The sequence below is a fragment of the Streptomyces sp. NPDC040589 genome (genome assembly GCF_055594445.1).
Genome location: NZ_JBVIWP010000003.1, coordinates 712363 through 826765, shown reverse-complemented (window position 1 = coordinate 826765; position 114403 = coordinate 712363). Strand labels below are relative to the sequence as shown.

Below are 114403 nucleotides of genomic sequence, written 5' to 3'. Positions count from 1 at the left end.
CCGGGCCCACTACCTGCGCTGGGACGGCACGGCCTGGGTGAGCGAGCGGGGGCCGGTGGCCACGACCCCCGTCGTGATGAACTCGCTGGTGTCCGTGCCGGGTTCGGGCGGCTACTGGGCGGTCGGCACGACCTCCACCTCACCGTCCTCGTCCGCCCTGCCCCGCATCGAACGCTGACCCGCCCTGCTGTCTACGCCAGCCGGATCACGTTCCAGGACAGCGGCTCCAGGACGGCGCTCAGCGTGCCGTCCTGGAGAGCCGTGCCGTCGACGGAGTGGGGGGTGACCCGCTCGGGGTCGTCGAGGGTGTTGCGGGCGTCGGGGTCGGCGTCCGCGAGGGCGCTGTGCTCGACGACCGACGACAGGCCGAGACCGCTCAGGGCGACCTCGAGCGGCAGCGCCTCGGTGCGGCCGCGGTTGACGGCGAACACGGTGACCGTGCCGTCGTCGGCGCGTACGGCGGTGGCGTGCAGCAGGTCGGCCTCGCCGTACTTCTTCGTCTCGTACGTCGGTGAGTCGACGCGGACGTCGAGGACCTGGCCGCGGCCGTACCGGCTCGCCTGCGCGAACGGGAAGAACGTGGTCTGCCGCCAGGCCGGGCCGCCCGGCTCGGTCATGATCGGCGCGATGACGTTGACGAGCTGGGCGAGGCAGGCGACCGTGACACGGTCGGCGTGGCGGAGCAGGGCGATGAGGAGCGAGCCGAAGACGACGGCGTCCATGACGCTGTAGTTGTCCTCCAGGAGGCGGGGGGCCTGCGCCCAGTCCCGCGCGCCGGAGTTCTCGATCTCGTGCCATTCCGAGATGTACCAGACGTTCCACTCGTCGAAGGAGAGGTTGATCTTCTTCTTCGACTTCAGCTTCGCGCCGATGTGGTCGGCGGTGGCGACCACGTTCTCGATGAAGGACTCCATGTCGACGGCGGAGGCCAGGAAGGAGTCGAGGTCGCCGTTCTCGGGCTGGTAGTAGGCGTGCAGGGAGATGTGGTCGACGAGGTCGTACGTCTCCTCCAGGACCGTCGCCTCCCAGGCGGCGAAGGTCGGCATGGACTGGCTGGAGGATCCGCAGGCGACGAGCTCGACGCCCGGGTCGATCTGGCGCATGGCGCGGGCGGTCTCGGCGGCGATCCGGCCGTACTCCTGGGCGGTCTTGTGGCCGGTCTGCCAGGGGCCGTCCATCTCGTTGCCCAGGCACCACAGTTTGATGCCGAAGGGGTCCTTGTCGCCGTGCGCGGCACGGAGGTCGGACAGGGCCGTGCCGGCGGGGTGGTTGGCGTACTCCTGGAGTTCGAGGGCCTCGGCGACGCCCCGGGTGCCGAGGTTGAGGGCCATCATGGGCTCCGCCTGGGGGCCGATCTTCTTAAGGAAGGCGATGTACTCGGAGAGGCCGAAGCGGTTGGTCTCGGTGGAGCACCAGGCGAGGTCGAGGCGGCGGGGGCGGTCCTCGGCGGGGCCGACCGAGTCTTCCCACTTGTAGCCGGAGACGAAGTTGCCGCCGGGGTAGCGGATGGCGGTGACGCCGAGTTCCTTCACGAGGTCCAGGACGTCCTGGCGGAGGCCGGCTTCGTCGGCTGTGGGGTGGTCGGGTTCGAAGATGCCGGTGTAGACGCAGCGGCCGAGGTGTTCTACGAAGCTGCCGAAGAGGCGGGGGTTTACCTCGCCGACCGTGAAGGCGGGGTCGAGGGTGAAGCGGGCCTTTTGCATTTTCGCCTTTCGGGGTGGGTGGTTCTGTTGTGTGGCGGCTGCGGGCTTGTGGGGGTTGTTCGCGCAGTTCCCCGCGCCCCTGAAAAGGGGCGATTGTCTACTGGCCTGCCAAGCCCGTGTGCGCGACGCCCGCCACTATCTGGCGTTGGAAGAACACGAAGACGATGATCAGCGGCAGGCCCGCCATCAGGCCGCCGGCCATGAGTTGGGCCCATTGGATGCCGTAGGAGTTCATGACGGTCGCGATGCCGTTCGGCATGGTCATCAGGTCGGGGTTGTTGGTCACCATGTAGGGCCAGAGGAAGTTGTTCCAGGAGGCGATGAAGGTGAAGATGCCGACCGCCGCGAGGGACGGGCGGGAGAGCGGGAGGACGATGGTGAAGAAGACCCGCCAGCGGCCCGCGCCGTCGATGAACGCGGCCTCCTCCAGTTCGCGCGGGATGCCCTGGAAGAACTTGTAGAGGATGTAGACCATCGCGGCGGGTGCGCACTGCGGCAGGATCATGCCCCAGTAGGTGTCCACCATGCCCATCTGCTGGACGGTGGTGAACAGCGGCACGCCGAGCACCGCCGGCGAGATCATCAGACCCGCCATGACCAGCCCCATCAGGGCGTTCTTGCCGCGGAACTCGGTGCGGGCGAAGCCGTATCCGGCGAGGGCGCTCACCAACAGGACGACGGACGTCACGCAGACCGAGACGACCAGGGAGTTCACGAACCAGTTGGTGATGTTGCCGGTCTCGAAGAGGGCCTTCCAGGCCTGGCCCGTCCAGTCCTCGGGGAGCCAGTGCGGGGGGACCTCCACCGCCTCGGTCTCCGACTTGAGCGAGGTGAACAGGCCCCAGGCGAAGGGGGCCAGGAAGACGGCGGAGACGGCGGTGCCGAGGAGCGTGAGCACGATCTGGCTGGGTGTCCACGGCTTGCGGGGGTGCGCGGCTGTACTCATCGGGCGGCCTCCTCACGGCCTCGCAGCAGCCACATCCGGGCGAGGGCGACGGCCGCGATGATCACGAAGAAGATGACGGAGATGGCGGAGGCGTAGCCCACGCGGTAGCTGGTGAAGCCCTCTTCGAGGGTGTACTGGACGAAGGTGCGGGTCGATCCCTCGGGGCCCGGGAGGAAGTCCATCATCACGACGGCCTGGTCGAAGACCTGGAGGGAGGCCAGGATCTGCAGGGCGATGACGAGCCCGGTGATGTTGCGCAGCATCGGCAGGGTGATGTGGACCATGCGGTGCCAAGCGTTCGCGCCGTCCAGCCTGGCGGCTTCGTAGAGGTGGCCGGGGATGCCCTGGAGCGCGGCGAGGTAGAGCAGGAAGCTGAAGCCGACCGTCCACCACAGGGTCTGGATGACGATGGCGAGCATCGCGTAGGACTTGTCGGTCAGCCAGGGCGTCTCGATGCCGAAGACGTGGTTGATCATTCCGGTGCCGGGGTTGAACAGCCACTGCCAGAGGTTGGCGGCGACGGTGGACGGCAGCAGGAACGGGGCGAAGAAGCACAGCCGCCACAGCCATTTGCCGCGTTCGATGTGGTGGGCGAGCATCGCGAGGAGGAAGGCGAGGACCGTGATGCAGGGGACGACCAGGAGCGTGAAGTACGCGCTGTGGCCGAGGGAGTCCCACATCAGCGGGTCCTCGAGTGCCTCGCGGTAGTTGTCGAGTCCGATGAAGCTCGCGCCTTCGCCGGAGATGTTGGCGTCGGTGAAGCTGAGCCAGACGCCGCGCAGCAGCGGCCAGATCACGAACAGGGCGAAGAGCGCGAGGAACGGGGCGACGAACCAGCCGCCGTGCTGGAAGCCCTGGCCGCGGCGGAGGCGGGCGCTGTCGGCGGCGGTCTTCACGCGTGCGGGTGCGGCGATGCTCTGGGCGCTGGTCGCACTCATGCGGCCGCACCTCCCTCTGCGGCGGTGTGGCCGTCCATGGGGTTCTTCATGGCGAGCAGTTGGGTGAGCGCGCTGTTCATCCGGCGGGCGGCGGTCCCGGGCTCGGCGGAGCCCACCGTGGCGGAGACGACGATCGGGCCGACGCGCTGGGCGAGGATGCCGGTGGAGCCCGCGAACCAGACCTTCGGTTCGGTGGCCTGGTGGTCCATGGCCGACACGTACTCGTTCTGCGGGTCGAGCTCCTTGTACGCGGTCGTGGACAGGGTCGGTGTGTAGGCGGGGATGTGGCCGCCCGCCGCCCACTGCTGAGCGTGCCGGACGACGTAGGCGGCGAGGCGGTGGGCGGACTCGTTCGTCGGGCCGCCGCGGTCGGACTGGTGCGGCAGGACGAAGGCGTGCGACTCGGCGTGGGTGGCCTGCTTGCCGAAGACGGGCGGCAGCGGGGTCGCGCCGTAGTCGAGCTTCGCCCCGGAGTAGACCGGGACCGACCAGTTGCCCTCCCAGGCGAAGGGAGCGCCGTTGACGAACTGTTCGGCGCCGACGGAGCCCATGCCCGGATCGGCGTAGCCGTCGGCGGTGTGGCGGCGCAGGAACTCCAGGACCTGGGTGGCCTTGTCGGTGTCGAAGGTGACCTCGGTGTGGGCGGCGTTGAACCAGGTGCCGCCGAGCTGGGTGTAGAAGGCGACGAAGAACCACCACTGGAAGTTCTGGTCGTTGGCCCACAGGCCGATGGTCTGGAGGCCCTTCTTGGTGGCCTTCCGGGCCTCCTTGAGGACGTCGAACCACTCGTCGGGGGAGGTGACCGGCACGATCCGCCCGTCGTCGCCGAGCAGGCCCGCCTTCTTCAGCACGTCCTTGCGGTAGAAGCAGAGCTGGACGTGGATGTCGAGCGGGAGGGCGTAGAGCTTGCCGTCGATGACGGCGCGCTTCCACAGCGCGGGGTTGAAGTCCTCCTCCCGTACGCCGTACTCGGCGAGCAGGCCGACGTCCCAGGGGTCCAGGAAGCGGCCGGGCGAGAAGCCGGTGACCCGGCCGAGGTGCATGACGCCGAGGTCGGGTGCGCGGTTGCCCGCGGCGGCCATGGCGAGCTTGGTGTAGAAGGGGCTGCCCCACTGGAGCGTGGAGTCCTTCACCGCGATGTCCGGGTTGTCCTTACGGAAGGCGTCCAGCATGGCGATCATGTTGGAGCCGTCGCCGCCGCTGAAGAGGTTCCAGTACCGGACGCGGGTGTTCGCGCCGGAGGCGAGGGCGTCGGCTCCGGTGCCGCCCGCGGCGAAGCCGAAGCTGCCCGCGACCAGGAGTCCTCCGAGTCCGCCCAGCAGCTGTCTGCGGTTCAGGTCAGGTCGTCCCATGCCCTGCCTTTACTGTCGGTGTGCCCTAACTGTCGGTATACTCGTTCGGTATTTCGAAAGTTGCTCGTCACTTCGAACGGGACCGTAAGTTCGAAGCGCTTGCGCGTCAATGGTCCGGCCGGACTTTGGACACGACGTTCCGTGCAAGAACGGTCGTTCTCCGTTGAACAACGGGCGTCGGATCGCATGACGTGGACACTTTCGGGCGCGTAGTCTCGGACCCGCTGCCAAGCCGTCGGCCGGCGGTGAGAAGGGGGAGCGATGGACATCGCGGGCGCGCGGATGAGGGCCGCCCGAGTCACTGCCGCGTTCAGGCGCTCGCGACGTGGCTCCGCCATGCGCGACCTGGCCGCCGGGCTCGCCGCCGGGGTACGGGCGAGAGAGCAGTCCCCCACCGACGTACGGTCGTTGTGCCGGGCGCTGTGCGAGGAGATGAGCGCGCGGCGCGGAGGGCGTCCCGTCGAGCTGCGTTTCGAGCGCTTTCCCGACGAGATCGAAGTGACCGGACTGTGGGTCGAGTTCCAGGACTTCGACCTCGTCATCGTCGAGGAGCGGGCCGAGGCGGTGCAGCAACTGGTCATACTGGGACACGAGTTGTGGCATCTGCACGCGGGGCACGACCACCACCATGTCGCCGGCACGGCGGCGGTGCGGGCCCTGGACCGCGAGCCCGGCTGGAAGTCCCTGGCGCTGACGGTGGCCGCCCGCGACGGCTCGCGCGAGCGGGACGAGGCCGAGGCCGACGCGTTCGGGCACCGGCTGGCGGCGGCGTTCCGCTCCTTCGCGGACGGTCCCCCGCGCGATGCGGACGCCGCTCTCGATCCGGTGCGGCGGTCGATGGGCTACCGGGGACGCGGAGGCGGCGCGCGATGACGAACGCCCGGGACGTCCTCGACGGCTTCTCCGTCTCCTTCTGGCTGCCGATCGGGGCGCTGACCGTCGCCCTGGTCATCAAGCTGCCCAGCCTGCTGAAGATGTGGCGGGATCCGATGCTGCGCGCGGTCGGCGGGCTGCTGCTGTTCGCCTGCGCCGTGTTCGTCTTCGCCTCCCCGGCCGTCATCGGCTGGACCAACCGCGTCACCGGCGTGCCGAACATCGCGGCGCCGCTGGTGTACTCGCTGCTCACCGCGTTGTGCGCGTCCTGGCTGCTGCTGATCGTCGCCTGGCGCAACGGCCTGTCCGACCGCTCGGCCTCGACGCGCCGCGCCGCCCGGTGGGTGGTGTTCGCCTACGCGGGTGTGGTCGTCGCCCTGTGGGTGCTCTTCTGGCTCGCGGACGTCCCCGTCGAGCGCCGCCAGGACCTGGACACGTACTACGCCAACACGCCCTTCATGCGCGAGGAGATCCTGCTCTACCTCCTCGCGCACACCGTGGCCTGCTCGATCACGGCCCGGCTGATCTGGAACTGGGTCCGCACCGACGGCCTGGACGCCTGGCTGCGCTGGGGCCTGAGGTTCCTCGGCGTCGGCTACGCGACGAACCTGCTCTTCGACGCCGCCAAACTCACCGCCGTCATAGCCCGGTTGACCGGCAACGATCTGGACTGGCTGAGCACCTACCTGGCCCCCTCGGCCGCCTGTCTGTCGGCGACCATGGTCGCGATCGGCTTCATCATTCCGCACGGCGGCCAGTACCTGCACGAACGCTGGCGCATCCGGCTCGCCCACCGGCGGCTGCGCCCCCTCTACCTGCTGCTGCGCACCGTCAACGGCGGCGGCACCCCCTTCGCCCCGCGCGCCACCGGCGAACTGCGCCTGATCCGCCGCGAGACGTACATCCGCGACGTGCTCCTCCAGCTCTCCCGGCACCTCGACGAGGAGCTGCGGGAACGGTCGTACGACGCGGCCCTGGGTCTCGGCTTCGAGCCCGGCCGGGCGAAGGCGCTGGCCGCAGCCGTCATGATCCTGGACGCCGTCGCCGCCCGGGAACGGGCCCCGCGGAGCGACAGCACCGCCTCCCCCTCCGGCCCCGACACCACCTACCTGTTGCAGGAGATCCAGGCCGTGTCCCGAGCCCTGCGCCACCGCGACCACATCGAGGCGGTACGCTCGCGCGCGGCCGCCCCCGGGAGAGAGAACGCCCGCGCATGACTGACAGCTCCACCCCCGCCAGAACCGCCGTCGTCCTGGGGGGATCCCACTCCGGCATGCTCGCGGCACGCGCGCTGGCCGATGTCGCCGACCGGGTCGTCGTCGTGGACCGCGACGCGCTGCCCGCCGCTCCCGGACCCCGCAAAGGACTGCCGCAGGCACGGCACGCCCACATGCTCTGGTCGGGCGGGGTGCGGGCCATGGAGGAACTGCTGCCCGGGATCACCGGGGCGCTCAGGGAGGCCGGGGCGAATCGGCGGCCGGTCACCACGGACATCGTCGCCCTGGGCACCCGGGGCTGGTTCCGGCGCTGGCCCGAGTCCCACCATGTGATCCTGGCCGGCCGGGACCTGCTGGACGCGACGGTCCGCGCGCGGGTCCTGGCCGACGAGCGGATCGAGGTCGTCGAGCGCGCGGAGGCGGTGGGCCTGACCGGCACGGGCGCCGCGGTCACGGGCGTACGGATCCGGCCCCACGACGGACCCGAGCGGACGCTCGAAGCGGACCTGGTCGTCGACGCCTCGGGCCGCGGCTCCCAGGCCGCGCACTGGCTGACCGCGCTCGGGCTGCCCGCCGTCGAGCGACGCGAGGTGGACGCGGGCCTGGCCTACGCCAGCCGTCTCTACCTCGCCCCCGCCGCGGCCCGCGACGGCTTCCCGGTCGTCAACGTCCAGCCCGACCGGCGGGACGGCGGGCCCGGCCGGGCCGGCTTCCTGCTGCCCATCGAGGAGGGCCGGTGGATCGTCACCCTGTGCGGCACGCGCGGCGGCCGGCCGTCTCGGGAGAACGACGACTTCGTCCGCTTCGCCCGTGAGGACCTGCGGCACCCGCTCATCGGCGACCTGCTCGAACAGGCCGAGCCGCTGTCCGACGTGTCCTTCACCCGCACCACCGTCAACCGCCGGCACTTCTACGAGCGGATGCCGGCCTGGCCCGGGAACTTCGCCGTCCTCGGCGATGCGCTCGCCGCGTTCAACCCGGTCTACGGGCACGGCCTGGCGGTCGCCGCGCAGAGCGCTCTGCTGCTGCGGGACACGGTACGGCGGCACGGCTGGGCCACGCCCGGGCTGGCCCGGCGGATCCAGAAGGCCGCCTCCCGCCCGGTCGGCGCGGCCTGGGACCTGGCCATCGGCCAGGACGTGTTCTACCCGGGCGCGACGGAACAGGGCCCCACCCTCCGGGACCGGCTCGTGACGGCGTACGTGGACCGGCTGATGTACACGGCCACGGGCAACGGGCGGATCGCCCGCCGGGTGACCGATGTGACGTCGCTGGAGCGGGGGGCGGGGGTGCTGCTGACTCCGTCGGTGGTGGCGGCGGCGGCGGTGGGGCCGCTCAAGCCGTCGCTGAGCGGGCCGCCGCTGACGGCCACGGAGCGGAAAGCGGCCGGGCTGGAGCCCTAGGACCTGTCGTTTGGATCACGCCGCAGACGCGGGGCCTGGCACGCGCATCTGCCGCGTTGTCGTCACTCGCCGATGCTCCGCATCGACTCCCTCCTCCGCCTTGCAACTGCACGCACCAGGCCCCGCTCACCGGCGCTAACAAGGTGCCGCCGATTCCCTGCGACCTGATCCAAACGACAGGCCCTAGCGCTCCAGCGGGACTAGCCGGCGAACGCGGGCTGTGCCACGCCCTTGCCCGCCCCCGGCACCACGAACACCGACCCCGCGAGGGCGGGCGGCTCCGTCAGTCCCACCCGAGCGGTCGTGATGTACAGGTCGCTCAGCCCGGCGCCGCCGAACGCACACGCCGTCACCAGGGGCACCGGCAGTTCGATCACCCGGTCCAGCTCACCGTCGGGTGTGTAGCGCCGTACGGCCGAGCCCTGCCAGAGGGCGACCCACACACACCCGTCGGCATCCACGGTCAGCCCGTCGGGGAAGCCCGCGCCGTCCTCGATCCCGGCGAGGGTCCGGCGGCCGGACACCCGCCCGTCCGCGTAGTCGAAGACGTCGACCCGCCGGGTCGGGGAGTCGATGTAGTACATGAGCCGCCCGTCGGGGCTCCACCCGGTGCCGTTGCTGACGGCCACGTCGTCCAGGACGACGTCGACGGTGCCGTCACCGCCGACGCGGGACAGCGTGCCGCCGCCCGGGGCCTCGTCGTAGCGCATGGTGCCCGCCCACAACGCGCCGTCGGGCGCGACGGCGGCGTCGTTGGCACGGCGGCCGGGAACCGGCTCGTGGTGCAGCCAGCGGAACCCGCCGTCGCAGTCGCCGTCGGGATCGAGAAGGCCGACCCCGTCACGCAGGTTCAGGACCAGTCCACCCCCGGCGCGCGGCTTGACCGCGCCCACGTGCTGTTCGGTGCGGCGGACCGTGCGACGCCCGGTGGCCGGGTCGTAGGTGTGCACCCGGGAGCCGAGGATGTCGATCCAGATCAGCCGGCCGGCCGCAGCGTCCCAGGTCGGCCCCTCGCCGAGCTCGGCCTCGGCCCGTACGGCGACCTCGTACGGCTTCGTCGTCATGCCATGCTCCGGTGGCCGAGGTGCTCGGACAGCTCGGCGGCGCCCTTCGCGGCGAGCTGCTCCAGCTCGGCGCGGCGCTCCTCGCTCCAGCGGATCATGGGCACGGAGATCGACAGGGCGGCGACGACCTGGCCGGTGCGGTCGCGGACCGGCGCGGCCACGCAGCTCACGTCCGGGTTGGACTCACGGCTCTCCACGGCGAGGCCCCGCTCGCGGATCTCGGTCAGGGCCTCGCGCAGGGCGGCCGGGTCGGTGATGCTGTTGGGGGTCATCGCGACCAGCGCGGCGTTGTCGGGGATCCGCGTGGCGAGTTCGTGCTCGGGAAGGGAGGCCAGCAGCATCTTGCCGACGGAGGTGCAGTGGGCGGGCAGCCGTCGGCCGGCCGCCGACACCATCCGCACGGCGTGCGTGGAGTCCACCTTGGCGATGTAGATGACGTCCGTGTCCTCGAGGATCGCCACGTGTACCGTCTCGTCGCAGGTCTCGGCGACGGACCGGGCGACCAGCTGCCCCTCGGCGGCGAGGTCGAGCTGCTCGGCGTAACGGGCACCGAGCTGGTACGGGCGTACGCCGAGCCGGTAGCGTCCCGGCTGGCCGGGCACCGGGACGATGTACTTCCGGGCGGCGAGCGTGGTCACCAGCTCGTGCACGGTGGTACGCGGCAGCTGCAGCTTGCGCACGATGTCGGGGGCGGAGAGCGTACCGTCCCCGTCGAGGAAGAGCTCGAGAATGTCGAGAGCCCGGGTCACGGCTGGTACGAGTCGTCCCACGACCGGCCCCTCCCTTTGTGTCTCAGGCGCCTGTGTTCGAGATTTCAACAGGCGATCGGCATGACGAACACAGGCTAGCCATAGAGGTTTGGCCGGGCAATGGGCAGACGAGACGGAGGCCCAGCGGGCGGAAACCCACGAGCACCCCACGAGCACGTTGCGTGCACATTAAAGTGCCGCATGTGCGGCACGTCACAGGTGTCGCAGAGGTGGGGGGATTTCTGTGCGTGACATGACCATGGGCTCGAACGTGTCTCTGTCGGCCCTGAGCGAGAACGTGAGCTCCGCGATCATCAGCCTGGGCTGGTCCAGCCCGACCGGGGAGGGCGACGCCGATGTGTCCGTCCTGCTGCTGGACGCCGGCGGCAAGGTACGCAGCGACGCCGACTTCTACTTCTACAACAACCCGGTGGCGGCCGACGGCAGTGTGCAGCTCCTCGGCAAGGAGCCGACGGGGGACGGCAGCGAGGACCGGATCAGCTTCGATCTGACGGCGGTCCCGGCCGATGTGGAGCGGATCGTCGTGGCCGCGAGCCGCTACGAGGGGGCACGCTTCGGGGAGCTGGACGATCTGAAGGTGACGCTGGCCGACGCGGTGGGCGAGAGCCTCCTCCGGTTCGTCATCGAGGACGCCGGCGAGGTGAGCGCGATCATCTTCGGCGAGCTGTACCGGCGGGCGGAGGAGTGGAAGTTCCGGGCCGTCGGGCAGGGCTACGAGAGCGGGCTGGCGGGGCTGGCCACCGACTTCGGCGTGGATGTCGACGACGACGAGTCGGGTTCCGAGACAGCGGCGGCCCCGGATGAGCCCGCCGTACCGGCCGCGGCAGCCGTCCCCGAGACGGGACCGCCGGCGATGCTGGAAGCCGTCCCGGCACCGCGCGGGCCTGCCGACGAGGAGGAAACCGCGTCGAAGAGGCGGCCGGCCCGGCCCCGGACCGCGAAGAAGAAGGTCACGCCGCCCAGGGCGCCCGTGAAGAGCCTGGCGGAGAACGAGTCCTGGAAGCAGGCCCGGCTCTTCCCGGTGTCGGCGCTCAAGAGCGACCGCGACCGGGAAACGCGGGCCACCTCGGTGCTCTTGTCGGTGATGACCCAGGTGCCCCGGTTCGGCAGGCGGGTCACCGCTCCCTTTGGCGCGCCGTCCGGCCGCATGGAGACCTACACCGAGGTCTCCCTGCCGCACGGTGACACGCCCCGGCGCCCCGACGGAGTGATCCGCGTCGAACGCGCCGGCAAGCTCTGGACGGCACTCGTCGAGACCAAGACCAACGGCAACCCCCTCAGGTCCGACCAGGTGCAGGCCTACATGGACATCGCGGCCCGGCGGGGCTACGAGGCCGTGATCACGCTGTCCAACGACGTCGCGCTGGAGGGCAGCCCGCTGGTCGACGTCAAGATCGACCGGCGGCGCAAGCACCAGGTGGCGCTCTGGCACCTGTCCTGGGCCGAAGTGGCCCACCAGGCACAGATGCTGATCCGGCACGAGGGCGTCGGCAACGCGGCCCGCACCTGGCTGCTCCAGGACCTCCTGCACTACCTCCAGCACGAGAACTCCGGCTGCCACGGCTTCCAGAACATGGGCGCGGCGTGGGTGCCCGTGCGTAACGGGATCAGCGACGAGACCCTCTGCCAGGGCGACCCGCGCGCCCTGGAGGTGGTGGAGAGCTGGGAGCGGCTCATCCGTCAGGTGTGCCTGCGGCTCGGCGGCGAACTCGGGCAGAAGGTGCTGCCCGCCCAGCGCACCAGGCGCGGCACCGATCCCGGGGCCCGTCGCGCTCGCCTCGCCGACCAACTCTGCCTGGAGGGCAGGCTCCAGGCGGAACTGCGCGTCGAGGGGGCACCCGGCCTGCTCACCCTCAGCGCGGATCTGCGGACCGCCAAGCTGCGCACGTCCGTGGAGATTCCCGCACCCGAGCAGGGCTACCCCCTGACCTGGGCCAAGCGCCTGGTCCGCCGGCTCGCCGAGGCACCGGCGGACCTGCATGTGGAGACCCTGGTGGAGGGCGAGACCGGCGGCCCCCGGGGCACGCTGGAGCGGCTGCGCCCCGAACCGGCCGACCTGCTCCCCAAGGACAACGCCACGCGGATCACCGGCTTCCGCCTGTCCCTCTTCAAGGGCATGGGCAGCGGCCGGGGCAGCGCCGAGTCCGGCTTCATCCGCAGTGTCGACGACGCCGTGCAGCGGTTCTACTCCTCGGTGGTGGTCCACCTGGACGCTCCGGCATCCGGGCGTACGGCGGCGAAGGAGCGGGCCGCAGTGTGACAGCCGGGCGGCGGTGGGCATGGACCGGGTGCGCCGGCCGGAGGGCTCACCGTCGCCCGCGCATCGCCCCCAACTGCCCGCGCAGCCGCTGGGCCCGCAGTACCAGTTCCAGTTCGAAGCGGCGGTCGGGGTCGTCGATCTCGTCGCCCCACAGTTCCCGGATCTGGCGCAGGCGGTAGCGGACCGTCTGGGGGTGGACGCCCAGGCGGGTCGCGACCTCCGGGGCTCCGCCCCTGGTCTCCAGCCAGGCGAGGAGCGTTTCCGCGAGGCGGCGGCCGTGGGTGGGACCGCAGTGGGTCAGGGGGGCGAGGCATCGCAGGGCCAGGTCGTCGATGAGTTCCTCCGGCTGGAGGAGGACCAGCGCCTCGGTGTGCTCGGTGCAGTAGAGGACCTCGCCCATGGGGAGCAGCTCGCGTTCCATCAGACGTACCGCGGCCTCGGCCCAGCGCAGCGACTTCGCCGCGTCGGCGAGCGGTACGGGCGGGCCGATCGCGCCGGACCAGCCGGCCAGGGCCCGGTGCAGCAATTCGGGGCGGCCTGCCGCGCCCGGGTCGGGCACGACCATGCGGGGCTGCTCGTACTCCATGTCGAGCAGGACGCCCTGGCCGACCGCGGGGGCCATCGCCTCGCGGGCCGGGCGGAGCAGCACACCCACCGCGACCTTCGCCGGTAAGGGCCAGCCGATCCGGGCGGCCCGTTCGGTGAGGGCCTCGGCGGGGTCGCCGCGGTGGTGCTCGGCAAGGAGCAGTTCCATCAATCGGCGCTGCAGGCGCAGGCGTTCACCGGCCTGGCGGGCCGCCGCCTCGGCGTAGCCGCGTACGGACTGGTCGACGAGGCCGTCCAGGTACTCGTAGCCCGCGTCGACGAGTTCGTACATCGCCGGGGGCGGGATCTCCACGCGCTGGCCGATGTCGGCGAAGCGACGCCAGGCCAGGCGTACGCCCATGCGGTAGATGGCCTGGAGGGAGTCGAGCGAGCGGCCGTTCAGGCCCTCGCCGCGGCCGAAGTCCTGGAAGACGCCGGGCGGGACGGTGGGCCGGCCCTCCGAGTGTTCCAGGTGCTGCACGAAGACCTCGATGGCGCGGCGGATGCCGACCAGGGCCATGGGCTCGCCGGAGTCGTCGAGGACGACGGGCAGATGCGGGTACTCGCGCTGTATCTCGCAGAGGATCTCCTCGGCGAGCGCGGGCGCCTCGGCCATGGCGATCGCCGCGAACCGGCGCACCTGCAAGCGCGGTACGTCGTGCCAGGCCGAGCGTGCGGTGACGGTTCCGGTGCGGGCGGCTGTCACCGTCAACTCCCCTGGTCCGCTTGCTCGTACGTGATCAGGGGTGTGTTCGGCTGGTCGGGTGTGGCCTGGAGCAGCGCGACCACGCCCAGCGCGGCGCCCACGGCAAGGGCGGCGGCGAGCGCGACGGTCAGCGCGGCAGCGAGCAGTCTCGACATCGCAGGGTCAGCCTCTCTGTCCGGATTCGTCCGGAGATCATCCGGAGGTCGCCCCACCCGGGCACCCCGTCCCTGCCTGTCGCGCCCAGTCTCGACAAGCATTGACACCCCGTCAAGAGCGGCCTACGGTTCCCGGCCCAACCGCATGCGCGCGCTTCGTCGCCGCGCCGGTCTTCTCGTACGTCGAGCCGTCCCAAGCCACTGGAGTGCCCGGATGCGCCGTACAACCTCTCCGTTTTCCCTGGTCCTGCTGGGTCTCGGCACGTTCCTGCTGGTGCTGGCGCCCCTGCTCGCCTGGTATGTGCAGCCGCGTGCCGCGGTGAATCCGATCGACATCGACACGACCGCCGTCTACACCGGCCGGGGCAGCGTCTTCGACACTGACCGGATCGAGACGGTTTCCGGCCGGAAGATCACCGTCACCCAGCGGGTGCGGGGCAATGTCGAGGACAGCGAACGCAGCGGCAGGGCCGTCTGGGACGTGATCACCACGGTCGACACGGACAAGTCGCTGCCGGCCGCCGATCCGCACGACGCGCTGGACTACACGCCGCACCGCTGGGTGATGGACCGGAAGACCACCCGGCCCGTGCACTGCTGCGGGGAGAAGCCGTACATCGAGGGCGAGGCCTATCTGAAGTTCCCCTTCGACGTGCAGAAACGCTCGTACCAGTGGTGGGACAACACCCTCGGCGACACGGTCGTCCTGCGCTACCGGGGCACCGAGAAGGTCCAGGGCTACACGGGCTACAAGTTCACCGGCTCGGTGCCCCCGACCAGGACCGGCACGCGCATGGTGCCCGGCAGCATCGTCGACCAGCCGGGCCGGCCGCAGGTGCTCGCCGAGGAGTGGTACTCCAACCACGGGTTCGAGCTGGTCGTCGACCAGGCCACCGGCCGCGTGATCTACGCGCAGACCGGGCCGAAGCGGACGCTGCGGGCTCCGGGCGGGAAGAAGGACGCGGCGGTGCTGCTGGACAGCCGGAAGGTCTCCTTCACGACGGCGACACAGAAGGAAGCGGTGCGGCAGGCGAAGCGGGACAGTGGTCAACTGCGGCTGGTGGGCGAGACGTTGCCGATCGGGGCGGCCCTGACCGGTTTTGTGCTCGCGGTGATGGGTGGTGTTCTCGTGGCGCGTGGGCGGAAGGAGCCGGAGCAGCCCGTTCCGTCCGAAACGCCTGATACACCCCAGCCCACCCTCACGATGTGATGTGACGTCAGCTCTAACAAAGCCCGAAATTGTCACGCCGGTGAGTAGCCGTGGCGATCGTCCGGGCGAAAACTGTCCAACCCCACCCGAGCACATCCCGTCCACACTCCCCTCCCAGGAAGATCTCAGGCCCCCCACAGGCCGACCTCTTCAAGACTCCCCTTCCAAGACTCCCGTTCGGAACGAACCCCCCACGTTTTCCCACGTTGAGTTCCGCACCCCGAGACGAGTTGGAGCACCCATGCCCCAGCACGTACCGTCCCCGCTGCGTGCCGCGTCCCAGGGCGCGCGGCGACCCCTTCCGGCGCTCCCCCCACATCCGCGCCGGATCGTCTTCCTCGCCCACCGTGATCTGGACAACCCCTCGGCCGGCGGCTCCGAGCTGCTGGTCGACAAGCTCGCCGACGGGCTGACCCGGCTGGGCCACCAGGTGACCCTGCTGTGCGGAGGCCCCGCTGCCTTCCGCGACTACCGGGTCGTGTCGGCGGGCGGCCCGTACGGGCACTATCTGCGCGCCCGTTCCGCCTTCGCCCGCCAGATCGGCGACTGCGATCTGCTGGTCGAGGTGTGCAACGGCATGCCGTATCTGGCGCCCCTGTGGCATCGCGGTCCCACGCTGTGTCTGGTCAACCACGTCCATACCGACCTGTGGAAGATGCGCTTCGGCGGGCCGCTGGCCCCGGCGGCGCGGATCGGCCGAAGACTCGAACACTGGGCGCTGACCGGCGCGCAGCAGGGCAGCCTGATGGTCGCCGTGTCCTCCTCGACGGCCCACGCGCTGCGGGCGATCGGGGTCGAGCGGGACCGGATCCGGGTCGTGCACAACGGGGTCGAGGAGCCGGGGCCCAGAGCCGAGCGCTCGCCCGAGCCGTTGTTCGTCGCCGTCGGGCGGCTCGTCGAGTACAAGCGGATCGATCTGCTGCTGCGGTTGTGGGAGCGGGTGCGGCCGGTGACCGGCGGGCGGTTGGTGATCGTCGGGGACGGGCCGGAGCGTGAACGGCTGGAGCGGCTCGCCGGGCCCGGTGTGGAGTTCACCGGGTACGTCTCCGAGGCCGAGAAGCACCGGCTGCTGTGTGCGGCCTGGTTGTTGCTGCATCCCTCCGCCGTGGAGGGGTGGGGCCTCGTCGTCACGGAGGCCGCGGCCCGGGAGACCCCGAGTGTGGCCTTCGATGTGCCCGGGCTCAAGGACTCCGTCGTGGACGGTGAGACCGGGGTGCTCGCGCGGGGTGAGTCCTCGTTCGCCGCGGCCTGGTGTGCGCTTGCCCTGGGCGGGCGGGAGCGGGAGTTGATGGGGAAGGCGGCTCGGGATCGGGCCGCGCAGTTTCGGTGGGATCGGACTGTGCGGCAGTTTCGGGTTGTTGCCGCGGAGGCGGTGCGGGGCTGGGGGCCGTGAGGCGGCTTGCGGTCCGTCGTGGCTGGTCGCGCAGTTCCCCGCGCCCCTTGGCTACGTTGAGGGACCCCTCGTTTCGAAGATCTCTTGCCCTGTTTCGCGCGTTCCTCCACGAGCAGGACGATCCCGAGGGCTGCTACTCGTTGCTCGCCCGGGACGCCGTCGATCAGGTCGAGGCGTACGACGGGCCCGTTGCCGGGCGTACCGTCCTGGACATAGGCGGGGGCAGCGGGTACTTCACCGAGGAGTTCCGGCGGCGGGGTGCCCATGCCTATCTGTTCGAGCCGGACATGGCCGAGGTGGGCGAGAAGCCGCCCGACGGCACGGTGGTCGCCGACGGATACCTGCTGCCCCTCCGGGACGGCATCGCGGACGTCACCTTCTCCTCCAACGTGCTGGAGCACGTGGCCGATCCGGAGACCTTTCTCAGTGAGCTGGCCCGGGTGACGCGCCCGGGCGGGCTGATCTATGTGTCGTTCACCAACTGGCTGTCGCCGTGGGGCGGGCACGAGTGGGCCCCGTGGCACTACCTCGGTGCCGAGCGGGCCCGGGCCCGCTATCGGCGGCGGACCGGCAGGCCCGCCAAGCACACGCTCGGCGAGAACCTGTTCGCGGTGCACATCGGCTCCACCCTGCGGCAGGTGCGTGCCCGCGACGACGTCACGGTCGTCTCGGCGCGCTCCCGCTACTGGCCCTTCCTCGCGGAGACCGTCGTCAAGGCGCCCGGGATCCGCGAGTTCGCCACCTGGAACCTCCTCCTCATTCTGCGGCGGTGTCCTACTTGACTTCTCCCCCCTCGTGAACGAGGGGAATTCCTACGGCTCGCGCCGTGGGGTTTCCTGCTTCACCGCCGACTGCCCGCCCGGAGTTCTCCGTTGAGGTCTTACACCGGCTCCACAGACAGACACCGCCAGCCCGGCGGCCAAAAGGTTGTTCGCTGCGTTCACGTCCCGGTCATGGGCCGTGCCGCAACTGCCACACGTCCAGGTGCGGACGTTCAGCGGCATCTCCGGCTGGAGGGTGCCGCAGTGGGAGCACAGCTTGGAGGAGGGGAAGAAGCGGTCCACCGCGATCACGTCCCGCCCGTACCAGCCGGCCTTGTACTCCAGCATTCTCCGGAACTGCGACCACGCGGCATCACTGATCGCGCGGGCCAGGCTCCGGTTCTTGACCATGGTCCGCACCGTCAGGTCCTCGATCACGAGCGTTTGGTTCTCACGCACGAGTCGAGTGGTCAGCTTGTGCAGCACATCACGCCTGCGGTCGGCGATCCGGGCATGAATCTTCGCCACCTTCCGGCGGGCCTTGCGCCGGTTGGCGCCATCACCCCTGGCCTTGCGGGACAGCTCCCGCTGGGCCCTGGCCAGGCGCTCGCGGTCGCGGCGTTCGTGCCGGGGGTTGGCGATCTTCTCCCCGGTCGAGAGGGTCAGCAGGTGATCCAGACCGACGTCGATGCCGACCGCCGCTGGGGTGGCCGGGAGCGGCGTGACCGTCGGGTCCTCGCACAGCAGGGAGACGAACCAGCGTCCGGCGCTGTCCCGGCTCACGGTCACCGTGCTCGGCGATGCCCCGTGGGGCAGGGGACGCGAGAAGACGATGTCCAGCGGATCGGCCATCTTCGCCAGCGTCAGCCGGCCGTCTCGGAACCGGAAGGCGGAGGAGGTGTACTCCGCACTCGCCCGCGACTTCTTTCTCGCCTTGAAGCGCGGATACCTGGCACGTTTGGCGAAGAAGTTCGCGAAGGCCATCTGCAGGTGCCGCAGCGCCTGCTGCAGGGGAACGCAGGACACCTCGTTCAGGTAGGCCAGTTCCTCGGTCTTCTTCCATGCGGTCAGCATGGCCGAGGTCTGGTTGTAGTTGACCCGTTCCTGGCGCGCCCAGGCCTCGGTGCGGGCGGCGAGCGCCATGTTGTAGACCTTGCGCACGCATCCGAAGGTGCGCGACAGCTCGGCTGCCTGCGCGTCGGTCGGATAGAAGCGGTACTTGAAAGCCCGCTTCACCTGAGTGGCCATGACTCACAAATCATCACAACTTGTGGCCACACGGTAGCAGTTGGTGACGGGCGCCGAGCCGCCCGGAGCGCGAATCAGCTTTCCCTGCCCTGCCCCGCAGGAGTCCGTTTCCTCCCTCGCCTCAAGGCAGGGGTATCCACGGAGGAGTCCAGATGACAACCACGGTCCAGGCTCCTCCCCCGGCAGCCGTTCCCACCACCGCGATCGCGGCGGGTCCCCCCGAGGGCCCGCGGTCGCGACGCTGGCTGCTGGGATTCTGGGCCGTGGTGTTCGTGTTGTTCCTGGTGGTGCAGCCCGGGCGGCAGACCTTCGACACCAAGCTGGGCGTCACCGTCGATCCGGGGCAGTTCCTCGCCGATCTGGGCCAGTTGTGGCACGACCGGGCCGGGTTCGGCGGGATCCAGGACCAGTACGTCGGCTATCTGTGGCCGATGCTGCCGTTCTACTGGCTGTGCGACCTCGTGCGGCTGCCGGTGTGGCTGGCCGAGCGGCTGTGGCTGTCGCTGATCGTGTCCGTCGCCTTCTGGGGTGCGTTGCGGCTGGCCGAGCGGCTGCGGGTGGGCAGTGGCACCTCCCGGCTGCTGGGGGCCGTGGCGTACGCGCTGTGGCCGGTGTTCACGACCGTCGTCGGGTCGACGTCGGCCGCCGCGCTGCCCGGCGCGTTCCTGCCGTGGGTGCTGCTGCCGCTGACCAACGAGCGGTACGCCGCCCGGGTCGCCGCGCTGCGCTCGGCGCTGCTCGTGCCGTTCATGGGCGGGGTGAACGCCTCGGCGACCCTGGCCTCACTGCTGCCGGTCGGGCTCTATCTGCTGTCCCGGCCGTCCGGGCCCCGGCAGCGCAAGCTGATCGCCTGGTGGACCCCGGCCGTGATCGTCGTGACGGCCTGGTGGTGGGTGCCGCTGCTGCTGCTCGGGGTCTACGGCGAGAACTTCCTGCCGTACATCGAGACCGCGCGGACCACGACGGACACCATGTCGGCGACCGAGGCGCTGCGCGGCGCCGGGAACTGGGTCGCCTATCTGCACTTCGGTGAGGCGTGGCTGCCCGCGGGGTGGGCCGTGGCCTCGTCGGTCGTCGTGATCGTGTGCTCGGCCCTGGCGGCCGGGCTGGGGCTCGCCGGACTCGCCCGGCGGGACCTGCCCGAGCGCCGGTGGCTCGTGCTGACGGTGCTCGTGGCGGCGCTGGTGCTGCTCGCCGGGTACGGCGGGGCGTTCGGGGCGCCGTTCCACGGGGTGGTGCAGGGCTGGCTGGACGGGTGGCTGTCGCCGTTCCGGAACATCTACAAGTTCCAGGCGGGGATGGCGCTGGCGCTCGTGCTGGGCCTGGTCCACCTGGTGGGTGTGGCCGCCGAGCCGCGCGGGGCCCGCCCGGTGCGCGGCCGGCGCCTCGCCCCGCTGGTCGCCGCGGTGCTGGTCCTGCCGGGGCTGCTGCTGCCGTACCTCAACGGCTCGATCCTCAACCCGGGTTCCTTCCAGAAGCTCCCCACCTACTGGCAGGCCACGGCCGACTGGCTGGAGAAGTACTCCCCCGACTCCCGTGCCCTGGTCGTCCCGGCGACCGCGCACGGCATGTACACCTGGGGCTCCCCCATCGACCAGCCGCTCGACGTGCTCGCCGAGTCGCGCTGGGCACAGCGCGACTACGTTCCCTTCGGCACGCCCGGCAACCGGCGCGCGATGGACGCCGTCGAGCAGGCGCTGCTGACGGGAGGCGAAGTCCCCGGTCTCGCCGACTACTTGAGCCGGGCGGGGCTGTACTACGTCGTCGTACGGAACGATCTCGATCCCGATCAGATCGGCGCGGTGCCGACCGCGACGGTCAAGCGGACGCTGGAGCAGTCCGGGTACGAGCGGGTGACGGGGCTCGGTCCTGTGATGACCGGCGGGCGGATCGCGCAGGACGCGCCGCTCCAGGTCGAGGGGCTGTACGCGCGGCAGCGGGCGGTGGAGATCTACCGGCCGGCCGACGCGGACGTGCTCCGGCCCGGGCAGGCCGGGCTCACCCCGGTCTCCGACACGGCCGTGGTGTCCGGCGGCCCGGAGGCGCTGCTGCCGCTGGCGTCCCGGCTGCGCGGGCGGGCGGCCGTCCTGACCGGCGACAACCATCCCGGGCTCGGCACCCCCGCCGTGCAGGTGGTGGGCGACGGGATGCGGCGCGCCGACACCCGGTTCGGCCTGGTCAACGCCGGTACGTCGTACACGTACACGCGGGACGAGCGCAACGCGCCCGACGCCCAGCAGGACCCGGGCGAAAAGCCGCGCCAGATCCTGCCCGCCGAGGGCACCGACCACCAGACCGTGGCCGAACTGCGCGGCGCCCACTCGGTGACGGCGTCCTCGTACGGCAACTGGCTCTTCCACCTGCCGCAGTACGACCCGGTGAACGCCTTCGACGGCAACCCGGACACCGCGTGGGCGGAGGGCGCGCCGGACACGCCGGACGGGCAGTGGCTGCGCGTCGGCTTCACCGGCCCCTACGACATGCCGTCCTCCTTCAAGGTCACGCCGTTGCCGCAGGAGAGCGTGCGGGCGGCGGCGACGAAGGTACGGGTGGAGACCGAGAAGGGCTCGAAGACGAGCTTCCTCCAGCCGAACGGCAAGACGCAGCGGATCAAGGCGCCCGAGGGCGCGAGCCGGTGGATGAAGCTGACGATCGTGGACTCGGTGGAGCGCCGGGCCGGTCTGACGGGCGCGGGCTTCTCCGAGATCGACCTGCCGGACATCCAGGTGACCCGGCTGCTGAAGCTGCCGACAGACGCGGACAACGCCACCGCGCCCGCCACCATGGTCTCCCTGCACCGCGCCTCCGACCCGACGGGCCTGTCCGCGACCGGCACGGAGGCCGGCCTGCACCGCCGCTTCACGACACCGGCCGCCGGAACCTACGAGGTGAAGGCGAACGCGGTGCCGGTGCCGGGCGAGGAACTCGACCGGCTGCTCTACGAGGTCGCACCCGAACAGCAGACCCGGATCGTCGCCACCGCCGACTCCACGGCGAGCCTCGGCGCGGGCCTGACGGCACGCAACCTCACCGACGGCGACCTGACGACGTCCTGGATCGCCGGCGACCGGCCGACGATCCACCTGAGCTGGGAGGGCAAGCAGCCGGTCGGCGAACTCGTCCTGGCCCCCGCGGGCGGCCTGTCCACCCGTGCCTCCCAGGTGCACATCAGCTCACCCGACGGCGCGACGATCGCCGGAGTCGACGAGAACGGCTGGGTCCGCTTCCCGCCGATCACCACGGACCGGCTCGACATCACGGTCACCGAGACCGCCCCGCTGACCCTGCACAACCCGGTCGCCAACGAGGACCTGCGCCTGCCGGTGGGCCTGACGGAGGCGTACATCCCGGCCCTCGACCAGTACCGCACCCCGCGGCCGGACGGCACCCGGAAGTTCTCGCTGCCGTGCGGGAAAGGCCCGGACGTGGCGCTGGACGGCGAGCTGTACCGGACCAGCGTGAAGGGGACGGTGCGGGATCTGGTGGAGCGGCGGGGCGTGGCGGTGACGCTCTGCCAGGAGGGCCGGGGCGACGCGGAGGTGCGGCTCCCCGCCGGTGAACACCGGCTGGAGGGCGGTGACGCGGGCCCGCTCGCGCTCACGGACGTGACGCTGACCCGCGGGACGGTCCCGGAGGCCGCGGCGGCCGGGCGTGAGCTGGGGGTCCGGGACTGGCTGGGCGACCGGCGCGAGCTGACGGTCGGCTCGGGCGCGGCCTCGTACGTGACGACGTACGAGAACTTCAACGACGGCTGGAAGGCCACCCTCAACGGCAAGGAGCTGACCCCGGTACGGCTGGACGGCTGGCAGCAGGGCTGGCGGATCCCGGCCGGGGCGGGCGGCGCGGTCAAGCTGTCGTACGAACCGGCCACCACGTACGACGCCGGGCTGATCGGCAGCGGCGCCGGTATCGCGGTGCTGCTGGGCCTCGCCCTGTGGCGCCGCCGCGCCCCCAACCCCGACGCGCCGCAGCCGGTTCCGCCGCTGCCCGGGCTGTGGCTCGGCACGGTGGCGCTGACGCTGGTCGGAGCGGTGATCGCGGGCTGGCTCGCGCTGCTGGTCCCGGCACTGGCGCTGCTGGCCTCGCGGCGGCACGCCCTGTTGGTGCCGATCGCGTTCGTCGCGCTGGCGGGAGCGGGGGTCGCTGCCGCGATCGGGGCCGGGGAACCGGTGGGGTCGGGTACGGGCGCGTTCGGACACGTGGCCCAACTGCTGGCTTTGATCGGCTTGTTCGCGGGCCTGGTGAGCCTGCGCGAGCCCGACCCGGAGAGGACCGAGCCCGCATGACCCCTCCGACCCGCATCCCGTTCCCGGTGGTGGACGAGGTGTCCCGGCACTGCCTCCAGGAGGAGGAACCGGAAACGGTCCACATCGAGGTCCACCTCCCGGGCCCGCTGGAACCCGCCCGCCTGCGCAAGGCCTTCACGGAGGCCCTGCACCGGCATCCCCGGATCCTGATGCGGGAGGCAGGGGGGCCGTGGTTCCGCCGCCGCTACGAATGGGAGCTGACGGGCGAACCGGACACGGAGGTGGTGACCTTCACGCCCGCGGGCCCGAGGGCGTTGCGGGACGCCAGAACCCGGGCTCTGGCAGAGGCACCATCCCTGTCGATGTCCCCACCGATCCGACTCGAAGCCGTGGCCTTAGCTGCGGGCATGCGTGCCGCTAGGGGCGGCACGGGTGGGCGCAGCAACACCCCGCCACGCCGGGCTGCGCACCCACCCGACCCCAGCCCCAACGCCGGCACCGTCCTCGTCCTCACCATCAACCACACCGCCCTCGACGGCCCAGCCTGCCTCCGCATACTCGCCACCGCAGCGGAGCTCTACGGCGGCAGAGACAACAACCCCGCCGCACCCCCGACCCGCCCCGCAGCACCACCTCAACAAGCCCCGGACACCCCGACCACCTGGTCACCCCCCGCCCGGGTAGCGCAAGGCACCCCCGACCCCTCCCCCGGCAACGGCATGCTCGTCACCGAACTCCCCCTCCCGCACCGCCCCAAGGGCTCCCCCTACACCGTCAACGACCAGCTCATGGTCACCACGGCCCTGACCATCGCCCACTGGAACAGGGAACACGGCGCCCGCCCCCGCCCTCTGCGCATCACCATGCCCGTGGACGACCGCCCCCGTGACGCGACGATGCCCATCGGCAACGGCACCCGCCTGGTCGAAGTACCTTTCGCACCAGGGGAGTTGAAGGCCGAGATGCCCACCCTGCTCCGCCGCACAGCGGAGCGCACCCGCGCGCTGAAAGCCCTGTCCCGCCCTCAACTGGGCCACGGGGCCGCGCTCCTCACCACCCCCTGGGCCCCGGTCGCCGCCCGTGCCGCCCTCACCCGCGGCCTGCGCAGGGCCGCCGCGCCCTGGACGTCGACGACCCTGCTCAGCAACATCGGCCGTATCCCGTACCCGCTGGACTTCGGCGAGGAGGCGGGCCGCGCGCACGCGGTCTGGTTCTCGGCCCCGGCCCGGATGCCGCGCGGCCTGACCGTCACCACCGCCTCCACCGCCGGCCGCCTCCACCTCGCCCTGCGCTGGTCCCGGGCCCTGCTCAGCCACGGCGACGGCGCCCACCTCCGCGACCTCTTCGAGCACTATCTGCACACCACGGAGGTCGCCCCATGACACCGACAACGACCACCACCGGACGACGCCCGCCCCGCGACCTGCGCGACTTCTACGAGAACCCCGCCGTGCCCGTCGCCTCCGGCACCCCGCGCAGCCTCCGCCAGGCCCGCATGCTGGCCCGGGCCCTCGGACCGGCCACCGAACGCCCCCGCACGGTCCTCGACATCGGCTGCGGCGACGGCACCGCCGCCGCCACCGCAGCGCCCCTCCTGCCCGGCCACCGTGTCATCGGCGTCGACTGGTCCCAGGACGCCCTCAGACGCGCCCGCACCCGCATCCCGTACGCGGTCCGCGGCGAACTCACCGGCGGTGGGCTGCCGTTCGCCTCCGAGTCGGCCGACGCGGCGCTGTTCAGCGAGGTGATCGAGCACCTCGTCGATCCGGACGCCGCGCTCGACGAGATCCGCAGGATCCTGCGACCCGGCGGGCATCTGATGCTGTCCACCCCGAACCTGGCCGCCTGGTACAACCGCGCCCTGCTGCTCGCCGGCGTCCAGCCGGTCTTCTCGGAGGTCAGCCTGCGCGGCATCCACGGCCGCCCGGGGAAAGAGGTCGTGGGACACCTGCGCCTCTACACCGCCCGCGCGCTCAGGGAGTTCGTCGCCGCGTCCGGATTCACGGTCGTACGGCTCGAAGGGGCTCCCTTCCACGGCGTACCGCGCCCGCTGCGGCCGCTGGACCGGCTGGCCTGTGCCCGGCCGCGGCTGGCGTCGATCCTGCTGCTGCACGCCAGGAGGACGTAGCCCATGTGGTGGGGAGTGGCCGCGGCCCTGCTGGCGAACGTCCTGTACAGCACCGGATTCGTCCTGGAGAAGCGCGCGCTCGCCGCCCTGCCGGAAGTGACGATCCGGCAGCCCGCCCGGCTGCTGCGCCTGGTGCTCGGCAGCCCGCTGTGGATCGGCGGTTCGCTCTCGCTCGCGGCCGGGTTCGCCGCCCAGCTCGCCGTGTACCGGACGCTGCCGATCGCCGCCGCGCAGGGCATCTTCGTCTCCGGCCTGGTGCTGCTGGTGCTGCTGTCGGCCCGGCTGCTCGGCGAGGAGACGACCGGCCGGGAGCGGTACGCCCTCGGCGCGATCCTGCTCGCGCTGCTGATGGTGGTGCTGTCCCTGCGCGAGGGCTCGGACTCCGTCAGCCAGGACGCGCCCTACCCGCTGATCCTGCTGGTGTGCGTGCCGTCGCTGGCGGCCGGGGTGTGGCTGTACGGCTCCGCCGAGCGGCGCGCCCGCAACCGGCACCGGCGCCCGACGACCGGCGTCGAGTACGGCGTGGCGGTGGGCCTGCTGTACGGCGTCAGCTCGCTGGCCATCAAGGGGGTGTCGAGTCGTCTGACGACCAGCGGGATCGGCGGCGCCGTCCTGGATCTGCTGGCCTCCCCGTATCCGTATCTGCTGCTGTTCACCGGCGTGTTCGGCCTGGTGATGTCGCAGGCGGCGCTGCAACGCTGCCGGGCCTCGCTGATCGTGCCGGTGTGCACGACCGTGACCTGCCTGTTCACGGCGGTGCTCGGCACGCTGTCGTTCGGCGAGGCACTGCCGGACGATCCGCTGCGGCTCGCGTTGCGGGTGGCGGGCACGACCCTGGCCGTCGCCGTGCTGCTGACCATGCCCAAACACGACTCCGCTCCCCAGGAGCCCGCCCCAGCCAAGGAGTTGGCATCCCCATGAAGCCCGACGACCCGCTGCTGAAGATCCTTGCGTGCCCGCTCGACAAGGGCCCGCTGCATCTGCTGGCCGAGGAGGCCGAGCAGGAGGAGGCCCTGTACAACCCGCGGCTGCGCCGCCGCTATCCGATCCTCGACGGCATTCCGCAGCTGCTGCCGTCCTCGGGCGAGCAGGTGCCGGACGACGAGCACGAGGAACTCCTCAAGAGGATGTCGCCGTGACCAGCCTGGCCGCCCGTGTCGCTCCCCTTCTGCCCACTCGGCTGGTGGCCGCGACGGCCCGGGCGCTCTATCCCCGGTTCGAACCGGAGCTGGCCCGGCTCGCCGAGCTGTGCCCGCCCGGGTGCCGTACGGCGGTGGACGTCGGCGGCTGGTACGGCCCCTGGACGCACCGCCTGTCCGGCCGCGCCGAGCAGGTGGTGACGATCGAGCCGGTGCCGCATCTGGCCCGGCTGCTGGCCGCCGCCGTCCCGCCGAACGTACGGGTGATCCGTGCGGCGGCCTCGGACCGCCCGGGCCTCGCCCGCCTGTGGCTGCCGTCGGACGACTCGGGCGACCGGGGCGTGTCCTCGCTGGTCCGCCGTGACATCCACGGCCGGGCGCTGGACGTCCCCTGCGTCACGCTGGACGATCTGGGGCTGCGCGACGTCGGCTTCATCAAGATCGACGTGGACGGCAACGAGCCGGCGGTCCTGCGCGGGGCGACGGGTCTGCTGGCCCGCGACCGCCCGGCCCTGTTCGTGGAGCTGGAGTCCCGCATCCAGCCGATCGCCCCGGTGGTGACCTATCTGACCCTGCTGGGCTACGACGGCTGGGTGCTGCCGGGCGACACCTGGGTGCCGCTGGCCGAGTTCCCGCTGGAGGACCACCAGGCCGGCGCCTCCTATGTCGTCTCCCACGGCCTGCTCCGCCGCGTCCTGCCCTCCCCCCTGCTCAGGGGCCCGCGCTACGTCAACTCGGTGCTGTTCCTGCCCGACGGCCGCCGCCCCGGCACGGCCCCGGTGGGCGACGATGGTTCCCATGCCTTCCGGAAAGCGCCCCGCTAGCCCCTTCACCCCGCTCGATTTCCAGCTGGTGCTGCTGCGCCGCATGGCCGACCACAATCCCGGCCCGGTGGAGGACGCCCGGCACCAGCTGGGAGTCTCCCTCGCGGACATGCGCGAGGCGAACAGGCGCTGGCAGGCGATGATCCGCTCCCCGCGCCCGGCCTTGTCCCGCTATCGCTCGGTCCTCGGCGCCCCGGAGTCCCGTACGCCCCGCCGCATCGGCGACCTCGACTGCGAGGCCTGGATGTGGCCCGTCCCGCTCTGGCCCGGCCTGCGCTTCGAGGTCCTGACCGCCCCGAACGGCGCCGTGTGGAACGAGTGGCTGGTCCGTGCGCCGGGCGCCGAGGGCCCCGAGCTGCGCACCCTCGACGATCTCGCCCCCTGGTCCTGCACGGTGGACGAGGCGGCCCGCGCCTTCGCCCCGGCCCGTCCCCTGGAGGGCACGGCACCGACCCGGTGGGGGCTGGCGTTCGCCGCGCCGGACGCGGCGGGGGTACGGCGGGAGGCCGTCGCGGAGTTCACCTGGGGGCTGCTGCAGCGGGTGGCCGTCACCGGCCGTCAGGGCTGAGGGGCTCCGACCCCGGGGCCGCGCCCTTCGCGGGCACGCACCGCCACGCGAGGAACGCGGCGGACAGATAGGCCAGCGCGCCGATGAACATGCTGGTGCGGATCCCGGTGCCGTAGTCGCCGGCCGAGGCGAGCAGGCTGCCGCCGAGTGCCACGCCCGTGGCGCTGCCGACCTGACGGGTGGTGTTGAACAGGGCGGAGGCGGCCCCCGAGTACGCCTCGGGGGCGGCGCCCATCACGGTGGCGGTCGAGCCGGTGAGGGCGAAGGACGTACCGAAACCCGCGGCCATCATCGGGAGCACCAGCAGCGCGTAGGCGGGGTCGGCACCCGCCGCGGCCCAGCCGGCCAGCCCGAGCGCGGCCAGGAGCATGCCCGAGACCACCAGCGGACGATCGCCGGTACGGCGGGACAGCCGGCCGGACAGGACGGAGGCGAACATGGTCATCGCCACCGCCGGGAACAGCGCGAGCCCGGTGCCGAGGGCGCTGAAGCCCCGCTGGTGCTGGAACTCCAGACTGGCGGTGAACACCATGCCGTAGAAACCGAAGTTGAACAGCAGGCCGATGACCGCCCCGCCGCTCATGGCACGGGAGCGCAGCAGGCCGAGGGGCAGCACCGGGGAGCGGGCCAGCCGCTCGCGCAGCGCGAAGGCCGCGGCGGCCAGTACGGCCAGGCCCAGCCCGGCGAGCACGGCAGGGTCGGACCAGCCGCGCCGTCCGGCCTCGTTGAGCGCCGCCGTCAGCAGGGCCACCGCCGCCACGACCGCGCACTGCGCCGGCCAGTCCAGGGGCCGGTCGGAGCGCCGGGGCGAGCGGTCGACGTGCCGCAGCGTCAGCGCCAGACAGGCCGCGCCGACCGGCAGGTTGATGAGGAACACCCAGCGCCAGCCCACCGTGGCGACGAGGAGCCCGCCCAGCAGCGGCCCGGCGGAGGCCGCGATGCCCGCCATGGAGCCCCACAGCCCGAAGGCCCGCGAGCGTACGGCCTTCTCGGGATAGGCCTGCTGGAGCAGCGCCAGGGAACCGGGCACGATCAGCGCCGCCCCGAGCCCCTCCACCAGCCGGGCCACCACCAGGAACGGGGCGTTCGGCGCCAGCGCGCACGCGGCCGAGGACACGGTGAACACCGCCACGCCCGTGCAGAACACCCGCCGGTTGCCCAGCCGGTCCCCCAGCGCACCGCCCGTCAGCAGGAACCCGGCGAAGACCAGGGTGTATCCGTCGGTGATCCACTGGATGCCGGTCAGCGAGGCCGACAGCTCCCGCCCGATCACCGGCACGGCGACGTTGATGACCGTCACATCCAGGATCACCATGAAGTACCCGGCACACACCGCCAGCAGCGGTGCCCAGGACCGTCGCTCGGAGGGCATGGCCCTACCAGTACACCAAAAGCCTCACCGAGGGATGTATGCCCCACGCGTCGCGATCAGTCGACGGCGGAGAGAACCGCCTCCACCACCCTCGGCACGGAATCCGGGTGCAGAAACAGGAACAGATTCGGCTCGATCAGCTCCAGTTCCATCACGCACGGCTCCCCGTCCGGCCCGGTGACGAGGTCCACGCGCGCGTACAGCAGCTCCTGATCACCGGGCACGGCGGCCAGGGCCCGCTCGGCGACGGCCCGTTCGGCGGGGGTCGGCTCCCAGGGCTGGAGATCCGGGTGGGCGATCTTGTCGGCGTCGTACGGGGTGCCCGGCGCGAGGACGGCGCCCTTGCGGCTGGCGTGCAGCAGACGTCCGCCGTAGAACTGCAGGGCCCGCTCGCCGTGTGTGTCGATGCTGGTCAGATAGGGCTGGAGCATGACGGTGAAGCCCTCGGCGTGCATCCGCTCGACCTGGCGCAGGGCGGCGTCCCGCTCACCGGCCGGGTAGCGGGCGGCGTACCGGGCGCCGGCGCCGGAGGTGGGCTTTACGACGTACTCGTGGTCGTCGGGCAGGTCGACGGGGTCGCCGGGCGCGAAGTAGCGGGTGGGCACGGCCGGCACCCCGGCCTCCGCGAGGCGGCCCAGGTACCTCTTGTCGGCGTTCCACCGCACGATGTCCACCGGGTTGGCGAGCCGCGTGGCCTTCCCGCACCGCTCGGCCCACGCCGTGAACTCCTCGGCCCGCCAGCTGTAGTCCCAGGTGGACCGTATGACGACGAGGTCGAACCCGGCCCAGTCGACGTCGGGGTCGTCCCAGAAAACGACGGCGGTCCCGGCCCCGGCCTCCCGCAGCGCGTCCGCCAGCACCGGCAGGTCCCGGTCCTTGCTCACCTCGCCGCCGGGGTCATAGGTGACGAGCGCGATGCGCGGGGTGCGAGCCACGGCGACTCCATTCTCGTACGAATGTCTCGCACGAACGATCGAAACCCGGTCCGGCGCAGGCTAACAATCCTCGACGGAACCGCGACACCCTGTTTGACCTTCACCTTTGGGGAAGCCCCAGCATCGGTGGCGGAACCGACGAGCGTGACGAGCGCGAGGAAGGCGGGGGCGCATGGACATGCTGACGATCGGCGCGTTCGCGAAGGCGTGCCGGCTCTCGCCGAAGGCACTGCGCCTGTACGACGAGCTGGACCTGCTGCGGCCCGCCCGGGTGGACCCGGACACCGGATACCGCTACTACGCGGTGGCCCAGCTGGAGCAGGCCCGGCTGGTGGCGTGGCTGCGGCGGCTGGGCATGCCGCTGGCCGAGATCCGCCAGGTCGGCCGGCTGTGCGCGCTCGACTCGACGGCCGCCGCCCGCGAGATCCGCGCCTACTGGGCACGGGTCGAGGCGGAGACGGCGGTACGGCGGGACCTCGCCGCGTTCCTGGTCGATCACCTGACGACGGACTCGCGAGAGCCAGGAAAGGACACCGCCATGCTGGAACTGCGTTACTCCGCCCACTCGGACACCGGACGCGTCCGCCCCGCCAACCAGGACACCGCCTACGCGGGCACCCGGCTGCTCGCCGTCGCCGACGGCTTCGGACCGGCGGGCGCGCCCGCGAGCAGCGCCGCCGTGGAGGCACTGCGCTACCTGGACACGGACGAGATCCCGGCGGGCGGCGTTCTCAACCTCCTGGAGGACGCGGTACGGGGCGCGGCCCAGGCCGTCCAGGACGTGGCCGACGGCGCCGACGACGGCACGACCCTGACCGCCCTGCTGTGGACGGGCTCGCGGCTGGCCCTGGTGCACATCGGCGACTCCCGCGCCTATCTGCTGCGCGACGGCGAACTGTTCCTCATCACCCACGACCACACCGTCGTCCAGTCGATGATCGACGAGGGACGTCTGACCGCCGAGGAGGCCGTCTCCCATCCAGAGCGCGCCTTCCTCCTGAAGGCCCTGACGGGAGGCGGCGCCACGGTGGTCCCGGACCTCCGCCTGCACGACGCCCACCCGGGCGACCGCTACCTGCTGTGCTCCGACGGCCTGTCGGGCGTGATCCCCGAGGACCGCATACACGACCTGCTCACCTCGCGGATCACCCCGGACGAGACGGTCAAGGCCCTGGTCGGCGCGGCGAACAAGGCCGGCGGCCCGGACAACGTCAGCTGTGTGGTGGCGGACGTGGTGGAGCGGGCGGCCGCCTGACCCCGGGCCGCTACTCCTCTTCCCCCGGCTCCCAGTCCAGCAGCCGCACCTTCGCCACCGTACGGACATGGCGGCGCATGGCCGTGGCCGCCTGGCGGGGCTGTTCCGCGGCGATCGCGTCGAGGATGGCCTGGTGCTGGGAGAGGGAGCGGGACGGGCGGCCGGGCTGGCGCAGCGACTCGGTGCGGCTCTCGGCGATCTGCTCGGCGATGGAGCGCATGAACTCGGCGAGCAGACTGCTGTGGGCCGCCGCCGTCACGGCCGCGTGGAACAGGCGGTCGCCCTCCACGCCGTGACCGTCCGCCTCGATCTCCTCCGCCATGTGCGCGAGCGCCGAGCGCATCGCCGCCAGGTCGTCCTCCGTGCGCCGCTCGGCGGCCAGTTCGGCGAGCTTCGTCTCCAGCGCCTCCCGGGCCTCCAGGACATCCGGGAGGCGCCTGCGGCGTTCGACCATCCGCTCGACGGGCTCGGTGTCGAGACTGTCCCGCACGAGGTACGTACCGCCCCCGTGCCGGGCCTCCACCAGGCCCTGGACCTCCAGAACCACGATCGCCTGCTTCACCGAGGCCCGGCTGACCCCGAGCCGCTGGGCGAGATCACGCTCGGGCGGCAGCCGGTCGCCGGCGCGCAGCCCGCCCTCGGCGACGTACTGGCGCAGCCGCTCCAGCACCTGTTCGTAGAGGCGCTGTTTCGTCATGGGGCGCAGGGCGTCGGTCACGGAGTCCCCCTCTCGCCCGGAGCGTAACACCGGCCTGCCTGGTGGCCGAGTGGCTGAACCAATTCTCGCGCGACCCCTTGACGGGCGCCCGGACCGCACCCACTCTTTCAGCCAACGCACCTCAAGTGGTTCAGCCACTCGGCCACTCCCAGGTGCTCCCAGCCGCTCCGGGGCCCAACGACGGGAGCCCGTATGTCCCCCGAACTCATCTCGATCCTCGTCCTCGTCGTGGTGTTCGTCATCGCCACCACCCGTTCCGTCAACATGGGCGCGCTCGCCTTCACCGCGGCCTTCGGGGTCGGCGGGCTCGTCGCCGGCCTCGACGCGGACGGCATCTTCGCCGGCTTCCCCGGTGACCTGTTCGTCGTCCTGGTCGGCGTCACGTACCTCTTCGCGATCGCCCGCGCCAACGGCACCACCGACTGGCTGGTGCACGCCGCCGTCCGGCTCGTGCGGGGGCGGGTGGCGCTCATCCCCTGGGTGATGTTCGCGCTGACCGGCGCGCTCACGGCGATCGGCGCGGTCAGCCCGGCCGCGGTCGCGATCGTCGCCCCGATCGCACTGAGCTTCGCCACGCGCTACAGGATCAGCCCGCTGCTGATGGGCGCGATGGTCGTCCACGGCGCCCAGGCCGGCGGCTTCTCCCCGATCAGCATCTACGGCTCGATCGTCAACGGCATCGTCGAACGCGAGAAGCTCCCCGGCAACGAACTCGTCCTCTTCTTGGCGTCCCTCGCCGCCAACCTGGTCATCGCCGGTGTGGTGTTCGTCCTCTTCGGGGGGCTGAAGCTGTGGGCGCAGGGGGCGGTGGACGAGCGCGGCGAGGACAGCCCGGAGGACGCCGGTGGCACCGGCGCGGGAGGCGCCCGCAAGCCGGAGGCGTCCCCCGGCGGTACCGCGACCGCCACTGGCGTGACCACCCGGCCCGGCACCGAAGCGGTCGCCGACTCCACACGCCTCACCCCGTCCCGCACAGCCACCCTCACCTCCCTCCTGGCCCTGGTCGTCGCCGTCCTGGTCTTCGACCTCGACGCGGGCCTCACCGCCATCACCCTCGCCGTCATCCTGAGCACCGCCTGGCCGGAGGACAGCCGCAAGGCCACCGGCCAGATCGCCTGGCCCACCGTCCTCCTCATCTGCGGCGTACTGACCTACGTAGGCGTCCTGGACGAAATGGGCACCATCACCTGGGCCGGCGAGGGCGTAGGCGGCATCGGAATCCCCCTCCTCGCCGCCCTCCTGCTCTGCTACATCGGCGCACTGGTCTCCGCCTTCGCCTCCTCCGTGGGAATCATGGGCGCGCTGATCCCCCTGGCCGTCCCCTTCCTGGAGCGAGGCGAGATCGGCGCGATCGGCATGGTGGCCGCACTCGCCGTATCGGCGACGGTCGTGGACGTGAGCCCGTTCTCCACGAACGGCGCCCTGGTCCTGGCCGCCGCGCCGGACGTGGACCGCGAGCGTTTCTTCCGGCAGCTGATGGTGTACGGAGGAATCGTGGTGGCGGTCGTACCGGCGGCGGCATGGCTGGTGATGGTCGTCCCCGGCTGGGGATGACCGGCCGACGCCCCAGGAACAGACAGACAGGCAAGACAGCTAAGGAGCGGACGCGTGACCCCTCTCTTCCCGGCCCTGACCGAAGCCCCGGCCGACCGGCCCGCCCTCCGGTTCGGCGAGCGCTCGCTGACGTACGGAGAACTCGCCGCCGCGGCCGGAGCGCTGACGGGCCGCATCGGCGAGGCCAGGCGGGTCGCCGTCTGGGCGACGCCCACGATGGAGACCGCCGTCGCCGTCGTCGCCGCCCTGCTGGCCGGCATCCCCGCCGTACCGCTCAACCCCAAGTCGGGCGAGAAGGAACTCGGCCACATCCTGTCCGACAGCGCCCCCGACCTGCTGCTCACGGCCCCGGAGGACCAACTCCCCTCCCCCGCACGGGATCTGCCCCGCCTCGACGTCGATGTGCACGGCAGCGGCCCCGCCCCCGAGGAGCACGCCGACGACGCCGACCCGGCCCTCATCGTCTACACCTCCGGCACCACCGGCCCGCCCAAGGGCGCCGTCATCCCGCGCCGGGCGATCTCCTCGACCCTGGACGCGCTGGCCGACGCCTGGCAGTGGAGCGGCGACGACGTCCTCGTCCACGGACTGCCGCTGTTCCACGTGCACGGCCTGGTCCTGGGCACGCTCGGCCCGCTGCGGCGCGGCGGGTCGGTCCGGCACCTGGGCCGGTTCAGCACCCAGGGCGTGGCCCGCGAGCTGGCCGGCGGCGCGACCATGCTGTTCGGCGTGCCGACGATGTACCACCGGATCGCGGAGGCGGTGACCAGTGACCCGGAGCTGGTGAAGGCACTGACCGGGGCGCGGCTGCTGGTCTCCGGTTCGGCCGCGCTGCCCGTGCACGACCACGGGCGGATCGCGACGGCGACGGGACGGCGGGTGATCGAGCGCTACGGCATGACGGAGACGCTGATGAACACCAGCGTCCGCGCCGACGGCGAGGCCCGCCCCGGCACGGTCGGCGTGCCGCTGCCGGGCGTGGAGCTGCGGCTGGTCGAGGAGGACGGCTCGGAGGTCGGCGCGTACGACGGGGAGACCGTCGGCGAGATCCAGGTGCGCGGGCCGAACCTGTTCACCGAGTACCTCAACCGGCCCGACGCCACCGCCGCCGCCTTCACCGCCGACGGCTGGTTCCGCACGGGCGACATGGCGGTGCGCGACCCCGACGGCTATGTGCGGATCGTCGGCCGCAAGGCCACCGACCTGATCAAGAGCGGCGGTTACAAGATCGGGTCCGGCGAGATCGAGAACGCGCTCCTCGAACACCCCGGGGTGCGGGAGGCCGCGGTCACCGGGGAGCCGGACCCCGACCTGGGCGAGCGGATCGTGGCGTGGATCGTGCCCGCGGATCCCCAGTCACCGCCCGCACTGGCGGAGTTGGCCGATCATGTGGCCCAGCGCCTCGCGCCGCACAAGCGCCCTCGGGTCGTCCACCACCTGAACGCGCTGCCCCGCAACGACATGGGGAAGATCATGAAGCGGGCGCTGACCCATGAGTGACCGGCACTCGGCTCGCGAGATCGTCGCCCTCGTCGCCGACGACTCCACCTTCGCCGAACTCCCCGCGTCCATAAGGGACCCCAGGCCGGACGGCCCCCTCGCGTGGCCGGGCTACGACGCCTCCCGCGCCCGTGCCGCCGAACGCACCGGCGAGCAGGAGTCCGTGGTCTGCGGCACCGCCCGGATCGGCGGTGCCCGGGCCGTGCTGATCGCGTTCGAGTTCGGCTTCCTCGGCGGCTCCCTGGGGCAGCGCACCGGCGACCTGCTGGAGGCGGCGTACACGTACGCCCGTGAGCACCGTCTCCCGGTCGTGCCGCTGGTCGCGACCGGCGGCAGCCGGATGCAGGAGGGCATGCTCGCGCTGACCCAGCTCCAGCGGGTGGCCCGGCAGTCGGCGCTCACCCGGGAGGCCGGGCTGGCCCAGGTCGCCGTGGTGCGCGACCCGACGACCGGGGGCGGCTGGGCCACCCTCGGCGCGGGCGCGGACGTGGTCCTCGCGCTGCCCGGGGCGCAGGTCGGTTTCGCCGGCTCCCGGGTGCGGCCGGCGGACGCGGACCCGGCGGCGTACACGGCCGAGGCGCAGCTGGCGGCGGGCGCGGTGGACGCGGTCGTGCCGCCGGAGGAGCTGCGCGAGGTGCTGGGGCGGTGGCTGCCTCTGCTGACGTCCCCGTCCGGCACGCCCGCCCCGCCGCCGGAACCGCTCGGCGGCAGCGCGGGCCTGCCCGGCACCGGCTGGGACGCCGTACGGCGTGCCCGCTCGCCCCGGCGCCCGCGGGCCGCCGCCTGTCTGGACGCCTACTTCACCCACCGGGTCGCGATCAGCGGCGACCGCTGCGGCGGCACCGACCCGGACGGCATGCTGTGCGGGTTCGGTGAACACCAGGGCCGTACGGTCGCGTACGCGGCGCAGACCGGGACCGCGACCCGGCCCGCCGGCTACCGCACAGCCGCCCGGCTGATCCGGCTCGCGGACCGGCTCGGCATCCCGGTGCTGACCCTCGTCGACACCCCGGGCGCGGCCAACGACGCGGAGGCGGAGCGGCAGGGCGCGGGCGCGGCGATCGCCGACCTGTTCGGCGCGGTGGCGGGCGCCCGTACACCGGTGACGACGCTGGTGATCGGCGAGGGCGGCTCCGGCGGCGCCCTGGCCCTGGCCGCGCCCGGCAACACCTGGGCCACTGCCGACAGTTACTTCTCGGTGATCGCCCCGGAGCTCGCGGCGGCCATCCTCAAGCGGCCGCCGCGCGAGGTGGAACCGACGGCGGACCAGCTCCGCATCCGGCCGCAGGATCTGGTGGAGCTGGGAGTGATCCGCGGGACGGTGGGTCCGTAAGCCCGGTGGGTCCGTGAGTCCGGTGGGTCCGTGAGTCCGGTGGGTCCGTGAGTCCGGTGGATGCCCCACGCAACATCAAGTACCTTCCGTAACAATGGAAATGCTCAGTGCGGTGGGACGACGGGGGTGCCGTGGACGGGTTGGTCGAATTCAGGACCGGTGACGGTGCCGTGGTCGCGGTCGAGGGCGTGGAGGAGCGGTCCGGCTCCCGCCTGGTCTCCCGGGGCGACGGTGCGGTCCAGGCGACCCGTACCTTCGAGGGCGCCCTGGACGGCGTGCGGGCCGCCGCCGAGTCCGCGCTGCGCGTCTTCCGGGACGGCTCGCTGAAGCCCGACGGCGTGGAGATCGAGTTCGGGGTGAAACTGTCCGCCGAGGCGGGCGCGTTCATCGCCAAGGGGACCGCCGAGGGCCATCTGGTGGTCAAGCTGTCCTGGTCCCCGTCCGCGCCGGAAGCCCCCTCCGCTCCGGGGTCCGGCGCTCAGGAGGCCGGCGCCGCGTCATGAACAGCGCCGTGGACAGCGCCCTGGAGACCACCCTGAACAGCGCCGAGTGGCACGCCCGGATCGAATTACGCGGCCAGGTGGCCGGAGCGGGCTTCCTGGTCACCCCCAGTACGGTGCTGACCTGCGCCCATGTCGTCCAGGACGGCGACGGCCCGACGGTGACCTTCACGGAGCTGCCCGGCTCCCCTGCCGTGCCCGCCCGGGTCGTCGCGCACGGCGGCTGGACCGGCGCCGGCACCGACCTCGGTGACCTCGCCGTGCTGGAACTGGACCGGGAGATGCCCATCGCCCCGGCCGCGCTCGCGCCCGTCGACGCCGCACTCGGCACGAGCCCCCGCAAGCTCGTCGTCTACGGCTTCCCGGTCGGCTTCGACGAGGGCACCCTCGCCGAGTACCGCGTCACCGCACCGCAGTTGATCAAACGGGAGTGGCTCCAGCTGGAGGCCTGGCACCAGGGAGGCCAGCCCCTGGCCCCCGGCTTCAGCGGGGCGGCCGTCACCCTGGCCGAGACCGGCGAGGTCGTCGGCATGGTCACGGCGGCGGCCGGCAGCCGGGACGTGCGCAACGGCCGGATGATGCCCACTCAGGTCATGGCCCGCTACTGGCCGGACCTGCAGAGCCTCGTCCCCACCTCGGACCACGCCGGCGCCGACCGGGCCCGGCTGCGCGCCCTGGTCGAGAAGGCGGCCCGGGCGGGCGTGGACTGCGACCCGGCCCGGCTCTACACCGCGGCCGCCGACCCGTTCGATCCGCCGCCGCCCGAGGAGGGGTTCGACTCGCTGTGGTCGGCGGCCCTGTTCGTGCTGTGCGAACTCGACGGCCCGGGCGCCGCGCGGACCGTGTCCCGGTTCGCCGACCGGCTCGAAGCCCTGCTGCACACCCCGGCCGTGGAGCCGTCGGCGCCCGACTGGTCGCCCATCCTCGTCGAACTCGGGCACAGCGGAGCGGGCGACGGCCTGGTCCGGGTCGAGGTGTCCGCGTACAGCGAGGGGCGACGGCACCCGGTGGACTCCGGCACGGTCGAACAGCACCGGCTGCACGCCTACGTGCGGGACCGGATCGAGGCCGCCTTCCGGTATCTGACGCCCGGCGCCGACGAGCTCGTCGCGTTCGCGCTGCCCCGGGACTGGCTGGACTGGCCCGTCGACCTCTGGGAGAGCGCCCCCGACGACGCGACCCCGCTCGGCTGCGTCTATCCGCTGGTCGTCACCGACCACGCCCGGCGCAAGGCCAGCACCCGGCATGTCCTGACCCGGGCGTGGAAGCGCCTGGACGCCCTGCCGGGCGCGCGGATGCACCGCGTGGAGTGCGGCGGCCCGGAGGAGCCCGGGCGGCTGCGGATGCGGATGCGGCGGCCCGACGCCTGCCTCGCCGGGTTCGGCACCGCCCCGGCGGCCTCCCGTACCCGACCGCACTTCGACACCTCGCTCACCGCGCCGGCCCCGGTCATCGTGTGGTCGCGCGGCGGCTGCGACTCGGGGCAGGAGGAGTGCGCCGGAGCGGACGGCTGCACCGGCAAGGCCTTCCTCGACGCGCTCGACGCCTGTGTGGCGGCCGTACCGCCGGCCGAACTCCCGCGCCACGTCCTGGCCCTGCGCGAGGAGGCCGACGCGGAGGAGGACCACTGGGCCCACGGCATCCAGCTGCTGTGGGACGACCCACGCGTCTTCACCGACCCGCACGCGGTCGTCGCCGCGCACGCGGGGTCGCCGGTGTCCTGACCCACCCGGACTCGGTCCGGGGCGCCTTGAGAAACACCAGCACGAAAACGGAGAGCGGAGACCACCCCCCATGCCGCACTGGTCGGTCTACACCGGCAGGAACGAGCCGCACGACGGCATCGACCACCTCCCCCTCCCACCGCCCTGGCGCGCCTTCGACGGCGGACCCGCCCTGCCGCCGCCCGACGACACCGACGACGCGACGGCCGTCTCGCCCGACCGCGTGCACCGGGCCAAGTCGTATGTGGCCACCCCGGAGAGCGTCCGGCTCGTCAACGCCGCGCTCTGCCTGCGCCGCCCCCTGCTCGTCACCGGCCCGCCCGGCACCGGCAAGTCCTCGCTGGCGTACGCGGTGGCGCGCGAGCTGCGCCTCGGCCCGGTGCTGCGCTGGAACATCACCAGCCGCAGTTCTCTCGCCGACGGCCTCTACCAGTACGACCCGCTGTCCCGGCTGTACGCGGCCCGGGAGCGGCAGGGCCGGGAAGGGCAGGACCGGCCGGCCGCCGGCGATGTCGAGGACCATCTGCGCCTGGGCCCGCTGGGTACGGCCCTGCTCCCCTACGACCGGCCCCGGGCCCTGCTCGTCGACGAGGTCGACAAGAGCGACCTCGATCTGCCGAACGACCTGCTGAACGTCCTGGAGGAGGGCCAGTACGAGATCCCCGAACTGGTCCGCGCCGCCCGTCACTCGGACGACACGGCGGCCGAGGTCCTGGCCGACGGCACGGACACCCCGGTCGCCGTCCACCGCGGCCGGGTCCGCTGCCGGGCCTTCCCGTTCGTCGTGCTGACCAGCAACGGCGAACGCGAGTTCCCGCCCGCCTTCCTGCGCCGCTGCGTCCGGCTGAAGCTGCGCCGCCCCGACCGCGACCAGCTCACCGACATCGTCCGCGCCCACCTCGACACCCCGGACGCCGCCGCGGACCGTCTGATCACCCGCTTCCTCGAGCGGGCCAACGGCGGCGAACTGGCCACCGACCAGCTCCTGAACGCCCTCTACCTCACCGGAGTCTCCGGCCTGGACGCCGAGTCCCGCGACGACCTCGCCGAGCAGCTGATGCCGTACCTCAGCGCGACGGCCGACGGCGATGGCTTCTGACCCCGAGCGGGAGCGCCCTCAGGCAGACCGGGCAGACGCTCGCGGCGCGGGCCGCGTCCGCCCGGCCGCCCCGCCGTCGGCCGACGGCACCGACTCGGGCGCCCCCGGTGGCAGCCCCTCGGCGATCAGCCGCCGCGCGGCCGGGGCTCGGCACGCACGCACTGATCGCGAGGCAGGGCAGTCCCCCGTCGCCCGCCTGGCCGCGGCGCTGTCCGCCGCGGGTGCGTCGCCGACGCCCCGGGAGCTCGCGGAACTGCTGTGGCTGGCGGGCCGGTTGGAGGCGGACGGGCAGCCGTCCGGGGAGGAGCCCCGGCCCGTCGGTCCCGCCACGCCCCAAGCGACGGCCGAGGCTCTCACGCCCGAGGGCGACCCTCCGGCCGCTCCCGTAGCACCACGTTCCTCCGAGCCACCACCGAACGCCCAGGCGCCCACACCCGACCGCGTCCCCCTGCGCCTGCCCGCCCCACGTTCCCCGGGCCAACCACAGGGGGACGCGGTCGGCGGCGGATCCCCCCTCCTCGCCCCCGCGCCCCCGATGCTGCCCCACCCCCTCGCACTCCAGCGCGCCCTGCGCCCGCTGCAGCGCAAGGTGCCCTCCCCGCACCTGCGGGTGCTGGACGAACGGGCGACGGCCGACCGGATCGCCCGCCTCGGCGCCCACCCCGACGTGTGGCTCCCGGTGCTGCGCCCGGCCCCCGACCGCTGGCTGCGGCTGAACCTCGTGCACGACACCGGCCCCACCATGCCGGTCTGGCGCCCCCTGGTGAGCGAACTGCACACGGCCCTCGCCCAGTCGGGCATCTTCCGTACGGTCACCCTGCATCCGGCCACGCCCGACGGCCGGGCCCGCCAGGTCCCCGTCCTCGACGACGGCCGTACGGTCACCCTCGTCGTCAGCGACTGCATGGGCCCGCAGTGGCGCCCGGGCGAGGCGGGCGACCGCTGGTACCGCACCCTGCGCCACTGGGCCCGCCGGCTGCCGCTCGCCGTGGTCCAGCCCCTGCCGGAACACCTCTGGCCCACCACGGCCCTTCCCGCCGAACCGGGCCTGCTGACCGCCCCTGCCACGGCGGCGCCCTCGGCGGCACTCGACTTCACCCCGTACGAAGCCACGCCCGCCCCCGGCCAGGCCCTGCCCCTGCCGGTCCTGGAACCGGGCGCCCCCTGGCTCGCCCACTGGGCGGCCCTGGTCGCCGACCCGGGCGGCGCCCGCACCCCGGGCGCGGCGGCCTGGCTGCCGCCCGCCCCCGCGCCACCCGCCGAACCGGTCCCCGACCTCGCCTCGGCGTCCCCGGAGGATCTGGTGCTGCGCTTCCGCGCGACCGCGTCCCCGGAGGCCTTCCGCCTCGCCGGGCATCTCGCGCTGGCGGTCCCCTCGGTCCCGGTGATGCGCCTCGTCCAGCGCACCGTGGACCGCGACCCGCATCCCCGGCACCTCGCCGAGGTGATCCTCAGCGGCATGCTCGCCGCTGTCCCCGGCCCGCCCGGCTCCTATGAATTCCGGCCCGGTGTGAGGGAGTTGCTGCTGCGCTCCCTGCCCCGCACGGCCCGGGGCCGGACCCGGGAGTTCCTCGAACGGGTCGGCGGTCTGATCGACGAACGGGCGGGGCTCGCGGCCGGGGAGTTCCGGGCCGAGACGGACGGCGGACGGAACGGCTCGGGGCCGGCGTTCGCGACGGTGAGCGAGGAGACGGTGCGGCGGCTGGGCGGGGAGGGGCCGCCGGATCCGCTGTTCGCGGGGCGGTACCGGCTGGCCGAGCCGCGAGGGGCCGACCGGCGGAAGGTGCGGGCCGTGGATGTCCGCACCGACCAGCAGGTGGTCGTACAGATGTATCGCGACCAGCCGGCGCCGCACGAGCGGTTCCTGAGGGAGGCCCGCGCGCTGGCCGAGATCGACGATCCGCATGTGGTGCGGGTGCTCGACTTCGGGAGGGAGGGCAACACGCCCTACCTGGTCACGGAGTTCGTGGACGGGCTGACGCTCTCCGAAATCCTCTCGGGCATCTCCTTCCGGACGTTCGCCCGCCTGGTGTGCCAGGGCCTGGCCGGTCTCGACGCGCTCCACGCGCACGGTCTGGTGCGCGGGGAGCCCGGCCCTGCGGGCCTGTTGCTGCGGCCCGACGGCACGGTGATGATCAGCCGGGTCGCGCTGGGCGAGGAGTCCCGGGGCAAGGGCCCCGAGTCGGACGTGAGCGAATTCCGCTGGTTTCTCAAGCAACTGGCCGCGGGCGTGGCGGTTCCCCGCGAGCACAGGGAGCTGCTCGACCGGATCGACAGGCGCAGGATGCGCGAAGCCGCCGGATACGCCGCCGGGCTGCCCGCGACGGCCCCGTGGCCGCCCTCGCACGGCTTCACACTGCTCGGCCCGCTGCGCATCAGCGACGGCACGGACCCCGTCGAGCCCCCCTCGCCGGAAGCCCAGGCGCTGCTGTGCATGCTGCTCCTCCACCACGGCCGCCGTGTGACCCACACCGAGCTGGCCGGAGGGCTGTGGGCGGAGCCACCGGCGGAACGCGAGGCCGAAGCCCGCATCGAGAACCTCATTCCCGAGCTACGACGGGTGCTGCCCCCCGGCGCGCTCGTCACTCTCCCGCGTGCCTACGCCCTGCACGTACCGGACGTGTACGTCGACGCGCTCCATTGCGAGGAGCTTCCCGGCGACACGATGCGCGCGCCCGCCGAACTCCGGCGCGTCCTCGACCTCTGGTACGGCGACCCCCTCGACGGCATCCCCGGCCCCGCCGCCGCGGCCACCCGGGACCGTCTGCGCGCCCTCAGGCTGGACCTCGAGACCACGCTGGCCGAACTGGACCGGAGGTCGTCCGAAGAGGGCGCCGGCCCCACGGTCCTCTTCGAGGCCGACGACCTCACCGGCCACCCCGAGGCACGCATCACCCTCGAGTACGCGGTGCACGAGATGCTCTCCCGCGGCGCCCTCGCCACCCACCAGGTCGACGTCCGGGTCCGCGGCAACGGCTACGTGGTCCACACCGAGCCCGGCACCTACGTCCTCCCCGTGCTGGTCGCGGTGCTGCGCTGGCTCCCCGAGGTCCTGACCGGGCTCGTGGACCCGCCGCCGCTCACCGTGACGTTCTGGGACCGGCCCACCCCGCCGGCGGTGGCGGCGCCCGTGCCCGCCGACTTGCAGGTCGTCGTCTCCCCGGCCGTGTACGAGCAGTTCGCCGGCAGCTCGGCGGCCAAAGGGCCCCAACGCTTCCAGCCTCTCTACCAGGGCGGCGCCACGGACACCCCGCCCGTCGCCTGGTACTGCCCGCTGTCCCCCTCCACGGCCCCGGAACCCGAGGACCGCGACCTGGTGCGGGGGCCCTTCATCACGCACGATCTGCGCCGGCTCGGCATACCGGCCCCGGGCCGCACCGCCGTCGTCCACACCCAGCCGGACGGCCCGCTCACCCTCCTCAACCCCGCCCAGCCGCACGGCGACGGGCCGCCGCGGCACGTCACGTACTACGAGGTGGACCTCACCACGCACCAGTCCCACCACCGGGTCTCCCTGCCGAGCTCCGGCAAGGGCGCCTTCGCCGCCGCGGTCGAGCTGTCCTGGCACGTGGACGACCCGGTCGCCTTCGTCCGCGGCGAGGTCGCCCGGGTGCCGGAGCCGCTGCTGGAGCATCTGCTGGAGGAGGCGGCCCGGATCACCCGCCGGCATCCGCTGCGCCGGGCGGGCGCGGCCCAGCGCGCGGTCAACGCCGGGCTGCGCCGGTGGCCGGTGCCGGGTCTTTCGGTGACGGCGTCGGTGCAGCTGGCCCCGGAGGGGGCGGCCCTGCCCGGACCGCAGGGCCCGGCCCCGTCGGCGCGCCCGCTGTCCGCTCTCCTCGGCGACGCCGAGACCGTACTGCTCGGCTTCGACGGTCCGGTGGCCCGCCTGTTCTCCGCGACCGGCGCGCGCGAGGCCGCCCTCGACCTGCTCGCCCTGGTCGCCGAGCACCGCGACCCACAGGACACCGTGGCGGGGGCGGGGCGGGAGACGTTCGTCCATCCGCTGGACGTCCTGCGGGCGTTCGCCCGCGACCGGCTCGGCCCGCTGCTCCGGGACCGCCTGGAGAAACTCGAAATGCTGGCGCTCCCCGCCGCGCCGACCACGCACAACTGCGTGCCGCTGGTCCGCGCCCTGCACGACTCCGGACGCCGCGTCAGCGTGGTCACGGACGTCGGCGCACCGGCCGTCCACCGCTACCTGGAGCCCTACGGCCTCCCCCTGGCCGGCGTCCACGGCCGCGGCAAGGACCTCGCCCTGCTGACCCCGCACCCCGACTGCCTCCTGCGCGCGATGCACTCCTTGGGCGGCGCCGCCGCGACCGGTGTGCTCATCGGCTCCACGGTCGCCGAACTCACCGCCGCCCAGCAGGCCGGCCTGCGCTTCATCGGCCTCGCCCGCAACACCACCGCCGCCCGGCAACTCGGCGAGGCGGGCTGCGAGACCACCGTCACGTCCCTGGCCCCCCTCCTGGAGGCCGCGCGCTCGCTCCAGACGTAGCGGGGGCCGAACCCCCCGTTCGGCGGCACCCCACCCGGCCCCCTTGGAAAGGCGGCTCCGTCCCCTCCCGCGCACGATGCGAGGGAGGCCCGCCATCTGGCGGCCCTGCACGGTCTGTGCTCTCGGGAGGACCTGCCATGACCGCCAGTCTGGAGCAGTTGCGCCGCTGCCACTTCGCCGTCGACCTGGGGGCGGCCCGCACCCGCGTCTACGTCAAGGGCGCCGGGCTCGTCGTCGACCAGCCGTCCGCCGCCGCCGTGAACACCCGCACCGGCGCCCTGATCGCGGTCGGCGAGCTCGCCGAGAAGATGACGGGCCGTACGCCGCACTACATCCGGGTGGTGCGGCCGGTCTCCGGCGGCACGGTCGTGGACATCGAGATGGCCCAGCGCATGCTGCGGCACCTGCTCGGCGACAAGATGCGCCGCAGCCTGCGCCGCAAGCCGATCCTGCGCGCCGCGGCCTGCACGCCGCACGACGCCGACCCGCTGGCCCAGCGCGCCGCGATCGAGACCCTGGTCGGTCTCGGGGCCCGCCGCGTGGAACTGGTCGATACGCTGATCGCCGCCGCCGTCGGCTGCGGGCTGCCCGTGGAGCAGCCCGAGGCCACGATGATCATGGTGTGCGGGGCGGCGGCCACCCAGGTGGCCGTGCTGTCCCTGGGCGCGATCGTCACCGCCGAGCGCATCCCGGTGGGCGGCGAGGCCGTCGACCACGCGATCGTGCAGCACCTGCGCCACGAGCACGAGCTGATGCTGCCGAGCCAGTCCGTACGGCCGTTGCAGCTCGCCCTGTCCGGCAACGGCCTCACCTCGCACGGCCCGGCCTCGACGGAGATCCACGGCCGGGACGTCGCCACGGGCCTGGCCCGCTCGGTCCGGGTCGACACCGCCGCCGTACGGGACGCCATCCAGACGCCGCTCACCGCCATCCTCGACGGCATCGGCAAGGTGCTCCGGGACTGCCCGCCCGACCTGGTCGCCGACCTCGCCGACCGGGGGATCATGATGGTCGGCGGCAGCGCCCTGCTGCCGGGCCTGGACGAGATGCTGCGCGAGGCGACCGGCATGCCCGTGCGCATCGCCGAGCGCCCGGACGTGTGCGCCGTACAGGGCCTCGGCGCCATGCTGGAGGGCAAGATCGAACCGCTGGCGCTGGATCCGCTGGGGGCCTGAGCCGCCCCGGGGCCCTCAGCGAACGAACCAGCAGCGCACGGTCGTCCCGCCGTCGCTCCGGTGCACCCGCACCAGGTCGGCGATCAGGTTGACCAGCAGGATCCCGCGCCCTCCGCGCTGGTCGCGAGGGACGGGCCGGCGCCCGGCCAGGACGTCGGCGAGCCGTCCCTCGTCGCGCACCTCGCACACCACGTACCCGTCCTCGGTCCACATCCGCAGCACACCCGAACCACCGCCGTGCACCACGCTGTTCGTGGTGAGTTCGGCCGTGGCCAGGGCCAGGTCGTCCAGCTTGACGCCGGTGAGACCGAGCCGCGCCGCCTCACCGACGGCCACGTGCCGGGCCGGGGAGAGCGAGTCGGAGTCGAAGGGGAACGTCAGCGCGTCCGGCACGGGCGGCAGCGGCTCGTTGTAGCGGTCGACGACGGCCCAGGGGGCGTACGCCTCGCTGTTCTGCTCCGCCCGGGAGCCGGCGGGGATGACGGTGGGGTGGGTGGCGTACGCGTCGGCGAGGACGTGTTCGGGGAGCTGCTCGGCGTCGTACGGACACAGGATGGTCGCCGTACGGCCCCGGAAGGCCGCGTTGATGAGCGCCTCGTGCTGGACGCAGGCGGGGTACTCGGCGGCGGAGCGCCCGGCCCAGATGGGCTCGCCGATGATCCGCACCCGGCGGCCGGACGGCTGGGCGTCGGCGAACGCGCGCAGCACGCCCGGGATGATCCGCCCGGGGTTGCGCCCGGCCTCCCGCATGTCCAGGAACTTCACGGCGCCCGCGGCCTCGCCCAGGGCGTCCCTGATCAGGGCGAGGTTCTTGCCGGGCACCGCGACCGCCACGGGCTCGCCGGCGGCCAGGCCGTCACGTACGAAGGGCACGGTGACGTCGAGGTACTCCTGCTCGTCCCGGTAGAAGAGCGCGGGGTGGACGAAGGGGTCGAGGGGCCCGAAGGGCTCGGTGACGGCAGCGGTCATGACGTCGACACCTCGATCCCTTCCTGGTCGGGCCAGAGCAGGTCCAGCGTCCTTCGCAGGGCCGGCGGCGGGCGGCGCACGACGAACCTGCGGCCGTCCCTGAGCTGCCCGGCCGCGGCCGCGAGCGCACCGGCGCCCGCGACGTCGACGAACGTCACATCGGACAGCTCCAGGTAGTACACGTCCTCATCCTCGCGAACGGCCTGCTCCAGTACGCCTTCCCAGATCGCACGGGTCGTAAGGCCGACTTCTCCCGCCGCCCGGACACCCCGCCGCCCGGCCAGCGGATACACCGCCAGGCCCGGCACGCGGGGACCGGCGGCAGGCACCTGATATCGAGTGTTCAAGCCCCTCTCCCCACGCTGGCGGACCACAGCGCTCGTACCCGTCCGGGAAAATCTCATGCCCCCGAACCGGGTGTAGTACGCCGTAAGGGGGGCAGGCGCACGTCACACCGACGTCCACCGGGGGGCGACGTGACCGTTGCGCAGTCCGGCTGGGACCGATGACGACCGACGAGGAACGACAGGGCGGTGACATGACGTCAGCGGCATCACCACACCTCACAGGAGGGCTGAACACCCTGGTCATCAGTGGCCGCGTCGACGCGGACCGTGCCGAGCTCACCCCGCGTGGTGAGCTCGTTCACGGCTGCGCGGACATCCTGGCCAGAACCCTGGCCGAGCTGCCGGCCACGATCACCCGGGTCGACCTGGACATGGGGGGCGTGCATTTCATGGACACGGCCGGACTGCGGTTCCTGGACGTCCTGGGCGACTACGGCCGGGAGCGTACGACGACGACGGTCACGACCACGAACTGGAACGGCCAGCCGCGCCGGATCCTGGAGCTGGCGGGCCTGGACACCACGGATCCGCTGCGCCCCGCGGCCCACGTCCCCGCCCCGACCGCCTCCTCGGCGGTCGCCCTGGAACGCGCGGAGCGCCTGCACCTCCTCCAGTCGGAGGTCGAGCAGCTCCGCCAGGCCATCGCCTCCCGCCCGGTCATCGACCAGGCCCGCGGCATCCTCATGGCCACCCACGGCTGCACCTCCGACCAGGCCTGGCACATCCTGCGGGAAACGTCCCAGCTCTCCAACACCAAGCTCCGCGACGTGGCCGCCGCGGTCACGGCCAGCGCGGAATCCGACGGCCCTCCTCCGCCCCCCGAACTCCGCACGGCCCTGAACAAGGCGCTCGCCCGACGCCACCACGGCTGACCCGGGGGAGGCGACCGGCCGGCGCGCGGCAACCCACTTGATCAGCGCAATACCTGGACGTACCGCTCTCGTTGTCAGCGATGTGCCTCCTGCGACCCCAGCCCCGGCAGACCGACGCACGACCGCCGCTCGGACGGTGATCGGCGACGACCCGGCACTACGGGCGGCCTACCGGCTGTGCCGGCTCCGGACCAGGCGACAGGACCCCGCGGAGTACGCCCTGATCCAGTTGGTGCCCGCACCGCTGCGCCCGGCGCTCCACGCCCTGTGGGCGGCCGCCAACGCCCTCGACGACCTGGGCGACGACCGCACCGCCCGGGCCGCCGAACGGGCCGCCCGGGTCGAGGAGTGGATCACCGCCCTGCACCGCGAACTGCCCACCGGCACGAGCCCGGACCCGATCCGCCACGCCCTCGTGCACACCGCGGTCCGCTGGCGCCTGGACCTGTCCGAACTGCACGCCGCCATGACCCAGGTCCAGGACGACACCCAGGGCAGGCACTTCGCCGACTGGACCGCGTGGCGCACCTGGGGCCGGGACAATCTGCTGCCCTGGTTCGGCCAGGTCCGCACCCTCTTCGACCGGGCCGGCGTACCCGTGGCGCTCCGGCTGGACACCCGGGAGACCTACGAGGAGTTCCTCGACGGCGTCCGGCTCACGGACATCCTCACCGACCTGTCCGCCGACCTCGCCCAGGGCGACCTCCTCCTGCCCGACGAGGCCCTCGACGACCACCCCGGGTCCGCCGCCGACTTGGCGCACCGCCGCTGGAGCCCCGCCGTGTCCGCCCTGATCACGCATCTGACGGGCCTGGCCCGCCGGTGGGTGACCCAGGAGACCCTCAGCCGCGGCATGCACCCCGGCCCCGCCATCGTCCTGCACACCATGGCGGCCCTGCTGCGCGCCCAGCTCGACGCCATCGACACCGCGGGGCCGGCCCTGCTCCACACTCCGCCCCGGCCCGCGCCCCTCACCCGCGCCCGGATCCTCGCCCCCGCCCGGGCCCGCGCGACCCTGGCCTGGAGCCTGAGCCCGCTGACGGTGCCGCCCGCACACCAGCCCGCCCACGGCAGACGCCCCACGCCCGTTCGCCCGCCCCGCACCGCCACCTTCCGCTCTCCGCCACCCCACCCCACCGGCGAGCGACCACCGGAGATCGCACTCACCCACCTGCCCGCCCATGTCGCCGTGATCATGGACGGCAACGGCCGCTGGGCCCAGCAGCGGGGCCTCCCCCGCCACGAGGGCCACCGCGCCGGCGCCACCGCCGTCCGCGAGGTGGTCCACGGCGCCCTGGACATCGGCCTGCGGCACCTGACCCTCTACACCTTCTCCACCGAGAACTGGCACCGCGACGCCGAAGAGGTCGACGCGATCCTCGACCTCCTGCGCCGTGAACTGGTCGACGACCCCTTCCGCGACCTCGACGTCCGGCTGGGCTGGCACGGCCGCGCCGGCCGCCTGCCGCCCGACCTCGTCGACCTGCTCCACCTCCGGGAGCGCACCACCCGCAGCCGCACGGGCCTGACGCTGACGATGTGCGTCGACTACGGCGGCCGGGACGAGATCACCCGAACGGCCGCCGCCCTGGCCCGCCGCACCCGAGCCGGCCACCTGGATCCGGACCTGATCACCGAGGACGACTTCGCCCGGCACCTGCCCCGCCCGGACCTGCCGGACGTGGATCTGCTCTGGCGCACGGGCGGCGAACACCGCGTCTCCAACTTCCTGCCCTGGCACACGGCTTACGCAGAACTGCACTTCACCCCCGGCCTCTGGCCCGACACCGACCGCCGCGACCTCTGGCAGGCCGTCACCACCTACACCCATCGCCAACGCCGCCACGGCGCGACTCCGGCCACCGCGGGCCCGCTGGATTAGCGCATCCCCGTCGCAAGGCGGTAGGCGACGGTGACGTCCTCGTACTCCCGACCGGGGACGACCGGGTCCGGCAGGTGGGTGCGGTCACTGCGGCTCGTCGACGCCCGCTTCCCGGTGCCGGAGAAGCGAACGGCTGTCCGGGGTTCCTCCGTGAAGCGGAGCCGTTCGGCGTGGACCGTCGACCGGATCGAGATGTCCCCCGTTCAGGGCGGCTCCTCCGGCTCCCTGTCGGCACGAGGGCGACTGGACCTTGGCGGCAGCTTCCCGTCCTCTCCCCGCACCCGGCGCTTGCGGGTGCCGCCCCCACTCCGGCCGGCTCGACCCCGCTCCTCCTCCGCGCCCTTGCGCGCCGCACGCGGCTCGACCCCCTCCGCGGCGCCCGCAACGGCCTGGCCGCTCCCCCGTACCGCGTCACCCACCGCCTCCGTCCCACCCGCGGCCGTTTCGGCCACGCTCCCGGCAGCGCCACCGACCACCTCGCCGGCGCTTCCGACGGCCCGGCCCGCCTCCTGCCCGACGCCCTCCACCGCGCGCCCGGCACCACCGCCCACGTCCTGAACGGCCCTCCCGGCACCCTGACCGACGTCCTGCGCCACGGATCCGACGCCCCGGCCCACGTCCTGGACAGCGGCCCCGGCGCCCTGCCCCACGTCCTGTACGGCGGCTCCGGCGCCCTGCCCCACGTCCCGCACGGCGGCTCCGGCGCCCGTACCCAGCTCCCCCACGGCCTGACGGGCTCCGCCGCCGACATCCTGCACGGCGGACCCGACGCCACGCGCCAGCTCGTGCAGGATCTCCGGGTTGCGGTCGAGCGTGGTGAGCACGCGGTCGATGATCTTTGCGACGTGATGGAGCCGCACCTTGAGCTGGGCCTGCGCCTCGACGCCCGAGATACCCAGATGCACCCGTCCGAGCGTGACGTCGGCGCCCACGTTCAGTCTCAGCAGATCCAGCACCTCGGCCTGCAACGAGACATGCGCCCGCAGGTCCTCGACGTCCAGGTCGATCTCGTCGACCTTCAGGATCGGAACATCGAGGAAGACATCAGGGCTCCCACCGACGCCCTCCTCCTCGTCGTAAGCCTCGGGATCGACGTACTCGTCACCGTCCTCGGCGTCGAGTTCGTCACCGTTCTCGTCGTCGTACTCCTCGACGGAGCCCTCATCGTTCTCGGCGTTGCCACGCATCGCCACGCCTCCGCGGTTTTGGCAGACCTTTCGACCATTTTGATCCCTTTTGGACATCTACGCGCGGTCAGTACCGTCCGTGCGGGGTCACCCCTCCGCCTTGGCCCGGGCGATGAGCAGGGCCACGTCATCGAGGTCTCCCTCGGCGCGCAGGGAGTGCAGAAGCAGGTCGCAGGTGGCGTCGAGGGAGCGGTCGGGGTCGTCGAGGACATCGAGGAGGGCGTCAAGGCGGTCGTCGATCGACTGGTCGCGGGTCTCGACGAGGCCGTCGGTGTAGAGGATGAGCTGGTCCCCCGGCCCGAAGTCGACGGAGGTGGAGTCGAAAGGAATGCCGCAGCCTCCCAAGGGCGCGCCGGTGGGCATGTCGATCAGCTCGCGTGTGCCGTCCGGGCGGCGGAGGACGGGCGGCAGGTGCCCGGCCAGGGAGATGTGGCAGCGCGCGGTGTGCGGATCGAAGACGGCGTAGACGCAGGTGGCGATGGTGTCGATACCGTCCGTGATGTGGTCGAGGTGGTGCATGACCTGGTCGGCGGGCAGATCGAGATCGGCCAGGGTTCTGGTGGCGGTGCGCAGCTGTCCCATGGTGGCGGCGGCCGTGACGCCGCTGCCCATGACGTCGCCGACGACGAGGGCGGTCTTGTCGCCGTTCAGGGGGATGACGTCGAACCAGTCGCCGCCGATCTCGATGGTGGCCTGGGCGGGGCGGTAGCGGCAGGCGACATCGAGACCAGGTCGCTGTGGAGGGGGATGGGGCAGCAGGCTGCGCTGGAGCGTGAGGGCGGTGCGGCGCTGTTCTTCCACGGCGCGATGCCGGTCGGTGACGTCGACGCTGGAGGTGGCCACACCCAGCACTTTCCCGTTGGACGACTCGAGCCGGTAGAACGAGATCGACCAGGCGTGATCGTTGTCCGGGTCGGCCGCCGTACGGCCGACGATGTACTGGTCCACAACCGGTGTACCGGTGGCCAGGACCTCACGCATGGCGGCTTCGAAGGACTGGTCCACATAGGGCAGCACCTCATGGATGTGGCGGCCGATGTGCTCGGCGGCCGGCACGCCGTTCATCCGTTCCTCCGCGGAGTTGACGGAGATGTACCGGAGATCGGTGTCCAGCATGCCCAGCCCGATCGGTGACTGGGACACCAGCTGGGCGGACAGGGCCAGGTTCCGCTCCACCTGCCGCAGCGTCGTCTGGTCGGTGGCCAGACCCAGTACCCAGAAGTCACGCTGGTCGTCCTGCAACCGCATGTTGCGGAACTCCACCATGCGCGCGCTGCCGTCCTTGTGCCGGACGGGAACGACCCCGGCCCAGCTCTTACCGTCCCGCATGACCTGCGCGAACAGCGCCAGCACCGTGTCGAGGTGCTCCTCGTCGATCAGCAGCTGGCCGGCGTACCGGCCCAGGGCCTCCTCGGCGCTGTAGCCGAAAAGGATCTCGGCCTGCGGGCTCCAGAGATCGATCCTGCCCTCGACGTTGAGGAGGACAGCCGCCACGTTCAGTACATCCAGCAGGCCACCCGGCGTGGACGCAACCACACCCGCCGCGCCAGGCCCGCCCCGGAAGGGTTCGGTCGCACCCATACCCCAGGCTCCTTCCGGCCGCCTCCCAGGCCGCCGTCCCGCCGGGGTCCGACCACGCACCCGCACCCCGGCCATCCCATCGTCCCCCTCCGCCACCCACGCGTGCACGCCCACGCCGGCGAAGAGTCCGCAAGGCGCCCGGCCCACGTTTCGAGGTCAGGCCGGTGCGGCACCAGCCATCTCGTCAGTGACTGACACATGGACATCTCTCTGGACGTCGGCTCCGCGGAAACCTTCCGCGACGAGGTCGTCACCTACGCCTCCCGCCTCTGGCAGTCAGGCGCGGCGACCGAACTCCACGTCTGGCCAGGCGCTTACCACGCCTCCGAGGGGTACGCGCCCGACGCCGCCCTCTCCCGGGCCGCTACGGCCGCGCGGGTCGGCTGGCTGCGGCGGCTCCTGGACTTCCGGGAACGGTGAGTCGAGGGCTCTGCCCACCGGACTCTGACGGCCCGGCCTCACTTCAGGTGCCGGCCGAAGAACCGGTTCCCGTCGTCCACCTCGAACCACGGGGTGCCGGTGTGCCCGCCCAGATTGGCGTGGAGCGTCTTCTCCTTGGTGCCGAAGGCGTCGAACAGGTCCAGGGCGCGCTGCCGGGGGTTCCCCTCGTCGTCCCACTGCAGCAGGAACAGCAGCGGAATGGTGACCTGCCGGGCCTCCTCGCGCTGGGCCAGGGGCACGTACCCCCCGGCGAAGAAACCGGCGGCCGCGATGCGCGGCTCGGCCACCGCCAGCCGAATGCCGACGGCGGTCCACCCCGAGTACCCGACCGGGCCGCCGATCCCGGGCAGCGCGAGGAGGGCGTCCAGGGTGGTCCGCCAGTCCGGGACCGCCTTCTCGACCAGCGGGCCGATGTAGGACTCGAAGATCTCGTCGACCGGCTCGCCTGCCTGCATCGCCCGGCGGATGTCGGCGCGGGCCTGCTCGTCGGCGGCGGAACGGGGCCGGTCGCCGCACCCGGCGGCGTCGATGGTGGCCACCGCGTAGCCGTACGCCGCGCAGTGCCGGGCCCGGGCCACCAGCCGGGGTTGCGCCTTGGGCAGGCCGTTGTTGTGGGCCATCAGGACCAGCGGGGCCGGTGCGGCCCCGGAAGGCCCAGCAGAGCCCGGCGTCCACAGGGTGCCGGGAATCTCGCCGAGGGTGAATTCGCGTTCGAGGACGCCGTCGTCGAGGCGTTGCTCGGAAGTGAATCGCATGGTCGTGCCTTTCGGGAGCGCTCGTGAACGGCGCTCCCGGACGACCTATCGCCCGACCGTGACCCCGGAGGGGAGCACCCATGTCGATACTGCGTTCACGGGTACCACCTCCTCGTTCTCTCGCACGGCCTCCCGGAAAGTAGCAGTGGTCGACGCGGCCCGCCAACACGTTTTCGCGGAGGCTCCGTGACCGGCTGCCACGGAGCCAGGCCGTGCGGTCACCCCAGAGGCAGAGCCAGGAATGAGGGACGGCCGTCGGGCGAGCTGATCGTGGTGGTGCTGCCTTCGACGCTCGCGTCGGAGTACAGGGGGTCCTTGCTGGTGATGGCCAGCATCAGCCGGTGGTCCGGGGGCAGGTCGTATCCGGCGGCCTGCAACCTCCAGGTGCTGGTGCGGTCCTGGCCGGGGGTCAGACCGGTGAGGGTGAGGGGCTCGTGCGTGATGATGCGGGCCGTGTTGTCAGGGCTGACGTCGTACAGGTAGGCGACCAGGGTGGTGGAGTCGGCGGAGCTGCGCACGGTCAGCGTGAGTTCGGGAATGCCCCGGATCCGGCGGGCCTCACCGGTGCCGCCGCCGCTGCCGCCGCTTGCCGCGATCGGGTCGCTGGTGAAGACCGCGAGGCTGCGGCGGTCGAACTTGTCCGGCTGGTAGCTCTTGGGGTTGCCGTTCCACTCGGCCTGACCGGTGGTGATGACGGCGTCCACGGCGGTGCAGTCGGTCGACTGCCCGGCGGTGAACTCCCGTGCCCAGCCCGCCTGCGGAGCGGTCCCCAGAACGCCGTCGGGACTGCCCGGCGAGGCGGTGAGGTACCAGGGTTCGACGGAGGTGGTGACGTCCGCCCAGGACTGCCTGGACTCGCGCACGGCCGGCACGGTGATGACGTTCTTCCCGGTGTCCGGATCGGTCCGGGTCTCGTAGGTGAACATGATCTGGCTGCGGACCTCGGACCAGGAGGGCACGTCGTTCGCGACGCCGCCCACGTGGTGGTCCAGCCAGGCGAGCGCCTCCTCGACCGGCGCGTTCGGGCCGCTGAACGGGACGGTGAGACCGGCGCCCTCGGGCGCGGCATGGTCGCCGATCCACAGGTTCAGGTGCTTGGGCACGGTCAGTTGGCTGAAGTGCTCGATGACCTGGTTGGCCGGGAAGAGCGTCTCGTGCCAGGTGTTGGAGAGGAACGTGGGCACGCCGCGGGCGTTGGTCAGGTCGACGTACGACGACGGCGATCGCTCCTTGCCCCACGCCACGACGTCGTCGAGGTTCTGGCCCGCCTGGAAGTCCGCCAGGAGCTGCTGGGTGGCCGGGTCGAACTTCCGCTCGAGCGGGCCGCCGGTGAAGTTGATCAGGGCGCCCACCGCTGCCAGGTGCCGGGTGTCGTGGTGGTAGAGGCTGTCGGCCAGGTCTCCCCAGGTGCTCAGGGCGACCACCGCGGCCACCCGTCCCGCCGGGTCGTGCGCCGCGACCAGCTGGCTGATGCCCGAGCCGTACGACTCACCCAGGAAGGCGATGGCGCTCGGGTTGAAGTGCTGCTGGGCGTAGTCGATGACGGTCGAGCCGTCGGCCCAGTCCGCGGGGCCGGCCACGTCGATCGTGCCCCCGGAGGTGAACGGGGCGTCGACGTAGCCGCCGTCGGGGAGGCGCATGGTGTAGCCGATGCCACGGGGGGTGTAGGCCAGCACGTGATAGCCGCGCAGCGCCAGCTGGAGGTACGTGTACTCGAACAAGGCCCAGCCGAAGGGTGTCCAGCCCGAGGGCACGATCACCACGGGCCGCGGCTCTTCGGTGTTGAGTTTGATCGTGTGCGCCGACAGCCGTACTCCGTCGTCGGCGGTGATGCGGGGGAAGCCGATGGTCGCCTTCTGCCGGACCTGCTCCGTCAGATTCTGGAGGTCAGGGGGCAGCACCGCTTCCTCGGACGTGCCGTTCAGCGTCGCGACCAGGGCCGCGGCGACGTTGGCCGCGGCCGGATCGAGCGACGTGGGCGAAGCGTAGACGCCCTGGTCGGCGATCCGGCTCAGCTGCGCTGTGGTGACGGTGGTGATCGCGTCGTCTTCCTGGGGGTGGCTCACAAGCCCGTCCTCTCGCTGTCGCCGACCGGACGTGGGCGACGGTCGGCACCCTGCTGGCTGCCGGAGACCCCGGCAGCCTCTTGATCCCTTCCATCACCACAGCAGGGCTGCACAGGGGCACAGAAGCACGTTCACCCGTCACCAACGCGTCAGAAGCCCCCCGCGCGCCACGCACGCCCGGCACCCGCCGGCGACCTGCGGACCTCATGGGTCAACCGGACGGCCGGGATGCGACTGCGGCCCGCAGTCGCCCGATGTCCTGGTAGTGCACACCGGTCGCGCCGGCCGCCCGGGCCGCGGCGACATGGCCGGCGGTGTCATCGATGAACAGACAGCGCTCGAGATCGGCCCCGGCCCGCCGGGCTGCTATGCCGAAGACGCGGCGGTCGGGCTTGGCCACCCCGATCCGGGCTGTGTTGATCACCGCGTCGAACGCCTCGTCCAGTCCGATCGCGGCAAGATACGCCTCCAGCGACTACCCAGTGAGCTGGGTCGACTCGTCCTTTGGCCTGTCGGGGAAGATCAGCTGCGCACTACCGCCGATCACGACGAAACAGCTGATCACGAGGGCGAAGCGTGCGAACCTCGCGGCACCCTCCCAGGCGTCCGGAGGCCCGAGGACCAACCAGAACGTGACAGAGATCCCCGCGATCGCCATCACCACGCCAAGCAACCGACGCACCCCATGCTCCATTTTCTAACGATGTTCAACCGGCGGGCTACTCTACTCATCGTCAACTTCGGTCGTGCGCAAGCCCGTTGGTAGCCGTCCCAACCGCTACGGGGGATGCCGTGGCGGCAGCAGCGAGCAGCGCACTGCTTCGGCGCACTGTCATGCGCCGAGCGAGACCCAGCATGATCTCCAGGAGTACGCAGTCGATCACCACCACGGTCGGCCGGAGAGCCCCGCATAGAGGTCTGGCCCCCGGAGGATCGTTCGCGCGCGCCCAGCAACGAACGACAGCGGCGTCCAAGTGGCCTGCCCACCGCAGGCCTGTACTCGCCAACACGTCCACGATGTCCACCGCGGCGGCGCGAAGGTGCTGACGACGCAGAAAGGGGAATTCCTCGGGTCCGAGGAGCACCTCGTCATCTTCGGTGTCCTTGCCCGTGGGCAACTTGCTGTGCGCACTCGGGTAGTGACCCGTGCAGGTCGGCGATCGTCTTCCGCGCGTAGGCGCGGCGATTGGTTCCTCGCGAGTGGAGCGGGCCGGGCTCCCCGTCCTTGAGGTCCAGGATCCACAGGCTGACGTGATCGCAGGTGATCTCGGAGCCCCGACATTCGGCACGGCGTCCAGACCCAGCTCGCCGAAACCGACATCGAACGTCTCCGGGAGCCGTCGGCTCGCCACATCAGCCCGACGCCTCCGTGATCACGCGGGAGCTTCCCTGCGGACGCACGGCCAGGGCGGAGCTTAATCCGGCCGGGAACGAAGACCAGCGCCCCAGCTCGGGAGGCGATCTCGACCCCGCCCGCAGCGGACTCCCTTTCCAACCGCGCGGAGGCTCTCCCCGGGTGCTGAGGCAGAGCCTCTACGCCATTCGGGGAGCGGGGCAGTACGGCGACCAGGCCCGCCGCAAAAACGACAGCTGGGCACCAGAGGCTGAAGCCTGTGCCGTACGCGACCTGCAGACCTGCGGACGACACCGCACGCAAGGCGGCGAGCCAGATCCACGACACGGATCCGGGGCCCCTGAAGGCACACGTCCAGGAGTACGTCATGCCCGACAACAAGTCCCTCGTCGACGTCGCCTGCGGCGCGGCCACGGTGCTCGGCCTGGGCAGGCTGGGCACGCAGCCTGGCCTCCGGAACCACCTCGACCCCTCGCTCAACCCGTCCGACTGGCTTAAAGGCGGTCGCCGGAACAGTTCCCACCCGTAGCGGCAAGCACACTGACGGCACCGCCGTCGACATCCGGATCACCATGCCCAAAGTGACGACCTCCCGCCTCACCTGGAAGTTCGAACGCTGAAGGAGCCCACCGGGAAGTCCCTGGCGCACACCCCTCTTCTGACGCGCTCGCTGCGAGGCCACAGATCCGGGAAACAGACCACCCAGGGGCGCGCGATTCGATATACAATCGATCATGTATATTGGTATACGCCGCAGTGTGCATGAGGAGGCCATCTTGAGCCGCACCGTGATCGACCTCGACGACGAGGCACTGGAAGAAGCCGCCAAGGAACTCGGCACCACCACCAAGCGCGACACCATCAACACCGCCCTGCGAGAGGTCACCGCCCGCTACCGGCGCCTGCGCGCGCTCGAAGACGCCCGGCAACTGGTGACCGACGGAGCCCTGGACATCGACATTCTCCTGAACAAGAGCCAGTACCGGCCGTGACCGTCGCCGACTACCTCATCGACACCTCCGCCCTCGCCCGCGTCCTGCTCCGCCAGACCACCACTGAGTGGGACGACAGGATCGGCGCCGGCCTCGTCGCGATCTGCGACATCACGGAACTCGAGGTCCTCTACTCCGCCAGCTCAACCGCGGACCGCGCGCGACTGAAGGCTGCACTCGACGCCCACTACGTGTGGTGCCCCATGCCGGACGGCATCTACCGCCGCTCCCGCATCGTCCAGGAACAACTGACCACCAAAGGGGAACACCGCAGTGCGGGCCCCGTTGATCTCCTGGTGGCCGCCGCCGCGGAAGAAGCAGGCCTCACCCTGCTCCACTTCGACCGCGACTTCGAAACCATTGCTCGCACGACGGGGCAGCCGGTCCGCATGATCGATCTCAGGCAGTAGAGTCCGCGCGGCTGCACGGACGGGCGTCAAGCCTCTCGCCGACCGCCCACCCGAGGCGGTATCACGGCGATTCCCCCACTGCCGGACGGCCCTCTTTCCGCGCCCTCGCACCCGCCCCGCGCACTGAGTCGCCTCGCCTACACCCAGTCCGGGGCATGGCCCGCGCGGGTGAACTGCCGTACTCACCCGCCGTACTTCGTCGATCACTTGTCGGTGGTCGCGCCACCGAGCGCAACGCCGGGGTCGCACGTCAGGAGTACCGGCAGGCCACGGGTCCTGGCTCAGCTGTCGACCGCAGTTGGTTACTGGTAGGACCGGTCGCGCTCGCCGCCATTCGTTGTCGATCGAGTCACCCACACGTGCACCTGTCCCGGAGGGCGACGTATCGGGGTCCTTGCCACATGAGCTGGTGGTCCAGGGTTCAGGATCCGGTGCGATAGCGGGTGAGCATGAGGGCGACGGCTTCGTCCACGATCGCGGGGTCGGTGGGGTCGGGCGGGACGAAGTCGGTCCGTACGAGTTGAGGCCACAGCAACTGGGCGCAGATCATGCCGAGGAACTGTTCGGCCACTGCGGATGCCGGCTGCGCCTGCCCGTCGGCCGAACGGAAGTCGAGTGTCCCGGCCTGTGCTTCGGTTTCCAGGTAGTCGCGGAGCCGGTCGAAGAACGGTCCGCGGTCGATGGCGAAGCCGGTGCCGACGATGTCGGCGAGTTCCGGCATCTGGGGAAGCTCGGTGATGATCAGGCGGCACAGCGCGGCCGTGCCGGGCCGCGCGACCAGGCAGGCGTAGTCACGGCCGATGTGGTCCAGGCCATACCGGGGATCACCGGGCGGCGGCGGTGCGGCGTACTCCACGTCCAGCTGCCATTGCTCGGAGGTGACGGCAGCGAACAGTGCGGCCTTGGTGGGGTACCGCTTGAAAAGGGTGCCTGTGGAGACGCGGGCCTGCTTGGCGATCTGGGCGAGGGAGGTCTTGTCGTATCCCCGGGCGAGGAAGAGGTCGCGGGCCGCGCGGATGATGCGCGCGCGGTTCTCCTCTTTGATCTGCGCGTGATACCCGGCCTGGCACATGTCGCCACCGGTTGCCGCTCGGTCCTCCACCGACATGCCCACGCCCCTCGCCCGTTTCCCGGCCGCGTCCCCGCCCTCAGAGGACGGTCTGGCCGCCGTCCAGGATAAGGTCCTGGCCCACAGCGAAGGCGGAGGCGTCGGAGGCCAGGTACACGACCGCTTCCGCGACCTCCTCGGGCAGACCCATGCGACCGAGCGGGATGCCGGCGCTGATCCCCTCCAGGACCGCCGCCCGCTGCGCGGGGTCCTCGATCCCGAGCTTGGAGTAGAGCGGGGTGTCCACCGGGCCGGGGCTGACCGCGTTGAACCGGATGCCGTGCGACTTGAGCAGGTCCGCGTTCCACGACCGCATCAGGGAGCCGAGAGCCGCCTTCGTCGCGGCGTAGGCGTTCGAACGCCCGTAGCCGCCGTGCGCGCTGGCGGACGCGTTGAGGACGACCGAGGACGGGTTGGCCAGCACGGGCACCAGGGCCTGCGTGAGAAAGAAGACGCTCTTGACGTTGATGTCGAAGAGCCGGTCGAAACTGTCCTCCGTGTGGTCCTCGAACGGCCGCCAGTCCGAGACGCCGGCGTTCAGGAACGCCACGTCCAGCTCCCCGAAGTGCTCGCGCACCTGCTTGGCCAGGGCGCGCTGCGCATCGAGATCGCGTGCGTCGGCCTGCACCACCGGCACCTTGTCCCCGAGGATCTGCCGGGCCTTGTCGATGCTGGCCGGGGTGACGCCCGTGACCAGCACGTCGGCGCCCTCCGCGACAAAACGCCGCGCGGTCTGCAGGCCGATCCCGCTCGTGCCGCCGGTGATGAGGGCACGCTTGCCCGCAAGACGATTCATGTTCATTGTTCCTTGCCGAGTCGAAAGGTAAGTCGATGGACTCACCATGTGAAGATAACCCTCGCGTCACCCATAAGGCAAGTCGATCCACTTACCATCGACGCCTGGAGGCCGTTCGGTTACGGACGCGTCGCGCCGGAGCAGGCGGCCGACATCGGTCCGCATCCACCTGGGGCAAGGAGTGCCCTGGGGTCCGGTTCCCGCCCGGAGAACCCGTCGGCCGGCTGCCGCCGGTCTGGCAGGGGCCTCTTCCGACAGAGTCGGAAAACAGCACCCATCGCCTCCTCGGAAAGGAGGTCGCGGGCGTCGGCCGGTCAGCCGCGTTGCCGGCGGGCGCGCAGAGCGGCCCAGTGGCGCAGGCGCTCGGTGATCTGGGCTTCGTAGCCGTTGCGGGTGGGCTGGTAGTACGTCTCGCGGCCCATGTCGTCGGGGAAGTAGTCGTCACCGGAGAAGCTGTCGGCTGTGTCCGGGTCGTACTGGTAGTCCTTGCCGTAGCCGAGGTCTTTCATCAGCCGGGTCGGGGCGTTGAGGATGTGCGCGGGTGGCATGAGTGAGCCGGTGTGCCGGGCTGATCGGTGTGCGGCGTTGAAGCCGCGGTAGACGGCGACGGACTTGGGGGCGGTGGCGAGGTGGACGACGGCCTGGGCGATCGCCAACTCGCCCTCGGGAGAGCCGAGTCGCTCGTACACGTCCCAGGCGGCGAGGGCCTGCTGGACGGCGTGCGGGTCGGCCATGCCGATGTCCTCGTTCGCGAAGCGGACCAGGCGGCGGGCGACGAACAGCGGGTCCTCGCCGCCGTCGAGCATGCGGGCGAGCCAGTACAGGGCCGCGTCCGGGTCGGAGCCGCGCATCGACTTGTGCAGCGCGGAGATCAGGTTGTAGTGGCTCTCCTGCGCCTTGTCGTACAGCGGGGCCCGCTGCTGGATGTGATGGGCGAGCCCGGCGGTGTCCAGGGTGGTTTCGGTGTCCGGGAGGGCTTGGAGCTGTTCGGCCATGTTGAGGAGGTAGCGGCCGTCGCCGTCCGCCATGGCGATCAGGGCGCGGCGGGCGTCGTCGTCCAGGGGCAGATGGTGGCCGGTGAGCTGCTCGGCGCGGTGGAGGAGCGTGGACAGCGCGGCTTCGTCGAGGCGTTTGAGGACGAGGACCTGGGCGCGGGAGAGGAGGGCGCCGTTGAGTTCGAAGCTCGGGTTCTCCGTGGTGGCGCCGATCAGGGTGACGGTGCCGTCCTCGACGTAGGGCAGGAAGCTGTCCTGCTGGGCACGGTTGAAGCGGTGGATCTCGTCGACGAACAGCAGGGTGCCCTGGCCGATGCCGCGTCGGCTTCGTGCGGCGGCGAAGACCTTGCGCAGATCGGCGACGCCGGAGAAGGTGGCCGACACCGGCTCGAAGACCAGGTTGCCGGCGTCCGCGAGGAGCCGGGCGATGGTCGTCTTCCCGACGCCGGGCGGGCCCCACAGGATGGCGGAGCCGAGGCGCTGCTGGGCGACCATGAGGCCCAGCGGGGCGTCCGGGGCCAGGAGATGGTCCTGCCCGACGACATCTTCCAGCCGGGTGGGGCGCAGGCGGTCGGCGAGGGGCCGGGCGGGCTCCTCGTCGAAGAGCGGCAGGGTCGGTTCCATTGGTCTCTCGGGTCGGAAGCGGACGGAGTGAGCCGTGCACTGGGCACTGACAGGTGTGGCTCAGCCGCTCGTGGGGAAGCTCGCGGTGCTCATCGGGCACTGGGGCGGTCGCGTCGCGGCAGCCGCTCGGCGACCAGGTCGTAGGAATCTTCGACCGCGTCGGTGACCAGCCGCTCGGTGATGCCGGGGCCAGGCCCGAGCGAGATCCAGTGGCGTTTGTCGAGGTAGCGGCCCGGTGAGATCGAGGGGTAGCCGCTTACATGCGCGCGGGCGTGTTCGGGTTCGCACTTGACCGTGATGATCTGTTCGTCCGGGTCGTCGGTGACGATCAGGAACACTTTCCCCGCGACCTTGTACACGTCGAGTCCCGGGGTGAAGGGGTAGCCGTGGCTGACGTCGGGGAGGGCCAGGGCCGCCCGGCGGGCGGTGCCCTGGAGCCGCTCACCCGCCGCGCTCACCGGGCCCCCCGCGTGCCGGTGCCGTAGGTGTGCGGGTCGACAGGCCGCTCGGCCTTGGGCAGGTGAGCGACAACGAGACGATAGGAGTCGGTGACGAGCTCCCTGACGTGTTCCTCGTCGACGCCTTCTCCGCTCTCCAGGGTGATCCAGTGCTTCTTGTTCATGTGGTAGCCGGGGGAGATGTGGCTGTACTGCTCCCGCAGGGCGTAGGCCTCTCCGGGGTCCGCCTTGAGGATCACGACAGGCCGCCCCGGGACGTCGGTCATCAGCATGAACACCTTGCCGCGCACCTTGTAGACCTCCCAGTCGGGGCCGAAGGGGTGCTCCAGCCGGGCCCCGGGGAGTTCCTCCGCGCAGTCGGCGGCGGTCTTGTGCAAGGCCGATCCATTCATGGGTGGTGAGCCTCCTCAGGTGGTGACGGGCTGCGGCATCGCAGAAGGCGCGGAGCGCGCCGCGCGGGCGCGTCGGCACGTCCCATCCTTCCGCCGCAGCCGATCGGAAGGGCGGTAGGCTGCGGACACGTGATGGTCGACAAGCGACACCCCGACCCGAGCGGAAGCACGGCCGGACCAGCTGCGGTTCCGCTGTACGGTTTCCAGCCCCCGGTCGGTACTCCCTACGGCCTTGAGGTGAGCACCGTCGAGGACTTCTTCGCCCAGCACGACGACTGGCCGTGGAACCCGCCCCGTCCAGGCCGTGCCACCTTCCACTACCTCATCGCGGTCACCGAGGGTGAGCTGCTCCACGACGTCGATCACGTCACGCGGACGGTCGCCCCCGGCCAGTGGCTGTGGGTGCGTCCGGGGCATGCGCAGTGCTGGCATCCGCCCGGCGCGGCCCGCGGCCCGTTCATCCTGTTCGAACCGGATGTACTGCGGCCCGACCTCGCCCGTCTTCTGGCCCCGCTCACCGCGCACGAGGCCCCTGCCGTGCTCAGCCCGCATCCCGACGACACCGCCTGGCTCCAGCAGACGGCACTCCAGCTCCTGGACGAACACCGCGCACTGGGGCGCCGCCCCCTCGACATCCACCACGCCCTGCGGCGCAGCCTGCTCGAATCACTGCTGCTGCGCCTGGCCCACTCCCCGGGCATCGCCCCCATCGGCACGGCCACGGCCCACGCGGGCAGCGCCGACCGGTACCGGCGCTTCCTGGACGCCTTGGAGCTGCACTTCCGCGAACTCCACCAAGCCGCAGACTACGCCGAGTTGCTCGGTTGCTCGGTCCGCACCCTCAGCCGCGCCGCCCAAGACGCCACCGGCAAGGGAGTACGTGAACTCATCGACGAGCGGCGCCTCCTCGAAGCCCGGCGCCTGCTGAGAGGCGCCCAATGGGATGCCCGGACCGTGGCCGTGCACCTCGGCTTCACCGATCCCGCGAACTTCGGCCGCTTCTTCCGCGACCGCACCGGCCTCACCCCGTCCGCCTTCGCGGCCGGCGAATCCTCGATTCTCCCCCCTCGCTCCCTTGATTGACGAGATCTCGGTGGTTTCCGGCTGGGTCTCGGTCGATGGCCTCGATGGCGACGTCGACCGCGCCGTCGTACTTCTTGAGGGCATCGGCCCCCAAGTGGTCGATTTTCCCGAGGATCACGATGCCGGGGTCGGGGATGGACTCGCCGTAGGCCCACTCGGACGCCGCGTTCATCGGGTACGAGCTTCACTTCGGCACGGACCGCGTGAAGGCAACTTCGACGTCACCGCGATGGCAGGTCGGTTGACTTACCACTCTCGGCCGCCGGGCCGGTTGACGATGATGACCCGCACGTCACCTGTGCGGCGTCACCGGCTGCTGTCGACTGGCCCGTGCGGGCCGCGTGGAGGGGCGGTTCAGTCGGTGGTGAAGCTGGACAGCATCGCGGCCGGGAGGCGGCTGCCTGCCGAGCCGTGGGGAAGGATCTCGGCGATGCGGGCCAGATCGGTGGCGGAGAGCTGGACGTCGGTGGCGCCGGCGTTCTCCTCGAGGCGCTTGGTGCTGCGGGTGCCGGGAATGGGCGCGACGTCCTCGCCCTGGGCGAGCAGCCAGGCCAGCGCGAGCTGGGCGACGGTGATACCCGCGGTGTCGGCCAGGTCCTTGAGCTGCTCGGTGGCGTGCAGGTTGTACGTGTAGTTCTCGCCCTGCCAACGCTCGTCCCAGCTGCGCATGTCGTCCGCGGGGTATTCGCCGGCGGGCTTGACCTGGCCGGTGAGGAAGCCGCGACCGAGCGGGGAGTAGGGCACCAGGCCGACGCCGAGTTCCCGCAGAACGGGAAGGATCTTCTCCTCGACCTCCCGCTCGAAGAGCGAGTACTCGTACTGGAGCACGGAGACCGGGGTGACGGCGTGGGCGCGGCGGATGTACTGGGGGCCGACGTTGCTCAGACCGAAGTACTTCACCTTGCCTTCGGTGATCAGTTCGCCGACCACGCCGGCGACCTCCTCGACCGGAACGTCCGGGTCGGAGATGTGCTGGTAGAAGAGGTCGATGCGGTCGCTCTGCAGGTAGCGCAGGCTGTTCTCGGCGACCTTGCGGATGTTTTCCGGGCGGCTGTTGAAGCCGGGGCTGAGCGCCGGGGCGGTCATGTCGAAGCCGAACTTGGTCGCGAGGACCACCTCGTCGCGGAAGTCTTTGACCGCCTTGCCCAGGAGGATCTCGTTGCTGCCGGTACCGGCGCCGTACAGCTCGGCGGTGTCGAAGAAGTCGATCCCGAGTTCGTGGGCGCGGCGAATGGTCGCGAGGCCCTCGTCGTCGTTCGAGGCGCCGTAGGCCATGGACATGCCCATGGTCCCCAGGCCGAGCGCCGAGACGCGCAGGCCCTGAGAGCCCAGATTGCGGTGCTGCATGAGTTCACTCCCTCAGTGGTTTGCCGGCTTCACCCGCAGAGGCCAAACCGAACTGTTCCGTTTGACCCTACGCGCCGATCGCCCGGACGCCAAACCAAACGGTTCGGTGCTCTATCCTGGGCCCATGTCCCAGTCCCGCGACTCCGGCCAGACCGCAGCTCCCGCCGCCGCCGGCGACACCACGCGCGAGCGCATCCTTGCCGCCGCCATGGAGGAGTTCGCCCGCCACGGCATCGCCGGCGCCCGCGTGGACCGCATCGCCAAGCTCGCCAAGACCAGCAAAGAACGCGTCTACGCCTACTTCCGCAGCAAAGACGCGCTCTATGCCGCTGTCGCTGCACGGGAGTATGTCGTCATCGCCGAGGCCACCCAGATAGACCCGACCGACCTCCCTGGCTACGCGGGCCGCCTGTTCGACTACTTCGTCGCCCGTCCAGACCACCACCGCCTGATCACCTGGGGCCGCCTCGAACTGCCGGGCACCGCTACCGGTGCCGACGATCCCACCCAGGCAGCGATCACCCGCAAAATCGACCTGCTCCGCCAGGTGCAGCAGGCCGGACAGCTCGACCCCGCCTGGGACCCGGCCGACGTCCTCGCCCTGGTCAACCAGATCGCCACGACCTGGGCGTCACAACCCGAACTCAGCGAGGCCGCCGCCGCACACGCCGTGGACCCCACCACCGCCGCCCGCCGCGCCGCGGTGGTGACCGCTGTCGAGCGGCTTTTCCCTCGAGCACGCTGAGGTCGCCCGGACCGGCGGCAGCCTGCTCGAACATCACCGAAACAGTGCCGGCCGCCGTTGCCGCTGCCCATGGGCGCATCCTGCTGACGCATCAGAGCTCCTGGCCAGGGGAACAGGTGCCTGGTGGGGCAGGCACGGGCGCCCCTTGTGCCTCACGCCGTGTCAGGATTTCGTGCTCACCGGCGCTTACGTTGTCGGCCCTCGCGCATCGGGAGTGGTTGGTTGTCGTTTCTCGGTTGCCTGGGTCTCAGTCGTCCAGGACGACGACGTGCTTGCCCGGCGTGGCGCCGGACTCGACGTCGGCCTGGGCGTCACGGACCTGTTCCAGGCCGTGGTAGACCTTCGCGACCGGGACGTTGAGGCGTCCTGCGGCGATGGCCTGGAGCTGGTGGGCGAAGACGTCGGCCGGGAGGTCGGCTGCCTGACCGCCATAGGACGTCAGCCGCACCCCGCCCGGGATCATGAACGGGCTGAAATCGGGGATCGTCCACTGGCCCGCCAGGGCTCCGGTGAAGCAGACAGTGCCGTGCCGGCGAACGGTGCGGAGGGTGTCGGCGAGGACCGAGCAGCCCACCAGCTCCAGTACGGCGTCGACACCTTCCGGCATCAGCTCGCGCACCTGGTCGGCGATCGTGCCGCTGTCGACGAGGGGATGGTCGACGCCCGCGGTCCGCAATTCCCCGGCCCGACCGGGGCTGCGGGTGGTGGACAGCACGGTGGCTCCGAGGTCCTTCGCGATCGTGGCCGCGCTCAGCCCGACCGTGGAGGTGCCGCCGCGGATCAGCAGCGTCTGCCCGGCCTTGAGGTCCAGGCCGGTGGTCAGCGATCCGTAGGCGGTCTGGAACATCTCCGGCAGCGCACCGACGACCTCCCACGGCAGACCGGACTCGAACGGGATGACCTGCCCGGCTGGGACGCTCACGTACTGGGCGTACGTGCCGTCGTAGGAGCGGCCCATGCCGCCCATCATCGTGGCCACCTGCTGTCCCGGCCGCAGCCCGCTGTCCTCATCGGCCTCATCGACCACGCCGACGCCCTCGATGCCGGGCACACGCGGGTAGCTGACCTTCGCATCCGACTCGCCCTTGCGGGTGGTGACCTCGGACTCGTTGACGCCGAACGCCTTCACCCTGATCCGCACCCAGCCGGGCTTGCGTGCGGGCACCGGCACATCCTGGATCTCCAGTGCGTCGAGGCCGCCGGGCCGGGTGACGACGACGGCCCGCATCGTGGCTGGTGCGGCCTCGCCGGCTGCTGTCGGTTGGCTCATGTCGGATTCCTCACTCTGTTCGCCCCGGTGGTGCGCGGTTGGGTATCGCCCGATGCCCGTCAGGGGCGGTCGATGCCCTCCCACAGGTCGAGGGCCTGCTGGTAGTGGGTGGTGGCCTCGAAGGGAGGGTTGCCGACGCTTTCCGAGGTGGGCCGGTTCGTGACGGCGGGCCACAGCCGGGGCTGCTCGCCGGTGGCGAAGTCGAGCACGATGTCGCGGATACGCCTGTCACGCTCGGCCTGTTCCGCGCTGCGGCCCGGCCGCTCCTGGCCGACCAGCGCGTACATCTCGGTGCCGTGCACGGCGGGCGCGCCCTCGGCGGGCCCGATCAGAAGGAGATGGGCGTTGCCGCCCGCCGCGGTGTGCGCCAGGGCGCCGCGGGCTGCGGGGAGCCCGAAGATGTAGTCCGACAGGAGTGCGGCGCGGACTTCGGCAGGGGTGCGGCCGCCCTGGTCGTATGCGTCGACGATCTTCTTGGCGCGGGAGCGGGGAATGCGCCACCCGGCGACCTCGTCGACGATGCGGTCGACGGTGTGCGGGTCGAACCGGTCGAGGTCGTTCGCCACCCACCAGCCCATGTCGTCACTGGCCATGCTCAGCAGCACGTCGACATCACGGTGTGCGCCCGAGGCGAGTTCGTCCATGGGGTGGGCGTGCAGCACCGCGCCGGGCTGTCCGGCGTCCAGGACGACGCCGAGGCTCTTGCTGTCCATCCCGCCACGGACTCCGAGGTCCGTCGGGGTGACCTTGTGCAGGGCGGCCACCAGGGAGGCCGAATCAAGGTCGAGCAGCTTCTCCGGGTCGTCCGCGACGCCGAGCTCGGTGACGAACCGGTGGGCGAGTTCCTCGGCCCACCAGGCCGGCTGGAGACGCGAGGGCCCGGCGGAGAAGCCGGCCAATCGCCGGTACAGGCCGCCTGCGGAGGCGGCGCCGAGCAGCCCGAAGGTGGCATAGGCGCCGCCGCTGTGGCCGTAGACGGTGACGTTGTCGGGGTCGCCACCGAAGTGGGCGATGTTCCGCTTGATCCAGGTCAGTGCGGCGATGACATCCTGTAGGCAGAGGTTACTGGCCTCGGCGAGCCGCCCGCCGTACTGCGACAGCGAGAGCGCACCCAGCGCGCCGAGCCGGTAGTTGACCGACACACCCACCACGCGCCCCGACGCGGCGAGGCCGGAGGCGTTCGAGGTGATCTGCGTGTTCGCGCCGTACTCGAATCCGCCGCCGTGGATGTACACGGCCACCGGAAGCGCCGTCCCGGCCGGCTGCTCAGGAGCCCACACGTTCAGGTTCAGACAGTCCTCGCCCATCCCGCTGTCCGCTTCCAGCCAGTCGCCGCTGTCGGGCTGGACAGAGACGACGCCCTTGCGGTCATAGGGACGGTTCGGATCGAAATCCGCGACCACGGGGCGGCGGTACCGCTCGGCGGTGGCGTACGGGATTCCCCACCAGGACCGCACCCGGGGTGCAGTCGGGGCCTTGGGAGCGGTGGCGGTCAAGGCATGTCCTTCCAGCGCGATTCGGGTGTTCGCGCGGTGCTTCGGCGGCTGGTTGCTCGCGGTGACGTCTCCCATCGTTTCCAGGGATCCGGCAAAACGCCCGGCGGGTGGCGGTCACCCGGTGGTCATCAGGTGACACTTCGGCAACAAGATCTCGGTGCAGGCCATGAGCTTCTCCTACACGGCCGACGGCCGGATCGTTGGCCAACGGGCCAGCCTGACCTCCCGCAAGAGGTCGGTCTCTTCTTCTTGATCCGGCGTCTTCGCGCGAACAGCGCCCGCTGCGGTGAGAGCTGTACTCCCTGTCACCGAGACCGTAGGGGTGCGGTGTTGCGGCTGCTGAGGCGGTCGAGGGAGATGCGCAGGAGGAGGCGGCGCTCCTGGCCCGGATAGCTGTCACCGGTCGTCAGGGCGGCCTGGCTCAGGGAGCTGCTGAACAGAACCAGACCTCGGCGGTGAGATCGGGGCACAGACTTTCCCCCCGCCGCGCTGTCGGGCACGGTCGTGCTCGACAGCGTCCGTGACGCGCCGTGCGACGAACCCGAGGACGGCTGCGTCGGCCTCGTCGATCCACGCCACGTCGTCGGCGATCAGTAGCAGCACGCGCTCGGCGGCCCTGGGCAGCGGACCACGTCCCGCCTGAGCGATAGCCGTCGCTGCCCCGGGAGGAACGGGATGAGCAGGAACGGCGGCTGTATGTGCGGGAGCCGCCCAGCCCGGCCGCTCCCGCCCCGCCTGTCGGTCCTCTCTGGGCCGTTTCCAGTACGGGCTGTTTTCGCGTCCCAACTCGGACCGCACGCCATTCGGACCGCGTCCGTGCCCCGCCGACCCGCCCACTCGAAGGTCCCTGGGCAGCACTTCCGGATCCTCGTGTCCAGCCAGCGTCCAGAATCCGACATCCAGACGCTCGCACAGCCCACCCACGAGACCGTCCTCCAGCCGTGGGCTGATACGTCTGTGGACCAACGCCCTGAATCCGCACCCCAGATGAGACGTTTCCGCAGGTCACAGGGGCGCATGGTGGGGCGGGTGGGACTCGAACCCACGGCCGACGGATTATGAGTCCGCTGCTCTAACCGGCTGAGCTACCGCCCCATAGCGGCGTGTCGCGTACATGTGTGCGCGCCGTCTGCCGCAGCATAGCCGCTCATACGATCTCCTGCTTCGGATGGTCGGCTTCGCACGGCCTTCGTGACCATGAGGACTGCGCGGGGCTCCGCGCGGTTCCCTGGACATCGGAACGGACATGAAAAAGGACCCCTGAGAGGGGTCCTCGTTCACCATGCTCCCCCGACTGGACTCGAACCAGTAACCTGCCGGTTAACAGCCGGCTGCTCTGCCAATTGAGCTACGGAGGACCGAGCTCCCCGGACTGGACTCGAACCAGTAACCTGCCGGTTAACAGCCGGCTGCTCTGCCAATTGAGCTACCGAGGAATGCCTCGTTGCATCGAACGTACCTACCTGGGTATTCGCCAGGGGGCGCTCGCTCGCTGCGACACATACATTAGCGCAAGCAGGGGGGTGCTCCGCCAATCGGTACCCGGCGGGGCGCCGACACCGCACCGGAGACCTACAAGGGAAGGGTGGCCGCCATGCGTTACCGGCTCACGTTCGTCGCCGGAGTCGTCCTGGGTTACGTGCTGGGCACGAGGGCCGGACGCGAGCGCTACGAGCAGCTGAAGAAGACGGCCCAGCAGTTCGCGCAGAACCCCGCCGTCCGCAACACCGCGGAGTCGGCGGCCCACCAGGGCCGTGAGTTCGCGGGCAAGGCGTACCACGTGGTGAGCGACAAGGTCGGGGACCGCGTCCCCGAGTCGGTGGCCGACCGCGTCCGCCACCTCCGCGACCGCGCCACCCACAACGGCGGCGAGGACGACTGGGGCACGAGCAACACGTAACAGTTCTGCTGTGACGCAGGGCGGGGTCACACCCTCAGCGGCGCGGGGAACCGCGCGACCAGCCACAACGCGCCCGCACACAGACTCGGCGACACACCCCCACGGCGCCCACGGCCCAACCCAAGCGGAGCGTGCGGCAGAATTTTGGCCATGGGGATAGTCGCCGGGTTGGACAGTTCACCCGATTTCACACGTATCGTCGTCTGTGACACGGACTCCGGAGCCGTGCTCAGGCAGGGATATGCGCAGCATCCGGTGGAGAGCCCCGAGGGCGGCGGTCGGCCGTCCGACGTCGATCCGCAGGCCTGGCTGCTCTCCCTGGGCGAGGCGGCGGGCGGCGGGCTCCTCGAAGGCGTGCAGGCCATCGGCGTGTCGGCGCAGCAGAACGCCGTCGTGCCGCTGGACGCGCAGGGCAACACCGTGCGGCCCGCGATGGTCGGCAGCGACAAGCGGACGCAGGTCGCGGCGGCCGATCTGGTCGACGCGCTCGGGGGGCGCGAGGCGTGGGCGCAGGCGGTGGGCTGTGTGCCGCAGGCCGCGCAGCCGGTGACGAAGCTGCGCTGGCTCGCGCGGACCGAGCCCGACAACGCGCAGCGCACCGCGATCCTCCTGCAGGCGCACGACTGGCTGGTGTGGCAGCTGCTGGGCCGGCCGGTCAGAAGAACCACCGACCGGGGCGGGGCGTCCGGCACCGGGTACTGGTCGGCGGCGACCGGCGGCTACCGGCCCGATCTCGTCGAGTTGGCGCTCGGGCAGCAGGTGATGCTGCCGGAGGTGATCGGCCCTGCGGACGCGGCGGGCAGGACGCCGGAGGGGCTGCTGATCTCCGTCGGGACCGGCGAGACCATGGCGGCGGCGTTCGGACTGGGCATCGGGCTCGGGGACGCGGTGGTGTCGCTGGGCGCGTCCGGGTCCGTGATGGCCGTGCACCCCGAGGCGCTGGTCGACGGCTCCGGGATGATCACCGCGCTGGCCGACGCGACCGGCATGCACCTGCCGGTCGTCACCACGCTGAACGCCGTACGGACGCTGCGCGGGACCGCCGAGCTGCTCGGGCTGCCCGATCTGGAGAGCCTGTCCGACCTGGCGATGAAGTCGACGCCGGGGTCGCACGGGCTGGTGCTGCTGCCCTATCTGGAGGGTGAGCGGACGCCGAATCTGCCGCACACCGCCGGGACCCTGGCGGGGCTCCGGCGTGAGTCGATGAAGGCGGAGCATCTGGCGCGGGCCGCGTTCGAGGGCATGCTGTGCGGGCTCGCGGACGCGCTGGACGTGCTGCGCGGCCGGGGTGTGGAGGTGCGGCGGGTCTTCCTGCTCGGGTCGGCCGCCGAACTTCCCGCCGTGCAGGCCGCCGCGCCCATGCTGTTCGGAACGCAGGTCGTGGTGCCGCAGCCCGCGGACTACGCCGCGATCGGCGCCGCCCGCCAGGCCGCCTGGGCGCTCGGCGTGTCGCAGGGCGCGCTCGACGCGCGGACCCCGCCGACCTGGCAGGGCGCGGTCGCCCAGGTGCTCGAGCCCGGGGAGGAACTGGCCGTGGGGCAGGCGGTGCGGCAGCAGTTCGTGGCGGTGCGGGAGCAGACGCATCCCGGAGCGCTGCGGCAGTAGGCCCGGAGGCCCTGTTGGGTTAATTCGGTTGAGGTAACGCGGGTGGAGTGTTCGACGATAGGGGCCAGGGGCAACCAACCGCCCCGTCGCCCACTCCGAGAGAAGCAGCGTGCTCATACGACTTCTGCGGACCTATCTCAGGCCCTACAAGAAACCCATAGCCCTGCTGGTGCTGCTGCAGTTCCTGCAGACCTGCGCCACGCTCTACCTGCCCACGCTGAACGCGGACATCATCGACCAGGGTGTCGTGAACGGTGACACCGGCTACATCGTGGGCTACGGCGGCCTGATGATCGGCATCTCGCTGGTCCAGGTCGTCACCAACATCGGTGCCGTGTACTACGGCGCCCGTACGGCCGCGGCGCTCGGGCGGGACGTGCGGGCGTCCGTGTTCGACCGGGTGCAGTCGTTCTCCGCGCGCGAGGTGGGTCACTTCGGGGCGCCGACGCTGATCACCCGTACGACGAACGACGTCCAGCAGGTGCAGATGCTGGCGCTGATGACGTTCACGCTGATGGTGTCGGCGCCGATCATGTGCGTGGGCGGCATCGTGCTGGCGCTCGGCCTGGACGTCCCGCTGTCCGGGGTGCTGGTGGCGGTCGTGCCGGTGCTGGGCGTCTGCGTGACGCTGATCGTGCGGCGGCTGCGGCCGCTGTTCCGGGCGATGCAGGAGCGGCTGGACACGGTGAACCGGGTGCTGCGCGAGCAGATCACCGGCAACCGGGTGATCCGCGCCTTCGTCCGGGACGAGTACGAGCAGCAGCGCTTCCGCAAGGCCAACACCGATCTCACGGACTTCGCGCTGGGCACCGGCAATCTGCTCGCGCTGATGTTCCCGATCGTCATGACGGTGGTGAACCTGTCGTCGATCGCGGTGGTGTGGTTCGGCGCGCACCGCATCGACAGCGGCGGGATGCAGATCGGTGACCTGACGGCGTTCCTCGCCTATCTGATGCAGATCGTCATGTCCGTGATGATGGCCACCTTCATGTTCATGATGGTGCCGCGCGCGGAGGTGTGTGCCGAGCGGATCCAGGAGGTGCTGGACACCTCGTCGAGTGTGGTGCCGCCGTCGGCGCCGGTGCGGGAGCTGCGCCGGCACGGGCATCTGGAGATCCGGGGGGCGGGCTTCCGCTATCCGGGGGCCGAGGAGCCGGTGCTGCGGGCCGTGGACCTGCTCGCCCGGCCGGGCGAGACGACCGCCGTCATCGGCTCGACCGGCAGCGGCAAGTCCACGCTGCTCGGGCTGGTGCCGCGACTGTTCGACGCGACCGACGGGCAGGTGCTCGTGGACGGTGTCGAGGTGGCGGAGATCGATCCGGTGCTGCTCGCGCGGACCGTCGGGCTGGTGCCGCAGAAGCCGTATCTGTTCGCGGGCACGGTGGCGACGAACCTGCGCTACGGCAACCCGGACGCCACCGACGAGGAGCTGTGGCACGCGCTGGAGGTGGCGCAGGGCAAGGACTTCGTCGAGCGTCTGGAGGGCGGGCTCGACGCGCCGATCGCGCAGGGCGGGACGAATGTCTCCGGTGGTCAGCGGCAGCGGCTGGCCATCGCCCGGACGCTGGTGCAGCGGCCCGAGATCTATCTCTTCGACGACTCCTTCTCCGCGCTCGACTACGCCACGGACGCCGCCCTGCGGGCCGCGCTGGCGCGGGAGACCGCCGAGGCGACCGTCGTGATCGTCGCCCAGCGGGTGGCGACCATCCGGGACGCCGACCGGATCGTCGTCCTCGACGAGGGCCGGGTCGTCGGCACCGGACGGCACCTCGAGCTGATGGCGGACAACGAGACCTACCGGGAGATCGTGCTCTCCCAGCTCACGGAAGCGGAGGCTGCCTGATGGCCGGGCCGATGGGGCGGATGATGGCCGGGGGCGGCCCCGACCAGCGCTCGCTGGACTTCAAGGGGTCGGGCAAACGGCTGGTCGCGCGGTTCCGGCCGGAGCGGCTGACGATCTGTGTCCTGCTGCTGTGCGTGGTGCTGAGCGTCGGGCTCAGCGTCGTCGGGCCGAAGATCCTGGGCAAGGCGACCGACCTGGTCTTCGCGGGCATCGTCGGGCGGGGCATGCCGGAGGGGGCGAGCAAGGAGCAGGTCCTCGACTCCATGCGGCAGCGCGGGGACGGTGACGTCGCCGACATGCTGCGCAGCACCGACTTCACCCCGGGCCAGGGCATCGACTTCACTGCCGTGGGGCAGGTGCTGCTGCTCGCGCTGGGCGTGTTCGCGGTGGCCGGGCTGCTGATGGCGGTGGCGACGCGGCTGGTGAACCGGGCCGTGAACCGGACCATGTTCCGGATGCGCGAGGACGTGCAGACGAAGCTGTCGCGGCTGCCGCTGTCGTACTTCGACAAGCGTCAGCGCGGCGAGGTGCTGTCCCGGGCCACGAACGACATCGACAACATCGGGCAGACGCTCCAGCAGTCGATGGGGCAGCTCATCAACTCGGTGCTGACCATCATCGGCGTCCTCGCGATGATGTTCTACGTCTCCTGGATCCTGGCGCTGGTCGCGCTGGTGACCGTGCCGCTGTCGTTCGTCATCGCCACGCGGGTGGGCAAGCGGTCGCAGCCGCACTTCGTGCAGCAGTGGCGTACGACGGGCCAGCTGAACGCGCACATCGAGGAGATGTACACCGGTCACACCCTGGTGAAGGTGTTCGGGCGGCAGGAGGAGTCGGCCCGGCAGTTCGCCGAGCAGAACGAGGCGCTGTACGAGGCCGGGTTCAAGGCGCAGTTCAACAGCGGGGTCATGCAGCCGCTGATGATGTTCGTGTCGAACCTCAACTATGTGCTGGTCGCGGTCGTCGGCGGGCTGCGGGTCGCCTCGGGCTCGCTGTCCATCGGTGACGTACAGGCCTTCATCCAGTACTCGCGGCAGTTCTCGATGCCGCTGACGCAGGTCGCGTCCATGGCGAACCTGGTGCAGTCGGGTGTCGCCTCGGCGGAGCGGGTCTTCGAGCTGCTGGACGCGGAGGAGCAGGGGGCCGATCCGGTGCCGGGCGTGCGGCCCGAGGAACTGCGCGGGCTGGTGGCGCTGGAGCGCGTGTCGTTCCGCTACGACCCCGACACGCCGCTGATCGAGGACCTGTCGCTGAAGGTCGAGCCCGGGCAGACGGTGGCCATCGTCGGCCCGACGGGTGCGGGCAAGACGACGCTGGTGAATCTGCTGATGCGGTTCTACGACGTCACCGGCGGGCGCATCACCCTCGACGGGGTCGACATCGCGCGGATGTCCCGGGACGAACTGCGGGCCGGGATCGGCATGGTGCTCCAGGACACGTGGCTGTTCGGCGGCACGATCGCGGAGAACATCGCGTACGGGGCGTCCCGGAAGGTGACCCGGGGGGAGATCGAGGAGGCGGCTCGGGCCGCGCACGCGGACCGGTTCATCCGTACGCTGCCGGACGGCTACGACACGGTGATCGACGACGAGGGGACCGGGGTCAGCGCGGGCGAGAAGCAGCTGATCACCATCGCCCGGGCGTTCCTGTCCGACCCGGTGATCCTGGTGCTGGACGAGGCGACGTCCTCGGTCGACACCCGGACCGAGGTGCTGATCCAGAAGGCCATGGCGAAGCTGGCACACGGGCGGACATCGTTCGTCATCGCACACCGGCTGTCGACGATCCGGGACGCCGACGCGATTCTCGTGATGGAGAACGGGGCGATCGTGGAGCAGGGGACGCACGGGGAGCTGCTGGCCTCGGACAAGGCTTACGCGCGGCTGTACAAGGCGCAGTTCGCGCAGGCGGTGGCGGAGGTCGACTGAGTCGCGCTTCGGGGTGCCGTGTGATGTCGTCGGGCGGCTGCGGGCCAGTCGTTGCTGGTCGCGCAGTTCCCCGCGCCCCTTCAGGGGCGCGGGCGGCTGCGCGACCAGCCCCCCCCCACCGGGCCCACGGACGGCGTCAGTCCAGATAACCCCGCAGCTGATCCGCGAAGGCGTGGTCCCTCAGCTTGTTAAGGGTCTTCGACTCGATCTGCCGTATCCGTTCCCGCGTCACGCCGAAGATGCGGCCGATCTCCTCCAGCGTGCGGGGGCGGCCGTCGGCGAGGCCGTAGCGGAGCTGGACGACCTTGCGTTCCCGCTCCCCCAGGGTCGACAGGACCGCTTCCAGGTGCTCCCTGAGGAGGAGGAACGCGGCCGACTCCACAGGGCTGGTCGCGTCGCCGTCCTCTATGAGGTCGCCGAGGGCGACGTCGTCCTCCTCGCCCACCGGCGCGTGCAACGACACCGGCTCCTGGGCGAGACGCAGGACCTCGCTGACCCGTTCCGGCGCCAGGTCCAGGTGGGCGGCGACCTCCTCGGGTGTCGGCTCGTACCCGCGCTCCTGGAGCATCCGCCGCTGCACCCGTACGACCCGGTTGATGAGTTCCACGACGTGGACGGGGACCCGGATGGTGCGGGCCTGGTCGGCCAGGGCGCGGGACATGGCCTGGCGGATCCACCAGGTGGCGTAGGTGGAGAACTTGTAGCCGCGGGCGTAGTCGAACTTCTCCACGGCCCGGATGAGGCCGAGGTTGCCCTCCTGGACGAGGTCGAGCATGGTCAGCCCGCGCCCGACGTACCGCTTCGCCACGGACACGACGAGCCGCAGGTTCGCCTCGATGAGCCGGCGTTTGGCCATCCTGCCCATGACGACGAGCCGGTCGAGATCCAGCGCCAACTGGCTGTCCAGATCAGGTGTGTTGCTCAGTTTCTCCTCGGCGAACAGGCCGGCCTCGACACGACGGGCGAGTTCGACCTCCTCGGCTGCGGTCAGCAGGGGGATGCGGCCGATCTCCCGCAGGTACTGGCGGAACAGGTCCGAGGAGGGACTGCCGCTCTCGGTGCGGGCAGGCGGCCTCACGACGGTTTCCGGAGCCTCGGCCGTCTCGATGGCCTCGGCGGGCGGCTCCTCCGGCTCCGGCTCCGGTTCCGTCTCGGGGTGGTGCACGACGAGGCTCTGCGCCGGAACCGCTGGGAGGGTGTCGGCCTCCGCGTCCGGCGCGGCACCGGCGTCGGTCTGGGTGAGGGTCTGGGTCTGCACGGGGGCGACCTCCAGGATGATCGCTGCCAAGGTGTGCGGCAGCGGTACTTCGGGGGCGGAGTCGACGGCCTCGCCGCTTTCCGTCCCGTACGCGATGAGCGGAACCGCGGGGGTCTGGGACCCGTGGGTGACGGATCGGCCGCGCTCCGAGGACTCAGGCACCGCAACCCAGTGTGGGGGAAGACACATCGTCGCCACGAGGGGCGTGCGATGACTTTTTGCGTCCGGGACGTAACCGCGCGGTGACCCTCCCGGGAAACCCGGGTGCCTCTGCCACCACTGATCTGGCACGATCCGCGGGTGTCCGCTTCCCTGTACGAAACGCATGTGACGGTCCGCTGCTCCGGTACCGGCGCGGCGGAACGGCTGGGCCGGTGGGCGGCCGAGGCCGGTCTCAAGCTGACGCACATCGTGCTGGCCCGGGGCCGGATGCGCGACCAGCCGATGCTCACCCTGTCCGGTTCGGCGTCGTACGCCGAGGAGTCCCGGCGGGCGCGGGAGGTGGCGGCGCGCCTGCGGGCGGACGGCTTCGAGCCTGTGCGCGTGAAGATCGAGTCGTCGCCGTGGGCGCCGGAGGTGCCGCGCCGGCCGTGCGCGGACGGACGGTACTTCGAGCACCATGTGAAGCTGCTGCTCGCCCCGGACACGGACCTCGCGGGTCTCGCCGCCCGGGTGCTGCCGCACGGCGCCCATCTGTCGTGGAACGCCCGGCGGGTGCGGGACGCGGCCCGGCACGAGCGGTTCGTGACCCAGCGGTGCCACGGGGTGGACGCGGAGGGCGCCGGGCTGGCGTTGGAGGGGCTGCTGTCGGCGCTCGCCGGCCTCGAAGTGCTGCAGGTGGAGCGTGAGTTCGTGCTGCACGACAGTGATGTGTCGGTGGACGACGGATGGCTCGGGGAGCCGGTGGGGGTGTCGGAATGAAACAGACGTGGCAGGACTTCGGCTGGACGAACACGGAGATTCCCCGTGAGCCCCTGGACGACGCCACCCGCAGGGCCGAGCAGCTGCCGAAGTCGCTCCGGCCGGTGCCGGGGGACGACGTGGTGCAGCTCCCGGTCTTCGATCCGGCCCTGAAGCACTACCAGAACGCCTACCGCGCCACCGACCCGCGCTTCGCCGACCCGGCCCGGGGCGAGGCGTGGCGGGCGGCCCGCCGCGGGGCCCTGCACCTCGTTCTGGACGCGATCGCCGACTCGGAGTGGGTGGACTCGCTGGTGCTGCGGGGCAGCGTGCTGATGTCGGTGTGGTTCGGGGACGCGGCCCGAGAGCCCGGGGACCTGGACTTCGTCGTCGTACCGCACACCTGGCGGATCGACGACGGGCGTACGGACCGGATGCTGGCCGGGATCGCCGAGGCCGCGCAGACGCTGGCCGATGCCCGCGGGCGGGAGATCGGGATCTCGGCCCGGGGCGCGGTGGTCGAGGACATCTGGACCTACGAGCGGGTGCCGGGCCGTCGGATGCTGCTGCCGTGGGGTGCGCCCGGGCTGCCCGGCGGGCACGTGCAGCTCGACTTCGTCTTCAACGAGCGGCTGCCCGAGGAGCCCGAGCCGGTCGAGCTGCCGGGCGGCGCGATCGTGCAGGCGGCGACGCCGGAGCTGTCGCTGGCGTGGAAGCTGATGTGGGTGATCAACGACATGTACGCGCAGGGCAAGGACCTGTACGACGCCGTACTCCTGGCCGAGCGGCATCCGCTGCGCCGGGAGCTGCTGCACGAGGTGTTCCGGCTGTCGGGCGAGTGGCCGTACCCGTACCGCGAGGAGATCCTTCTGGAGGATGTGGTGGAGGCGGTCGGGTACGTGGAGTGGAACCACTTCGTCACGGAGTATCCGCGGTACAGGGACGACGAGCGGGCGTTCGCGGACCGGTTGGTGCGGGCCGTGACCCCGACCTTCGAGGGGGCCGGGGCCTGACCCGGTCTACAGCGCGGCGGCGCCGTGTTCGCGCAGGGTCTGGTCGTACTGCTGGAGGACCCAGAGTTCGTTCTGGACGGCGGCCAGCTGGGCCGGGTCGCCCTGGGTGGCGAGGCGGGTGAGCTGGCCGGTGATGTCTCGGATGCGGCGTTCCACGGCGCGGCGGCGGACGGTGACCAGTTGGGCGCCGGCGTAGGGCTCGTCGACCGCCCGGCGGAGCATGATCGCCTCGACGGCCAGTTCGGTGACCATCGCGCGGACCGCGTCGTCGGGGGCGGCCTCGCGGACCTTGACCAGGTAGTCCTGGGGGTCCGCGACGCCCAGTTCGGCGCCGCCCGCGTCCTGGATGGCCATGCGTACGGCGGCGTAGGGCGGGGCGGTGAACTCGTCGGCTCCGTAGGCGTCGAAGGCCGGGGAGACCAGTTCCGGGCGCTGGAGGGCCAGTTTGAGGAGTTCGCGTTCGGTGGCGAAGACGGGGTTGCGGAGGTTGAGGGCCGGGCCGCGGGGGGCGGCGGACGGCTGGGCGGAGGCGTACTGCTGTGACGCCTGCTGGTGCCGGTCGGGGGCCGGGCCCTTGCCGCCGCGGTCGCGGGCCCAGCGGGCCAGCTGGGCCACACGCTTGACCACGAACTGGGTGTCGAGGATGCCGAGCATGCCGGCGAGCTGGACGGCGACCTCGTGCTGGGCGCCGCTGTTCTTGATGCGGGCGACGACGGGGGCCGCCTCGTCCAGGGCGGCGGCGCGGCCCGCCGGGGTGTCGAGGTCGTAGCGGGCGACGATCTGGCGCAGGGCGAACTCGAAGAGCGGGGTGCGGGGTTCGGCCAGGTCGGCCACGGCCTCGTCGCCCTTGGCGAGGCGCAGGTCGCAGGGGTCCATGCCGTCCGGGGCGATGGCGATGTACGTCTCGGCGGCGAACTTCTGGTCGTCCTCGAAGGCGCGCAGGGCCGCCTTCTGGCCGGCGGCGTCGCCGTCGAAGGTGAAGATGACGCGGGCCGAGCCGTTGTCCATGAGGAGACGGCGGAGGATCTTGATGTGGTCGCCGCCGAAGGCGGTGCCGCAGGTGGCGATGGCCGTGGTGACGCCGGCCAGGTGGCAGGCCATGACGTCCGTGTAGCCCTCGACCACGACCGCGCGGCTCGACTTCGCGATGTCCTTCTTCGCCAGGTCGATGCCGTAGAGGACCTGGGACTTCTTGTAGATCGCCGTGTCGGGCGTGTTGAGGTACTTGGGGCCGTTGTCCGCCTCGTAGAGCTTGCGGGCTCCGAAGCCGACGACCTCGCCGCCGATGTCGCGGATGGGCCACATCAGACGGCCGCGGAAGCGGTCGATGGGGCCGCGGCGGCCCTCCTGGGAGAGCCCGGAGAGGAGGAGTTCCTTGTCGGTGAAGCCCTTGCCGCGCAGGAAGCGCGTGAGGTGGTCCCAGCCCTGGGGGCTGTAGCCGACGCCGAAGTGGACGGCGGCGGCCTGGTCGAAGCCGCGCTCGGCGAGGAAGACCCGGCCGGTGTCGGCCTCGGGGGATGTCGCGAGCTGTTCCGCGTACCACTCCGCCGCGATCTTGTGGGCCTCGACCAGGCGGATCCGTTCGCCGCGCTGGTGGGAGGGGTTGTACCCGCCCTCCTCGTAGCGCAGGGTGATGCCCGCCTGGCCGGCCAGGCGCTCGACCGCCTCCGAGAAGGAGAGGTGGTCGATCTTCATCACGAACGTGATGGTGTCGCCGCCCTCCTGGCAGCCGAAGCAGTGGAACAGCCCCTTGCCGGGGCTGACCTGGAAGGACGGCGACTTCTCGTCGTGGAACGGGCAGAGACCCTTCAGGTTCCCGCCGCCCGCGTTGCGCAGCTGCAGGTACTCGGACACCACGGCGTCGATCGGGACCGCGTCCCGTACCGCCTTCACGTCCTCGTCGTTGATCCGTCCTGCCACGCGTGAATTCTACGGGGGCCGGAGCGGGCCTACGGCGCCAGGCTTTCCAGCGGAACGTGCGGGTCCGCCAGGGACTCCGTGTTCACCTGGGCCTTGGTGCGGATCAGGTGCTGGATCTTGTCTGTGACGTCCCACACGTTGACGTTCATCCCGGCCAGGACGCGGCCCTCCTTCACCCAGAAGGCGATGAACTCGCGCTTGCCCGCGTCCCCGCGGATCACCACCTGGTCGTAGGTGCCCGGAGGCGCCCAGCCGGAGTACTCCATGCCCAGGTCGTACTGGTCGGAGAAGAAGTAGGGCACGCGGTCGTACGTCACCTCACGGTCGAGCATGCAGCGGGCGGCCGCCGGTCCGCCGTGCAGCGCGTTGGCCCAGTGCTCCACCCGCAGGCTGGTCTCGAAGAGGGCGTGGTGGAAGGAGGCCACGTCGCCGGCCGCGTAGATGTCCGGGTCGGAGGTGCGCAGCCGCTCGTCGACGACGATGCCGCCGCCGTGGGCACGGTCGGCGATCTCCAGGCCGGCCGCCTCCGCGAGGTGGGTGCGGGGGGCCGCGCCGATCGCGGCCAGGACGTCGTGCGCCGGGTGCTCCTCGCCGTCGTCGGTGCGGGCAGCGAGGACCATGCCGTCCTGGCCGACGATCTCGGTGAGCCGGCCGCCGAAGTGGAAGCGGACGCCGCGCTCGCGGTGCAGCTCGGCGAAGAGCCCGCCGAGCTCCGGGCCGAGAACGCCGTGCAGCGGGGTCGGCTCGGGCTCGATGACCGTGACCTCGGCGCCGTACTCGCGGGCCGCCGCCGCGACCTCCAGGCCGATCCAGCCGGCGCCCGCGATCACGAGGTGGCCGTTGTCGCGGCCGAGGTTGGCCAGGACGTGTTTGAGCCGTTCGGCGTGGGCGAGGCGGCGCAGGTGGTGTACGCCCGCCAGGTCCGTGCCCGGGATGTCGAGGCGGCGGGGCTCGGCGCCGGTCGCCAGGAGCAGCTTGTCGTAGCGGACGACGGTGCCGTCCTCGCCGAAGCGGACCGTCTTGGCGGTGCGGTCGATCGCGTCGACGGTCTGGCCCAGGTGCAGCTCGATGTCGTTGCGCGCGTACCAGGCGGGCTCGTGCACGAAGACGGTGTCGCGTTCCTCCTTGCCGAGGAGGTAGCCCTTGGACAGGGGCGGGCGCTCGTAGGGGTGGTCACGTTCGTCGCAGATCAGTATCACGCGGCCGGTGAAGCCCTCCGCGCGGAGCGTCTCGGCTGCCTTGGCGCCTGCCAGTCCGCCTCCGACGATGACGAAAGTCTGATCCGCGTCGACCACTTGATGCCTCCTACGGGGGTCTGGGGGGGTGTCTCCCCAGTAAACACAGCCGGTGTCGCCACTTGCGAGCGTCCCGCACGGAGCGTGATGCGGGAAGAGGGAGTGACCCGTTCAGGCCACGGAGGGTCACATTCGGGGGTGCTCACGTCCCGAGCGTCGCGTCAGTCTCATGCCTGCCCCGTCAGACGGGCGTGAAGCGAACGGGCCGACGTGTCGGTGAGGGAGGCGATGTGGTCGACGATCACCCGCTTGCGCGCACGGTCGTCCGGCGCCTGGTCGAACAGGGCGCGGAACTGCGGGTCCAGGCCGTCGGGGGCGCGGGCGGTGAGCGCCTCGGCCAGTTCGGCCACGACGATGCGCTGGTCGGCGCGCAGGCGTTCCTGCTCGGCGCGCTGCATGACGTAGAGGTCGGCGACGGCCTTGAGGACGGCGCACTCCATCCGGGCCTGGCGGGGCACGACCAGTTCGGCGGCGTACCGGGTGAGCCGTCCGGTGCCCCACGCGGCGCGGGTCGCGGACTCGGCGGCCAGGCAGAAGCGGCCGATGAGCTGGCTGGTGGCGTCCTTCAGCCGGGCCTGGGCCACGGCGGTGCCGTCGTAGCCGTGCGGCCACCACTCCTGGGCGAGGAGTCCGTCCAGGGCCTCGGCGAGTTCCGCGGGATCGGTGTCGGACGGTACGTAGCGGCCGCGGGCGACCTCGAAGACGTCCTGGCGTTCGGCGTCGGCGTGCAGGCAGTTCGGGTCGATGTGACCGGCGTGCAGGCCGTCCTCCACGTCGTGCACCGAGTAGGCCACGTCGTCGGCCCAGTCCATGACCTGCGCCTCGAAGCAGGTGCGGGTGCCGGGGGCGTCCTTGCGGAGCCAGTCGAAGACGGGGCGGTCGTCCTCGTAGACACCGAACTTCGGGGAGTTCGGGTCGGTGGGGTGGGCGCCTCGGGGCCAGGGGTATTTGGTGGCGGCGTCGAGGGCGGCACGGGTGAGGTTGAGGCCGACGGAGCCCTCGGGGGTGAACCGCTTGGGCTCGATGCGGGTGAGGAGCCTGAGGGACTGGGCGTTGCCCTCGAAGCCGCCGCAGTCCGCCGCGAACTCGTTGAGGGCCTGTTCGCCGTTGTGCCCGAAGGGCGGGTGGCCCAGGTCGTGGGAGAGACAGGCGGCTTCCACGAGGTCCGGGTCACAGCCGAGGGCCGCTCCGAGCTCCCGGCCGACCTGGGCGCATTCGAGGGAGTGGGTGAGGCGGGTGCGGGGGCTGGCGTCCCAGGCCGGGCCCATGGTGCCGGGCGTCACCACTTGGGTCTTGCCGGCGAGGCGTCGCAGGGCGGCGGAGTGGAGGACTCGGGCGCGGTCGCGTTGGAAGGCGGTGCGGCCGGGGCGTTTGTCGGGTTCTTGGGCCCAGCGGTCGACTGACGTCGAGTCGTAGGCCGGGGGGTGTTGCGCGGTGCCGTCCATGTGACGACAGTATGCGCCCGCGCGACGCCGGGTTCCGCCGTCGGGACTACGCCCTGACCGTGGTGCGGGTGCAGGTCCCGTCTTCGTAATGGTCGCCGTGTTTCAGGCAGATACCGAGCACCAGCTTTTTACCTTCGGGAAAGTCGAGGTTGAATTCTCGACCCGAGAGTCCATCCGGATCGTAGTACGCGAAATCCTTTCCACCGATGGACACCGAGACGCTACGGCCGTCGTCGGCATAGTCGATGACGGTGAGACGGTCCCCCTTGCTCTTGAAGAGCGCTCGCCCGGCACCCGCTTTCAGATCACCCCACGCAAGGGTCCTTACCTTGCCGTCCGCCTGTGCCGGAGTGGCGAACGTCAGAATCAGCAGGGCGCTCGATGCGAGGACGCCCATGACCGTTCGGTTGCGACTCACCATGCTGAATCCGATTCCCTTTCGCGATACATCGCTCAATGGTGTACGCGATTCACGCTAGGCGGCGGCAGCATGGGTTTCATCAGCACTGAGTGCACATTTACTTGGCGATGCGTCTACTCGCGCCGGTATACGCCGTCCGTGCCAGGCGAGGCGATGTCTCAGGCCGAGGCCAGGTGCGGTACGGCGGGCGACGTCGCCAGGGCCTCGTCGTAGCGGTGGAGGAGGAGCTGGGCCATCGCGGGGTGGGTGCCGAGGGGGGACGCCGCGATCCAGGGGGCCGATTGGGTGCACTCCGTGGCGAAGCGGCCGGGGGCGGTGAAGTAGGAGGACAGGGCTATGTGGCGGCGGCCCCTGGCGAGGAGGGTGCGGACGGCCGACTGGACCGTGGGGGTCGCGGCCGAGGCGTAGGCGGGGAGGACGGGGACGCCCAGGCGGGACGCCAGGAGGTGGGCCGTGCGGGCGGTGTCCCTCTTCGCGTCCGGGTCGCGGGAGCCCGCTGCCGCGAGGACGACCGCGCTGGTGCTGCGGGGTGTGCGGCCCCAGCCGGCCTCCGTCAGGCGGGACTGGAGGGCGTCGACCAGGAGGGGGTGCGGGCCCAGGGGGGCCGCCAGGTGCGTGCGGGCCGGGGAGGCTGCCGCCATCTCGGGGATGTCCTGCTTGACGTGGTAGCCGCGGCTGAGGAGGAGCGGGACGAGGACCGCTTCCGTGTCTCCGAGGGCGGCGAGCGTGTCGGGGAGCAGGGGGGCGTTCAGTTCGATGTGCCCGAGGTGCACCGGCAGACCGGGGCGCAGCGCGCGGACCCGGTCGAGGAGGGCGCGAACCGTGCTCAGCGCGCGCGGGTCGCGGCTGCCGTGCGCCACGACGACGAGGGCGGGCGGGACCGGGCGGCGGGCCGCGGTCGGCGGGACGAGGCTGAGCTGGCTGGGCATGTACCGATGGTCGCGGCACCACGTTGCCTCCCCGTTGCGTGGGGGTCACGGGTGTTTTCCGGCGGTTCACCATGGGGGGCACGGCCGGTGTGAGCGCCCTTGACCTGGGGATTCGGGGTTGCGCGTGAAGCTGGTCACCTGCCGTGCGGTGAACCGGACGGGCTGATCGGACGTCCTCGAGGGTCAGACCGACCTGGGGAGGGACCTGTCCGATGCGTGATCCGAAGTTCCGCAGACCGAGGCTGCCGCGTACCCGCCGGGGGCAGCGGCGGCTGGTGCAGGCCGTGATGGCCGGGTGCGTGCTCGCGCTGCTTCCGGCGACCTGGATGTACGCGGTGGCGGGTGACCGGCTGCGGACGGCGGCGGACGTGCCGCGTACCGATGTGGCCGTGGTGTTCGGGGCGGGGCTGTGGGAGGGGGAACCCTCGCCGTACCTCGCGCACCGGCTGGACGCGGCGGCGGAGCTGTACCGGAAGGGGCGGGTCGAGGTGGTGCTCGTCACCGGGGACAACAGCCGCGAGGACTACGACGAGCCGGACGCGATGCGCGTGTATCTGACGCGGCACGGGGTGCCCGACGGGCGGATCGTCAGCGACTACGCGGGATTCGACACGTGGGACTCCTGCGTGCGCGCGAAGAAGATCTTCGGCGTGGACGAGGCCGTGCTGATCAGCCAGGGCTTCCACATCCGGCGGGCGGTGGCGCTGTGCCAGGCGGCGGGGGTCGAGTCGTACGGGGTCGGGGTGGACGCGGTGCACGACGCGACCTGGTACTACGGCGGTGCCCGGGAGATCTTCGCGGCCGGGAAGGCGGCGATGGACGCGGTGTTCCGGCCTGATCCGCGGTTCCTCGGGCCTCAAGAGCCGGGCGTGGAGCGGGCGTTGGCCACGGCCGAATAGCCTGTCGGATGAATCAGGACGTTCTGCCGGAGTGGGTTTGACGCGCACATTTCACCCCAGGGTATGAAATACGACTTGGACGCTCTCCGTGTTCACGCGATCACGCTTAGTGTCTTCGCCGTGCGGCGGCGGATCGGGCCGCCGTCGCGAACTGGGGGAAAGGACACCTGATGAATCGACTTCGCTCCGCGCTGGTGATGGCCGCCGCGGGCGCGCTGCTGGCCGTGCCGGCCGCCATGGGGACCGCCTCGGCGGCACCCGTGGCCGCCCCGGCGGTCAAGGCCCCGGAGCCGGGCTGCGCGAAGCTCGGCGCCTCCGGCCAGTGGTGGGCCGACATCCACAACGTGTGCGGGCACACCATCTCCGCCAGCGTGGAAGTCGACGGCTTTGACCCCTCGTGTATCCAGATCGGCCCCGGCGGGGTCGGGAGGATCGGCCTGGACGTGGGCGACGAGCCGTACTACGCGTACGAGTGCTGACCGGGGCCGTGCCCTGACCAGGCACAGCCCCTGAACGCGGCCGGGGACGGGGGCGCGGCCGGCGCGCTCCGCGTGTCCCGTCCCCGGCCTCTGCCGTAGCGGTCAGCTTCCGTGGAAGCGCGGTGTGCGCTTCCCCAGGAACGCCGCCATCCCCTCCTTCTGGTCGTCGGTCGCGAACAGGGCGTGGAACACCCGCCGTTCGAAACGGATGCCGTCTCTGAGGCCCGTCTCCAGGGCCCGGTCGACGCACTCGCGGGCCGCCCTGACCGCCGTACGGCCGTGAGAGGCGACGGCCGCCGCCGCCCGCAGGGCCTCGTCGAGGACCCGGGCGTCGGGGACCACGCGGGAGACCAAGCCGCAGCGCTCGGCCTCCCGGGCGTCCATCGTGCGGCCGGTGAGCACCAGGTCCATGGCCTTGGCCCGGCCTGCCAGGCGGGTCAGCCGCTGGGTTCCGCCGATGCCGGGTATCACGCCCAGCTTGATCTCCGGCTGCCCGAAGAGGGCCGACTCCCCCGCGACGACGAGGTCGCACATCATGGCCAGCTCACAACCGCCGCCGAGCGCGTAGCCGTTGACGGCGGCGATCTTCGGGGTGCGCAGGTCCGCGAAGTCCTCCCAGGCCGCGAAGTAGTCCTCGGACAACATGTCGACGGCCGACTTTCCCGCCATCTCCTTGATGTCCGCTCCGGCGGCGAAGACCTTCTCCGAGCCGGTGACGACGACGCAGCCCACCTCCGGGTCGTGGTCCAACGGGCCGAGGACGTCCAGGAGTTCGGCGAGCAGCTCCGAACTGAGCGCGTTGAGGGCGTGCGGCCGGTGCAGGCGGACGGTCACCACACGGCCGTCTCGCTCGACCTTCAGATTGTTCATCTTCCGTCTCCTTCAGCAGGGTTACGCAGCGGGATCACGAGTCCCAGATCGCGCCGTACGCCGGAATGCCGCGCCGTTCCAGGCCGTGCACCACCTGCCAGGTGAGCCGCTTGTTGGAGATGCAGATGACGGCCTCCGCCCCGAAGTCGCGGTACGCGGCATGGGCGAGGCGCACCATGTCGGGCTTGCCGTGCCGGGAGGTGTCCCAGACCAGGGCGTGCGGCTGGACGGCGAGGATCTCGTCGACGAGGGCGTCGCCGTAGGTGGCCCGGGGGTCGCGGGTCGCCCAGACCAGGCGGGAGGGCACCTCGGCGGCGAGCAGATGGGGCAGGCAGGGGCCGATGCCGCTGCCGGTCGCCACGTACACCACCTTCCTGAACAGGACCTCGATGTTGGCGACTCCGGCCGTGGTGATGCCCTTGACCCACACCCGCTCGGGCAGGTCGTCGATGAACGAGCCGGTCCAGTCACCGGCGCGGGAGATGGTGAGCCGGAAGCCGGAGCGGCCGGGGGCGGGGACGTTGGCGAAGGAGTGCCACTCCTTGAGCGGGCTGCGGCTGATCGCCGTCGAGGAGCCGGCGAAGGGCGTCTCGCCGTAGTCGAAGCGGGCCAGTGCCACGTGCGGTGAGGGGCGTTCGGTGCGGACGTCGACCTTGCGCAGCCGCAGCCAGGGCAGGGCCACGCTGAACGTGACGACCGCGAGGACCGCGAGCGGGACCGGGCCCTGGCCGGAGAGCAGGGTGTGGGTCCAGAAGAGCGCGAGGGCGCTCCAGCCGCCGAAGCGGTGGATCTTCTCGAAGTGGTCGTGGTGGCGGGAGCGGAAGGGCGGCAGGGCGGTCGCGATGATGAGCGCGAGGAGCGCCAGGAGGGCCCAGCCGACGGCCATGAGAGGGCCGTTCGGGGTCGTGATCGTCAGCGCCAGGAACCAGGCCGTGCCCGCCAGCGCCCCGCCCACGTGCAGTCCGCCGAAGTGGTACACCTTGCCGAGCGTCCAGCGGATCTTCAGCGGCCAGTGCGTCGGGACCGAAGTCGCCAGCCGGAAGATGAGGTTGATGACGTACTGCTGGCGTACGACGACGGCGAGGGCGAGGTTGGCGAGGGCGGCGTGCCCGAGGGTGGGGGTGGCCAGGGGCCAGGCGGCCCACAGGAATGCCGCGTTGGCCAGCAGCACCAGGGCCGCCAGGCGGTTGTAGTGCATCAGGCGGGGGTGCTTGAGCAGACGGCGGGGTGCGGGGAGGAGCGGCGGGAGCTCGCCCGTGTCCTGGTGTGCGCGGGGCGGGGACGTGGTCATCGGGCCACCGCCAGGCGCTCCTCGATCATGCGCAGCAGCACCTGTTTGTCGACCTTGCCGCGGTCGGTCTCGGGGAGGCAGGCCAGCGGCAGGACCTGCTCGGGGACGCAGTAGTACGGCAGGGCGTCCGCGACCGCGCGACGGGCCGCGTCCGGGTCGACGTCCGCCGGGCAGACGAAGGACACCAGGGTGCGGGCGTCGCGTCTCAGGGTGACGGCACGGGTGCAGCCGGCCGCCTCCAGTACGGAGGAGACGGAGTCCAGCTCGACGCGGAAGCCGCGCACCTTGACCTGGTCGTCGGTACGGCCGAGGTGTTCGAGCCGGCCGTCGAGGGTCCAGCGGCCGAGGTCGCGGGTGCGGAACATCCGGCGGCCGCCGCCGAGGAACGGGTCGGGGGCGTAGCGCTCGGCGTTGAGCACGTCGTTGCCGAGGTAGCCGGCGGAGACACAGTCGCCGCCCGCCCACATCTCGCCGGTCTCGCCGACGGGCAGGGGGCGGCGGTCGGCGTCGAGGACGTAGACGGTGTTGTTGGGGGTGGGGCGGCCGATGGTGAGCAGCGGGGCGTGCGGGTCGTGGCGGCTCATGGTGTTGACGATCGTGGTCTCGGTCGGGCCGCAGGAGTTGTAGAAGACGGCGTGCCGGGCCCACCGGTCGGCCAGCGGGCGCGGGCAGGGCTCCCCCGCCACGGCGACCGTGCGCACGCGGGGGCAGGCGGCGGGGTCGAGGCCGGACAGCACGGTCGGCGTCGCGATGATCACGTCCGCCGTGCGGGCCGCCGCGGCGATGTCCTTGCCGCGGATGAGGAGGGTGCCGCCGTGGGTGAGGCAGCCGAGGATCTCCCAGGCGGCCATGTCGAAGGCGATGCTGAGGAGCTGGGCGACCCGGTCACCGGGGCGGATGCCGAGGCCGCCCGGTTCGGTGAGCAGGAGGTTGGCGACGTTGCGGTGGGTGACCTTCACGCCGTTGGGGCGGCCGGTGGTGCCGGAGGTGAACAGGACGTAGCAGCCGTCGTCGGGCCCTACGGCGGTGACCGGCCGTGGCGCGTACGGCAGCGGCTCGTCGAGCGGGAGCAGCAGATGGCCGGCCGGCAGCGGCACGCGGTGGGCGTGTTCGGCGACGGTGAGGACGACCCGGGTGCGGGCGGTGCGGATGACGTGGGTGAGCTGGGCCGGGGGTGCGAGGCCGATGTCCTGGGGGACGTAGGCGGCGCCGGCCTTCAGGATGCCGAGCAGGCCGACGAGCATCGGGAGGGAGCGGCGGACGAAGAGGCCGACGTGGTCGCCGGGGCGTACGCCCTCGCGGATCAGGCGGGCGGCGAGGGCGTCGGCATAGCGGTCGAGCTCGCCGTAGGTGAGGCGGGCGCCCTGGTGTTCGGCGGCCACGGCGTGCGGGGTGGCGGCGGCGTGCCGGGCGACGGCGTGGTGGAGGAGCGGGTCGGGGACGGGGACGGTGGGGCCCCGGCCGTACTGCCGGAAGAGGTGCTGGTCGTGAGGGCTCAAGTGGCGCAGAGGCATGATCGGGTGGCCTCCTGGCTGTTGCGAGTGTGGGATTGCCACCGGCGGCGGAGCCGCAGGTGGATGCAGCCGTGAGCGGCGGGCATGCCCGGGTGTCGAACGCCGTGCGGAGTCGTGCGAGCGCTGCGCGTAGCGAGAGCGTAGTGCGGCTGCTTCAACTCTCAACGAGGGCGGATCGGACAAGAAAGGAACGCAATGAGCCACATGTGGCGTTTTTCGTCCCACAGGCAACGTCCGTACCGGTCGGCGACGACCTGAAGGCGGGCAGGCGTGTGCCTCACGCGGGCGGGTCTGTGCGCCTCACGCGGACCGGGCGGTGCGCCTCACGCGGACCGGGCGGCGGCGGGGAGGTCCCCGTCCCGGCCGCGTAACAGGGAGCCGTGCCGCGCGTAACACGGCCGAAGCACGCTGAACGGTATGCAGAACACCGCCACGCCCACGCACTGCCCGTACTGCGCCCTGCAGTGCGGGATGAACCTGACGCCCACGCCGGACGGGACCGTCGAGGTGAGCGAGCGCGCGGACTTCCCGGTGAACCGGGGCGCGCTGTGCGGCAAGGGCCGCACGGCACCCGCGGTGCTGGCGTCGAACGTCCGCCTGACCTCGCCGCTGGTGCGTTCCGGAGGCGAGTTGGTGCCCGCCTCCTGGGACGAGGCGCTGGACCGGATCGCCGCGGGGCTGCGCCGGACGCGCGCGGCGCACGGGCCGGACGCGGTCGGGGTCTTCGGCGGGGGCGGTCTGACGAACGAGAAGGCGTACACGCTCGGCAAGTTCGCGCGGGTCGTGCTCGGCACGTCCCAGATCGACTACAACGGCCGTTTCTGCATGTCGTCGGCGGCCGCCGCCGGCATCAAGGCGTTCGGGCTCGACCGGGGGCTGCCGTTCCCGCTGGAGGACATCCCGAGGACGGGCTGTGTGATCCTCGTCGGGTCGAATCTCGCGGAGACCATGCCGCCGTCGCTCCGCTTCTTCAACGAACTGCGGGAGAACGGCGGCACGCTGATCGTGATCGACCCGCGCCGTACGAAGACCGCCGAGCAGGCGGACCTGCACCTGGCGCCCCGGCCGGGCACGGACCTGGCCCTGGCCCTGGGCCTGCTGCACCTGGTGATCGCCGAGGGGCGGGTGGACGCGGAGTACGTCCAGGAGCGCACGGTGGGCTGGGAGGACGCGCGGGCCGCGGCGATGGCGCACTGGCCGGAGTACGTGGAGCGGATCACGGGGGTGTCCGTTCCTCAACTGCGCGAGACCGTACGGCTGTTCTGCGAGCCGGAGTCGGCGATGGTGCTCACCGCGCGCGGGCCCGAGCAGCAGTCCAAGGGCACGGACACGGTGGGCGCTTGGATCAACCTGTGCCTGGCGACCGGCCGGGCGGGCCGCCCGCTGTCCGGGTACGGCTGTCTGACCGGGCAGGGCAACGGGCAGGGCGGGCGCGAACACGGGCAGAAGGCCGACCAGTTGCCGGGCTATCGCAAGCTCGACGATCCGGCGGCGCGGCGGCATGTCGCCGAGGTGTGGGGAGTCGACCCGGAGTCACTGCCGGGCCCGGGGCGCAGTGCGTACGAGTTGCTGGACGCGCTGGGCACGGACATCAAGTCCCTGCTGCTGATGGCGTCCAACCCGGTGGTGTCGGCGCCGCGTGCCGCGCACATCGAGGAGCGCGTCAGGTCGCTGGACTTCCTGGCCGTGTGTGACGTGGTGCTGTCGGAGACGGCGGCGCTGGCCGACGTGGTCCTGCCGGTCACGCAGTGGGCGGAGGAGACGGGCACGACGACGAACCTCGAGGGCAGGGTCCTGCTCCGCCGCCGGGCGATCACCCCGCCCGAGGGCATCCGCAGCGACCTGGAGGTCCTCCACGAACTCGCCGCCCGCCTGGGCGTGGAGAAGGGCTTCCCGACCGACCCCGAGGAGGTCTTCGAGGAACTCCGCCGTGCGAGCGCGGGCGGCCCGGCGGACTACTCGGGGATCACGTACCGCAGGCTGGTGGAGGAGGACGGGGTGTTCTGGCCTTGTCCGGGGGGTGCGGAGGCGGCGGAGCCGGAGGGCGGGGCGGGGCTCGGGGCACCGGCGACGGAGTCCGGGGGTCCGGCCGCCGCCCCGGCGACGGCACCGGGCAGCCCGACCGACGGCCCGGCGACGGCATCCGCCAACCCCACCAACGGCCGGGCGACAGCCACCGCGGCAGGGCGGGGAAGCGCGGATGGAGCGACGGCGGGTGGTCCGGCCGCACCCCAGAACCCGGCGGGTGGCCCGGTCGCGCAACGGAGCGCGGCGGGCCGCCCGACCGGCACGAGTGACACGGCCGACGGGGCACACCCCGGCACCCCATCCGCCAACCCCACCAACGGCCGGGCGACAGCCACCGCGGCAGGGCGGGGAAGCGCGGCCTACGCCCCCGCGACGGCAGCGGCGACCGGAAACCCGGCCGGCACCCCGGCAACGGCGAAGGCGCAGGGTAGCCCCGCGGGCGGCACGCCCGGAGCGACGGCGGGTGGCCCGGCCGCACCCCAGAACCCGGCGGGTGGCCCGGTCGCGCAACGGAGCGCGGCGGGCCGCCCGACCGGCACGGGTGACACGGCCGACGGGGCACACCCCGGCACCCCCCGCCTCTTCCTCGACCGGTTCGCCACCCCCGACGGACGGGCCAGGTTCGTCGCCGTCTCGCATCGGGCGGCCGCCGAGGAACCGGACGACGAGTACCCCGTGCTGCTGACCACGGGACGGGTCGTGGCGCAGTATCAGTCCGGGGCGCAGACGCGGCGCGTGGCGGAGTTGAACGCCGCGGCGCCCGGGCCGTTCGTGGAGTTGCATCCGCGGCTGGCGGCTCGGCTCGGGGCGGCCGAGGGGGATCCGGTCGCCATCGTGTCCCGGCGGGGCCGGGCCGTGGCGCCCGCGAGGATCACCAACGCCATCCGGCCCGACACCGTGTTCATGCCCTTCCACTGGCCGGGCGAGGGCCGCGCCAACACCCTCACCAACCCCGCGCTCGACCCGACCTCCCGGATGCCGGAGTTCAAGGCGTGTGCGGTGCGGTTGGAGGCCGTGCGGGACTGAGTGCCCGGGGTCTATCGCCGGGCCAGGGCCTCGCTCAGGTCGGGGATGTCGTCCCGGCTGCGCAGTGCTGTCGCCGCCGTCAGGTGGCCGAGGCGCAGCCTGGACGGCTCGTCGAGATCGGCCAGGACACCGGACAGATACCCGGCGGCGAAGGCGTCGCCCGCGCCGACCGGTTCGACGACCTCGACGGCGAGGGCGGGCGCGAAGGTGACCTCGCCCGCCGCGTACGACGTGGCGCCGTGCTCCGCGTCCTTGACGACGACGAGCGGTGCCGGGGCGAGCAGGCCCGCGATGTCGTCGGGGTGGGCCGTGCCCCACAGGGCCTCGGCCTCATCGCGCCCGACGAACACCAGGTCCGCTGCACGGGCCAGGTCCCGCAGCGCCGGTGCCGCGTCGGCGTTCCGTCCGCTCCACAGGGCGGGGCGGTGGTTGACGTCGAAGGAGACCAGCGGCCGAGGCCCCGCGTCGTCCCACGGGGTGCGGTGTACGACGATCTCCTCCAGCAGCCGGGCGCAACTGCCGGACAGCGCCGCGGTGATGCCCGACACGTGCACGATCCGCGGCCCCCGCAACCCGGGCGCGCCGGCCAGTTCCGGTCCCATGTGGGCGGCGGCCGATCCGCTCCGGTAGTACAGGGGGCGGGTGGCGTCCGGGCCCGGGTCCTTGAAGTACACGCCGGTCGGATGGGCCGGGTCGACGGCGACGGCGTCCACCTCGACTCCCCGGGCCGCGAGTTCGGAGCGGATGCGCCGCCCGAACGCGTCGTCGCCCACCCGGCTCAGCCAGGCCGCGCGGTGCCCGAGCGCGGCCAGTCCGCAGGCCACGTTGGACTCGGCGCCGCCGACGGAGAGGCGGAGCGCGGACTGGTCGGCGAGCGGCCGGTCGTCCGGCGGGCTGAGCACGGCCATGGTCTCGCCGAGACACACGACGTCCGCCGGCACGTGCTCGGGGGATACGGCGGTCGGGTGGGGCACGGAGTTCTCCTACGGGAACGGTGGGACTACGGGCGTGCTGTCAGAGGACGGCCGGCGCTCCCCCGCCGAGCCGCAGCATCACCTTGCTGCTCGCGCTCGCCGGGTCCGCCGCGACCGTGAGGGCCCGCTCGGCCTGTTCCAGGGGGAAGCGGTGGCTGATGACGGGTGAGACGTCCAGGCCGTCGCGCAGGGCGGTCAGGGCGTCGTCGATCTCGTCGACGAAACGGTAGGAGCCGATCCAGGTGATCTCCCGGGTGACCAGGTCGCCCAGGACGGCGGGCGCGGCCGTGCCCGGCAGGTTGCCGACCTGTACGACGGTGCCGCCCCGGGCCGTGGCCCCGAGGACCGCCCCCAGCGCGGCCGGTGCGCCGGACGCCTCGAAGACGACGTCGACGTCGTGCGGCAGTGCCTCGCCCCGGGAGACGTCGACCGTCGCGTCGGCGCCCATACGACGGGCCACGGCGAGCGACGCGGAGGACAGGTCGGCGGCGCACACCGTGTCCGCGCCGTGGTGCTTCGCGGCCGCGACGACCAGCGAGCCGATCGGGCCCGCGCCGTTGACCAGGACCGTGCGGCCGCGCAGCGCCGGTACCCGGCCCACGGCGTGCAGGGCGACCGCCAGCGGCTCCGCGAGGGCGCCCGACTCGGTGTCCACGCCCTCGGGCAGCGGCCGGACCTGGGCGGCGCGGACCGTACGGAACTCGCTGAACCCGCCGTCGGTGTGCGGGGTGAGGGCCGCCGAGCCGAAGTAGCGGACCCGCTCGTGGAGGTTGGTGCGCCCGGCGAGCCGCTCGGAGGGCTCGCCGACGAGCTGGGCGGGGTGGACGGTGACGGGCTGTCCCTCCGACAGGCCTGTCACCCCGGAGCCCAGCGCCGCGACCCGGCCGGCGAACTCGTGGCCGAGGACCAGCGGGTGGGCGAGGGCGGCGGTGCCGGAGGCGCCCTTCTTCCAGTACGCGACGTCGGAGCCGCAGATGCCGCCCCACTCCAGGGCGAGCAGCACCTCGTCCCGCGCGGGCTCGGGCCGGGGCCGCTCGTCGATCCTGACGTCACCCGCGCCGTGCACGACGACGGCTTTCATCGCGGTCACAGGGCTCATACGGCGTCCTCCAGCCGGACCAGGTCGCGTCCGCGCGTCTCGGGCGAGAGCAGCGCGCTGACGAGGGTGATGAGGGAGTAGACGACGAGCATCGCCGCGATGGGCCACCAGCTTCCGGTGGCGGCGGTGAGGCTCGCCGCGAGGACCGGCCCGATCGCGGTGGCGAGGACGCCGCCGATCTCCTTGGCCAGCGCGAGCTGGGTGAACCGGGTGCGGGAGCCGAAGAGTTCGGCCATGGTCACGCTCTCCAGCGCGAACAGTCCGAGGACGCCGATGTTCAGGCCCAGGACCATGCCGAGCATCAGGGCGGGCGTGCTGCCCGAGGTGATCAGCATCATCAGCGGGAAGGCCGCCACCGCCGTGAGCGAGGTGAGCGCCAGATACATCCGGCGGCGTCCGAAGCGGTCGCCGAGCATGCCGATGGCCGGCACGGTGAGGAAGCCCAGCAGCGACCCGTACACGATGGCGTCGGTGGGCACGGAGCGCTCGGCGGCGAGTTCGGTGGCGATGTAGCCGACGAGGAACGTCTGGATCAGCCCGGAGTTGCCGGCCTGCCCGAAGCGCAGCCCGAGCGCCAGGAAGAACGCCTTGCCCTTGCGTTGCTTCAGGCCCGCCTCCAGCAGCCCGGCGTCGTCGTCCGCGCCCTTCGTGACGGCCGTCTCCACCTCGCGCCGGCTCATCGCGACGCCGTCCACGACGTCGGGCCGCTCCTCGAAGACCGGGCTCTCCTTGAGGTTGCGCCGCAGCCACACCGCGAACAGCAGCAGCCCGAAGCTCAGCAGGAAGGGCAGCCGCCAGCCCCAGGACAGCAGCTGGTCCTCGCTGAGCACGGCGAGCAGCACCGCCCACAGCCCGGAGGCGGCCAGCGTCCCCGAGTTGGTGCCCAGCGACACCAGCGAGGCGACCAGACCGCGCCGTTTCACCGGGGCGTACTCGGCGAGCATCACCGTCGCGCCCGCGATCTCCGCGCCCGCGCCGAAGCCCTGGGCGAGCCGCAGGACGACGAGCAGGACGGGCGCCAGGATGCCGATGGTCGCGTAGGTGGGCAGGACACCGATGAGGGTGGTGGAGGCGCCCATCAGCAGGATGGTGATCGTCAGGACCTTCTTGCGGCCGAGCCGGTCGCCCATTCTCCCGAAGTAGACCGCGCCGGCGAGCCGGGCGACATAGCCGACGCCGTAGGTGGCCATCGCGGCGATGAGGCCGATGGCGGGGCTGACGTCCGGGAAGAAGATCTTGTTGAAGACGATCGCGGCGGCCAGCGAGTACAGCTGGAAGTCCATGAACTCCATGGCCGTGCCCAGCCAGCCCGACACGGCGGCCTTGGTCAGGTCACGGGTGGTGCGTCGCACGCCGCCGGCCTGCTCGGCCGTGGTCGTGGTGTCCTTCATCGTGAACTCCGTTGTTCCGGGGACTGGTTGGGTGGACGGGCTCAGATGTCCACGTGTCCGGCACGCAGCGCCGGAAGATGCCGTACGACGGCGGTGACGAGACCGGAGTCGCCCGCGAGGTCGGACGCGCCGACGGTGGTGAGGAGCGCGCGGACGACGGCCGTGTCGTCCGCTCCGGTGCGCCAGCAAGCGGTGAGCGCGTCCCGCGCGGGGTCCGGGAGGTCGTGGTCCCGGGTGAGGTGCGCCCAGCCGGCCAAGGCGAGTTCGAGCACCGGTGTGGCCATGCCGCGCTCGCGCAGGACGCGCAGGGCCGGCAGCCAGCGCTCGGGGATCTTGAGCGAGCCGTCCGAGGCGATCTGCCGCAGCAGGTGCCGCATGCCCGGGTTGCGGAAGCGGGCGACCAGGTCGTCGGCGTACCGGCCGGGGTCCGGGCCGCCGTCCGGCAGCGTGGGCGCGACCTCGGCGCACAGGGACCTGACGAGCCGCTCGCCCCAGCCGTCGGCCATCGCGTCGGCGACGGTGGTGCGGCCCGCGGCGATCCCGAGGAAGGCGAGGGCCGAGTGCGAGCCGTTGAGCAGCCGCAGTTTGGTGAGCTGGTACGGGGCGACATCGGGCACGAGGAGGGCGCCGTCCAGCTCCCACGGCGGACGCGGGGCCGTGAAGCGGTCCTCCAGGACCCACTGCCGGTACGGCTCGCCGCTCACGGGCAGGGCGTCGTGGACACCCAGCGCGGTGGCCGTCGCCGTGAGGTCTCCCGGGGCGGTGGCGGGGACGATCCGGTCCACCACGGTGGCAGGGAAGGCCACCTGCCGGTCGAGCAGTTCCAGGGTCCGATCCACCTCGCGCCCGCCCGCGGCACGCACGGCGTCCAGGACCGCCGCCCGCAGCACGGCGCCGTTGTCCGCCATGTTGTCGCAGGACACGACGGTGATCGGGGCGGCACCGGAGCGCATCCGCGCGGCCAGCCCGGCGGCGAGGCGCCCGACGACCGTGTCCGGGCCGGCGGCCCGGTAGCCCTTCTCGGTGATCGTCAGCGTCACCACCGTCACCTCGGGGTCGGTGAGCAGGGCGTCGACGGCCGCCCCGTCCCGCCCGAGCGCGTACGCGCCGGTGAGCGAGCCGACGACCCGGGGGACGCCGCCCTCGTCGCGGCGCTCGGTCACCGAGTACAGGCAGTCCTGGGCGCGCAGGGCGTCGACGGTCGCCGCCGACCGGGGAGCGACGGCGGCGATGCCCCAGGGCTCGCCGGAGTGCGCGACGGCGTTCTCGGTGTAGAGGGCCTGGTGGGCCCGGTGGAAGGCGCCGATGCCGAAGTGGACGACGCGGGTGCGCAGTCCGGCGGGGTCGACGCGGGGGCGCGAGGCGGGCGGGAGTGCGCCGAGCGCGGCGCGGTTCAGCTGCTGCACGCCGCTCACCAGTCGTGCACCGAGCCGTCGAGACGGCGGGCGACCGGGAGATAGCGCCGCTGGTACGGGAAGCGTTCGGCGGCCTTCTCGTCGTACTCGACCCCGAGGCCCGGCTCGTCCGAGGGGTGCAGCATGCCGTCGGCGAAGGTGACGCCCGTGCGGAACACCTCGGCGGCCTCGTCGGGGTGGCCCATGTGCTCCTGGATGCCGAAGTTCGGCACGGCGAGGTCGAGGTGCACGGCCGCGGCCATGCTGACCGGGGAGAGGTCGGTGGCGCCGTGCGAGCCGGTGCGTACGTGGTAGAGCGCGGCGAGGTCGAAGATCCGGCGCAGGTGGGTGATGCCGCCCGCGTGGACCACGGTGGTGCGCACGTAGTCGATGAGCTGCTCGGTGATGAGGTGCTGGACGTCCCAGATGGAGTTGAACACCTCGCCGACGGCGATCGGCGTCGTGGTGTGCTGCCGTATCAGCCGGAACGCCTCCTGGTTCTCGGCGGGCGTCGGGTCCTCCATCCAGAACAGCCGGCAGGCCTCGACGCTCTTGCCGAAGCGGGCCGCCTCGATCGGCGTCAGCCGGTGGTGCACGTCGTGCAGGAGGTGGAAACCGAAGCCGAAGCGCTCCCGTACGGCCTCCAGGTACGTCGGGGCGAAGCCGAGGTAGGCCTCGGTGTCCCAGGGCTGCTCGTCGGGCAGGTCGGTCGCGGCGGGTTCGTAGACCTTGCCCTTGCGGACGCCGTAGGTGCCGCCGACGTCCGGGACGGCCGCCTGGGCGCGCACGGCCTTGTAGCCGAGCTCCAGATAGCGCTCGACGTCGTCGAGGAGAGAGGGCACGTCCGTGCCGCTGGCGTGCGAGTAGACCAGGACGCCGTCCCGGGACCGGCCGCCGAGCAGCTCGTACACGGGGAGTCCGGCGGTCTTGCCCTTGATGTCCCACAGGGCCGTGTCGACGGCGGCGATGGCCGTCATGGTGACCGGGCCGCGCCGCCAGTAGGCGCCCTTGTAGAGGTACTGCCAGGTGTCCTCGATCCGCGCCGGGTCGCGGCCGATCAGCAGCGGGGCGAGGTGGTCGCGCAGATAGCTCGCCACGGCCAGCTCGCGCCCGTTGAGCGTGGCGTCGCCGAGGCCGGTCACGCCGTCCGAGGTGGTGACGCGCAGGGTGACGAACGTGCGGCCCGGGGAGGCGACGAAGACCTCGACGCGCTCGATGGTGCTCACTGAGGGCTCTCCTTCCCTGTCGTGCAGTGCTTGTATACAAGCATCTGTCGAACAGGGGAGCAATACCCTCGCTTCGATACGTAGGATGTGCACATGGCCCAGACGAACCGGCGGACCAGCCGGCGCTCCATCTACCTGAAGCTCCGCCAGATGGTGCTGACCCTCGAACTCCCCCCGGGCGCCGCTCTGTCGGAGAACGAGCTGGCCGCGTCCCTCGGAGTGAGCCGCACACCGGTGCGGGAGAGCCTGATCCTGCTGGCCCAGGACGGACTGGTGCAGATCTTCCCCAAGATCGGGTCGTTCGTGTCCCGGGTGGACCCGGCGCAGGTCGCGGACGCGCAGTTCCTGCGGGAGGCCGTCGAACTGGCCTCACTGGACGCCCTGCCGTCCGAGCTGGACGCGTCGGTCGTGGCGGAGCTGCGGGACAACCTCGGGCGTCAGCAGCGCACGCGGCTGAGCCTGGAGGAGTTCTTCGAACTGGACGAGGCCTTCCACCACGGCCTGATGCGGCTGGGCGGCCACGGGAACGTGTGGACCACGGTCGCCGCGGCCAAGGGCCACCTGGACCGGGCCCGGCGACTGGGCCTGCATGAGAACGTCTCCCCCGCGGTCTTCGCCGACCAGCACCAGGAGATCTTCGACGCGGTCGTCAGCGGCGATCTCGCACTGGCCCGCACCGCCATGCGTACGCATCTGCGCGCCGTCTTCAGCGACATCGAGCGCATCCGGGCCCACTCACCCGAGCTCTTCGCCACCGGTTCCTCGTCCGTGCCGGTGCGGCGCAACGTGGTGGTCTGGGAGTAGCGGAGCGGAACACTCCGGCACAGGCCTCGGTGGTGTCCGCACCCGAACTGCGGACACCACCGAGTGTCGTGAGGGGGCGGTTCAGCCCACGTCGACGGCGCTCCAGGCCGCGGCCACGGCCTTCTGCTCCGTGCTGCCGCTGCCGTAGAGGTCCTTCGCCGCGTTCAGGGTCGCCTTGCGGGCAGCCGCGTAGTCGGTCGAGGAGGTCATGTAGACCGTCAGGGCGCGGTACCAGATCTTGCCCAGCTTGGCCTTGCCGATGCCCTTGACCGTGGCGCCGTCGCAGGTCGGGGAGGAGTGGCTGACGCCGTTGATCGTCTTGGTGCCGCTGCCCTCCGCGAGCAGGTACGCGAAGTGGTTGCCGACGCCCGAGGAGTAATGCACGTCGAGGTCGGCGACCTTGTCGCTCCAGCAGTCGGCGGACTTGCCGTCCTTCGACGGCTTGTCCATGCGGCGCAGGGCCTCCCGGCCGAGCCCGGAGCGGACGACCTTCTCGCCGATGAGCCAGTCACCGGGGTCCTTGGCGTTGTTCGCATGGAACTCGACCAGCGTGCCGAAGATGTCCGACGTGGCCTCGTTCAGTCCGCCGGACTCGCCCGAGTACGTCAGCGCCGCCGTCTTCGAGGTGACACCGTGGGACATCTCGTGCCCGGCCACGTCCAGCGAGACCAGCGGACCGAGCTGCTTGCCGTCGCCGTCGCCGTACGTCATGCAGAAGCAGTTGTCGTCCCAGAAGGCGTTGTTGTAGTTCTTGCCGTAGTGGACGCGGTTGAACGAGCCCTTGCCGTCGCCGGCTATGCCGCTGCGGCCGTGGACGTTCTTGTAGTAGTCCCAGGTGACGTCCGTGCCGTACTGCGCGTCCACCGCCACCGTGGCGCGGTCGGAGGTCTGGCCCGTGGCCCAGTGGTTGTCCGCGTCGGTGAAGAGCGTCGCGGGGGCGCGGGTCACGCAGACCGTCAGCAGGCACCGGTCCGTCTTGTTCTCCGCGTCGCCGGTGTACGTGCCGCCACGGGTCGGGTCCTTCAGCCGGTACGACGACCCGGACTTGGTCGTCTCCAGCGGAACCGTGCCGCCGTAGAGGGACTTGCCGTCGCCCGACACCGTCTCCATGGTGTCCCAGGCGTCGATCCGGTCGCCGGTGGTCGCGTCGGTCAGCACGGTTTGCCCGACGGGGTTGCCGAGTCCGTCGTGCGCGACCGCGTCGGTCTGCCAGGCCAGCTTCGGGGCGCCGTGCAGGGCGTCGACGACCAGGCGCGGCTTGGCGGTCAGCTTCTTCAGGGTCTCGCCGAGGTGTGCGGCGCGCAGCAGGCTCGCGGCCAGGTCGGCGGCCTTCGGGGCGGTCACCTTCGGGGTGACGTCGGCTATGGACAGCGCGGACTTCGTAGCGCGGTTCGCGCTGCGGTACGTGCCGTCCGGGTTCAGGTGGAGTACGAAGTCGCCGCCGAGGACCGGGAGTCGGTGGTAGGTGCGGTCGTAGCGGACGTGCTGGGTACCGTCCTTGTCGACGACCACGTCCCGGACCTTCGTCTCCTGGGCCGAGCCGAGGCCCAGTTCGGCGGCCCGGTCGGCGAGGACCGTCTCCGCACTCTCGACCGCCTCGGACCGGGTCGGCCGTTCGTCCGCCTGGGCGGTGGGTGAGAGTACGGCGGCCACCAGGGCGCCGATGCCGGTGGCGGCCACGCCTGCGGTGGCGAGACGGGAACCTCGGACGGGACGTATCCGACTCATCGGTCTCCTCATACGGGCGCACCCGGTCGCGTGGGGTCGACCGGGGGCGGCGTTGATGTTGACCGCGAGTTAAGGCGGCTCGGACCTGGCATGTCCATAGGCCCGTTGTGCAGGTGTGTGTGGGTGCAGAATCGTTCCTGTGACCCTCCCTTTCTTCGTCTACGGCACGCTCCGCCCCGGCGAGGTCAACCACGACCTCTTCCTGCGCGGCCGCACCCGCTCCGAGGAACCGGGCCGCCTCGCGGACGCGGTGCTGTACGCCGGGCCGGGCTATCCCTACGCGGTCGAGGAGCCGGGTGGCGGCGAGGTGAACGGGGAGCTGGTCACCGCGCCGCCGGAGGCGTACGGGGCGCTGCTCGCGGAGCTGGACCGGCTGGAGGACTACGTACCGGGGGATCCCCGCAGCCTGTATGTGCGCGTCGAACGGAAGATCGTGAGGAACGCGGACGGGGCGGCGGTCCGGGCCTGGGTGTACGTCGCCGGACCGGCCGTGGCCTCGCGGCTTCGGGCCGGGGGGAGGCGGATCGCGGGCGGGGATTGGCGGGGGCGGGGGTGAGGGGATGCGGGCGGTGGATGTGCCGGGGGCGCCGGGGTGGTCGTAGCCGCGATGTCCTCAGTCGGTAGCGGGGCGGAGGCGGGCGACGGCGCGAGGGTGGGGGCGTCGGGCGGGTCGCGGCCGCGACGCCCAAGGACAGCAGCGGGCCGACACAGGCGAGGTGGGCACGCAGACGCCGGGGCCTGTCGCGGCCGCGACGCCCCTGGCCGGCAGCGGGTCGGACGCAGGCAGCGCATGAGGCAGGCCGCGGACACGAACGAACCCCGAGGCGGGTCGAGACCGCGCCGCCCACGGCCCATCGCAGGCGAGTCGGGCGGCGCAGGGCAGGTCGCGACCGCAGCGCCCGGAGAGATGAGCGGGCCGACGCGGGCGATGCAGCCATCCAGGCGCCGAGGCCAGTCGTGATCACGGTGTCCGGGGTCGGCAGCGCCCGAGGCGGCCGCGCTCGCGGATGGACCCCGGGCGCGGCGAGAGCGCGGCGCCCTCGGCAGGTCCGGGGGTGGCAGCGCGCCCAAGGCGGGCCGGGCACGCGGATGGACCCCGGGGCGCGGCGAGAGCGCGGCGGCCTCGGCAGCAGCGGGGCGGGCGGGTGCGGCACGCGCTGCGGGGGCGCCGAGGCAGGTCACGCCCCGGGGCCGGTAGCGGGCGACCCGTCAGTCCGCGTACGGGCGGGCCGCCCTCGCCTCTCGCAACGCCTCGCCCCACCACACCAGTTGGTCCAGCATGGTCTTCGCCGCGGCGTCCGGGCCCGTGGGGTCCCGTAGGGCGCCCCCGTCGTCGAAGGACGCGCCGGCGTTGTGGAAGGAGACGGTGTCGCGGACCGTCACGGCGTGGAGTTCGGCGAAGACCTGGCGGAGGTGCTCCACCGCGCGCAGGCCGCCGGACAGGCCACCGTAGGAGACGAGGGCGACCGGCTTGGCCCGCCACTCGGCGAAGTGCCAGTCGACGAGGTTCTTCAGGCCCGCCGGGTAGGAGTGGTTGTACTCGGGGGTGAGGACGACGAAGGCGTCCGCGCGGGCCAGTTTCGGGGTGATGCCGGAGAGGGTGGCGGTCGCGTCGGGGGTGCGCTCGAAGGACATCGGCAGGTCGGTTTCGGCCACGTCGACGACCTCGATGACCAGGTCGTCCCGGTTCCGGAGATGGTCGAGGAGCCAGTCGGCGACGACAGGGCCGAAGCGGCCGTGGCGGTTGCTGCCGACGACGAGGGTGACGTGGAGGGGCCGGGTCGTGGACCGGGCGGCGGCGGGTGCGTGCGTAACGGCTGAGTTCATGCGGCACAGCCTCGTACCTCAACTTTTGTTGAGGTCAAGCCCGGATGCGCCCCCATGCCCGGGTCACCCGTTCACACGTGCTCGGCGGGCTTTTCCGGGACCTGCCCACAGAACGTCCCTGACCTGCCCAAACACCCCCGAGTGGCCGTCGGGCGACGCACCCCCTGACACCCATTCACCCCAATTCTGACACCCCATCAGAAAGCGCGGTCGCCGCGCTGCCCGTTACCTCGGAAGGGCAGGTGCACGAACGAACCGCTCGAAGGAGCACCGATGCGACGTACCGCCCGGCCGCTGACCGGCACCGCGCTCGCCGTCGCCGCCGCGGCCCTCGCCGCCGCCCCCGCGTACGGCGCCGCCGGCGGCCTGGAGGTCTCCCCCTCCTCGGTGATCCCGGGCGGCGAGGTCACCGTGCGCACGGCGGCCTGCGGCGACGGCGGCACGGCGACGGGTGACGCCAGCGCGGTCGGGGCCGGTTCCCTCAGCCTGGTCCCGGGCCCGGACGAGCAGGACGCGACGGGACGGTTCAGGGTGCCGCCGAGCGCGCAGCCGGGAACGTACGAGATCACCGCGACGTGCACCGGGAGCGGCCGGCTGGTCACGGGTGACCTGGTGGTCACGCTGACGTCCGTGCGCCAGCAGGTACCTCCCAGGGGGAGTGTGAAGACGGGGGTCGGCGGCGCCCTGGGCGCCGATCCCGTGCAGACCGCGGCCGGTGTGGCGGCTCTCGCCGTCGCCGCCGCGGGCGGTACCTGGCTCCTGCATCGCCGGGCGAGAGGCGACGGGATCTGACGGACACCCTCCGCTGTCCGTCGCCGGTACCGCATGTCCCCTCCCCCTCCGGGTCCGACGCCCCTCGCGGCCCGGAGGGGGGCACGGGGCCCGCAGGGCTCCTGGAACGCAGAGGGGTGATCAGGAAAGGGTGGGCCATGCGCAGATTCCCCAGGTACGGCAGCACGCTCGGCAACCCGGCCAACGCCGCCATGGCGGCCGTCACGGTGTTCGCCCTGTGCTCCGGGGCATGGCTGCTGCGCAACGGCGCCGAGACGCACGCCCCGCCCCAGCCGTCCCTCGCCCAGGCCCGCGCGGGTCAGGACGGGCAGGAGGAGCAGGACGGGCAGGAGCGGCAAGACGGGCAGGCCGGCCGGGCCGGTGAGCGGCATGCCGCGCCCGCGCTGCCGCCCTCGCCGCCCGACCGCATCCGCATCCCGGCGATCCGCGTGAACGCGCCCCTGACCGGGCTCGGCCTGACGAGGACCGGCAGCCTGGACGCACCGCCCGCCGCGCGCGCGAACCTCGCCGGCTGGTACGAGGCCGGCACCACCCCCGGTGAGCGGGGCACCGCGATCGTCGCCGGCCATGTCGACAACGCCGACGGCCCCGCCGTCTTCTACGGCCTGGGCGCCCTGACCAAGGGCAGCACGATCGAGGTGGACCGGCGCGACGGCAGGGTCGCCGTGTTCACCGTGGACGCCGTCGAGGCGTACGCCGCGAAGGACTTCCCCGACCGGAAGGTCTACGGCCCCGCCCGCCGACCCGAGCTGCGGGTCATCACCTGCGGCGGCGGCTACTCACGGGCCACCGGCTATCAGGGCAACGTGGTCGTCTTCGCGCACCTGACCGGGAGCCGGTGACCCGCCCAGGATGTTGGTCCTGCCCCAGGCTCCCAGAGGTCCCAGGGCCTCGTTCAGGGACACGCCCCGCGGCGTCAGCGAGTACTCCACGCGGGGCGGCACCTCGTCGTACGCCTCGCGATGCACCAGGCCGTCTGCCTCCATCTCCCGCAACTGCGAGGCGAGCACCTTCTCGGTGACGCCCGGCAGCTCCCGGCGCAGTTCGCCGAAGCGGCAGGGCCGCTCGTTCAGCGCCCAGAGGATGAGCACCTTCCACTTGCCGCCGATCACGTCCATCGCCGCGTCGATCCCGCAGATGTACGCACCCGGCCGCCGCGCCGTCGTCCCCATGCCCGAGTCCCTTCCCCCGCTGCCGCCTGCATGCTTCCCCTGGGGTAACCACCCACTTCCAAGTGCGTACTTGAGCAGGCCGTTCCCTTGAGACGAGCCTAAACGCCATGACCGACAACGCTGTTGCTTCCCGTACCTCCCTCACCCTCCTCGGCGCCGGTGCCATGGGCACCGCCCTCGCCCGCGCCTGGCTCGCCGCCGGTCACCCGGTGACCGTCTGGAACCGCACCCCCGCCCGCGCCGAAGCCCTGGCCGCCGAGGGCGCGACCGTGGCCGCGAGTGCCGCCGAGGCGGTGGCCGCGAACCGCCTCGTGGTCGCCTGCCTGCTCGACGACGCCTCCGTGGGCGACGCCCTGGAAGGGGCCGACCTGACGGGGCGGGACCTGGTGAACCTCACCACGGGCACCCCGGCCCAGGGCCGTACCCGCGCCGCCTGGGCCGAGGCCCGCGGCGCCCGTTTCCTGGACGGCGGGATCATGGCCGTACCGCCGATGGTGGGGCAGCCGGAATCAGGAGGCTATGTCCTCTACAGCGGCTCCCCCGAGCTGTTCGAGGAGCACCGCGACACCCTCGCCGTCCCGGTCGGAACCCGCTGGGTCGGGGCCGACCCGGGCTTCGCCGCGCTGTACGACGTGGCGCTGCTGAGCGCGATGAGCGGCATGTTCGCGGGCATCACCCACGCCTTCGCGCTCATCCGCCCGGAGGACATCGCGCCGAAGGACTTCGCGCCGCTGCTCGCGGACTGGCTGACCGCGATGGCGCCGGCCGTGCACCAGACCGCCGACCAGCTGGAGAGCGGCGACTACACCAGCAACGTCGTCTCCAACCTCGCGATGCAGGTCGCGGGCAACACCACACTGCTGCACACGGCCGAGGAGCAGCGGGTCAGCCCGGAGTTGCTGACCCCGTACATGGCCCTGATGGAGCGGCGCCTCGCCCAGGGGCACGGCGAAGAGGGCGGGACGGGGACGATCGAGCTGCTGGATCTGCGGCCGGGGGCGTCCGCCTAGGCCGCCCACTGCTCGTACGCCAGGTTCGCCACCAGGGCGAACACCACCGTCAGCAGCACCACACGGACGAAGCCGCTGCCCTTCTTCAGGGCGGTGTGGGCGCCCAGGGTGCCGCCCGCCAGGTTGAAGACGGCCATCAGGGCGGCCAGTTGCCACAGGACCGCGCCCTGCCAGGCGAAGGTGGCCAGCGCGCCCGCGTTGGTGCAGCAGTTGACGATCTTGGCCGTGGCGGAGGCGGAGACGAGGTCGAGGTGGAGGACGGCGGTGAGGGCGAGGACCAGGAAGGTGCCGGTGCCGGGGCCGATGAGACCGTCGTAGAAGCCGATGCCGAGGCCGGCGAGGCCGATCGCCGCGAGGATCTGGCGGCGAGTGGCCGGGCCGGTCGCGGGGGCCGTGCCGAAGGCGGGCCGCAGGATCACGAAGGCCGCCACCGCGAGCAGCACCACCATGATCACCGGCTTGAGGACGTCGGTGCTCATCCCGGCCGCGAAGAAGGCCCCCGCGGACGATCCGGCGAGGGCCGCGAGGCCGATGCGCACCGCCGTCCTCACATCCACCGGGGCCTTGCGGGCGTACGTCACCGCCGCGCCCGTCGTGCCGACGATGGCGACCGCCTTGTTGGTGCCGAGCGCGTGCGCGGCGGGTGTGTGCGACGGCAGCCCGAGCAGCAGGACCGGCAGCAGCAGGAGCCCGCCGCCGCCGACCACGGCGTCGATCCATCCGGCGGCGAGCGCCGCGAGGCAGAGCAAGACGATCATGGTCAGCGATATGTCGGGCATGATCGAGACCCTATGCGAGGCCCCCGCGCGCCCCTCACAGTCCGCCGTCACCGCACTTCAGGAACCCTCACATCCGGCCCCCGCCCCCGCTGAGGGCAGCGTTCCCCGTGGGAAACAGACGTGATGCTGCCGGGTAACACCGGCACCGCACGCTCAAGGACATGACCTCGAATGAGCGTGTGGTGGTGATCGGCACCGGCCTCGCGGGCGTACGGCTCGCCCGGCGGCTCGGTGAGCTCGGCACGCCCGCGCTGCTGATCGGCGAGGAGGAGCACCAGCCCTACAACCGGGTGCTGCTCGCCGAAGTGCTGGCCGGACGGTACAGCCCCGAGGTGATCGCCCTGCCCGCGCCCGCGGAGCTGACCCGCGGCCGGGTCACCGGCATCGACCGCGAGCGGCGGACCGTCGCGTGCGCGGACGGTTCGGTGATCGCATACGACCGGCTGGTGCTGGCCACCGGTTCCAACCCCGTACTGCCGCCGCTGCGCGGGCTGTTCACCGAGAACCACCAACTGCCCGAGGGCGTGCACGCCTTCCGGACCATGGACGACTGCCTGGGACTGTCCAAGGCGGTCCGGCCGGGAGCGCGTGCGGTCGTCATCGGCGGCGGGCTCCTCGGGGTCTCCGCGGCCCGGGCGCTCGCCCTGCGCGGCGCCCAGGTCGTGCTCGCCCAGCAGTCCGAGCGGCTCATGGAGCGCCAGCTCGACCCGGCCGCCTCGAAGCTCGTCAAGCGGCACCTGACCGACCTGGGCGTGGAAGTGCACACCGAGTGCCGCGTACGGGACGTGCGGTGCGTCGGCGGCGCGGTCCGCTCGGTGGAGATGGCCGACGGGTACGCGCTCGACGCCGACCTGGTGGTCGTCGCCTGCGGTGTCCGCCCCCGGGTGGGTCTCGCGCAGGCCGCCGGGCTCGACATCCGCAAGGGTGTCGTCGTCGACGACGAGCTGCGCACCTCCGACCCGTACATCCACGCGATCGGCGACTGCGCCCAGCACGACGGTGTGCTCTACGGCCTCGCCACCCCGGCGCTCGAGCAGGCCGACGCGCTCGCGGAGTCGCTGGCCGGTGACGCGACCGCCCGGTACACCGGCACGCGTTCGCTGACCCGGCTCACGCTCACGGGGCACGACAGCCCCTTCGACCTCGCCGCGTTCGGCGAGACCGAGGCGCTCCCGGGCGACGACGTCGTCCAGCTCGCCGACGCCACCCGCGGCACCTACCGCAAGGTCGTCGTCCGCGACGACCGCCTGGTCGGCGGGGTCCTCGTCGGCGAACTCGGCACCGTCGGCGCGCTCGCGCGCGCCTGGGAGGGAGCAGAGCCGCTCCCCTCCGACGGCGGCCCTCTGCTCCACCTGCTTACCAACGATGGAGGCTCCTGATGTCCACCGGCACCCCCACGATCGTGCTCGTCGGCCACGGCATGGTCGGCCAGCGCTTCCTCGAAGCGCTCGCCGAGCGCGGCCTGACCGCCACGCACCGCGTGGTCGTGCTCTGTGAGGAGCCGCGCCCTGCGTACGACCGCGTCCAGCTCACCTCGTACTTCTCGGGCAAGACGCCCGAGGACCTGTCCATGACGGACATGGAGTTCATCAAGGACCACGGCATCGAGCTGTACGTGGGCGATCCGGCGGAGACCGTCGACCGGGAGGCCCGCAGGGTCACCGCCCGCTCCGGTCTCGTCGTCGACTACGACGTGCTGGTCCTGGCCACCGGCTCCTACCCGTTCGTGCCGCCGGTCCCGGGCAAGGACGCCGAGGGCTGTTTCGTCTACCGCACGATCGAGGACCTGCTCGCGATCGAGGAGTACGCGAAGAACGCCCAGGTGGGTGCCGTGGTCGGCGGCGGTCTGCTCGGCCTTGAGGCGGCCGGTGCCCTCAAGGGACTCGGACTGACCTCCCACATCGTGGAGTTCGCGCCCCGGCTGATGCCGGTGCAGGTCGACGAGGGCGGCGGCGCCGCCCTGCTGCGCACCATCGAGGAGATGGGCCTGAGCGTCCACACGGGCGTGGGCACGCAGGAGGTCGTGGCCGGCGAGGACGGCGCCGTCACCGGCATGAAGCTGTCCGACGGCTCCGAACTCGCCACCGACCTGGTGGTGTTCTCCGCCGGTGTCCGCCCCCGCGACCAGCTGGCCCGCGACTGCGGTCTGACGGTCGGCGAGCGCGGCGGCATCACGGTCGACGAGCAGTGCCGCACGGTCAACGACCCGCACGTGTTCGCGATCGGCGAGTGCGCACTGGCCGCCGACGGCCGGGTGTACGGCCTGGTCGCCCCCGGTTACGAGCAGGCCGAGACGGCCGCCGCGACGATCGCCGCCGACGAGGCGTCCTTCACGGGTGCCGACCTGTCCACCAAGCTGAAGCTGCTCGGCGTGGACGTGGCGTCCTTCGGCGACGCGCACGGCACCGCCGAGGACTGCCTGGACGTCGTCTACTCCGACTCCCGCTCCGGCCTGTACAAGAAGCTGGTCATCGGCCGCGACGGCACGCTGCTCGGCGGCATCCTCGTCGGCGACGCGGACGCCTACGGCACGCTGAAGGCCTTCACCGGCTCGGTCCCGCCGGTCTCCCCCGAGTCGCTGGTGCTGCCCGCCGGCGCCGGGGAGTCCGTCCAGCTCGGCCCGTCCGCGCTGCCGGACGACGCGATCGTCTGCTCCTGCCACAACGTCTCCAAGGGCACGATCCGCGGCGCGGTCACCGACCACCAGTGCACGACCGTGCCCGAGGTGAAGAAGTGCACCAAGGCCGGTACCGGCTGCGGCTCCTGCGTCAAGGTCCTCGGCCAGCTCGTCAACGCCGAGCTGGAGGCCAGTGGCATCGAGGTCGACAAGGGCCTGTGCGGCTGCTTCGGGCAGACCCGCGAGGAGCTGTACGAGATCGTCCACGCCCTGCGCATCACCACCTTCCAGGACCTGCTGGACCGGCACGGCCGCGAGGAGGCCCGGGGCGGTGACGGCTGCGAGGTCTGCAAGCCGGCCGTCGGCTCGATCATCGCCTCCCTCGCCCCGACGATCGGCGCCAGCGGCTACGTCCTGGACGGCGAGCAGGCCTCCCTCCAGGACACCAACGACCACTTCCTGGCCAACCTGCAGAAGAACGGCTCCTACTCGGTCGTGCCGCGTATCCCCGGCGGCGAGATCGCCCCGGAGAAGCTGATCGTCATCGGCGAGATCGCCCGCGACTTCGGCCTCTACACGAAGATCACCGGCGGTCAGCGGATCGACATGTTCGGCGCCCGCGTCGAACAGCTCCCGCTGATCTGGGCCCGCCTGGTCGACGCCGGCTTCGAGTCCGGCCACGCCTACGGCAAGTCGCTGCGCACGGTGAAGTCCTGCGTCGGCCAGACCTGGTGCCGCTACGGCGTCCAGGACTCGGTGAAGATGGCGATCGACCTGGAGCTGCGCTACCGGGGGCTCAGGTCGCCGCACAAGCTCAAGTCGGCGGTCTCCGGCTGCCAGCGCGAGTGCGCGGAGGCCCAGTCGAAGGACTTCGGCGTGATCGCCACGGCCAACGGCTGGAACCTCTACGTGGGCGGCAACGGCGGCGCGACCCCCCGCCACGCGGACCTCCTGGCCCAGGACCTGTCGGACGCCGAACTGGTCCGCCTGATCGACCGGTTCCTGATGTTCTACATCCGTACGGCCGACCGCCTGGAGCGCACCTCGACGTGGCTGGAGCGGATCCCGGGCGGCCTCGACCACGTACGGGACGTCGTCGTCCACGACTCGCTCGGCATCTGCGACGAGCTGGAGAAGCTGATGCGGGCGCACGTCGCGCACTACCGCGACGAGTGGGCCGAGACCATCAACGACCCCGAGAAGCTGGCCCGGTTCGTGTCCTTCGTGAACGCGCCGGACACCCCGGACCCGGTCGTCGCCTTCGTGCCCGAGCGCGACCAGATGAAGCCCGACCTGCCGCTGCTGTCCATCGGTATGCGACCCGCCGACGTTCTGGAAGGAAGCGCCCAGCGATGACCCTGGCACCCGAGACCACCGAGCTGAAGATCGAACTCTCCCTGGACGGCGACTGGTTCACGGTCTGCGACCTGAGCACGCTGCTCCCGGGCCGCGGGGTGGCGGCACTGCTGCCGGACGGACACCAGGCCGCGATCTTCCGCGACCGCTCCGGCGAACTGTTCGCCATCGACAACCGCGACCCCTTCACCGGCGCCGCCGTCCTCTCCCGCGGCCTGACCGGCACCCACCAGGGCCGCCCGTTCGTCGCCTCGCCGCTGCTGAAGCAGCGCTTCGACCTGGCGTCCGGGCAGTGCCTGGACGACGAGGAGGTACGTGTGACGGCGTACCAGGTGCGCACCGCGTAGGAGCATCGGACTGAGACACCCCTCTTCCGGAGGGGTGTCTCTGCTGTCTCTTCTCTTTCTTCTGTCGGGTTCCTGTCGAGTTCGCCAACCGGGTTCGGTTCACGGGGTACTTCGCGTTTCATCGAGTCACACCCCCACCTTCCCTCCCACGGAGGCGCGCTCATGACTCGGAACCACTTCCAGCCGTCCCGGCGGACCGTGCTCGGCGGGGCCCTCGCCGCCCTCGCGGTCACCGGCACGGGCACGGCACAGGCCGCGCCCGGGGCCGCCGCCTGGCCGAGCGAGTTCCCGCTGCCCGACGGGTGGCTCCCCGAGGGGATCACCATAGGCAGCAGGCCGTACGCGTACATGGGTTCACGCGCCGACGGCTCGATCTACCGCACCGACCTGCGCACCGGCGAGGGCGGGGTCCTGCACGAGGGCGGCACCGGACTCGCGTCGATCGGCCTGAAGCTGGACGGCGACGGCCTGCTGTACGTGGCGGGCGGCGCCGGAGGGACCGCGAAGGTCGTCGACGCGCGCAGCGGTGAGCTGCTGACCACGTACCAGCTCACCCGGAACGCCGCCCCCTTCATCAACGACGTCGTCCTGCACCGGGACCGCGCCTGGTTCACCGACTCCCGGGACGCCGTCCTCTACGGCGTCCCGCGCGGCCGCGAGGGCGAGGTCCGCGCCCTCCCGCTCACCGGCGAGTGGGTGCAGGCACCGGCCGGGACCAACAGTGCCAACGGCCTGGTCGCCACCCCCGACGGACGCGGCCTGGTCGTCGTCAACGCGGGTCAGCTGTACAACGTCGGCCTGCGGACCGGTCACGCCACCAAGGTCACGCTGGTGGGCGGGACCGACGTGACCAACGGCGACGGCCTGGTCCTTCTCGGCCGCACCCTGTACGTCGTCCAGAACCGCCTGAACAAGATCACCGTCTGGGACCTCGACAAGAAGGCCACCACAGCCACCCTGGCCAGGACGATCACCGACCCCCGCTTCGACGTCCCCACCACCGCCGCCCGCTTCGGCAGCCGCCTCTACCTCGTCAACGCCCGCTTCACCAGCCCGCAGACGCCGGAGACGACGTTCAACGCGGTGGCCGTGTCGCTGTGAGGGGTGTGGCTCCGGCGGCCCGTGCGCAGTGCGGCCAGTCGCCGAAGTCGCGGTCCTGGCTCCACAGCCGTCTGGCGGCCTGGATGTTCCACTCCGGGTCCAGCGCCTGACGCGGGGTACCGCCCAGTTCGCGCAGCCGGGCGTCGGAGATCTGGAACAGGCCCCAGTTCCGGGTGCCGTTGGTGTTGGGGAGGATGTGCAGCGGGTCCAGGAAGGACTGGCAGCCGGCGATGGCCACCGCCTTGTCCGGCGCCTCGGGGAACACCTCGCGGACCCGCTGCCGCACCTTCTCCTGCGACCACACCCTCATCCGGACCCGTGAGGCGTACAGCGCCTTCTTGGTGGGTTCCCCGACGACGCCGTTGGGCTGGATCCCGGCCAGCACCTGGAAGGCGGTGACGCGGCGCAGGGTCTGCGGCCCGAAGTCGCCGTCGACGCCGATGTCCGCGCCCTTGGCGTGCAGCAGGCGCTGCACCTCCCGCACGCACTCGTCGTGCTCGCCCATGGCGATCACGGGTGGGCAGTTGGCCGAGAACAACGGCCGGTCGTCACCGGAACCGCGCCCGCCACCGCCGCTTCCGGACGGCGTCCGGGCGCTGTACAGCGCCCACGCGGAGACGCTGAGGGCCGCGAGGATCGCGGCGGTGACCACGGAGGTGCGAAGGCGGCGCCGGCGGGACCGGCCGGCGGGCTTGGGGGCCGGTTCGGGGTCGGGCACCCCGGCGATGTCAGGGACCGCTCGCCCCTCGCTCCCGGGTTCCGGTTTCTCTTCTGCCCCGCCCTCCGCTTCTTCCGCTTCCTGAGGTGCTTCCTGCCGCTCTTCCGCTGTCGCCGCCTCTTCCTCGGCTCTGGCCGCCGCGGTTCTCGCCGCGTCCGCCAGGGCCCACAAGCGGTGCAGGGTGCGGAGTTCCTCCGGGGTCGCGCCGCAGACCGTGGCCAGCCGGTGGACGCTGCCGTAGTCCTGGGGCACCGACGTGCCACGGCAGTAGCGGTGCAGTGTCGAACCGGCCAGGCCGGACTTCCTGGCGAGTGCCTCGTAACTCAGCCCGGACCGGCTCTTCAGCGAACGCAACAGCGCGGCGAACCGCTCCGTTTCTGGGCATGCGGACATCGGGTCTCCCCCCTTGGATACCCCCACGGACGCTGGTCGGGCGTCTCGGAGCGCCACTGTGCCACCAAAGGCATCCCATGGCCGTCCCAACGGTTCCGGAACGCGCCAGTTGACCGGCGTCCCATCCGTCCCGGCATCCCAGCCGCCCCCGCTGTCCTTGCCCGGCCAGGTCGTGCCTTGCCAGCGTCGGGCCGTCCGAACGACCGGCCCCGACCTCTCGAGGAGACCAGGCTCATGCGCCTTTCCGTCCGCAGGAACTCCCGCACCACACCGCTGTTCGCGGTCCTCGCCGTCAGCGCCGCCGCGATCACCACGCTGGCCGTGCCGTCCTCCGCGTCGGCCGCCCCGGCCGCTCCCGCGGCGGTGGACTGCGCGAGTGGGCACATCTGCTTCTGGACCGGCGCCAACTTCACCGGCAGCAAGTGCGCGTGGGACGTGGCCGACCCCGACTGGCAGGGCGGCGCCGTCAGGTGTTCCTGGGCCGCCACGACCAACGTGAAGTCGGTGTGGAACGCCGGCACCGGCGACTACAGCGGCGTCGCCTACTACCGGGGCGCCAACTACAGCGACCGGGTCGGCTGCACCCGGCAGCAGCACGGCGGCAACCTGGCCGGTACGTACAAGGTCCGCTCCCACCAGTGGATCAGCGGCAGCTGCGGCTGACGGGCCCGGGGATCCACACGCGGTGGGGGGGGGGGGGGGGGGGGGGGTGGGGGGGAAGGGGGGGGTGGGTGGGGTGGGGGGGGGGGGGGGGGGAGAAGGGGGAGGAGAAGTAGGGGGATCGTAGG

The 114403-nt window shown here is 71.9% G+C and carries 96 protein-coding genes, 3 tRNA genes and 1 pseudogene (1 of these 100 cut by a window edge); 51 read left to right on the top strand and 49 right to left on the bottom strand.

Annotated features, from left to right (window positions below; all coding sequences use genetic code 11):
- Positions 1–178: the end of an NHL repeat-containing protein gene (locus tag ACZ58V_RS16210; RefSeq protein WP_471290479.1), read on the top strand. The gene continues 926 nt to the left of window position 1, outside the view; the window shows 178 of its 1104 coding nt (coding positions 927–1104); its start codon lies beyond the left edge, outside the window; its stop codon occupies positions 176–178.
- Between the two features lie 13 nt (positions 179–191).
- Here ACZ58V_RS16210 and arfA read toward each other — a convergent pair whose 3' ends face one another.
- From arfA to ACZ58V_RS16190, 4 genes are all read right to left on the bottom strand, one after another.
- Positions 192–1703: an arabinosylfuranosidase ArfA gene (gene arfA / locus ACZ58V_RS16205; protein ID WP_471290477.1), complete on the bottom strand. Its 1512-nt coding sequence runs from the start codon at positions 1701–1703 to the stop codon at positions 192–194.
- A gap of 97 nt (positions 1704–1800) precedes the next feature.
- Positions 1801–2649: a carbohydrate ABC transporter permease gene (locus ACZ58V_RS16200; RefSeq protein ID WP_468191300.1), complete on the bottom strand. Its 849-nt coding sequence runs from the start codon at positions 2647–2649 to the stop codon at positions 1801–1803.
- On the bottom strand, positions 2646–3587 hold the full coding sequence (locus ACZ58V_RS16195; protein WP_471290475.1) for a carbohydrate ABC transporter permease: 942 nt from the start codon (positions 3585–3587) through the stop codon (positions 2646–2648). Before ACZ58V_RS16195 ends, ACZ58V_RS16200 begins: the two co-directional genes overlap by 4 nt.
- A complete protein-coding gene (locus ACZ58V_RS16190; protein WP_471290473.1) occupies positions 3584–4939 on the bottom strand; it encodes an extracellular solute-binding protein in 1356 nt (451 codons plus the stop codon). Before ACZ58V_RS16190 ends, ACZ58V_RS16195 begins: the two co-directional genes overlap by 4 nt.
- 261 nt (positions 4940–5200) lie before the next feature.
- Here ACZ58V_RS16190 and ACZ58V_RS16185 point away from each other — a divergent pair, with 261 nt between their 5' ends.
- From ACZ58V_RS16185 to ACZ58V_RS16175, 3 genes are read left to right on the top strand one after another with little or no spacing between them, the layout of a single operon-like run.
- On the top strand, positions 5201–5812 hold the full coding sequence (locus tag ACZ58V_RS16185; RefSeq protein WP_468191309.1) for a toxin-antitoxin system, toxin component family protein: 612 nt from the start codon (positions 5201–5203) through the stop codon (positions 5810–5812).
- Positions 5809–7029, top strand: a complete 1221-nt coding sequence (locus ACZ58V_RS16180) for an MAB_1171c family putative transporter (protein WP_471290471.1) — start codon at positions 5809–5811, stop codon at positions 7027–7029. Before ACZ58V_RS16185 ends, ACZ58V_RS16180 begins: the two co-directional genes overlap by 4 nt.
- Positions 7026–8432, top strand: coding sequence for an NAD(P)/FAD-dependent oxidoreductase (locus tag ACZ58V_RS16175; protein ID WP_471290469.1), 1407 nt, complete (start codon positions 7026–7028; stop codon positions 8430–8432). The genes ACZ58V_RS16180 and ACZ58V_RS16175 overlap by 4 nt, the downstream gene beginning before the upstream one ends.
- Positions 8433–8632: 200 nt before the next feature.
- Here the strand turns inward: ACZ58V_RS16175 and ACZ58V_RS16170 are convergent, their stop codons facing one another.
- On the bottom strand, positions 8633–9496 hold the full coding sequence (locus ACZ58V_RS16170) for an SMP-30/gluconolactonase/LRE family protein (protein WP_468191317.1): 864 nt from the start codon (positions 9494–9496) through the stop codon (positions 8633–8635).
- Positions 9493–10266, bottom strand: a complete 774-nt coding sequence (locus tag ACZ58V_RS16165; protein ID WP_471290467.1) for an IclR family transcriptional regulator — start codon at positions 10264–10266, stop codon at positions 9493–9495. The genes ACZ58V_RS16170 and ACZ58V_RS16165 overlap by 4 nt, the downstream gene beginning before the upstream one ends.
- A gap of 232 nt (positions 10267–10498) precedes the next feature.
- Here ACZ58V_RS16165 and ACZ58V_RS16160 point away from each other — a divergent pair, with 232 nt between their 5' ends.
- Complete coding sequence (locus ACZ58V_RS16160; RefSeq protein WP_471290694.1) at positions 10499–12526, top strand: TerD family protein; 2028 nt, start codon at positions 10499–10501, stop codon at positions 12524–12526.
- Between the two features lie 46 nt (positions 12527–12572).
- On the opposite strand, the gene ACZ58V_RS16155 is transcribed toward ACZ58V_RS16160, so the two are convergent.
- Both ACZ58V_RS16155 and ACZ58V_RS16150 read right to left on the bottom strand, forming a co-directional pair.
- Complete coding sequence (locus ACZ58V_RS16155; RefSeq protein ID WP_468191321.1) at positions 12573–13817, bottom strand: PucR family transcriptional regulator; 1245 nt, start codon at positions 13815–13817, stop codon at positions 12573–12575.
- A 2-nt stretch (positions 13818–13819) separates the two neighbouring features.
- Positions 13820–13972, bottom strand: coding sequence for a hypothetical protein (locus ACZ58V_RS16150; RefSeq protein ID WP_184592273.1), 153 nt, complete (start codon positions 13970–13972; stop codon positions 13820–13822).
- Positions 13973–14186: 214 nt separating this feature from the next.
- Between ACZ58V_RS16150 and pgfA the strand changes: the two genes are divergently transcribed.
- From pgfA to ACZ58V_RS16135, 3 genes are all read left to right on the top strand, one after another.
- Positions 14187–15182, top strand: coding sequence for a cell envelope lipid trafficking protein PgfA (gene pgfA, locus ACZ58V_RS16145; RefSeq protein WP_468191325.1), 996 nt, complete (start codon positions 14187–14189; stop codon positions 15180–15182).
- A gap of 241 nt (positions 15183–15423) precedes the next feature.
- Positions 15424–16575, top strand: a complete 1152-nt coding sequence (locus tag ACZ58V_RS16140; RefSeq protein WP_471290464.1) for a glycosyltransferase family 4 protein — start codon at positions 15424–15426, stop codon at positions 16573–16575.
- A gap of 56 nt (positions 16576–16631) precedes the next feature.
- Entirely contained in the window at positions 16632–17357 is a 726-nt protein-coding gene (locus ACZ58V_RS16135) for a class I SAM-dependent methyltransferase (RefSeq protein ID WP_468191765.1), read from the top strand.
- 30 nt (positions 17358–17387) lie between these two features.
- On the opposite strand, the gene ACZ58V_RS16130 is transcribed toward ACZ58V_RS16135, so the two are convergent.
- On the bottom strand, positions 17388–18584 hold the full coding sequence (locus ACZ58V_RS16130) for an RNA-guided endonuclease InsQ/TnpB family protein (protein ID WP_468191331.1): 1197 nt from the start codon (positions 18582–18584) through the stop codon (positions 17388–17390).
- A 152-nt stretch (positions 18585–18736) separates the two neighbouring features.
- Here ACZ58V_RS16130 and ACZ58V_RS16125 point away from each other — a divergent pair, with 152 nt between their 5' ends.
- Genes ACZ58V_RS16125 through ACZ58V_RS16095 form a run of 7 tightly spaced genes read left to right on the top strand, consistent with a single transcriptional unit; the run spans position 18737 to position 27490 of the window.
- On the top strand, positions 18737–22870 hold the full coding sequence (locus tag ACZ58V_RS16125; RefSeq protein ID WP_471290461.1) for an alpha-(1->3)-arabinofuranosyltransferase domain-containing protein: 4134 nt from the start codon (positions 18737–18739) through the stop codon (positions 22868–22870).
- Positions 22867–24213, top strand: coding sequence for a condensation protein (locus tag ACZ58V_RS16120; RefSeq protein WP_471290459.1), 1347 nt, complete (start codon positions 22867–22869; stop codon positions 24211–24213). The genes ACZ58V_RS16125 and ACZ58V_RS16120 overlap by 4 nt, the downstream gene beginning before the upstream one ends.
- Positions 24210–24959, top strand: coding sequence for a class I SAM-dependent methyltransferase (locus ACZ58V_RS16115; protein ID WP_471290457.1), 750 nt, complete (start codon positions 24210–24212; stop codon positions 24957–24959). The genes ACZ58V_RS16120 and ACZ58V_RS16115 overlap by 4 nt, the downstream gene beginning before the upstream one ends.
- Before the next feature lie 15 nt (positions 24960–24974).
- Positions 24975–25880, top strand: coding sequence for a hypothetical protein (locus tag ACZ58V_RS16110; protein WP_469411656.1), 906 nt, complete (start codon positions 24975–24977; stop codon positions 25878–25880).
- Positions 25877–26098 carry a Trm112 family protein gene (locus ACZ58V_RS16105; protein WP_469410745.1) on the top strand — a complete coding sequence of 74 codons (222 nt, stop codon included), beginning with the start codon at positions 25877–25879 and terminating at the stop codon, positions 26096–26098. The genes ACZ58V_RS16110 and ACZ58V_RS16105 overlap by 4 nt, the downstream gene beginning before the upstream one ends.
- Entirely contained in the window at positions 26095–26922 is an 828-nt protein-coding gene (locus tag ACZ58V_RS16100) for an FkbM family methyltransferase (RefSeq protein WP_471290455.1), read from the top strand. The genes ACZ58V_RS16105 and ACZ58V_RS16100 overlap by 4 nt, the downstream gene beginning before the upstream one ends.
- Positions 26888–27490: a hypothetical protein gene (locus ACZ58V_RS16095; protein ID WP_471290453.1), complete on the top strand. Its 603-nt coding sequence runs from the start codon at positions 26888–26890 to the stop codon at positions 27488–27490. The genes ACZ58V_RS16100 and ACZ58V_RS16095 overlap by 35 nt, the downstream gene beginning before the upstream one ends.
- Here the strand turns inward: ACZ58V_RS16095 and ACZ58V_RS16090 are convergent.
- Positions 27471–28862 carry an MFS transporter gene (locus ACZ58V_RS16090; RefSeq protein WP_471290452.1) on the bottom strand — a complete coding sequence of 464 codons (1392 nt, stop codon included), beginning with the start codon at positions 28860–28862 and terminating at the stop codon, positions 27471–27473. The two genes, ACZ58V_RS16095 and ACZ58V_RS16090, sit on opposite strands and share 20 nt — an antisense overlap.
- Positions 28863–28918: 56 nt before the next feature.
- A complete protein-coding gene (locus tag ACZ58V_RS16085) occupies positions 28919–29797 on the bottom strand; it encodes an ATP-grasp domain-containing protein (RefSeq protein ID WP_471290451.1) in 879 nt (292 codons plus the stop codon).
- Positions 29798–29969: 172 nt separating this feature from the next.
- Here ACZ58V_RS16085 and ACZ58V_RS16080 point away from each other — a divergent pair, with 172 nt between their 5' ends.
- Positions 29970–31052 (top strand): MerR family transcriptional regulator, encoded by a 1083-nt coding sequence (locus tag ACZ58V_RS16080; RefSeq protein ID WP_471290449.1) that lies wholly within the window; start codon positions 29970–29972, stop codon positions 31050–31052.
- Between the two features lie 10 nt (positions 31053–31062).
- Here the strand turns inward: ACZ58V_RS16080 and ACZ58V_RS16075 are convergent, their stop codons facing one another.
- Positions 31063–31770 carry a FadR/GntR family transcriptional regulator gene (locus tag ACZ58V_RS16075; RefSeq protein ID WP_189724988.1) on the bottom strand — a complete coding sequence of 236 codons (708 nt, stop codon included), beginning with the start codon at positions 31768–31770 and terminating at the stop codon, positions 31063–31065.
- Positions 31771–31962: 192 nt separating this feature from the next.
- On the opposite strand from ACZ58V_RS16075, the gene ACZ58V_RS16070 reads away from it, so the two are divergent.
- The 8 genes from ACZ58V_RS16070 to ACZ58V_RS16035 all read left to right on the top strand — a co-directional run bounded on the left by ACZ58V_RS16070 (position 31963) and on the right by ACZ58V_RS16035 (position 45153).
- Complete coding sequence (locus ACZ58V_RS16070) at positions 31963–33324, top strand: SLC13 family permease (RefSeq protein ID WP_471290447.1); 1362 nt, start codon at positions 31963–31965, stop codon at positions 33322–33324.
- Between the two features lie 54 nt (positions 33325–33378).
- The gene (locus ACZ58V_RS16065) at positions 33379–34824 is read left to right on the top strand and encodes an acyl-CoA synthetase (RefSeq protein ID WP_471290445.1); all 1446 of its coding nucleotides are present in this window, start codon (positions 33379–33381) and stop codon (positions 34822–34824) included.
- Positions 34817–36157, top strand: a complete 1341-nt coding sequence (locus ACZ58V_RS16060; protein ID WP_468191363.1) for a carboxyl transferase domain-containing protein — start codon at positions 34817–34819, stop codon at positions 36155–36157. The genes ACZ58V_RS16065 and ACZ58V_RS16060 overlap by 8 nt, the downstream gene beginning before the upstream one ends.
- 131 nt (positions 36158–36288) lie before the next feature.
- Complete coding sequence (locus ACZ58V_RS16055) at positions 36289–36660, top strand: CU044_2847 family protein (protein WP_468191366.1); 372 nt, start codon at positions 36289–36291, stop codon at positions 36658–36660.
- The gene (locus tag ACZ58V_RS16050) at positions 36657–38381 is read left to right on the top strand and encodes a VMAP-C domain-containing protein (RefSeq protein ID WP_468191369.1); all 1725 of its coding nucleotides are present in this window, start codon (positions 36657–36659) and stop codon (positions 38379–38381) included. The genes ACZ58V_RS16055 and ACZ58V_RS16050 overlap by 4 nt, the downstream gene beginning before the upstream one ends.
- A 70-nt stretch (positions 38382–38451) precedes the next feature.
- Positions 38452–39480 (top strand): AAA family ATPase, encoded by a 1029-nt coding sequence (locus ACZ58V_RS16045; protein ID WP_468191371.1) that lies wholly within the window; start codon positions 38452–38454, stop codon positions 39478–39480.
- Positions 39470–43978 (top strand): SAV_2336 N-terminal domain-related protein, encoded by a 4509-nt coding sequence (locus ACZ58V_RS16040; RefSeq protein ID WP_471290444.1) that lies wholly within the window; start codon positions 39470–39472, stop codon positions 43976–43978. The genes ACZ58V_RS16045 and ACZ58V_RS16040 overlap by 11 nt, the downstream gene beginning before the upstream one ends.
- 137 nt (positions 43979–44115) lie before the next feature.
- Positions 44116–45153, top strand: a complete 1038-nt coding sequence (locus tag ACZ58V_RS16035; RefSeq protein WP_468191377.1) for a rod shape-determining protein — start codon at positions 44116–44118, stop codon at positions 45151–45153.
- A gap of 15 nt (positions 45154–45168) precedes the next feature.
- Here ACZ58V_RS16035 and ACZ58V_RS16030 read toward each other — a convergent pair whose 3' ends face one another.
- Complete coding sequence (locus tag ACZ58V_RS16030; RefSeq protein WP_471290442.1) at positions 45169–46122, bottom strand: anti-sigma factor RsbA family regulatory protein; 954 nt, start codon at positions 46120–46122, stop codon at positions 45169–45171.
- Positions 46119–46469 carry an STAS domain-containing protein gene (locus tag ACZ58V_RS16025; RefSeq protein WP_468191382.1) on the bottom strand — a complete coding sequence of 117 codons (351 nt, stop codon included), beginning with the start codon at positions 46467–46469 and terminating at the stop codon, positions 46119–46121. Before ACZ58V_RS16025 ends, ACZ58V_RS16030 begins: the two co-directional genes overlap by 4 nt.
- A 191-nt stretch (positions 46470–46660) precedes the next feature.
- On the opposite strand from ACZ58V_RS16025, the gene ACZ58V_RS16020 reads away from it, so the two are divergent.
- Together ACZ58V_RS16020 and uppS are read left to right on the top strand one after the other, a co-directional pair.
- A complete protein-coding gene (locus ACZ58V_RS16020; protein WP_471290692.1) occupies positions 46661–47341 on the top strand; it encodes an ANTAR domain-containing protein in 681 nt (226 codons plus the stop codon).
- A 136-nt stretch (positions 47342–47477) separates the two neighbouring features.
- On the top strand, positions 47478–49223 hold the full coding sequence (gene uppS / locus ACZ58V_RS16015) for a polyprenyl diphosphate synthase (protein WP_471290440.1): 1746 nt from the start codon (positions 47478–47480) through the stop codon (positions 49221–49223).
- A gap of 203 nt (positions 49224–49426) precedes the next feature.
- Here uppS and ACZ58V_RS16010 read toward each other — a convergent pair whose 3' ends face one another.
- The gene (locus ACZ58V_RS16010; protein WP_468191388.1) at positions 49427–50410 is read right to left on the bottom strand and encodes a collagen-like triple helix repeat-containing protein; all 984 of its coding nucleotides are present in this window, start codon (positions 50408–50410) and stop codon (positions 49427–49429) included.
- A gap of 87 nt (positions 50411–50497) precedes the next feature.
- The gene (locus ACZ58V_RS16005; protein ID WP_471290438.1) at positions 50498–51991 is read right to left on the bottom strand and encodes a SpoIIE family protein phosphatase; all 1494 of its coding nucleotides are present in this window, start codon (positions 51989–51991) and stop codon (positions 50498–50500) included.
- A gap of 210 nt (positions 51992–52201) precedes the next feature.
- Here ACZ58V_RS16005 and ACZ58V_RS16000 point away from each other — a divergent pair.
- Positions 52202–52411, top strand: a pseudogene (locus tag ACZ58V_RS16000) (alpha/beta hydrolase); the annotation flags it as partial.
- A 38-nt stretch (positions 52412–52449) separates the two neighbouring features.
- On the opposite strand, the gene ACZ58V_RS15995 reads toward ACZ58V_RS16000, so the two are convergent.
- The 3 genes from ACZ58V_RS15995 to ACZ58V_RS15985 form a co-directional block, all read right to left on the bottom strand.
- The gene (locus tag ACZ58V_RS15995) at positions 52450–53187 is read right to left on the bottom strand and encodes a dienelactone hydrolase family protein (protein WP_471290437.1); all 738 of its coding nucleotides are present in this window, start codon (positions 53185–53187) and stop codon (positions 52450–52452) included.
- A 218-nt stretch (positions 53188–53405) separates the two neighbouring features.
- Positions 53406–55253, bottom strand: coding sequence for an alpha/beta fold hydrolase (locus tag ACZ58V_RS15990; protein ID WP_471290435.1), 1848 nt, complete (start codon positions 55251–55253; stop codon positions 53406–53408).
- A 211-nt stretch (positions 55254–55464) separates the two neighbouring features.
- Positions 55465–55725 carry an HAD family hydrolase gene (locus tag ACZ58V_RS15985; RefSeq protein ID WP_468191772.1) on the bottom strand — a complete coding sequence of 87 codons (261 nt, stop codon included), beginning with the start codon at positions 55723–55725 and terminating at the stop codon, positions 55465–55467.
- Between the two features lie 1141 nt (positions 55726–56866).
- Between ACZ58V_RS15985 and ACZ58V_RS15980 the strand changes: the two genes are divergently transcribed.
- From ACZ58V_RS15980 to ACZ58V_RS15970, 3 genes are all read left to right on the top strand, one after another.
- Positions 56867–57136: a hypothetical protein gene (locus ACZ58V_RS15980; protein WP_471290434.1), complete on the top strand. Its 270-nt coding sequence runs from the start codon at positions 56867–56869 to the stop codon at positions 57134–57136.
- A gap of 247 nt (positions 57137–57383) precedes the next feature.
- Complete coding sequence (locus tag ACZ58V_RS15975; protein ID WP_471290433.1) at positions 57384–57599, top strand: type II toxin-antitoxin system VapB family antitoxin; 216 nt, start codon at positions 57384–57386, stop codon at positions 57597–57599.
- Positions 57596–58009, top strand: a complete 414-nt coding sequence (locus ACZ58V_RS15970) for a PIN domain-containing protein (protein ID WP_471290431.1) — start codon at positions 57596–57598, stop codon at positions 58007–58009. Before ACZ58V_RS15975 ends, ACZ58V_RS15970 begins: the two co-directional genes overlap by 4 nt.
- A 421-nt stretch (positions 58010–58430) precedes the next feature.
- Here the strand turns inward: ACZ58V_RS15970 and ACZ58V_RS15965 are convergent, their stop codons facing one another.
- The 5 genes from ACZ58V_RS15965 to ACZ58V_RS15945 form a co-directional block, all read right to left on the bottom strand.
- Entirely contained in the window at positions 58431–59117 is a 687-nt protein-coding gene (locus ACZ58V_RS15965; RefSeq protein ID WP_354735545.1) for a TetR/AcrR family transcriptional regulator, read from the bottom strand.
- Positions 59118–59157: 40 nt separating this feature from the next.
- Positions 59158–59913, bottom strand: coding sequence for an SDR family oxidoreductase (locus ACZ58V_RS15960; protein WP_471290429.1), 756 nt, complete (start codon positions 59911–59913; stop codon positions 59158–59160).
- Between the two features lie 314 nt (positions 59914–60227).
- A complete protein-coding gene (locus ACZ58V_RS15955) occupies positions 60228–61532 on the bottom strand; it encodes a replication-associated recombination protein A (protein ID WP_471290428.1) in 1305 nt (434 codons plus the stop codon).
- 89 nt (positions 61533–61621) lie between these two features.
- On the bottom strand, positions 61622–61990 hold the full coding sequence (locus ACZ58V_RS15950; protein WP_354735551.1) for an MmcQ/YjbR family DNA-binding protein: 369 nt from the start codon (positions 61988–61990) through the stop codon (positions 61622–61624).
- Entirely contained in the window at positions 61987–62382 is a 396-nt protein-coding gene (locus tag ACZ58V_RS15945) for an MmcQ/YjbR family DNA-binding protein (protein ID WP_471290426.1), read from the bottom strand. The genes ACZ58V_RS15950 and ACZ58V_RS15945 overlap by 4 nt, the downstream gene beginning before the upstream one ends.
- A gap of 237 nt (positions 62383–62619) precedes the next feature.
- Here ACZ58V_RS15945 and ACZ58V_RS15940 point away from each other — a divergent pair, with 237 nt between their 5' ends.
- Positions 62620–63465: a helix-turn-helix domain-containing protein gene (locus ACZ58V_RS15940; protein ID WP_471290425.1), complete on the top strand. Its 846-nt coding sequence runs from the start codon at positions 62620–62622 to the stop codon at positions 63463–63465.
- Between the two features lie 354 nt (positions 63466–63819).
- Here ACZ58V_RS15940 and ACZ58V_RS15935 read toward each other — a convergent pair whose 3' ends face one another.
- Positions 63820–64812, bottom strand: a complete 993-nt coding sequence (locus ACZ58V_RS15935; protein WP_466289712.1) for an aldo/keto reductase — start codon at positions 64810–64812, stop codon at positions 63820–63822.
- Between the two features lie 124 nt (positions 64813–64936).
- Between ACZ58V_RS15935 and ACZ58V_RS15930 the strand changes: the two genes are divergently transcribed.
- Complete coding sequence (locus ACZ58V_RS15930) at positions 64937–65557, top strand: TetR/AcrR family transcriptional regulator (protein ID WP_466278809.1); 621 nt, start codon at positions 64937–64939, stop codon at positions 65555–65557.
- 247 nt (positions 65558–65804) lie between these two features.
- Here ACZ58V_RS15930 and ACZ58V_RS15925 read toward each other — a convergent pair whose 3' ends face one another.
- The 5 genes from ACZ58V_RS15925 to ACZ58V_RS15905 all read right to left on the bottom strand — a co-directional run bounded on the left by ACZ58V_RS15925 (position 65805) and on the right by ACZ58V_RS15905 (position 69759).
- Positions 65805–66827 carry an alcohol dehydrogenase catalytic domain-containing protein gene (locus ACZ58V_RS15925; RefSeq protein WP_471290423.1) on the bottom strand — a complete coding sequence of 341 codons (1023 nt, stop codon included), beginning with the start codon at positions 66825–66827 and terminating at the stop codon, positions 65805–65807.
- A 59-nt stretch (positions 66828–66886) separates the two neighbouring features.
- A complete protein-coding gene (locus ACZ58V_RS15920; protein ID WP_471290422.1) occupies positions 66887–68323 on the bottom strand; it encodes a carboxylesterase family protein in 1437 nt (478 codons plus the stop codon).
- 1018 nt (positions 68324–69341) lie between these two features.
- Positions 69342–69418 (bottom strand) — tRNA-Ile (locus tag ACZ58V_RS15915).
- 190 nt (positions 69419–69608) lie between these two features.
- Positions 69609–69681 (bottom strand) — tRNA-Asn (locus ACZ58V_RS15910).
- A 5-nt stretch (positions 69682–69686) separates the two neighbouring features.
- Positions 69687–69759: transfer RNA gene (locus ACZ58V_RS15905), tRNA-Asn, on the bottom strand.
- Positions 69760–69917: 158 nt separating this feature from the next.
- On the opposite strand from ACZ58V_RS15905, the gene ACZ58V_RS15900 reads away from it, so the two are divergent.
- From ACZ58V_RS15900 to ACZ58V_RS15885, 4 genes are all read left to right on the top strand, one after another.
- Positions 69918–70223, top strand: coding sequence for a YtxH domain-containing protein (locus ACZ58V_RS15900; RefSeq protein ID WP_189725003.1), 306 nt, complete (start codon positions 69918–69920; stop codon positions 70221–70223).
- Between the two features lie 150 nt (positions 70224–70373).
- Complete coding sequence (locus tag ACZ58V_RS15895; RefSeq protein WP_468191438.1) at positions 70374–71828, top strand: xylulokinase; 1455 nt, start codon at positions 70374–70376, stop codon at positions 71826–71828.
- A gap of 109 nt (positions 71829–71937) precedes the next feature.
- Complete coding sequence (locus tag ACZ58V_RS15890; RefSeq protein ID WP_471290420.1) at positions 71938–73671, top strand: ABC transporter ATP-binding protein; 1734 nt, start codon at positions 71938–71940, stop codon at positions 73669–73671.
- Positions 73671–75599, top strand: coding sequence for an ABC transporter ATP-binding protein (locus ACZ58V_RS15885; protein WP_471290418.1), 1929 nt, complete (start codon positions 73671–73673; stop codon positions 75597–75599). Before ACZ58V_RS15890 ends, ACZ58V_RS15885 begins: the two co-directional genes overlap by 1 nt.
- Positions 75600–75735: 136 nt before the next feature.
- Here ACZ58V_RS15885 and ACZ58V_RS15880 read toward each other — a convergent pair whose 3' ends face one another.
- The gene (locus ACZ58V_RS15880) at positions 75736–77019 is read right to left on the bottom strand and encodes an RNA polymerase sigma factor (protein ID WP_468191446.1); all 1284 of its coding nucleotides are present in this window, start codon (positions 77017–77019) and stop codon (positions 75736–75738) included.
- 138 nt (positions 77020–77157) lie between these two features.
- On the opposite strand from ACZ58V_RS15880, the gene ACZ58V_RS15875 reads away from it, so the two are divergent.
- Both ACZ58V_RS15875 and ACZ58V_RS15870 read left to right on the top strand, forming a co-directional pair.
- Positions 77158–77778 carry a hypothetical protein gene (locus ACZ58V_RS15875; protein WP_468191449.1) on the top strand — a complete coding sequence of 207 codons (621 nt, stop codon included), beginning with the start codon at positions 77158–77160 and terminating at the stop codon, positions 77776–77778.
- Positions 77775–78770 carry a nucleotidyl transferase AbiEii/AbiGii toxin family protein gene (locus ACZ58V_RS15870; RefSeq protein WP_471290416.1) on the top strand — a complete coding sequence of 332 codons (996 nt, stop codon included), beginning with the start codon at positions 77775–77777 and terminating at the stop codon, positions 78768–78770. Before ACZ58V_RS15875 ends, ACZ58V_RS15870 begins: the two co-directional genes overlap by 4 nt.
- A 6-nt stretch (positions 78771–78776) precedes the next feature.
- Here ACZ58V_RS15870 and dnaG read toward each other — a convergent pair whose 3' ends face one another.
- From dnaG to ACZ58V_RS15845, 5 genes are all read right to left on the bottom strand, one after another.
- Complete coding sequence (dnaG, locus tag ACZ58V_RS15865; protein WP_468191453.1) at positions 78777–80690, bottom strand: DNA primase; 1914 nt, start codon at positions 80688–80690, stop codon at positions 78777–78779.
- A 29-nt stretch (positions 80691–80719) separates the two neighbouring features.
- Entirely contained in the window at positions 80720–81985 is a 1266-nt protein-coding gene (locus ACZ58V_RS15860; protein WP_468191455.1) for an NAD(P)/FAD-dependent oxidoreductase, read from the bottom strand.
- Positions 81986–82152: 167 nt separating this feature from the next.
- On the bottom strand, positions 82153–83430 hold the full coding sequence (locus ACZ58V_RS15855) for a deoxyguanosinetriphosphate triphosphohydrolase (RefSeq protein ID WP_471290413.1): 1278 nt from the start codon (positions 83428–83430) through the stop codon (positions 82153–82155).
- Between the two features lie 46 nt (positions 83431–83476).
- Complete coding sequence (locus ACZ58V_RS15850; protein WP_468191459.1) at positions 83477–83851, bottom strand: hypothetical protein; 375 nt, start codon at positions 83849–83851, stop codon at positions 83477–83479.
- 158 nt (positions 83852–84009) lie between these two features.
- Entirely contained in the window at positions 84010–84780 is a 771-nt protein-coding gene (locus ACZ58V_RS15845; protein WP_471290411.1) for a sirohydrochlorin chelatase, read from the bottom strand.
- 212 nt (positions 84781–84992) lie between these two features.
- Between ACZ58V_RS15845 and ACZ58V_RS15840 the strand changes: the two genes are divergently transcribed.
- Both ACZ58V_RS15840 and ACZ58V_RS15835 read left to right on the top strand, forming a co-directional pair.
- Positions 84993–85679, top strand: coding sequence for a SanA/YdcF family protein (locus ACZ58V_RS15840; protein ID WP_468191465.1), 687 nt, complete (start codon positions 84993–84995; stop codon positions 85677–85679).
- Positions 85680–85849: 170 nt separating this feature from the next.
- Positions 85850–86158 (top strand): hypothetical protein, encoded by a 309-nt coding sequence (locus tag ACZ58V_RS15835; protein ID WP_189725013.1) that lies wholly within the window; start codon positions 85850–85852, stop codon positions 86156–86158.
- 102 nt (positions 86159–86260) lie between these two features.
- On the opposite strand, the gene ACZ58V_RS15830 is transcribed toward ACZ58V_RS15835, so the two are convergent.
- From ACZ58V_RS15830 to ACZ58V_RS15820, 3 genes are read right to left on the bottom strand one after another with little or no spacing between them, the layout of a single operon-like run.
- The gene (locus tag ACZ58V_RS15830) at positions 86261–87028 is read right to left on the bottom strand and encodes an enoyl-CoA hydratase-related protein (protein WP_471290410.1); all 768 of its coding nucleotides are present in this window, start codon (positions 87026–87028) and stop codon (positions 86261–86263) included.
- A 34-nt stretch (positions 87029–87062) separates the two neighbouring features.
- Positions 87063–88319: a ferredoxin reductase domain-containing protein gene (locus ACZ58V_RS15825; RefSeq protein ID WP_471290408.1), complete on the bottom strand. Its 1257-nt coding sequence runs from the start codon at positions 88317–88319 to the stop codon at positions 87063–87065.
- Positions 88316–89833 (bottom strand): amino acid adenylation domain-containing protein, encoded by a 1518-nt coding sequence (locus ACZ58V_RS15820; RefSeq protein ID WP_468191474.1) that lies wholly within the window; start codon positions 89831–89833, stop codon positions 88316–88318. The genes ACZ58V_RS15825 and ACZ58V_RS15820 overlap by 4 nt, the downstream gene beginning before the upstream one ends.
- Before the next feature lie 417 nt (positions 89834–90250).
- Between ACZ58V_RS15820 and ACZ58V_RS15815 the strand changes: the two genes are divergently transcribed.
- On the top strand, positions 90251–92887 hold the full coding sequence (locus ACZ58V_RS15815; RefSeq protein ID WP_471290406.1) for a molybdopterin oxidoreductase family protein: 2637 nt from the start codon (positions 90251–90253) through the stop codon (positions 92885–92887).
- 11 nt (positions 92888–92898) lie between these two features.
- On the opposite strand, the gene ACZ58V_RS15810 is transcribed toward ACZ58V_RS15815, so the two are convergent.
- The 5 genes from ACZ58V_RS15810 to manD are packed head-to-tail and all read right to left on the bottom strand — an operon-like array spanning position 92899 to position 98971.
- Complete coding sequence (locus ACZ58V_RS15810) at positions 92899–93861, bottom strand: sugar kinase (protein ID WP_471290405.1); 963 nt, start codon at positions 93859–93861, stop codon at positions 92899–92901.
- 40 nt (positions 93862–93901) lie between these two features.
- Positions 93902–94960 carry an L-idonate 5-dehydrogenase gene (locus ACZ58V_RS15805; RefSeq protein ID WP_471290404.1) on the bottom strand — a complete coding sequence of 353 codons (1059 nt, stop codon included), beginning with the start codon at positions 94958–94960 and terminating at the stop codon, positions 93902–93904.
- Positions 94957–96351 (bottom strand): MFS transporter, encoded by a 1395-nt coding sequence (locus ACZ58V_RS15800; protein WP_471290403.1) that lies wholly within the window; start codon positions 96349–96351, stop codon positions 94957–94959. The genes ACZ58V_RS15805 and ACZ58V_RS15800 overlap by 4 nt, the downstream gene beginning before the upstream one ends.
- A 41-nt stretch (positions 96352–96392) precedes the next feature.
- Complete coding sequence (locus tag ACZ58V_RS15795; protein ID WP_471290402.1) at positions 96393–97757, bottom strand: mannitol dehydrogenase family protein; 1365 nt, start codon at positions 97755–97757, stop codon at positions 96393–96395.
- A gap of 5 nt (positions 97758–97762) precedes the next feature.
- Positions 97763–98971 carry a D-mannonate dehydratase ManD gene (gene manD, locus ACZ58V_RS15790; protein WP_468191493.1) on the bottom strand — a complete coding sequence of 403 codons (1209 nt, stop codon included), beginning with the start codon at positions 98969–98971 and terminating at the stop codon, positions 97763–97765.
- Positions 98972–99064: 93 nt separating this feature from the next.
- Between manD and ACZ58V_RS15785 the strand changes: the two genes are divergently transcribed.
- On the top strand, positions 99065–99775 hold the full coding sequence (locus tag ACZ58V_RS15785; protein WP_359896119.1) for a GntR family transcriptional regulator: 711 nt from the start codon (positions 99065–99067) through the stop codon (positions 99773–99775).
- A gap of 81 nt (positions 99776–99856) precedes the next feature.
- On the opposite strand, the gene ACZ58V_RS15780 is transcribed toward ACZ58V_RS15785, so the two are convergent.
- Positions 99857–101503: a M4 family metallopeptidase gene (locus tag ACZ58V_RS15780; protein ID WP_471290400.1), complete on the bottom strand. Its 1647-nt coding sequence runs from the start codon at positions 101501–101503 to the stop codon at positions 99857–99859.
- Positions 101504–101642: 139 nt separating this feature from the next.
- Between ACZ58V_RS15780 and ACZ58V_RS15775 the strand changes: the two genes are divergently transcribed.
- A complete protein-coding gene (locus ACZ58V_RS15775) occupies positions 101643–102059 on the top strand; it encodes a gamma-glutamylcyclotransferase family protein (protein ID WP_468191502.1) in 417 nt (138 codons plus the stop codon).
- A gap of 653 nt (positions 102060–102712) precedes the next feature.
- Here ACZ58V_RS15775 and ACZ58V_RS15770 read toward each other — a convergent pair.
- Positions 102713–103330 carry an NADPH-dependent FMN reductase gene (locus ACZ58V_RS15770; RefSeq protein ID WP_468191505.1) on the bottom strand — a complete coding sequence of 206 codons (618 nt, stop codon included), beginning with the start codon at positions 103328–103330 and terminating at the stop codon, positions 102713–102715.
- A gap of 273 nt (positions 103331–103603) precedes the next feature.
- Between ACZ58V_RS15770 and ACZ58V_RS15765 the strand changes: the two genes are divergently transcribed.
- Together ACZ58V_RS15765 and ACZ58V_RS15760 are read left to right on the top strand one after the other, a co-directional pair.
- A complete protein-coding gene (locus ACZ58V_RS15765) occupies positions 103604–104122 on the top strand; it encodes a hypothetical protein (RefSeq protein ID WP_468191508.1) in 519 nt (172 codons plus the stop codon).
- A gap of 137 nt (positions 104123–104259) precedes the next feature.
- Positions 104260–104964 (top strand): class F sortase, encoded by a 705-nt coding sequence (locus ACZ58V_RS15760; protein WP_471290398.1) that lies wholly within the window; start codon positions 104260–104262, stop codon positions 104962–104964.
- Here the strand turns inward: ACZ58V_RS15760 and ACZ58V_RS15755 are convergent.
- Positions 104902–105294, bottom strand: coding sequence for a winged helix-turn-helix transcriptional regulator (locus tag ACZ58V_RS15755; protein WP_468191514.1), 393 nt, complete (start codon positions 105292–105294; stop codon positions 104902–104904). The two genes, ACZ58V_RS15760 and ACZ58V_RS15755, sit on opposite strands and share 63 nt — an antisense overlap.
- Positions 105295–105401: 107 nt before the next feature.
- Here ACZ58V_RS15755 and ACZ58V_RS15750 point away from each other — a divergent pair, with 107 nt between their 5' ends.
- The gene (locus ACZ58V_RS15750; RefSeq protein WP_471290397.1) at positions 105402–106304 is read left to right on the top strand and encodes an NAD(P)-dependent oxidoreductase; all 903 of its coding nucleotides are present in this window, start codon (positions 105402–105404) and stop codon (positions 106302–106304) included.
- Here ACZ58V_RS15750 and ACZ58V_RS15745 read toward each other — a convergent pair.
- Positions 106301–107083, bottom strand: coding sequence for a sulfite exporter TauE/SafE family protein (locus ACZ58V_RS15745; RefSeq protein ID WP_468191520.1), 783 nt, complete (start codon positions 107081–107083; stop codon positions 106301–106303). The genes ACZ58V_RS15750 and ACZ58V_RS15745 overlap by 4 nt on opposite strands.
- 161 nt (positions 107084–107244) lie before the next feature.
- Between ACZ58V_RS15745 and ACZ58V_RS15740 the strand changes: the two genes are divergently transcribed.
- From ACZ58V_RS15740 to ACZ58V_RS15725, 4 genes are all read left to right on the top strand, one after another.
- Entirely contained in the window at positions 107245–108462 is a 1218-nt protein-coding gene (locus ACZ58V_RS15740; protein WP_468191523.1) for an NAD(P)/FAD-dependent oxidoreductase, read from the top strand.
- The gene (nirB, locus tag ACZ58V_RS15735; protein WP_471290396.1) at positions 108462–111056 is read left to right on the top strand and encodes a nitrite reductase large subunit NirB; all 2595 of its coding nucleotides are present in this window, start codon (positions 108462–108464) and stop codon (positions 111054–111056) included. The genes ACZ58V_RS15740 and nirB overlap by 1 nt, the downstream gene beginning before the upstream one ends.
- Positions 111053–111403 carry a nitrite reductase small subunit NirD gene (gene nirD / locus ACZ58V_RS15730; RefSeq protein ID WP_261682995.1) on the top strand — a complete coding sequence of 117 codons (351 nt, stop codon included), beginning with the start codon at positions 111053–111055 and terminating at the stop codon, positions 111401–111403. The genes nirB and nirD overlap by 4 nt, the downstream gene beginning before the upstream one ends.
- A gap of 162 nt (positions 111404–111565) precedes the next feature.
- Positions 111566–112504: an SMP-30/gluconolactonase/LRE family protein gene (locus tag ACZ58V_RS15725; protein ID WP_471290395.1), complete on the top strand. Its 939-nt coding sequence runs from the start codon at positions 111566–111568 to the stop codon at positions 112502–112504.
- On the opposite strand, the gene ACZ58V_RS15720 is transcribed toward ACZ58V_RS15725, so the two are convergent.
- Positions 112479–113615: a helix-turn-helix domain-containing protein gene (locus ACZ58V_RS15720; RefSeq protein ID WP_471290394.1), complete on the bottom strand. Its 1137-nt coding sequence runs from the start codon at positions 113613–113615 to the stop codon at positions 112479–112481. The genes ACZ58V_RS15725 and ACZ58V_RS15720 overlap by 26 nt on opposite strands.
- Positions 113616–113849: 234 nt before the next feature.
- On the opposite strand from ACZ58V_RS15720, the gene ACZ58V_RS15715 reads away from it, so the two are divergent.
- Positions 113850–114278, top strand: a complete 429-nt coding sequence (locus ACZ58V_RS15715) for a peptidase inhibitor family I36 protein (RefSeq protein WP_468191535.1) — start codon at positions 113850–113852, stop codon at positions 114276–114278.
- Positions 114279–114403: the final 125 nt, after the last annotated feature.

What these genes read in the sequence shown, in the direction of transcription:
- ACZ58V_RS15770 (WP_468191505.1), bottom strand. Translation starts at nt 103,330, where the DNA reads ATGAACTCAGCCGTTACGCACGCACCCGCCGCCGCCCGGTCCACGACC.
- ACZ58V_RS15930 (WP_466278809.1), top strand. Translation starts at nt 64,937, where the DNA reads ATGTCCCAGTCCCGCGACTCCGGCCAGACCGCAGCTCCCGCCGCCGCC.
- ACZ58V_RS16040 (WP_471290444.1), top strand. Translation starts at nt 39,470, where the DNA reads ATGGCTTCTGACCCCGAGCGGGAGCGCCCTCAGGCAGACCGGGCAGAC.
- arfA (WP_471290477.1), bottom strand. Translation starts at nt 1,703, where the DNA reads ATGCAAAAGGCCCGCTTCACCCTCGACCCCGCCTTCACGGTCGGCGAG.
- ACZ58V_RS16195 (WP_471290475.1), bottom strand. Translation starts at nt 3,587, where the DNA reads ATGAGTGCGACCAGCGCCCAGAGCATCGCCGCACCCGCACGCGTGAAG.
- ACZ58V_RS16035 (WP_468191377.1), top strand. Translation starts at nt 44,116, where the DNA reads ATGACCGCCAGTCTGGAGCAGTTGCGCCGCTGCCACTTCGCCGTCGAC.
- ACZ58V_RS15850 (WP_468191459.1), bottom strand. Translation starts at nt 83,851, where the DNA reads ATGGTGAGTCGCAACCGAACGGTCATGGGCGTCCTCGCATCGAGCGCC.
- ACZ58V_RS15955 (WP_471290428.1), bottom strand. Translation starts at nt 61,532, where the DNA reads ATGGAACCGACCCTGCCGCTCTTCGACGAGGAGCCCGCCCGGCCCCTC.
- ACZ58V_RS15740 (WP_468191523.1), top strand. Translation starts at nt 107,245, where the DNA reads ATGACCTCGAATGAGCGTGTGGTGGTGATCGGCACCGGCCTCGCGGGC.
- ACZ58V_RS16005 (WP_471290438.1), bottom strand. Translation starts at nt 51,991, where the DNA reads ATGGGTGCGACCGAACCCTTCCGGGGCGGGCCTGGCGCGGCGGGTGTG.
- ACZ58V_RS16115 (WP_471290457.1), top strand. Translation starts at nt 24,210, where the DNA reads ATGACACCGACAACGACCACCACCGGACGACGCCCGCCCCGCGACCTG.
- ACZ58V_RS15780 (WP_471290400.1), bottom strand. Translation starts at nt 101,503, where the DNA reads ATGAGTCGGATACGTCCCGTCCGAGGTTCCCGTCTCGCCACCGCAGGC.
- ACZ58V_RS15785 (WP_359896119.1), top strand. Translation starts at nt 99,065, where the DNA reads ATGGCCCAGACGAACCGGCGGACCAGCCGGCGCTCCATCTACCTGAAG.
- ACZ58V_RS15800 (WP_471290403.1), bottom strand. Translation starts at nt 96,351, where the DNA reads ATGAAGGACACCACGACCACGGCCGAGCAGGCCGGCGGCGTGCGACGC.
- ACZ58V_RS15835 (WP_189725013.1), top strand. Translation starts at nt 85,850, where the DNA reads ATGAATCGACTTCGCTCCGCGCTGGTGATGGCCGCCGCGGGCGCGCTG.
- ACZ58V_RS15715 (WP_468191535.1), top strand. Translation starts at nt 113,850, where the DNA reads ATGCGCCTTTCCGTCCGCAGGAACTCCCGCACCACACCGCTGTTCGCG.
- ACZ58V_RS16125 (WP_471290461.1), top strand. Translation starts at nt 18,737, where the DNA reads ATGACAACCACGGTCCAGGCTCCTCCCCCGGCAGCCGTTCCCACCACC.
- ACZ58V_RS16130 (WP_468191331.1), bottom strand. Translation starts at nt 18,584, where the DNA reads ATGGCCACTCAGGTGAAGCGGGCTTTCAAGTACCGCTTCTATCCGACC.
- ACZ58V_RS16190 (WP_471290473.1), bottom strand. Translation starts at nt 4,939, where the DNA reads ATGGGACGACCTGACCTGAACCGCAGACAGCTGCTGGGCGGACTCGGA.
- ACZ58V_RS15830 (WP_471290410.1), bottom strand. Translation starts at nt 87,028, where the DNA reads ATGAACAATCTGAAGGTCGAGCGAGACGGCCGTGTGGTGACCGTCCGC.
- ACZ58V_RS15870 (WP_471290416.1), top strand. Translation starts at nt 77,775, where the DNA reads ATGAAACAGACGTGGCAGGACTTCGGCTGGACGAACACGGAGATTCCC.
- ACZ58V_RS15760 (WP_471290398.1), top strand. Translation starts at nt 104,260, where the DNA reads ATGCGCAGATTCCCCAGGTACGGCAGCACGCTCGGCAACCCGGCCAAC.
- ACZ58V_RS16090 (WP_471290452.1), bottom strand. Translation starts at nt 28,862, where the DNA reads ATGCCCTCCGAGCGACGGTCCTGGGCACCGCTGCTGGCGGTGTGTGCC.
- ACZ58V_RS16180 (WP_471290471.1), top strand. Translation starts at nt 5,809, where the DNA reads ATGACGAACGCCCGGGACGTCCTCGACGGCTTCTCCGTCTCCTTCTGG.
- ACZ58V_RS15965 (WP_354735545.1), bottom strand. Translation starts at nt 59,117, where the DNA reads ATGTCGGTGGAGGACCGAGCGGCAACCGGTGGCGACATGTGCCAGGCC.
- ACZ58V_RS15845 (WP_471290411.1), bottom strand. Translation starts at nt 84,780, where the DNA reads ATGCCCAGCCAGCTCAGCCTCGTCCCGCCGACCGCGGCCCGCCGCCCG.
- ACZ58V_RS16185 (WP_468191309.1), top strand. Translation starts at nt 5,201, where the DNA reads ATGGACATCGCGGGCGCGCGGATGAGGGCCGCCCGAGTCACTGCCGCG.
- ACZ58V_RS16045 (WP_468191371.1), top strand. Translation starts at nt 38,452, where the DNA reads ATGCCGCACTGGTCGGTCTACACCGGCAGGAACGAGCCGCACGACGGC.
- ACZ58V_RS15765 (WP_468191508.1), top strand. Translation starts at nt 103,604, where the DNA reads ATGCGACGTACCGCCCGGCCGCTGACCGGCACCGCGCTCGCCGTCGCC.
- ACZ58V_RS16050 (WP_468191369.1), top strand. Translation starts at nt 36,657, where the DNA reads ATGAACAGCGCCGTGGACAGCGCCCTGGAGACCACCCTGAACAGCGCC.
- ACZ58V_RS16160 (WP_471290694.1), top strand. Translation starts at nt 10,499, where the DNA reads ATGACCATGGGCTCGAACGTGTCTCTGTCGGCCCTGAGCGAGAACGTG.
- ACZ58V_RS15825 (WP_471290408.1), bottom strand. Translation starts at nt 88,319, where the DNA reads ATGACCACGTCCCCGCCCCGCGCACACCAGGACACGGGCGAGCTCCCG.
- ACZ58V_RS15995 (WP_471290437.1), bottom strand. Translation starts at nt 53,187, where the DNA reads ATGCGATTCACTTCCGAGCAACGCCTCGACGACGGCGTCCTCGAACGC.
- ACZ58V_RS16140 (WP_471290464.1), top strand. Translation starts at nt 15,424, where the DNA reads ATGCCCCAGCACGTACCGTCCCCGCTGCGTGCCGCGTCCCAGGGCGCG.
- ACZ58V_RS15855 (WP_471290413.1), bottom strand. Translation starts at nt 83,430, where the DNA reads ATGGACGGCACCGCGCAACACCCCCCGGCCTACGACTCGACGTCAGTC.
- ACZ58V_RS15820 (WP_468191474.1), bottom strand. Translation starts at nt 89,833, where the DNA reads ATGCCTCTGCGCCACTTGAGCCCTCACGACCAGCACCTCTTCCGGCAG.
- ACZ58V_RS15960 (WP_471290429.1), bottom strand. Translation starts at nt 59,913, where the DNA reads ATGAATCGTCTTGCGGGCAAGCGTGCCCTCATCACCGGCGGCACGAGC.
- ACZ58V_RS15720 (WP_471290394.1), bottom strand. Translation starts at nt 113,615, where the DNA reads ATGTCCGCATGCCCAGAAACGGAGCGGTTCGCCGCGCTGTTGCGTTCG.
- ACZ58V_RS16200 (WP_468191300.1), bottom strand. Translation starts at nt 2,649, where the DNA reads ATGAGTACAGCCGCGCACCCCCGCAAGCCGTGGACACCCAGCCAGATC.
- ACZ58V_RS16030 (WP_471290442.1), bottom strand. Translation starts at nt 46,122, where the DNA reads ATGACCGCTGCCGTCACCGAGCCCTTCGGGCCCCTCGACCCCTTCGTC.
- ACZ58V_RS15805 (WP_471290404.1), bottom strand. Translation starts at nt 94,960, where the DNA reads ATGAGCCCTGTGACCGCGATGAAAGCCGTCGTCGTGCACGGCGCGGGT.
- ACZ58V_RS16010 (WP_468191388.1), bottom strand. Translation starts at nt 50,410, where the DNA reads ATGCGTGGCAACGCCGAGAACGATGAGGGCTCCGTCGAGGAGTACGAC.
- ACZ58V_RS16060 (WP_468191363.1), top strand. Translation starts at nt 34,817, where the DNA reads ATGAGTGACCGGCACTCGGCTCGCGAGATCGTCGCCCTCGTCGCCGAC.
- ACZ58V_RS15755 (WP_468191514.1), bottom strand. Translation starts at nt 105,294, where the DNA reads ATGGGGACGACGGCGCGGCGGCCGGGTGCGTACATCTGCGGGATCGAC.
- pgfA (WP_468191325.1), top strand. Translation starts at nt 14,187, where the DNA reads ATGCGCCGTACAACCTCTCCGTTTTCCCTGGTCCTGCTGGGTCTCGGC.
- ACZ58V_RS16175 (WP_471290469.1), top strand. Translation starts at nt 7,026, where the DNA reads ATGACTGACAGCTCCACCCCCGCCAGAACCGCCGTCGTCCTGGGGGGA.
- ACZ58V_RS15900 (WP_189725003.1), top strand. Translation starts at nt 69,918, where the DNA reads ATGCGTTACCGGCTCACGTTCGTCGCCGGAGTCGTCCTGGGTTACGTG.
- nirD (WP_261682995.1), top strand. Translation starts at nt 111,053, where the DNA reads ATGACCCTGGCACCCGAGACCACCGAGCTGAAGATCGAACTCTCCCTG.
- ACZ58V_RS16170 (WP_468191317.1), bottom strand. Translation starts at nt 9,496, where the DNA reads ATGACGACGAAGCCGTACGAGGTCGCCGTACGGGCCGAGGCCGAGCTC.
- ACZ58V_RS16020 (WP_471290692.1), top strand. Translation starts at nt 46,661, where the DNA reads ATGACGTCAGCGGCATCACCACACCTCACAGGAGGGCTGAACACCCTG.
- ACZ58V_RS15895 (WP_468191438.1), top strand. Translation starts at nt 70,374, where the DNA reads ATGGGGATAGTCGCCGGGTTGGACAGTTCACCCGATTTCACACGTATC.
- ACZ58V_RS16120 (WP_471290459.1), top strand. Translation starts at nt 22,867, where the DNA reads ATGACCCCTCCGACCCGCATCCCGTTCCCGGTGGTGGACGAGGTGTCC.
- ACZ58V_RS15840 (WP_468191465.1), top strand. Translation starts at nt 84,993, where the DNA reads ATGCGTGATCCGAAGTTCCGCAGACCGAGGCTGCCGCGTACCCGCCGG.
- nirB (WP_471290396.1), top strand. Translation starts at nt 108,462, where the DNA reads ATGTCCACCGGCACCCCCACGATCGTGCTCGTCGGCCACGGCATGGTC.
- ACZ58V_RS15725 (WP_471290395.1), top strand. Translation starts at nt 111,566, where the DNA reads ATGACTCGGAACCACTTCCAGCCGTCCCGGCGGACCGTGCTCGGCGGG.
- ACZ58V_RS15745 (WP_468191520.1), bottom strand. Translation starts at nt 107,083, where the DNA reads ATGCCCGACATATCGCTGACCATGATCGTCTTGCTCTGCCTCGCGGCG.
- ACZ58V_RS16080 (WP_471290449.1), top strand. Translation starts at nt 29,970, where the DNA reads ATGGACATGCTGACGATCGGCGCGTTCGCGAAGGCGTGCCGGCTCTCG.
- ACZ58V_RS16105 (WP_469410745.1), top strand. Translation starts at nt 25,877, where the DNA reads ATGAAGCCCGACGACCCGCTGCTGAAGATCCTTGCGTGCCCGCTCGAC.
- ACZ58V_RS15885 (WP_471290418.1), top strand. Translation starts at nt 73,671, where the DNA reads ATGGCCGGGCCGATGGGGCGGATGATGGCCGGGGGCGGCCCCGACCAG.
- ACZ58V_RS15750 (WP_471290397.1), top strand. Translation starts at nt 105,402, where the DNA reads ATGACCGACAACGCTGTTGCTTCCCGTACCTCCCTCACCCTCCTCGGC.
- ACZ58V_RS15815 (WP_471290406.1), top strand. Translation starts at nt 90,251, where the DNA reads ATGCAGAACACCGCCACGCCCACGCACTGCCCGTACTGCGCCCTGCAG.
- ACZ58V_RS15925 (WP_471290423.1), bottom strand. Translation starts at nt 66,827, where the DNA reads ATGAGCCAACCGACAGCAGCCGGCGAGGCCGCACCAGCCACGATGCGG.
- ACZ58V_RS16150 (WP_184592273.1), bottom strand. Translation starts at nt 13,972, where the DNA reads ATGTCGAGACTGCTCGCTGCCGCGCTGACCGTCGCGCTCGCCGCCGCC.
- ACZ58V_RS16070 (WP_471290447.1), top strand. Translation starts at nt 31,963, where the DNA reads ATGTCCCCCGAACTCATCTCGATCCTCGTCCTCGTCGTGGTGTTCGTC.
- ACZ58V_RS16095 (WP_471290453.1), top strand. Translation starts at nt 26,888, where the DNA reads ATGGTTCCCATGCCTTCCGGAAAGCGCCCCGCTAGCCCCTTCACCCCG.
- ACZ58V_RS15935 (WP_466289712.1), bottom strand. Translation starts at nt 64,812, where the DNA reads ATGCAGCACCGCAATCTGGGCTCTCAGGGCCTGCGCGTCTCGGCGCTC.
- ACZ58V_RS15945 (WP_471290426.1), bottom strand. Translation starts at nt 62,382, where the DNA reads ATGAATGGATCGGCCTTGCACAAGACCGCCGCCGACTGCGCGGAGGAA.